The 113,864-nt window shown below is 73.1% G+C and carries 109 protein-coding genes and 3 pseudogenes (1 of these 112 running past the window's edge); 69 read left to right on the forward strand and 43 right to left on the reverse strand.

The window, feature by feature from the left end:
• Positions 1-619: 619 nt before the first annotated feature.
• A complete protein-coding gene (locus tag EMA17_RS00065) occupies positions 620-1,069 on the reverse strand; it encodes a hypothetical protein (RefSeq protein WP_126634754.1) in 450 nt (149 codons plus the stop codon).
• 634 nt (positions 1,070-1,703) lie between these two features.
• Here EMA17_RS00065 and EMA17_RS00070 point away from each other — a divergent pair.
• Entirely contained in the window at positions 1,704-3,035 is a 1,332-nt protein-coding gene (locus EMA17_RS00070; protein WP_126634755.1) for a DUF6895 family protein, read from the forward strand.
• A gap of 142 nt (positions 3,036-3,177) precedes the next feature.
• On the opposite strand, the gene EMA17_RS00075 is transcribed toward EMA17_RS00070, so the two are convergent.
• The 5 genes from EMA17_RS00075 to EMA17_RS00095 all read right to left on the reverse strand — a co-directional run bounded on the left by EMA17_RS00075 (position 3,178) and on the right by EMA17_RS00095 (position 7,933).
• Positions 3,178-4,701, reverse strand: a complete 1,524-nt coding sequence (locus EMA17_RS00075; RefSeq protein ID WP_126634756.1) for an FAD/NAD(P)-dependent oxidoreductase — start codon at positions 4,699-4,701, stop codon at positions 3,178-3,180.
• Positions 4,698-4,982, reverse strand: coding sequence for a (2Fe-2S)-binding protein (locus EMA17_RS00080; RefSeq protein ID WP_126634757.1), 285 nt, complete (start codon positions 4,980-4,982; stop codon positions 4,698-4,700). Before EMA17_RS00080 ends, EMA17_RS00075 begins: the two co-directional genes overlap by 4 nt.
• Positions 4,975-6,144, reverse strand: a complete 1,170-nt coding sequence (locus EMA17_RS00085) for an NAD(P)/FAD-dependent oxidoreductase (protein ID WP_126634758.1) — start codon at positions 6,142-6,144, stop codon at positions 4,975-4,977. The genes EMA17_RS00080 and EMA17_RS00085 overlap by 8 nt, the downstream gene beginning before the upstream one ends.
• Positions 6,144-7,064, reverse strand: coding sequence for a dihydrodipicolinate synthase family protein (locus EMA17_RS00090; protein ID WP_126634759.1), 921 nt, complete (start codon positions 7,062-7,064; stop codon positions 6,144-6,146). Before EMA17_RS00090 ends, EMA17_RS00085 begins: the two co-directional genes overlap by 1 nt.
• A gap of 332 nt (positions 7,065-7,396) precedes the next feature.
• Positions 7,397-7,933, reverse strand: coding sequence for a helix-turn-helix domain-containing protein (locus EMA17_RS00095; protein WP_078980568.1), 537 nt, complete (start codon positions 7,931-7,933; stop codon positions 7,397-7,399).
• Between the two features lie 488 nt (positions 7,934-8,421).
• Here EMA17_RS00095 and EMA17_RS00100 point away from each other — a divergent pair, with 488 nt between their 5' ends.
• The 10 genes from EMA17_RS00100 (at position 8,422) to EMA17_RS00140 (ending at position 19,009) form a co-directional block, all read left to right on the forward strand.
• The gene (locus tag EMA17_RS00100) at positions 8,422-10,092 is read left to right on the forward strand and encodes an ABC transporter substrate-binding protein (RefSeq protein WP_246126358.1); all 1,671 of its coding nucleotides are present in this window, start codon (positions 8,422-8,424) and stop codon (positions 10,090-10,092) included.
• A gap of 109 nt (positions 10,093-10,201) precedes the next feature.
• On the forward strand, positions 10,202-11,197 hold the full coding sequence (locus tag EMA17_RS00105; RefSeq protein ID WP_246126359.1) for an ABC transporter permease: 996 nt from the start codon (positions 10,202-10,204) through the stop codon (positions 11,195-11,197).
• The gene (locus tag EMA17_RS00110) at positions 11,194-12,114 is read left to right on the forward strand and encodes an ABC transporter permease (RefSeq protein WP_126634761.1); all 921 of its coding nucleotides are present in this window, start codon (positions 11,194-11,196) and stop codon (positions 12,112-12,114) included. The genes EMA17_RS00105 and EMA17_RS00110 overlap by 4 nt, the downstream gene beginning before the upstream one ends.
• A 17-nt stretch (positions 12,115-12,131) precedes the next feature.
• Positions 12,132-13,187 (forward strand): ABC transporter ATP-binding protein, encoded by a 1,056-nt coding sequence (locus EMA17_RS00115; RefSeq protein ID WP_246126360.1) that lies wholly within the window; start codon positions 12,132-12,134, stop codon positions 13,185-13,187.
• On the forward strand, positions 13,184-14,188 hold the full coding sequence (locus tag EMA17_RS00120; protein ID WP_126634762.1) for an ABC transporter ATP-binding protein: 1,005 nt from the start codon (positions 13,184-13,186) through the stop codon (positions 14,186-14,188). Before EMA17_RS00115 ends, EMA17_RS00120 begins: the two co-directional genes overlap by 4 nt.
• Positions 14,185-15,378 (forward strand): amidohydrolase family protein, encoded by a 1,194-nt coding sequence (locus EMA17_RS00125; RefSeq protein ID WP_126634763.1) that lies wholly within the window; start codon positions 14,185-14,187, stop codon positions 15,376-15,378. Before EMA17_RS00120 ends, EMA17_RS00125 begins: the two co-directional genes overlap by 4 nt.
• 46 nt (positions 15,379-15,424) lie before the next feature.
• Entirely contained in the window at positions 15,425-15,871 is a 447-nt protein-coding gene (locus tag EMA17_RS00130; protein ID WP_126634764.1) for a DUF4440 domain-containing protein, read from the forward strand.
• Positions 15,872-16,059: 188 nt separating this feature from the next.
• The gene (locus EMA17_RS51525; protein ID WP_160161253.1) at positions 16,060-16,218 is read left to right on the forward strand and encodes a hypothetical protein; all 159 of its coding nucleotides are present in this window, start codon (positions 16,060-16,062) and stop codon (positions 16,216-16,218) included.
• Positions 16,212-17,468, forward strand: a complete 1,257-nt coding sequence (locus tag EMA17_RS00135; RefSeq protein ID WP_126634765.1) for a malic enzyme-like protein — start codon at positions 16,212-16,214, stop codon at positions 17,466-17,468. The genes EMA17_RS51525 and EMA17_RS00135 overlap by 7 nt, the downstream gene beginning before the upstream one ends.
• A 335-nt stretch (positions 17,469-17,803) precedes the next feature.
• Positions 17,804-19,009: an alpha/beta fold hydrolase gene (locus tag EMA17_RS00140; protein ID WP_126634766.1), complete on the forward strand. Its 1,206-nt coding sequence runs from the start codon at positions 17,804-17,806 to the stop codon at positions 19,007-19,009.
• Positions 19,010-19,057: 48 nt separating this feature from the next.
• Here EMA17_RS00140 and EMA17_RS00145 read toward each other — a convergent pair whose 3' ends face one another.
• Positions 19,058-21,547 carry a hypothetical protein gene (locus EMA17_RS00145; RefSeq protein WP_126634767.1) on the reverse strand — a complete coding sequence of 830 codons (2,490 nt, stop codon included), beginning with the start codon at positions 21,545-21,547 and terminating at the stop codon, positions 19,058-19,060.
• Between the two features lie 378 nt (positions 21,548-21,925).
• Here EMA17_RS00145 and EMA17_RS00150 point away from each other — a divergent pair, with 378 nt between their 5' ends.
• On the forward strand, positions 21,926-23,182 hold the full coding sequence (locus EMA17_RS00150) for a ricin-type beta-trefoil lectin domain protein (protein ID WP_126634768.1): 1,257 nt from the start codon (positions 21,926-21,928) through the stop codon (positions 23,180-23,182).
• A 91-nt stretch (positions 23,183-23,273) separates the two neighbouring features.
• Positions 23,274-23,489, forward strand: coding sequence for a DUF4287 domain-containing protein (locus EMA17_RS00155; RefSeq protein WP_126634769.1), 216 nt, complete (start codon positions 23,274-23,276; stop codon positions 23,487-23,489).
• A 21-nt stretch (positions 23,490-23,510) separates the two neighbouring features.
• Here the strand turns inward: EMA17_RS00155 and EMA17_RS00160 are convergent, their stop codons facing one another.
• Positions 23,511-24,113 (reverse strand): helix-turn-helix domain-containing protein, encoded by a 603-nt coding sequence (locus EMA17_RS00160; protein WP_126634770.1) that lies wholly within the window; start codon positions 24,111-24,113, stop codon positions 23,511-23,513.
• A gap of 80 nt (positions 24,114-24,193) precedes the next feature.
• On the opposite strand from EMA17_RS00160, the gene EMA17_RS00165 reads away from it, so the two are divergent.
• Positions 24,194-25,213, forward strand: a complete 1,020-nt coding sequence (locus EMA17_RS00165) for an NAD(P)/FAD-dependent oxidoreductase (RefSeq protein ID WP_126634771.1) — start codon at positions 24,194-24,196, stop codon at positions 25,211-25,213.
• A gap of 103 nt (positions 25,214-25,316) precedes the next feature.
• On the opposite strand, the gene EMA17_RS00170 is transcribed toward EMA17_RS00165, so the two are convergent.
• Positions 25,317-26,258: a helix-turn-helix domain-containing protein gene (locus EMA17_RS00170; protein ID WP_126635498.1), complete on the reverse strand. Its 942-nt coding sequence runs from the start codon at positions 26,256-26,258 to the stop codon at positions 25,317-25,319.
• Positions 26,259-26,338: 80 nt separating this feature from the next.
• Here EMA17_RS00170 and EMA17_RS00175 point away from each other — a divergent pair, with 80 nt between their 5' ends.
• Entirely contained in the window at positions 26,339-26,485 is a 147-nt protein-coding gene (locus tag EMA17_RS00175; RefSeq protein ID WP_174861277.1) for a hypothetical protein, read from the forward strand.
• A gap of 652 nt (positions 26,486-27,137) precedes the next feature.
• Positions 27,138-27,683 carry a hypothetical protein gene (locus EMA17_RS00185; protein WP_126634772.1) on the forward strand — a complete coding sequence of 182 codons (546 nt, stop codon included), beginning with the start codon at positions 27,138-27,140 and terminating at the stop codon, positions 27,681-27,683.
• A 24-nt stretch (positions 27,684-27,707) separates the two neighbouring features.
• Here EMA17_RS00185 and EMA17_RS00190 read toward each other — a convergent pair whose 3' ends face one another.
• Positions 27,708-28,073, reverse strand: coding sequence for a MerR family transcriptional regulator (locus EMA17_RS00190; RefSeq protein ID WP_126634773.1), 366 nt, complete (start codon positions 28,071-28,073; stop codon positions 27,708-27,710).
• A gap of 82 nt (positions 28,074-28,155) precedes the next feature.
• Between EMA17_RS00190 and EMA17_RS00195 the strand changes: the two genes are divergently transcribed.
• Complete coding sequence (locus EMA17_RS00195; RefSeq protein ID WP_126634774.1) at positions 28,156-29,055, forward strand: NAD(P)-dependent oxidoreductase; 900 nt, start codon at positions 28,156-28,158, stop codon at positions 29,053-29,055.
• A 61-nt stretch (positions 29,056-29,116) separates the two neighbouring features.
• Positions 29,117-29,548, forward strand: a complete 432-nt coding sequence (locus EMA17_RS00200; protein ID WP_126634775.1) for a PPOX class F420-dependent oxidoreductase — start codon at positions 29,117-29,119, stop codon at positions 29,546-29,548.
• A gap of 45 nt (positions 29,549-29,593) precedes the next feature.
• On the opposite strand, the gene EMA17_RS00205 is transcribed toward EMA17_RS00200, so the two are convergent.
• On the reverse strand, positions 29,594-30,205 hold the full coding sequence (locus tag EMA17_RS00205; protein WP_126634776.1) for an LLM class flavin-dependent oxidoreductase: 612 nt from the start codon (positions 30,203-30,205) through the stop codon (positions 29,594-29,596).
• 3 nt (positions 30,206-30,208) lie between these two features.
• Complete coding sequence (locus EMA17_RS00210) at positions 30,209-32,218, reverse strand: hypothetical protein (protein ID WP_126634777.1); 2,010 nt, start codon at positions 32,216-32,218, stop codon at positions 30,209-30,211.
• Positions 32,219-32,424: 206 nt separating this feature from the next.
• Here EMA17_RS00210 and EMA17_RS00215 point away from each other — a divergent pair, with 206 nt between their 5' ends.
• Positions 32,425-33,645: a glycosyltransferase gene (locus tag EMA17_RS00215; protein WP_126634778.1), complete on the forward strand. Its 1,221-nt coding sequence runs from the start codon at positions 32,425-32,427 to the stop codon at positions 33,643-33,645.
• A 39-nt stretch (positions 33,646-33,684) separates the two neighbouring features.
• Here EMA17_RS00215 and EMA17_RS00220 read toward each other — a convergent pair whose 3' ends face one another.
• The gene (locus EMA17_RS00220; protein ID WP_126634779.1) at positions 33,685-34,695 is read right to left on the reverse strand and encodes a Gfo/Idh/MocA family protein; all 1,011 of its coding nucleotides are present in this window, start codon (positions 34,693-34,695) and stop codon (positions 33,685-33,687) included.
• Between the two features lie 407 nt (positions 34,696-35,102).
• On the opposite strand from EMA17_RS00220, the gene EMA17_RS00225 reads away from it, so the two are divergent.
• Both EMA17_RS00225 and EMA17_RS00230 read left to right on the forward strand, forming a co-directional pair.
• Positions 35,103-37,214 (forward strand): ATP-binding cassette domain-containing protein, encoded by a 2,112-nt coding sequence (locus EMA17_RS00225; RefSeq protein WP_246126361.1) that lies wholly within the window; start codon positions 35,103-35,105, stop codon positions 37,212-37,214.
• A gap of 28 nt (positions 37,215-37,242) precedes the next feature.
• On the forward strand, positions 37,243-37,443 hold the full coding sequence (locus EMA17_RS00230; protein WP_126634780.1) for a hypothetical protein: 201 nt from the start codon (positions 37,243-37,245) through the stop codon (positions 37,441-37,443).
• A 55-nt stretch (positions 37,444-37,498) separates the two neighbouring features.
• Here the strand turns inward: EMA17_RS00230 and EMA17_RS55185 are convergent, their stop codons facing one another.
• Together EMA17_RS55185 and EMA17_RS55905 are read right to left on the reverse strand one after the other, a co-directional pair.
• Positions 37,499-37,633, reverse strand: coding sequence for a hypothetical protein (locus EMA17_RS55185; protein WP_281290396.1), 135 nt, complete (start codon positions 37,631-37,633; stop codon positions 37,499-37,501).
• A 43-nt stretch (positions 37,634-37,676) separates the two neighbouring features.
• Positions 37,677-37,955: pseudogene (locus EMA17_RS55905) on the reverse strand (MmyB family transcriptional regulator); the annotation flags it as partial.
• Here EMA17_RS55905 and EMA17_RS00240 point away from each other — a divergent pair.
• The 4 genes and pseudogenes from EMA17_RS00240 (at position 37,954) to EMA17_RS00250 (ending at position 39,905) form a co-directional block, all read left to right on the forward strand.
• Entirely contained in the window at positions 37,954-38,139 is a 186-nt protein-coding gene (locus EMA17_RS00240; RefSeq protein WP_126634782.1) for a hypothetical protein, read from the forward strand. The pseudogene EMA17_RS55905 and the gene EMA17_RS00240 overlap by 2 nt on opposite strands.
• Positions 38,102-38,437: pseudogene (locus EMA17_RS53705) on the forward strand (SDR family NAD(P)-dependent oxidoreductase); the annotation flags it as partial. The gene EMA17_RS00240 and the pseudogene EMA17_RS53705, both read left to right, overlap by 38 nt.
• 85 nt (positions 38,438-38,522) lie before the next feature.
• Entirely contained in the window at positions 38,523-38,846 is a 324-nt protein-coding gene (locus EMA17_RS53710) for a Rossmann-fold NAD(P)-binding domain-containing protein (RefSeq protein ID WP_246126362.1), read from the forward strand.
• A 99-nt stretch (positions 38,847-38,945) separates the two neighbouring features.
• A complete protein-coding gene (locus EMA17_RS00250) occupies positions 38,946-39,905 on the forward strand; it encodes a GlxA family transcriptional regulator (RefSeq protein ID WP_126634783.1) in 960 nt (319 codons plus the stop codon).
• Here the strand turns inward: EMA17_RS00250 and EMA17_RS00255 are convergent.
• Complete coding sequence (locus EMA17_RS00255; RefSeq protein WP_126634784.1) at positions 39,863-40,753, reverse strand: MmyB family transcriptional regulator; 891 nt, start codon at positions 40,751-40,753, stop codon at positions 39,863-39,865. The two genes, EMA17_RS00250 and EMA17_RS00255, sit on opposite strands and share 43 nt — an antisense overlap.
• A gap of 274 nt (positions 40,754-41,027) precedes the next feature.
• Positions 41,028-41,858, reverse strand: coding sequence for a class I SAM-dependent methyltransferase (locus EMA17_RS00260; protein WP_126634785.1), 831 nt, complete (start codon positions 41,856-41,858; stop codon positions 41,028-41,030).
• 125 nt (positions 41,859-41,983) lie between these two features.
• Here EMA17_RS00260 and EMA17_RS00265 point away from each other — a divergent pair, with 125 nt between their 5' ends.
• Both EMA17_RS00265 and EMA17_RS00270 read left to right on the forward strand, forming a co-directional pair.
• Complete coding sequence (locus EMA17_RS00265) at positions 41,984-42,583, forward strand: TetR/AcrR family transcriptional regulator (protein ID WP_126634786.1); 600 nt, start codon at positions 41,984-41,986, stop codon at positions 42,581-42,583.
• A gap of 227 nt (positions 42,584-42,810) precedes the next feature.
• Complete coding sequence (locus EMA17_RS00270) at positions 42,811-43,167, forward strand: STAS domain-containing protein (protein WP_160161254.1); 357 nt, start codon at positions 42,811-42,813, stop codon at positions 43,165-43,167.
• A gap of 22 nt (positions 43,168-43,189) precedes the next feature.
• Here EMA17_RS00270 and EMA17_RS00275 read toward each other — a convergent pair whose 3' ends face one another.
• On the reverse strand, positions 43,190-46,498 hold the full coding sequence (locus EMA17_RS00275) for an amidohydrolase family protein (protein ID WP_443093106.1): 3,309 nt from the start codon (positions 46,496-46,498) through the stop codon (positions 43,190-43,192).
• A 476-nt stretch (positions 46,499-46,974) separates the two neighbouring features.
• On the opposite strand from EMA17_RS00275, the gene EMA17_RS00280 reads away from it, so the two are divergent.
• Positions 46,975-48,369 carry a salicylate synthase gene (locus EMA17_RS00280; protein ID WP_160161255.1) on the forward strand — a complete coding sequence of 465 codons (1,395 nt, stop codon included), beginning with the start codon at positions 46,975-46,977 and terminating at the stop codon, positions 48,367-48,369.
• A gap of 171 nt (positions 48,370-48,540) precedes the next feature.
• On the forward strand, positions 48,541-49,194 hold the full coding sequence (locus EMA17_RS00285) for a GNAT family N-acetyltransferase (RefSeq protein ID WP_126634790.1): 654 nt from the start codon (positions 48,541-48,543) through the stop codon (positions 49,192-49,194).
• Here EMA17_RS00285 and EMA17_RS00290 read toward each other — a convergent pair.
• Together EMA17_RS00290 and EMA17_RS00295 are read right to left on the reverse strand one after the other, a co-directional pair.
• Positions 49,124-49,972 carry a hypothetical protein gene (locus EMA17_RS00290; protein WP_126634791.1) on the reverse strand — a complete coding sequence of 283 codons (849 nt, stop codon included), beginning with the start codon at positions 49,970-49,972 and terminating at the stop codon, positions 49,124-49,126. The genes EMA17_RS00285 and EMA17_RS00290 overlap by 71 nt on opposite strands.
• A complete protein-coding gene (locus EMA17_RS00295; RefSeq protein ID WP_126634792.1) occupies positions 49,969-50,445 on the reverse strand; it encodes a hypothetical protein in 477 nt (158 codons plus the stop codon). The genes EMA17_RS00290 and EMA17_RS00295 overlap by 4 nt, the downstream gene beginning before the upstream one ends.
• Before the next feature lie 689 nt (positions 50,446-51,134).
• Here EMA17_RS00295 and EMA17_RS00300 point away from each other — a divergent pair.
• The 6 genes from EMA17_RS00300 to EMA17_RS00325 all read left to right on the forward strand — a co-directional run bounded on the left by EMA17_RS00300 (position 51,135) and on the right by EMA17_RS00325 (position 56,221).
• Positions 51,135-51,938: an RNA polymerase sigma factor gene (locus tag EMA17_RS00300; RefSeq protein ID WP_126634793.1), complete on the forward strand. Its 804-nt coding sequence runs from the start codon at positions 51,135-51,137 to the stop codon at positions 51,936-51,938.
• Between the two features lie 130 nt (positions 51,939-52,068).
• On the forward strand, positions 52,069-52,890 hold the full coding sequence (locus tag EMA17_RS00305; RefSeq protein WP_246126364.1) for an SAM-dependent methyltransferase: 822 nt from the start codon (positions 52,069-52,071) through the stop codon (positions 52,888-52,890).
• 686 nt (positions 52,891-53,576) lie between these two features.
• Positions 53,577-54,752 (forward strand): isochorismate synthase, encoded by a 1,176-nt coding sequence (locus EMA17_RS00310; protein WP_126634794.1) that lies wholly within the window; start codon positions 53,577-53,579, stop codon positions 54,750-54,752.
• Between the two features lie 152 nt (positions 54,753-54,904).
• Positions 54,905-55,231, forward strand: a complete 327-nt coding sequence (locus EMA17_RS00315) for a hypothetical protein (RefSeq protein ID WP_126634795.1) — start codon at positions 54,905-54,907, stop codon at positions 55,229-55,231.
• A 131-nt stretch (positions 55,232-55,362) separates the two neighbouring features.
• A complete protein-coding gene (locus EMA17_RS00320; RefSeq protein ID WP_126634796.1) occupies positions 55,363-55,803 on the forward strand; it encodes a helix-turn-helix transcriptional regulator in 441 nt (146 codons plus the stop codon).
• Positions 55,804-55,813: 10 nt separating this feature from the next.
• The gene (locus tag EMA17_RS00325; RefSeq protein ID WP_126634797.1) at positions 55,814-56,221 is read left to right on the forward strand and encodes a VOC family protein; all 408 of its coding nucleotides are present in this window, start codon (positions 55,814-55,816) and stop codon (positions 56,219-56,221) included.
• Positions 56,222-56,242: 21 nt separating this feature from the next.
• On the opposite strand, the gene EMA17_RS00330 is transcribed toward EMA17_RS00325, so the two are convergent.
• From EMA17_RS00330 to EMA17_RS00340, 3 genes are all read right to left on the reverse strand, one after another.
• Entirely contained in the window at positions 56,243-57,025 is a 783-nt protein-coding gene (locus tag EMA17_RS00330) for an SAM-dependent methyltransferase (RefSeq protein WP_126634798.1), read from the reverse strand.
• Between the two features lie 154 nt (positions 57,026-57,179).
• Positions 57,180-57,683 carry a PH domain-containing protein gene (locus tag EMA17_RS00335; RefSeq protein ID WP_126634799.1) on the reverse strand — a complete coding sequence of 168 codons (504 nt, stop codon included), beginning with the start codon at positions 57,681-57,683 and terminating at the stop codon, positions 57,180-57,182.
• Positions 57,684-57,789: 106 nt separating this feature from the next.
• On the reverse strand, positions 57,790-58,635 hold the full coding sequence (locus EMA17_RS00340) for an SAM-dependent methyltransferase (RefSeq protein WP_246126365.1): 846 nt from the start codon (positions 58,633-58,635) through the stop codon (positions 57,790-57,792).
• A 315-nt stretch (positions 58,636-58,950) separates the two neighbouring features.
• On the opposite strand from EMA17_RS00340, the gene EMA17_RS00345 reads away from it, so the two are divergent.
• From EMA17_RS00345 to EMA17_RS00365, 5 genes are all read left to right on the forward strand, one after another.
• Positions 58,951-59,334, forward strand: coding sequence for a hypothetical protein (locus EMA17_RS00345; RefSeq protein ID WP_126634801.1), 384 nt, complete (start codon positions 58,951-58,953; stop codon positions 59,332-59,334).
• A 1,370-nt stretch (positions 59,335-60,704) separates the two neighbouring features.
• A complete protein-coding gene (locus tag EMA17_RS00350; RefSeq protein WP_281290397.1) occupies positions 60,705-61,400 on the forward strand; it encodes a response regulator transcription factor in 696 nt (231 codons plus the stop codon).
• 125 nt (positions 61,401-61,525) lie between these two features.
• Entirely contained in the window at positions 61,526-62,998 is a 1,473-nt protein-coding gene (locus EMA17_RS00355) for a sensor histidine kinase (protein ID WP_126634802.1), read from the forward strand.
• Positions 62,999-63,208: 210 nt separating this feature from the next.
• A complete protein-coding gene (locus EMA17_RS00360; RefSeq protein ID WP_246126366.1) occupies positions 63,209-63,628 on the forward strand; it encodes a hypothetical protein in 420 nt (139 codons plus the stop codon).
• Positions 63,629-63,660: 32 nt separating this feature from the next.
• Positions 63,661-63,858 carry a hypothetical protein gene (locus EMA17_RS00365; RefSeq protein ID WP_126634803.1) on the forward strand — a complete coding sequence of 66 codons (198 nt, stop codon included), beginning with the start codon at positions 63,661-63,663 and terminating at the stop codon, positions 63,856-63,858.
• A gap of 178 nt (positions 63,859-64,036) precedes the next feature.
• Here EMA17_RS00365 and EMA17_RS00370 read toward each other — a convergent pair whose 3' ends face one another.
• On the reverse strand, positions 64,037-64,753 hold the full coding sequence (locus EMA17_RS00370) for a GNAT family N-acetyltransferase (RefSeq protein WP_246126367.1): 717 nt from the start codon (positions 64,751-64,753) through the stop codon (positions 64,037-64,039).
• Between the two features lie 194 nt (positions 64,754-64,947).
• On the opposite strand from EMA17_RS00370, the gene EMA17_RS55190 reads away from it, so the two are divergent.
• The 3 genes from EMA17_RS55190 to EMA17_RS00380 all read left to right on the forward strand — a co-directional run bounded on the left by EMA17_RS55190 (position 64,948) and on the right by EMA17_RS00380 (position 68,203).
• Positions 64,948-65,082 (forward strand): hypothetical protein, encoded by a 135-nt coding sequence (locus EMA17_RS55190; RefSeq protein ID WP_281290398.1) that lies wholly within the window; start codon positions 64,948-64,950, stop codon positions 65,080-65,082.
• A 423-nt stretch (positions 65,083-65,505) separates the two neighbouring features.
• Complete coding sequence (locus EMA17_RS00375) at positions 65,506-66,738, forward strand: LLM class flavin-dependent oxidoreductase (protein WP_126634805.1); 1,233 nt, start codon at positions 65,506-65,508, stop codon at positions 66,736-66,738.
• A 49-nt stretch (positions 66,739-66,787) separates the two neighbouring features.
• Entirely contained in the window at positions 66,788-68,203 is a 1,416-nt protein-coding gene (locus EMA17_RS00380; RefSeq protein ID WP_126634806.1) for an NtaA/DmoA family FMN-dependent monooxygenase, read from the forward strand.
• A gap of 65 nt (positions 68,204-68,268) precedes the next feature.
• Here the strand turns inward: EMA17_RS00380 and EMA17_RS00385 are convergent, their stop codons facing one another.
• Both EMA17_RS00385 and EMA17_RS00390 read right to left on the reverse strand, forming a co-directional pair.
• Entirely contained in the window at positions 68,269-68,985 is a 717-nt protein-coding gene (locus tag EMA17_RS00385; RefSeq protein ID WP_126634807.1) for a class F sortase, read from the reverse strand.
• Positions 68,978-69,871, reverse strand: a complete 894-nt coding sequence (locus EMA17_RS00390) for a hypothetical protein (protein ID WP_126634808.1) — start codon at positions 69,869-69,871, stop codon at positions 68,978-68,980. Before EMA17_RS00390 ends, EMA17_RS00385 begins: the two co-directional genes overlap by 8 nt.
• Before the next feature lie 309 nt (positions 69,872-70,180).
• Between EMA17_RS00390 and EMA17_RS00395 the strand changes: the two genes are divergently transcribed.
• Together EMA17_RS00395 and EMA17_RS00400 are read left to right on the forward strand one after the other, a co-directional pair.
• Positions 70,181-70,594 carry a DUF3052 domain-containing protein gene (locus EMA17_RS00395; RefSeq protein ID WP_126634809.1) on the forward strand — a complete coding sequence of 138 codons (414 nt, stop codon included), beginning with the start codon at positions 70,181-70,183 and terminating at the stop codon, positions 70,592-70,594.
• A 218-nt stretch (positions 70,595-70,812) separates the two neighbouring features.
• The gene (locus tag EMA17_RS00400; RefSeq protein ID WP_126634810.1) at positions 70,813-71,412 is read left to right on the forward strand and encodes a hypothetical protein; all 600 of its coding nucleotides are present in this window, start codon (positions 70,813-70,815) and stop codon (positions 71,410-71,412) included.
• Positions 71,413-71,469: 57 nt separating this feature from the next.
• On the opposite strand, the gene EMA17_RS00405 is transcribed toward EMA17_RS00400, so the two are convergent.
• Positions 71,470-72,072, reverse strand: a complete 603-nt coding sequence (locus EMA17_RS00405; protein ID WP_126634811.1) for a helix-turn-helix domain-containing protein — start codon at positions 72,070-72,072, stop codon at positions 71,470-71,472.
• A gap of 78 nt (positions 72,073-72,150) precedes the next feature.
• Between EMA17_RS00405 and EMA17_RS00410 the strand changes: the two genes are divergently transcribed.
• The 4 genes from EMA17_RS00410 (at position 72,151) to EMA17_RS00425 (ending at position 78,092) form a co-directional block, all read left to right on the forward strand.
• Positions 72,151-73,599 (forward strand): MFS transporter, encoded by a 1,449-nt coding sequence (locus tag EMA17_RS00410; RefSeq protein ID WP_126634812.1) that lies wholly within the window; start codon positions 72,151-72,153, stop codon positions 73,597-73,599.
• A 187-nt stretch (positions 73,600-73,786) separates the two neighbouring features.
• A complete protein-coding gene (asnB, locus tag EMA17_RS00415; RefSeq protein WP_126634813.1) occupies positions 73,787-75,628 on the forward strand; it encodes an asparagine synthase (glutamine-hydrolyzing) in 1,842 nt (613 codons plus the stop codon).
• Positions 75,629-75,706: 78 nt separating this feature from the next.
• The gene (locus EMA17_RS00420) at positions 75,707-76,978 is read left to right on the forward strand and encodes a cytochrome P450 family protein (protein WP_371862939.1); all 1,272 of its coding nucleotides are present in this window, start codon (positions 75,707-75,709) and stop codon (positions 76,976-76,978) included.
• A 127-nt stretch (positions 76,979-77,105) separates the two neighbouring features.
• A complete protein-coding gene (locus EMA17_RS00425) occupies positions 77,106-78,092 on the forward strand; it encodes an L-tyrosine/L-tryptophan isonitrile synthase family protein (RefSeq protein ID WP_126634814.1) in 987 nt (328 codons plus the stop codon).
• Positions 78,093-78,119: 27 nt separating this feature from the next.
• On the opposite strand, the gene EMA17_RS00430 is transcribed toward EMA17_RS00425, so the two are convergent.
• On the reverse strand, positions 78,120-78,491 hold the full coding sequence (locus EMA17_RS00430) for a MarR family winged helix-turn-helix transcriptional regulator (RefSeq protein ID WP_126634815.1): 372 nt from the start codon (positions 78,489-78,491) through the stop codon (positions 78,120-78,122).
• 100 nt (positions 78,492-78,591) lie between these two features.
• Here EMA17_RS00430 and EMA17_RS00435 point away from each other — a divergent pair, with 100 nt between their 5' ends.
• Positions 78,592-80,088: an MFS transporter gene (locus tag EMA17_RS00435; protein ID WP_126634816.1), complete on the forward strand. Its 1,497-nt coding sequence runs from the start codon at positions 78,592-78,594 to the stop codon at positions 80,086-80,088.
• 111 nt (positions 80,089-80,199) lie between these two features.
• Here EMA17_RS00435 and EMA17_RS00440 read toward each other — a convergent pair whose 3' ends face one another.
• Positions 80,200-80,685: a hypothetical protein gene (locus EMA17_RS00440; RefSeq protein WP_126634817.1), complete on the reverse strand. Its 486-nt coding sequence runs from the start codon at positions 80,683-80,685 to the stop codon at positions 80,200-80,202.
• A 276-nt stretch (positions 80,686-80,961) separates the two neighbouring features.
• Here EMA17_RS00440 and EMA17_RS00445 point away from each other — a divergent pair, with 276 nt between their 5' ends.
• Entirely contained in the window at positions 80,962-82,050 is a 1,089-nt protein-coding gene (locus tag EMA17_RS00445) for a M4 family metallopeptidase (protein WP_126634818.1), read from the forward strand.
• A 43-nt stretch (positions 82,051-82,093) separates the two neighbouring features.
• Here EMA17_RS00445 and EMA17_RS00450 read toward each other — a convergent pair whose 3' ends face one another.
• From EMA17_RS00450 to EMA17_RS00460, 3 genes are all read right to left on the reverse strand, one after another.
• Positions 82,094-82,696 (reverse strand): hypothetical protein, encoded by a 603-nt coding sequence (locus EMA17_RS00450; RefSeq protein ID WP_126634819.1) that lies wholly within the window; start codon positions 82,694-82,696, stop codon positions 82,094-82,096.
• Positions 82,697-82,927: 231 nt separating this feature from the next.
• Positions 82,928-83,251, reverse strand: coding sequence for a hypothetical protein (locus EMA17_RS00455; protein WP_126634820.1), 324 nt, complete (start codon positions 83,249-83,251; stop codon positions 82,928-82,930).
• 165 nt (positions 83,252-83,416) lie between these two features.
• Positions 83,417-85,129 (reverse strand): ATP-binding SpoIIE family protein phosphatase, encoded by a 1,713-nt coding sequence (locus tag EMA17_RS00460; protein WP_126635504.1) that lies wholly within the window; start codon positions 85,127-85,129, stop codon positions 83,417-83,419.
• A 328-nt stretch (positions 85,130-85,457) separates the two neighbouring features.
• On the opposite strand from EMA17_RS00460, the gene EMA17_RS00465 reads away from it, so the two are divergent.
• A complete protein-coding gene (locus EMA17_RS00465) occupies positions 85,458-86,276 on the forward strand; it encodes a class I SAM-dependent methyltransferase (RefSeq protein WP_126634821.1) in 819 nt (272 codons plus the stop codon).
• A gap of 72 nt (positions 86,277-86,348) precedes the next feature.
• On the opposite strand, the gene EMA17_RS00470 is transcribed toward EMA17_RS00465, so the two are convergent.
• Positions 86,349-87,044 (reverse strand): response regulator, encoded by a 696-nt coding sequence (locus EMA17_RS00470; protein WP_126634822.1) that lies wholly within the window; start codon positions 87,042-87,044, stop codon positions 86,349-86,351.
• A complete protein-coding gene (locus EMA17_RS00475; RefSeq protein ID WP_246126368.1) occupies positions 87,029-88,342 on the reverse strand; it encodes a sensor histidine kinase in 1,314 nt (437 codons plus the stop codon). The genes EMA17_RS00470 and EMA17_RS00475 overlap by 16 nt, the downstream gene beginning before the upstream one ends.
• 233 nt (positions 88,343-88,575) lie before the next feature.
• Between EMA17_RS00475 and EMA17_RS00480 the strand changes: the two genes are divergently transcribed.
• From EMA17_RS00480 to EMA17_RS00500, 5 genes are all read left to right on the forward strand, one after another.
• Positions 88,576-89,268: an ABC transporter ATP-binding protein gene (locus EMA17_RS00480; protein ID WP_126634824.1), complete on the forward strand. Its 693-nt coding sequence runs from the start codon at positions 88,576-88,578 to the stop codon at positions 89,266-89,268.
• Complete coding sequence (locus EMA17_RS00485; RefSeq protein WP_126634825.1) at positions 89,265-91,703, forward strand: ABC transporter permease; 2,439 nt, start codon at positions 89,265-89,267, stop codon at positions 91,701-91,703. The genes EMA17_RS00480 and EMA17_RS00485 overlap by 4 nt, the downstream gene beginning before the upstream one ends.
• Positions 91,704-91,860: 157 nt before the next feature.
• Positions 91,861-92,793 (forward strand): hypothetical protein, encoded by a 933-nt coding sequence (locus EMA17_RS00490; RefSeq protein ID WP_126634826.1) that lies wholly within the window; start codon positions 91,861-91,863, stop codon positions 92,791-92,793.
• Positions 92,794-92,912: 119 nt separating this feature from the next.
• The gene (locus tag EMA17_RS00495) at positions 92,913-93,308 is read left to right on the forward strand and encodes a DUF4240 domain-containing protein (RefSeq protein WP_126634827.1); all 396 of its coding nucleotides are present in this window, start codon (positions 92,913-92,915) and stop codon (positions 93,306-93,308) included.
• Positions 93,309-93,533: 225 nt separating this feature from the next.
• A complete protein-coding gene (locus EMA17_RS00500; RefSeq protein ID WP_126634828.1) occupies positions 93,534-94,328 on the forward strand; it encodes a tryptophan 2,3-dioxygenase in 795 nt (264 codons plus the stop codon).
• A 12-nt stretch (positions 94,329-94,340) separates the two neighbouring features.
• Here the strand turns inward: EMA17_RS00500 and EMA17_RS00505 are convergent, their stop codons facing one another.
• A complete protein-coding gene (locus tag EMA17_RS00505; RefSeq protein ID WP_126634829.1) occupies positions 94,341-95,408 on the reverse strand; it encodes a KR domain-containing protein in 1,068 nt (355 codons plus the stop codon).
• Positions 95,409-95,634: 226 nt separating this feature from the next.
• On the opposite strand from EMA17_RS00505, the gene EMA17_RS00510 reads away from it, so the two are divergent.
• Entirely contained in the window at positions 95,635-96,843 is a 1,209-nt protein-coding gene (locus EMA17_RS00510) for a cytochrome P450 (RefSeq protein ID WP_126634830.1), read from the forward strand.
• Positions 96,844-97,005: 162 nt separating this feature from the next.
• The gene (locus tag EMA17_RS00515; RefSeq protein WP_126634831.1) at positions 97,006-97,509 is read left to right on the forward strand and encodes a GNAT family N-acetyltransferase; all 504 of its coding nucleotides are present in this window, start codon (positions 97,006-97,008) and stop codon (positions 97,507-97,509) included.
• Positions 97,510-97,534: 25 nt separating this feature from the next.
• Here EMA17_RS00515 and EMA17_RS00520 read toward each other — a convergent pair whose 3' ends face one another.
• The gene (locus EMA17_RS00520; RefSeq protein WP_246126369.1) at positions 97,535-97,729 is read right to left on the reverse strand and encodes an MmyB family transcriptional regulator; all 195 of its coding nucleotides are present in this window, start codon (positions 97,727-97,729) and stop codon (positions 97,535-97,537) included.
• Between the two features lie 29 nt (positions 97,730-97,758).
• Here EMA17_RS00520 and EMA17_RS00525 point away from each other — a divergent pair.
• From EMA17_RS00525 to EMA17_RS00550, 6 genes and pseudogenes are all read left to right on the forward strand, one after another.
• Positions 97,759-97,923, forward strand: a pseudogene (locus EMA17_RS00525) (short-chain dehydrogenase); the annotation flags it as partial.
• A 228-nt stretch (positions 97,924-98,151) separates the two neighbouring features.
• Positions 98,152-98,334 carry a hypothetical protein gene (locus EMA17_RS00530; protein WP_126634832.1) on the forward strand — a complete coding sequence of 61 codons (183 nt, stop codon included), beginning with the start codon at positions 98,152-98,154 and terminating at the stop codon, positions 98,332-98,334.
• Positions 98,331-99,236, forward strand: coding sequence for a sigma factor (locus EMA17_RS00535; RefSeq protein ID WP_126634833.1), 906 nt, complete (start codon positions 98,331-98,333; stop codon positions 99,234-99,236). Before EMA17_RS00530 ends, EMA17_RS00535 begins: the two co-directional genes overlap by 4 nt.
• Positions 99,233-99,883, forward strand: a complete 651-nt coding sequence (locus EMA17_RS00540) for a hypothetical protein (RefSeq protein ID WP_126634834.1) — start codon at positions 99,233-99,235, stop codon at positions 99,881-99,883. Before EMA17_RS00535 ends, EMA17_RS00540 begins: the two co-directional genes overlap by 4 nt.
• A gap of 143 nt (positions 99,884-100,026) precedes the next feature.
• Positions 100,027-101,007 (forward strand): GlxA family transcriptional regulator, encoded by a 981-nt coding sequence (locus tag EMA17_RS00545; RefSeq protein WP_126634835.1) that lies wholly within the window; start codon positions 100,027-100,029, stop codon positions 101,005-101,007.
• An 88-nt stretch (positions 101,008-101,095) separates the two neighbouring features.
• Positions 101,096-101,701, forward strand: coding sequence for an isochorismatase family protein (locus tag EMA17_RS00550; protein ID WP_126634836.1), 606 nt, complete (start codon positions 101,096-101,098; stop codon positions 101,699-101,701).
• 26 nt (positions 101,702-101,727) lie between these two features.
• Here the strand turns inward: EMA17_RS00550 and EMA17_RS00555 are convergent, their stop codons facing one another.
• Both EMA17_RS00555 and EMA17_RS00560 read right to left on the reverse strand, forming a co-directional pair.
• Positions 101,728-102,432 (reverse strand): hypothetical protein, encoded by a 705-nt coding sequence (locus EMA17_RS00555; RefSeq protein WP_126634837.1) that lies wholly within the window; start codon positions 102,430-102,432, stop codon positions 101,728-101,730.
• 152 nt (positions 102,433-102,584) lie between these two features.
• The gene (locus EMA17_RS00560) at positions 102,585-103,091 is read right to left on the reverse strand and encodes an Lrp/AsnC family transcriptional regulator (RefSeq protein WP_160161257.1); all 507 of its coding nucleotides are present in this window, start codon (positions 103,089-103,091) and stop codon (positions 102,585-102,587) included.
• Between the two features lie 90 nt (positions 103,092-103,181).
• Between EMA17_RS00560 and EMA17_RS00565 the strand changes: the two genes are divergently transcribed.
• Both EMA17_RS00565 and EMA17_RS00570 read left to right on the forward strand, forming a co-directional pair.
• Positions 103,182-104,174, forward strand: a complete 993-nt coding sequence (locus EMA17_RS00565; RefSeq protein ID WP_160161258.1) for an EamA family transporter — start codon at positions 103,182-103,184, stop codon at positions 104,172-104,174.
• A gap of 156 nt (positions 104,175-104,330) precedes the next feature.
• Positions 104,331-104,888 carry a TetR/AcrR family transcriptional regulator gene (locus tag EMA17_RS00570; protein WP_174861278.1) on the forward strand — a complete coding sequence of 186 codons (558 nt, stop codon included), beginning with the start codon at positions 104,331-104,333 and terminating at the stop codon, positions 104,886-104,888.
• A 26-nt stretch (positions 104,889-104,914) separates the two neighbouring features.
• Here the strand turns inward: EMA17_RS00570 and EMA17_RS00575 are convergent, their stop codons facing one another.
• Entirely contained in the window at positions 104,915-105,940 is a 1,026-nt protein-coding gene (locus tag EMA17_RS00575; protein ID WP_126634841.1) for a hypothetical protein, read from the reverse strand.
• 819 nt (positions 105,941-106,759) lie between these two features.
• On the opposite strand from EMA17_RS00575, the gene EMA17_RS00580 reads away from it, so the two are divergent.
• Positions 106,760-107,563, forward strand: a complete 804-nt coding sequence (locus EMA17_RS00580) for a hypothetical protein (protein WP_126634842.1) — start codon at positions 106,760-106,762, stop codon at positions 107,561-107,563.
• 30 nt (positions 107,564-107,593) lie between these two features.
• Here EMA17_RS00580 and EMA17_RS00585 read toward each other — a convergent pair whose 3' ends face one another.
• On the reverse strand, positions 107,594-108,088 hold the full coding sequence (locus tag EMA17_RS00585) for a hypothetical protein (RefSeq protein ID WP_126634843.1): 495 nt from the start codon (positions 108,086-108,088) through the stop codon (positions 107,594-107,596).
• Between the two features lie 114 nt (positions 108,089-108,202).
• On the opposite strand from EMA17_RS00585, the gene EMA17_RS00590 reads away from it, so the two are divergent.
• Entirely contained in the window at positions 108,203-108,952 is a 750-nt protein-coding gene (locus tag EMA17_RS00590) for a hypothetical protein (protein WP_126634844.1), read from the forward strand.
• Positions 108,953-109,006: 54 nt separating this feature from the next.
• On the opposite strand, the gene EMA17_RS00595 is transcribed toward EMA17_RS00590, so the two are convergent.
• The 3 genes from EMA17_RS00595 to EMA17_RS00605 form a co-directional block, all read right to left on the reverse strand.
• Entirely contained in the window at positions 109,007-110,272 is a 1,266-nt protein-coding gene (locus tag EMA17_RS00595; protein ID WP_126634845.1) for an aspartate kinase, read from the reverse strand.
• Positions 110,273-110,351: 79 nt separating this feature from the next.
• Positions 110,352-111,710: an aspartate aminotransferase family protein gene (locus EMA17_RS00600; RefSeq protein WP_126634846.1), complete on the reverse strand. Its 1,359-nt coding sequence runs from the start codon at positions 111,708-111,710 to the stop codon at positions 110,352-110,354.
• A gap of 79 nt (positions 111,711-111,789) precedes the next feature.
• Positions 111,790-113,864, reverse strand: the 3' portion of a protein-coding gene (locus EMA17_RS00605; protein WP_246126370.1) for a Pls/PosA family non-ribosomal peptide synthetase. It continues 2,086 nt past the right edge of the window; only the last 2,075 of its 4,161 coding nucleotides appear in the window; its start codon lies beyond the right edge, outside the window — the gene reads right to left on this strand; it ends in the stop codon at positions 111,790-111,792.

Raw genomic sequence — 113,864 nt, forward strand, 5'->3', positions numbered from 1 at the left:
AAGGCCCCTCGGCGGACTGACCCGACCACCCTCCCCGCCCGCCGCTGCCAGCCGGTTTTCGCCGAGCAACACCCCCGCCTCGTCGGGAAGCCCGACTCTCGGAGCCCCGAACGCCGGGTGCGGCCCACCCCGCGAGCCGGACCGACCCCGCACCCGGCCACCCGCCACCACAAACGCAACGCCCGCCGAACACACCCGACCCCCTCCGCAAGGCACCCGGAGAACCCGACCCGACCACCCTCTCCGTCCCCGCTGCCGGCCGGTTTTCGCCGACCAACACCCCCGCCTGGCCAGGAGCTTCGAGCCACGGAGCCCCGAGCGCCGGTGGCGGCTCACCCCGCGAACCGGGTCGGCCCCGGGCCGACCCCGCCGCCACGAGCGCAGCGGTGCCGTCGAGGGTGCCCGGTTCGCTCGGGTTGGCCCCGGGCGGCTCGGCGCGGGTGCTGGCCCTCTCCGTCGTCGTGCTGCGGGTCGGTGGCGATTCGGTGAGTCGTGTCGTTGGGGCGGTGTCGGGTTCGGCTCGCCTGGGGGTGGTGAGCGTTTCGGTGTCGTGCGTGTTCGGGAGTCGGTTCGGGTGGGCTTGGGTGTTGGGAGCCTGTCGGGTGGGGCGTCGCGCCGGTCAGTTCGGGGTCGGGGTCGTGGTGGCGTCGCTGTCGTCGACCCGGCGGACCTCCGGGGTGGGCCACTCCTCGAGGGAGTAGCAGACGGCGAAGTCGTCCACGTCCATCCAGCCCACCGCGTGGCGGGGGTCGTCCTCGGCGTCGGCGATCAGGATCGCCGCCGTGCCGTCGCGCGGATGGGTGCCGTGTGCGTGGCGGACGCCGAGCACCAGGACCAGGTGTGGTGAGAAGTCGGCGTTCGGCTCGAATTCGTCGCGTAGTCGCCAGGTTTGGCCCGGTGCGGCGATCAGCCACGGCGAGAGGTCGGCGACACGGTCGCACGCCACCCGGGTGGCCGCGGCTCGGTCGAGGTGGTCGTCGGTGATCAGGGCATCGATCCAGGCGTTGACGAGAGCTCCGGCGCCGAAGGCTCCGAGGAGGTGGTCGATGCGCTTGTCGTTGGGGTTCATTGTCAGAACCCACGAGTGTGGACGGGGGATTGGTTCTCGTCGGACCGGTTGGAGGTGGGATCGGGATTCTGATGGGTGGTACGAGTGGTGTACATGAGGCTCGGCGCTCCCTGTGGGGTCGGTCGACGGCGGGTGGACGGCCGGGCGGACGATCGTGGACGTCCTCCGTGGGTGTGAACCGGAACGGGCGCCCGGGTATGCCGGGGTGGGGCGACGCGATGATGCGGATGTCGTCCGCGCGTGGTTCGCGCGCGGTCCGTGTGTGACCGGCGTGCGACCCGCGTGCGTGTGCGGTGGCGACGGACGGCCCGATCACGAGCGGTTTGTGACGACCCGGCCACGTATGGCCGGCCACCGCGGCCACGGCGGCCACCCATGGTGGTGCATGGTTCGCCCACGAGTACGCAATACGAGGCGATTTGCTGATTTACCTGACGAACTGCCCATGGTGGTGTCAAGCTTGAGGGTCCGAGTGGAGGCGTACCGACGACTTGGCGGGGGATCCGATGGGTGAGTGGTCGCAGCGTGTGGAAGTCGGCGCGATCCTGTCGGTGGCGAGCGAGGACGGTGCCGGCGTGAGTGCCGGTACGCGGTCCGTCGAGCGGGCGTGATCCCGGAACCGCGGAGGGCCGAGGTGCTTGACTCGACCCCCGCCCGAGACGCCGCCCCGGACACCGGCTCGACCCCGGCGAGCCGCGCCCCACGGCCGGCGGACAACGGCGCCGGCCGCCCCGACGACGCGCCCGCGCCCGCCCGGCGCCGACTGCTCCAGGTGCTCACCCTGGCCGAGCTGGGCCTGGAACGTCTCGACCGCCAAGGCCCCCTCCGGGAGTCGCCGGCCCGCCCCGACGCCGACCGCGGCGCGGCCGAGCAGTTCGTCGTGGAGACCGCCCGCCTCGTGCTGATCGCCAACCGGATCCCGCACTCCGCACCGGAGATCCGATCCGCGCTCCACCGCATCGCGATCCTGCTGGCCCCGCTCGCCCGCACCCCGGAACGCACCGCGCTGCTCGTCCGACACCCGCGCACCGCCGTGCCGTTCGGCATCACGCACCTCGCCCTGGAGCAACTCGGCCTCCCCGACCCCCGCTTCGCGGCCACGCTGCGTCGCGCCTTCGCCACCGGCCACGTCGACGCCGTCGAACGGCCGCCGCACCGCCGCCTCGAGGCGGCCTGGCTGCGAGCCCAGTGCGGCGGCGAACCGGTCGACCACACCGCACACCGCCCGGGTTCGATCCTGGCCGCCCATCCGCACCCGCTGCACATGAGCCTCGCCGACCTGCACGCGCTCACCCACACCCTGTTCCACCTCACCGACTTCGGCCGCCGCGAACTTCCCGACGGAGCCGACCCGATCGAACTGCGCCGTATCCTCGACGCCTGCCTGCTCTGGCACCTCTTCGAGGAAAACGTGGACCTGGTGGCGGAGTTGCTGACCGCCGTGCTGCTCCTGCCGGGCCCGGTGTCGCGCACCGCGCTGCTGTGTCGGGACGCGCTCGACGCGTTGTGGACCGAGGTGGGGTTCCTGCCCGGTCCCGGTCCCGGCGGGCGGCCGAAGCTCTTCGGCACGCTCACCGGTGCGGAACGCGAGACCTCCGCGTTCCGGCACGACTTCCACACGATGTACGCCGCCGGCCTGACGCACGCGGTGGCCCTCGGCCGCGCGCCGCACGACGTGTGGGCACGGCCCGGGGCGCCGGCCGACCCGACGCGGGTCGGCGTGCGCTCGGACCGATGGCCGCTGTGGATTCGCCTCGTCACGCGCGACGGGCCGGGCCTGCCCGTCGCGTTGGCCGCCGAAGCGGCGATCATCCGGGCCGGGCGCAACGGCGCGTACGCCGAGATGGAGAACGCCCTCCTGTCGGCCCCCGCGCACGGCGTCTCCCCGCTCACCGTCGCCCACGCCCGCGACCTGCTCGACCGCCACCTCACGAGCGACCGACCCGACGTCGACGCGCGGAGATGACGACACAAGAGGTGACCAAGCACGGAGGTGACCGCGCACGGAGGTGACCGCGCACAGAAGTGACCGCGCACGGAAGTGACCACGCGCAGAGGTGACCACACGCAGAGGTGCCCGCGCCGTGACCCCGCCGCCGGCACAGCCGCTACCGCGCGACCGGACCCGCGTCCGTCGGTGATTCCGGTGTCGTGGTCGCGTCGTGCGCGCGCGCCAGGGCGTCGACCGGTAGCGGCTTCACCGGTGGACGGGCGGTGAAGGCGCCGATCGTCTCCCTCGGCAAGCCGGTTTCCCGGTGCAGGAGTTCGAGCAGGGCCGGGCCGCACATCCGGCCCTGGCAGGGGCCCATGCCGGCGCGGGTGAGCAGTTTGACCGCGTCGGCGGTGTCCAGGCCCGGGTTGTCCGCCAGCGTGTGGCGGACTTGGCCGAAGGTGATCTCCTCGCAGCGGCACAGCACGGTGTCGTCGTCGGCGAGCGCGTGCAGCCCGGCCCGGTGGGGTGCGCACGTGTGGTCCAGGAACGCCGCCATCCGCCCGGTGGCGGCCAACTCGGTCTCCACAGACCGTAGTTCCCGATCATGTGCGGCGGATTCGAGCAGGCCCAGGCTGCGGCCGATGTCGAGGCCGGCGCGGCGTCCGGTGGCCACGGCGTGTTCGGCGCCGGCCACGCCGGTGAGTTCGCCGGCCGCCCAGATGTGCGGCAGCGAGGTGCGCATCGCGTCGTCGTGGTCGAGCACCCAGCCGCCGGCCGGGCCGTTCCAGTGTGCCGCGCAGCCCGCCTGGCGGGCCAGTTCGGTGGAGGGGACGAAGCCGTAGCCGGTGCCCACGGTGTCGCAGGCGACGGTACGGGCGCTGCCCGGGACGGGTCGCCAGTCCTGGTCGACGCGGGCCAACACGGCGGCGGTGACGTGCTGTTCGCCCTCGGCCCGCAGCAGCAGTGTGCGGGTGTGCACCGGTACGCCCGCCCGACGCAGCGTGCGCAGCGCGGCCAGGCCCTCGGCGACCTTGGCCCGGTTGCCCGGCAGCGCGGCGACGGCGCGGATCAGGTCGGCGGGGGCGGGCAGGTGCTGGGCGAAGGCGACTTCGGCCACGTCGGCGCCCGCGCGCACCAGTTGCGCGGCGGCGATCAGCAGCAGCGGATGCGCGCCGGCCAGCACGATCCGCCGACCGGCGAGCGTGCGGTGGCCCTTGAGCAGGGCCTGGATGCCGCCGACGGTGAGAAAGCCCGGGAGGGTCCAGCCCGGGAGCGGCACCGGCAGGTCGTAGGCGCCGGCGGTGAGCAACAGGGCGCGTGGCAGCAGGACTTCGACCCCCTCGGGGCCGTGCACCGCGACTCGGGGCCCGGCCGGGACGGGTGTGCCGGGCGGCGCGGCCCAGCCGTCGGGCGCGGTGCGGGTGGCGAACACGCCCCAGGCGGTGGTGTGGTGGGCGAAGTCGATGCCCGGATGCGCGGCGGCGCGGGTGAGCAGCGCGCGGCCGGCCGCGTACGCGGGGGCGGAGAGCGGGTCCGGGCCGGGGTTGCCCGGGTCGGGGCGGCGCCAGATCTGGCCGCCGGCGCGCGGCTGTTCGTCGACGACCAGGACCCGGGCGCCGTGCGTGGCGGCGGTGACGGCGGCGGCCAGCCCGGCGGGACCGGCGCCGACGACGAGCAGGTCGGGAGTGGTGGTGTTCATCGGGCTTCCTCGCCGGTGGTGTCCACGGTCATGCCGGCGCGTACGGGTTCCTGGCAGGAGCGGATCAGGGGCGCGCCGTCGACGGTGACGGCGCACTCGAAGCACACGCCCATCCCGCAGTAGGCCGCGCGCGGCCGGCCGGCGCGGTCGTGCCGTGTGACGGGTTCGTCGATCGCGATCAGCGCGGCGGCGAGCGAGCGACCGCCCGGCACCTCGCGCGGGACGCCGTCGAGGGTGATGGTCACCTGCCCCGGACGGTCGGAGGGGGAGTGGTCAGACAAAGTTCAACGCTCCGAACCGTGCGGGGGAGTAGTCGTCCAGGGGCAGGGCGGTGCTTCCGGTCAGGATCTGTTCGGCGAGCAGGCGGCTGTAGGTGGGGCCGAGGGTGAAGCCGGATCCGCCGGTGGCGACGTACAGGTCGGGGCGGCGCGGAACGGCGCCGAGCAGCGGGAGTTGGTCGGGGGCGAGCGAGGTGGCGCCGGACCACACGCGCAGCACGGGCAGCCGCTGCACCGCCGGTACCACGCGGGCGGCGTCGGCGCCGGCGAAGACCGAGTCCAGGCGCAGTTCGGGGCGGGCGTCCAGGTCCAGGGTGCCGGCCTGCTGGACGAACTTGGCCGCCCGGCCGCCGCCGATCAGGATGTTGCCCTCCGCGCTCTGCTTGAGCGAGAGCCGCCGGCCGGCGTGTTGCACCAGGTGCGGAACCAGCGGCCGGGTGGCGGCGGTGACGGTCATGGTCAGCGCGACGGGCACCACGGGCAGTCGGATGTCGGCCATCGCGGCGACCTCGGCGGTCCACACGCCGGCGGCGACGACCACGGCGCGGGCGCTCAGGCGCGGTCCGGCGGCGGTGTCGGCGAGCCAGTGCCGGCCGTCGTGGCGCAGCGCGGTCAGCCGTACGCCGGTCTCGATCCGCGCGCCGAGCCGCCGCGCGGCACGGGCGTAGGCGTGCGTGACCAGCCGGGGGTCGGCCTTGCCCTCGCCGGGGCACCACGCGGCGCCGACGACCCGCTCGGACAGGTACGGGGCCAACTCGTGCGTGGCGCGGGCGTCGAGCAGTTCGACGTCGAGGCCGTGGGTGTGCTCCAGGTGCGTCTTGTGCGCGAGCAGGGCCAGGTCCTCGGGGGACTCGGCGAGCATCAGGCCGCCGCCGCGGCGCACGCCGCACGGTTCGCCGAGTTCGTCCTCCAGTCCCGCCCACGAGTTCATCGCGTCCAGGTGCAGCGGCAGCGCCTCGGCGGCGCGGGCGGCGACGGCGTGGCCGTGTTGGATCATCCGGTATTCGAGCTGGAAGTGCAGGCTGCCGGCGTTCTGGCCGGACGCGTGCCGGTTCAGCTGATCCTTCTCGATCAGATGCACGCCGGCGCCGCCGCGGGCGAGGTGGTAGGCCACCGCGCAGCCGAGCAACCCGCCGCCGATGACCAGGACTTCGGTGCGTTCCATCAGGAGACGAGTCCCAACTCGGCGAGGGTGGCGTGGACCTGGTCGGCCTCGGCGACGGTGAGCGGCAGCAGTGGACGGCGCGGGTGTCCGGCGGGCACGCCGCGCAGGGTGAGGGCGTGCTTGAGGATGGCGGGGGCGCTGGCGAAGCGCGGCCCGTAGTCGCGGGTGAACCACGCCCGCATCAGCACCCGGTCGCGGGCGCCGACGGCCAGTGCCGCGGCCTCGTCGCCGGCGGCGAGGTGGGTGAAGAAGGCGGGGTGGTCGCGGCCGAGCACGGCGCCGGCGCCCATCAGGCCGTCGCCGCCGATGCCGCGCATCAGCGCGGCGCCGACCGCGTCGGTGGTGATGCCGAAGTAGCGCACCCGCTCGTGCAGGGCGACCAGGCCGCGGACGAAGCCGCCGAAGTCGCCGGTGGAGTTCTTGATCGCCACCACGGTGGGCAGGTCGGCGAGCGCGGTCAGCGTGTCGGTGTCCAGGTCGACGCCGGTGCCGCGCGGCCAGTTGTACACGCACAGCGGGATGTCGACGGCGGTGGACACCTCCTCGTAGAAGGCGATGGTCTCGCGCGCGTTGGGCACCACGTACGGCGGCGGGGTGAGCAGGATGCCGTCGAGGCCGGCGGCCCGGGCGGCGCGGGCGTGGCCGATCGCGGCGGCGGCGGTGTAGGCGTTGCAGCCGCCGAGCAGGGTGTATCGGCCGCGGACCCGGCGGGCGGCGTGGGTGAACAGGGTGGCGCGTTCGGTCGCGGTGAGCGTGTACCACTCGCCGGTGGTGCCGGCGATGACCACGCCGTCCAGGCCCTCGGCGGCGAACCATTCCAGTTGTTCGTCCCAGGCGGCCAGGTCGAGGTCGCCCTGGGAGGTGAAGGGAGTGGTCACGGCCGGTATGTAGCCGTGCCAGTCGACGGTGGTGCGGTCCATGCCCTCGATCCTTTCGGGGACACAAACCCGGGATCCGACTCACGCGGGCCGTTCGGCACCGGTGGGCCTCGTACCTGCGGCACGCTCCGGCCGTGCGGCGTGGTCGGCTCGCGCGTCCGGGATGTGGGGGAGCGACCACACCCCGGACGCGCGAGCCGACCACGCCGCGATGCCCGGAGCCCGCGCGTCATGGGGACGCGGGGCCCGCACGTCGCGGGGCATCGAGGGGACCCGCGCCTACGGCGACGGGTGTACCCGTGACCATCCGGCCCGTCCGCCGCGCGGCGGCGTGGGACGTACCCGCGTCGCAACGCCTCGGGCGCGCCCGCGCCTCACGGCATCGGTGGCGTGACCGCGACCAGTAGCCGTGCCGGGGCGTCGGAGTTGTTGACGAACCGGTGCGGCAGACGCGAGTCGAACGTGATCGCGTCGCCCTCGTGCAGGTGGTGGACGCGACCGTCCACCTCGACGTCGAGTTCTCCGGCGAGTACCGTGGCGCATTCCGTGGAGGGATGGCTGTACGGCTCGTCGGAGGAGGCCTGGCCCGGCTCGATGTCCGCTTCCAGCACTTCCAGATCGCCCGTTCCGGGGGTGAGCCTGGAGTAGGTGATGTGCTGACGGGCGGCACCGAGCCGCATGCGCCGCTCACGCGTGGTGACAGCCACACGCGGTACGTCGGGGTCGTCGAACAGGGTGGCGATGGAGGTGTCGAAGACGCGGGCGAGCTTGCGCAACGTGCTCAGACTCGGTTCCGCGGCGCCGTTCTCCAACTGGCTGAGCATGCCCGCCGAAATACCGGCTGCGGCGGCCAACTGACGCAAGGTCAGATCGTGCGCCTGCCGTAGTTCGCGCAGTCGGTCACCCAGCATGGTCCGATCCCGTTCGTTTTGCTGCCGAGTACCCTCGACTCGTGGATCCTGGCTTGTGCTATCGACTTGTTCAACGTGATTGAACGCTTCGGGGCGAAGATAAGCACGGTGCCGACCCCCCGTCAAGATCGATTGGCTCGGTGTGCGGCCGAAGCACGCCCTCCCGACGCACCGCGAGGGAAGTGGGCGGCGGCGAAAGCGGGTTCCCCCACCCCCGGTCGCCACTGTTGGCATTTGTCCCCGACAACGCCCGTGAGCAGTCATCGAGCAGTCGTCGAGCAGTCATCAAAGCGTTATCAAAGCGGAGAACGATCGCTCCATGTGGATCTTTGATCACCAAACATAAATTTTTGGTCCCACATGTCGAGATGTGGAAAAAAGTCATTGACCGCCACCTCTGCCCGCGCCTACTTTCGAGCCCACCGTTCAGCCAGATCAAACACTCGGTTCCGTCATCGGCCGATCGGGTGCCTTGAGAAAGGTGCGCCATGCAGGGCAATCAAGCCATCGGGGACAACAGCGGCAGCACGACCGCGGGCAGGTCGGCAGGCAGCAGATCCGCCCGGCGCCGGGCCGTGCGACGCGCCGCCGCGCCCGTCGCGGTCACCGTGGCCGCCGCCATGATGCTCGCCGCGTGCGGCGGCGCCAAGAAGAACACCGACGACAAGGGGGAGGGCGGCGGGGGCACCCTCGTGGTCGACACCTCCTTCAGCCTCAAGACCGCCGACCCGGGCCGCACCTTCGAGCCCACCGGCATCATGGTCACCCGGCCCGTCTACGACACGCTGCTCACCTTCGCCAACGGCGATGTGACCAAGCCCGTGCCGTTGCTCGCCTCCTCCTACGAGGCCTCGCCCGACGCGAAGACCTTCACGTTCCCGCTGCGCTCGGAGGCCAAGTTCTCCGACGGCACCCCGGTCACCGCGAAGGATGTCGTCTTCTCCTTCAACCGGGTCAAGAACCTCAAGGGCAACCCGGCCTTCCTGCTCGACGGCGTGACCGCCACCGCCAAGGACGAGCACACGGTGGTGCTGACCACCGCGGCCGCCGACCCCGCGCTGCCCTTCCGCATCGCGACCCCGGCGCTCGGCGTGGTCAACTCCAAGACCGTCGCCGCGCACGGCGGTTCCGACGCGGCCGGCGCCGACCAGGGTGACAAGGCCGAGCAGTTCCTCAACGGCGACTCGCAGGGCAGCGGTCCGTACAAGATCACCAAGTACGACGTGTCCACCGAGGTCATCCTCACCCGCAACGAGAACTACTGGGGCACCAAGCCCAAGTACGCCAAGGTCGTGGTGCGCAACGTGCCCGCGAACACCCAGCAGTTGAACGTGCTCAGCGGCGAGAGCCAGATCTCCCTCGACATGTCGCCCGACCAGGCGGTCAAGGTCAAGGGCCAGGCCCAGGTGCTGCAACAGCCCACGCCCACCACCGCGTTCCTGTTCACGAACGACAACCCGGCGATCTCGCCGACGACCTCCAACAAGGACTTCCAGGAGGCCGTGCGCTACGGCCTGGACTACAAGAGCCTGTTGGACGTGGCCGGCGCCGGATCCGCCCAGGCGGCCGGGATCGTGCCCAGCTTCTTCACCGGCGCGCTCGACCCGGGCAAGGCCATCCAGCGCGATGTCCCGCGCGCCAAGGCCGCGTTGGCCAAGGCCGGGCTGAACAACCCGAGCGTCGACCTGTACTACGCGTCCGACGTGACGATCAACGGCATCAACTTCGGCGACCTCGCCGCCCGGGTGCAGGCCAACCTCAAGGAGGTCGGCATCAACATCAACCTCAAGCCGGCCCCCACCCAGACCGCGCTCGACTCGTACCGCAACGGCTCCGAGGCGATGGGCCTCTGGTGGTGGCAGGCCGACTACCCGGACGCCAGCGACTACCTCGCCTTCACCCCCGGCGAGCTGGTCAGCCTGCGCGCCGGCTGGAAGGCCGAGGCCAACCCCGAGGTGTCCGGCCTGGCACAGAAGGCCAAGACGGCCACGTCCGACACGGAACGTGTGACCGCCTACAAGCAACTGCAGGAGGCGATGAACAAGACCGGCCCGTTCATGCCCCTGCTCCAGCCCGCACAGGTGATCGCCGCGAACAACTCGGTCAAGAACCTGCGCTACAACCCGATCTGGTACATCGATGTCGACAAGCTCGGCTGATCCCACCGCCCGACCCGGCACTCCCCGGGCGGCCGCATCCCCCAAGGGGGGTGCGGCCCCCGGGCCCCGGGCCGCGCGCGGCTCCCACCCCTTCGCCAGGTTCGTCCTGGTGCGCCTGTCCATCGGTCTGCTGCTGTGCGTGGGCATCACCGTCCTGGCCTTCGTGCTGACCCACTCCGTGCCCGGCGACCCGGTCGCCGCGAACCTCGGCGACCGGGCCCAGAACGACCCGGCCGCGGTCGCCGCGTTCAAGGAGAAGAACGGGCTCAACGACTCGCTGCCCTCGCAATACTTCACCTACCTGGGCAACCTGCTGCACGGCGACATGGGCACCTCCCAGCAGACCCACCGACCCGTCTGGGACGACCTGGCCGACAAGGTCCCCGCCAGCGTCGAACTCGCCCTGTTCGCCATCGTGTTGGCCCTGGTGATCGGCGTCGGCCTGGGTATCGTCGCGGCCGTCACCCGCAACGGGTGGCCGGACCGGGTGATCCGGGTGGTCAGCCTCGCGGGCGTGTCCATGCCGGTCTTCTGGCTCGCCCAAGTCGCCTTCTACGTCTTCTCGTTCAAGCTCGGCTGGATCCAGGCGGGCGGTCGGCTCTCGCCCGGCGCGATCCCCCCGGACGAGATCACCGGCCTCTACACGCTCGACTCGCTCCTGGTCGGCGACACCGGCACATTCGGTGAGGCATTCTCCCGGATGATCCTGCCCGCCTGCGTACTGGCCGCCTTCAACATCGGCGTACTCACCCGCTTCACCCGCGCCGCCGTACTCGAAGCCCTCGGCAACGACTACGTGCGCGCCGCCCGGGCCAAGGGACTTCCCGAGAGCACGGTCATCCGTCGGCACGTGTTGCGCCCCGCGCTCACCTCGATCCTGACCGTCGCCGGACTCACCTTCGGTGGCATGCTCGCCGGTACCGTGCTCGTCGAGAACGTGCTGTCCTGGCCCGGATTGGGCCAGTACGCCTACAAGAGCGCGCTCAACCTGGACCTGCCGTCCATCATGGGCGTCTGCCTGTTCGTCGCGGTCGTCTACGTCGTGATCAACCTCCTCGTGGACCTGCTCTACGGGGTCATCGACCCGAGGATTCGCCTCTCGTGAACGCCACGCGCCTGTTCCTCGGCGATCGGCTCGGAGCCGACCGCACCCCCAGCCCGGACGACGACGCCCCCCGGCGCAAGCCCCGGCGCGCCGGGAAGTCGCCCTGGCGCAGCCCGTTGGCCGTCACCGGCCTCGCCATCATCGGCGTCTTCCTGATCGCCGCCGTGTTCGCCTCGCTGATCTCCCCCGAGGACCCCCTCGCGCAGAAGTGGCCGAAGTACCAGTCCCCCTCCGGGGACCACTGGTTCGGCACCGATCAACTCGGCCGCGACATCCTGTCCCGGGTCATCCACGGCACCCGGATCTCGCTGCCGCTGGCACTGCTCCTGGTGGTCCTGGCGATGGTCATCGGTACCGTCCTGGGCGCCGTCGCCGGATACTTCGGCGGCTGGATCGACATGGTCGTCATGCGCTGCGCCGACCTGGTGCTCGCGTTCCCGGCGATCATCCTGGCCATGGCCGTGGTCGCCGCGCTCGGGCCGAACCTGACGAACGCCGTCCTCGCCGTGGTGATCGTCAGTTGGCCGACCTACGCCCGCGTGGTGCGCGGCCTGGTACTGACGCTGCGGCAATCGGACTTCGTCCAGGCCGACCGCCTCCTCGGCGCCTCCGGGTGGCGCGTACTCGCCGTGGACCTGCGGCCCAACCTGGCCGGGCCGGTCGCCGTGCTCGCCGCGCTCGACCTGGGCAACGCGGTACTGCTGCTGTCCGGACTGTCCTTCCTCGGCCTGGGCGCGCAACCGCCCGCCGCCGAGTGGGGCGCCATGGTCAACGCCGGATCGGCGAACTTCGACGCGTGGTGGGTCGCGGTCTTCCCCGGCGCGGCCATCCTGCTCTCGGTGCTCGCCTTCAACTTCCTGGGCGACACCCTGCGCGACGCGCTCGACCCGCGTACGGCCCGGGCGATCCGAAAGTGACTCCGAAAGTGACGGAGATGAACGAGAACCCCGCTTCGACGCCCGACACCTCGACCCGCGAGAAGTCGACACCCGGCGCGGAACCCGTGCTGGCGATCCGCGATCTGGTCGTCGAACTGCCCGGCCCCGACGGGAGTCCGCTGCGCGCCATCGACGGCGTCGACCTCACCGTCGGGCGCGGCGAGATCGTCGGCCTCGCCGGCGAGAGCGGTTCCGGCAAGACGATGACCGCGCTCGCCCTGCTCGGCCTGCTGCCGCAGGGCGGCACCGCCGCCGGGCAGATGCTCGTCGAGGGCGACGACGTACTGAAGATGACCCCGCGTCAGGTCCGCGACCTGCGCGGCAACCGGGTCGCGATGGTCTTCCAGGACCCGATGACCTCGCTGCACCCGATGCTCAGCGTCGGCAAGCAGCTCACGGAACACCTGCGCCACCACAAGAAGTTGGACAAGCGCGCGGCCAACGCCCGCGCGGTGGAACTGCTCGCCACGGTGCGCATCCCCGACCCCGAACGGGCGCTCGGCCGCTACCCGCACCAGTTCTCCGGCGGCATGCGCCAGCGCATCGCGATCGCCATCGCGCTCGCCTGCGACCCGGCGCTGCTGCTCGCCGACGAGCCCACCACGGCCCTGGACGTCACCGTCCAGGCGGGCATCCTGCGCCTGCTGGACCGACTGCGCCGGGAGAACGGCCTGTCCGTGCTGATCATCACGCACGACCTCGGCGTGATGTCCGCCCTCGCCGACCGGGTCAGCGTGATGTACGCGGGCCGCATCGTGGAGAGCGGGCCGCGCGCCGACGTGCTGCGCGAACCGCGACACCCGTACACCCGGGGCCTGTTGGACGCGCTGCCGCACCCGGACGGGGGCAACGCCGCGCTGGTGCCGATCGTCGGCTCGCCACCCAAGCTCGGCCAGGCGCCCAGCGGTTGCGCGTTCCACCCGCGCTGCCCGCACGCGGTGGCCGGTTGCGCCGAGGAGCGGCCGAACCTGCTCGCGTTGACCCCCACCCACGCCGGGGCCTGCCCGATCGACCCCCTGGCCGTCACCGCCTCGAAGGTGGGTACCCCATGACCGCGCTCTCCGGCACCTCCAATCTCACCGTCACCAGCAAGGACGTCGGCCTGCGGCTGCACGACCTGTCCGTGACCTACCGCTCGCCGGGCCGCCCCCTGGTGCGCGCGGTGGCCGGGGTGAGTCTGGCGGTGGCCCCGGGGCAGGTGGTCGGCCTGGTCGGCGAATCCGGCTGCGGCAAGTCGACCCTCGGCAAGGCCGCGGTCGGGCTGCTCAAGCCGGCCGGCGGCCGGGTCACCTTCAACGGCCGGGCGGTCGACACGCTGGGCCTGCGACCGCGGCCGAGCGACCAGCGCGGCCTGCAGATGGTCTTCCAGGACCCCTACGCCTCGCTCAACCCGCGCCGCCGGATCGGCGAACAGATCTCCGACGCGGTGGTGTTGGCCGGCGGCACCCGCGAACGCGGCCGTGAGACGGCCCGCGAACTCCTCGAACGAGTCGGCCTGGCCGCCGAGTTCGTCGACCGCTTCCCGCACGAGTTCTCCGGCGGACAGCGGCAGCGCATCGCCATCGCCCGGGTGTTGGCCGCCGAGCCGTCGTGCATCGTCGCCGACGAGCCGATCGCCGCCCTGGACGCCTCCGCGCAGGCGTCGGTGGCCAACCTGTTGCTCGACCTGGCCCGGGAGCGCAACGTCGGCCTGCTGTTCATCTCGCACGACCTGTCCATCGTGCGGCAGATCGCCGACACCGTCGCGGTGATGTACCTGGGCACCGTGGTCGAGAGCGGCCCCACCGCCCAGGTCTGGGACGACCCGCGCCACCCGTACAGCAAGGCGCTGATCTCCGCGGTGCCGCGCGCCGACGGCAGCGGCGAGTTGCCCGTCGACCTCCCCGGCGACGTCCCCGACCCCGCCTTCCCGCCCACCGGCTGCCGGTTCCACCCGCGCTGCCCGATCGCCACCGACGCCTGCGAGGTCGACGAGCCCGCACTGGTGGAATTCCTCCCGGAGCGCAGGGCCGCCTGTTCGGTCCTCGCTCCCGCTCTCACGAAAGTCGGGTGACCCCACCCATGTGGTTGACCAACTGTCACGTCGTCGACGTCGTCACCGGCGAGGTCCTGCGCGATCGCAGCGTGCACGTCGACAACGGTGTCATCGTCGAGGTGGCCGCCGCCGCGCCGGCGGACGCGGACGTCCACGACCTGGGCGGGCGGCACCTGCTGCCCGGGCTGATCACGTGCCACTCGCACATGTCGATCGTCTTCCCCTTCTCCGAGACGCGCGAGGACGAACCGGCCGAACTGACCGCGTTCCGCGCCGCCCAGCGGGCCGCCGACGCGCTGCACGCCGGGGTGACCACGATGCGGTGCGTGCACGAGCAGAACCGGATCGACTTCGTGCTGCGCGAGGCGCGCGCCCGGGGCTGGATCCGCGCCCCGCGCGTATTCGGCGCCGGTCGCGCGCTGTCCACCCCCGGCGGCCACGGCGAGGGCTCGGACTGTGTCTACGTCAAGGGCGCGGACGCCTTCTACCACGCGGCCCTGGGCGAACTCGAGGCCGGCGCCGACCACATCAAGATCTTCATCAACTCCGGCCTGGCCCGCGAGGGCGAGGACTTCGAGCACGCGGAGATGACCGACGCGGAGATCGCCGCCACCGTCAAGGCCGCCGACGAGCACGGCGCCTACGTCGTCGCGCACGCCGGCGAGTCCGCCGCGATCCGGCAGGCCGTCGAGTTGGGCGTGCGCTCGTTCGAGCACATCTACGCCCTCGACGCGGAGACCGCGCGCCTGCTCGCCGAGCGGGAAGCGTTCGTCACCCCGACGCTGTGCGTGACCAACTCGCTGGGCTGGATGCGGGACAACCACTTCGACGAGGGCTCGGTCGTCAACGCCAAGAACGCCATCGCGCCGCACCAGGAGAGCTTCCGGCGCGCGGTCGAGGCGGGCGTACAGGTGGTCAACGGCACCGACGTGCCGCCCGGCGATCGGGTCGACGGGGTGTCCGCCGTCGTGCACGAGATGTACCTGATGGCCAAGGGCGGCCTGGACAACCTGCGCGTGCTCCAGGCGGCCACCGTCACCGCGGCCCGGCTGATCCGGGCCGAGGACCGGCTCGGACGGATCGCCCCCGGCTACGCGGCCGACCTGATCGCCGTCGACGGCGACCCGCTGAACGACCTCGGCGCGATGGGCCGGATGTCGTTCGTCATGCTGGAGGGCGAGGTCGTCCGCGAGGACGTACCGGTCTGACCCCCCGCGTGCCGCCCGCCCGCCCTCTCCGATAGGACCCGCACCGATGACCACCCCTTCCACCTCCCGCGACGCCCACCGCCCCGCCGGGTCGGCCGAGGACCGCGCCGCCGTGTGGAGCGCCCTGCTCGACATCTACGCCGGCTTCACGGCCGGCGACCGGGAGCGGATCGACCGCCGGATCCACCCCGAGGCCACCATCTGGGACTCGGCCGCCCCCGAACTCCTCTTCGGGCGCGCCGACCTGGACCGCATCCGGGCGGAGCGCCCGGTCGGCCCCGACGCCCCGGTGGTCACCGGGATCCACGCGAGCGACGAGGTGATCGACATCTGGGACGACACCGCCCTCGCCCGCTACAGCCTGCGCGTCGACTTCGCGCCGGCCGCCGACGGCACGGTCCAGCCCTCGGAACACATCCGCAACACCGCCGTGGCCCGCCGGTTCCCCGAGGGCTGGCTCGTCGTCCACAACCACGAGGACGTCCTCGCGTAGCCCCGGACACCCGACCCGGGCGGGGGATCGGGCCCCGCCCGTCTCGGGGCTTCGTCGCCGGTTCGGGCGGCACGGGTGGGGCGGGACTTGCTAGGGTGTGCGATTGCTCAATCCGCGCAGACGCGAGGAGCATGCCTCGGCGTGCGCCGGTTCCGGCCGGGCACGGCGCGCGGGAAGGACGTGGAGCGGTGAGCACACCCCGGTACGAAAAGAAGGCCGAGTTCTTCGAGACACCCGGTCGTCCCGCCCGCGTCCGGGACCCGCTCGAAGATCCGCGCGCGGCGGCGCCGGCGTCCGCGGCGACGGCCGGCACCCCGGCCGACGGATCCGGGAGCCTGCCGTGCTGAGTCGGGGGCAGGGCGGCGCGGAACGGCCCGCGCCCAATCCCGCCTACAGCGTCCGGATCCACATCCCGCCCGACGCCGACGCGATCGTGGAGAGCGTGCTCGCCGACGCACCCGGCACGGTCGCCCGCCGGGCGGACGAACCGGACGTGACGGGCGCGCGGCGGATCACCCTGGACGCCGACGGCCCGCACACCCTCGCCTGGCTCACCCGCACCCTCGCGCGCCGCCTGGGCGCCGACCTGCTGCACGCCCAGGACCCCGTCTTCACCGCCGCCTCCACCGGCAAACTCACCCTGCGCGTATGCGCGGCCACCAGCACCGGACACGACGTCGCGCTCCTGGACGCGGACGCCGACCGCCGGGTGGTCTCCCACCTGGCCGCACACCCGGAACAGATCGACCGCTACACCGGACGCGGCCACCGCGTCGCGCTGATCAGCGACGCGAGCGCCGTCCTGGGCTTCGAGGAACTGCCCGCCGACGCGGTCCTGCCCGCCCTCGAATCGCAGGCCGTGCACCTGCGCCGGGCCACCGGACTCGACGTCTTCCCGCTGCCCGTGGCCACCCCCGACGTCACCGACATCGCCCGCGCGGTGCGCATCCTGGCCCCCGGCTTCGCCGCCGCGGTGCTGGTACACACCCGCCTGGACCGGGTCACCGTCACGCACGCCGCGCTCGGCCCGACCCCGCCGGTGCTGCTCCTGGACACGATCAACGACGGCCTGGCGCCGGCCACCGCCGCCGCCACGGTCAACGCCCTCGTCAATCGTGGCCTCAACCCGCTCTCCGCCCGGGTGATCGTGGTCGACCCCGCCGCCGGCGGCGACCTCGCCGGACTGCTGATCGCCTGCGGCATCGCCGACCTGACCCTGTTCGACCCGTTCACCCACAGTGCCGACGCGCTGCACACGATCGCCGACGGCGCGGACCTGATCGTCGACCTCACCGCCTTCGCCACCCCGCCCCCGGGCGTCCCGGTCCTGCGCGCCCGCCCCGACACCCCGCCCGCCTTCGGTGCCACCACCACCGGGCCACGCCCCCTGCACGCCCTCCCGGGCCTGCTCACCGCGGCCACCGCCACCCGCCGCCCGATCACCGGCCACGCCCGGGTCGCCGCCGTGTACGCGCTGATCGAGAACACCCCGCGCAACGCGCTCCTGCCCCCGACCGACCAACCCGGACTCACCGCCGTCGTCGCCGCGGCGGCCACCCGGGCGCTCGACAACGACCCGGACCCGGACCGGGGCTGACACCCGGATCGAGACCGGGAGCCGGTCGCGACGCCCCTTCCGTCACCCAAGGGCATGATCCGGCCACGGCATCGGCCGATACGCCGACCGCCCCGCGGTTCGCCGGCCGCGCCGAGGCACCGGACCGGTTGAACGATGTCGGCCAAGGGCGTCGCCCACCCGGCCGACCGGACCCCGGTACGCCGAGTCGGGCCGCTTCGGCGGAGCGGTATCGGTGGCTTCGAGCCAAGTTTGGTCAAGTGGGCTTCGTCGGAGGGCGGCTGTGTCCAGGATGACCCCGTACGCGCCGCGCGCCGGCAGGGCGACCGGCACATCTCTCGGAAAGCGGGGTCGCGATGACCGCACCCGAACGGGTCGTACCGCCGGAGGGCGACGACTTCTACGTCCCGCCCGTCCCGCTGCCGCCGGGGGAGTACGGGGACGTGATCCGATCCCGCCCGCTCACCGGCGTGGCCGCGCTCCGCTCGGCGAGCCACAACGAATTGGTGCTCTACCGTTCGGAAGCCGTCGACGGCACGCCGATCGCGGTGTCCGGCATCGTCGCGCTGCCGCCCACGCCCGTGCCCGACGGCGGTTATCCGCTGATCGGTTGGGCGCACGGCACCCTCGGACTGGGCGACAAGTGCGCGCCCTCGCGCGACAACGAGGAGATCGCGGCCGAACTCCCCGAGCACCACGAGATCAACCAGTCGCCGCATGTGCTGCTGAACGCGCTGCTCGAAGCCGGCTGGGCGGTCGCGATGACCGACTACGAGGGCATGGGCACACCCGGCCCGCACCCGTTCCTGCTGGGCCGCTCCGAGGCGCACGGCGTGCTCGACCTGGCCCGCGCGGCTCGCCGGCTGTACCCGGTGATCTCCGACCGGTTCGCCCTCGTCGGCCACTCCCAGGGCGGCCAGGGAGCGCTGTTCGCCGCCCACCACGCCGACCGGATCCCGGAGTTCACCCTGCTCGGCGTGGCGGCCCTGGCCCCGGCCTCGCACATCGTCGAGGACCTGATCGCCGGGAGCGACTACGACGGCTACACCGGTGGCCTCGCCTTCACGCCCCTGCTGCTCACCGGCGCGATCATCGGCTCCCGGGCGGAGGCCACGGAGGAGCGGCCGGCCATCGACGCGCTGGAGGTGCTGAGCACCGAGGCGTACACGCTGTTCACCGCCGCCGACGACCGGTGCCGGGTGGAGTTGTCCGCGTGCGAGGCGTGGGGCGGCATCAAGGGCAACGCCCAGTTCCGGGGCAGCCTCACCCAGGATCCCAACCCGCATCAGCGGGAGTTCCTGCGCCAGGTCGAACACACCAACCCCGCCCTGTCCATCCCGGTGCCGATCCGCGTCTCGCACGCACAGCGCGACGAGCGGGTGAAGATCGCGTACAGCACCAGACTGGTGGCCGAACTCGGCGAGTTGGGCAACGACGTCCTCTACCGGATCCATGCGCGGGTCGCCGACGGCGGCAGCCTGGGGGCGCACTTCGGGCTGATCGAGACCGATGTCCCGGAACTGCTCGCCTGGTTGCGCGACCTGGAGCGAGCGAAGCACTGACGCGGCGCCCGGGTCGGGGCCGGACCGGGTTCGGTCCGGCCCCGATGCCTACGTGCCGGTCGCCGCGCGGGCGGTGGACAGCAGCTCGGACACCGTGCCGGTGAAGTCGGGCAGCATCGCGTACACGGTCGTCCACGCGTCCGGGCGGCCCGCCAGGTGGGTGTCGACGAGCAGGTCCAGGGCGTCGTCGACCGCCCGGGGGACGACCCCGTGGGGCGCCTCGGTCAACGTGCGCAGCACGATGCGGGCGGGTCGGCCGTGCCGGAGCCACTGCTCGGGGTCGACCGAGCCGTCGGTGAGCGCGTCCGTGATCAACCCGGGCCGATCGCCGGCCGATCGGCGCCGGTCGAGGAACGGGTACACGGCGCGCAGAAGATCGCGCGCGAGGGGCCAGGCATGCCGCGCGAGTTCGGCCAGGTCGCAGTACTCACCGGCGTGTTCGGCCAATGCCCGGGTCGGTTCCTCGGGGAGGTCCGGCCGGGCGTCGGCGAGTACTTCGAGCGCCTTGACGGAGAGCGGCTCGGCGCGGTGCGCGGCGAGGATCGTCGACCAGCCGGGGTCGGCGACGGTCTCCAGGAAGCCGCGTGCGCCCAGGCTCGGCAACAGCGCGACCACGCCGCCCGCCCGGGCTCGCTCCTCCCAGTCGGCGATGGTTTCCGCCAGGAGCCGGTCGGCGTCGGCGGGTGTCGCCCGGTCCGCCCGGGCGACCACCGCGCTCGGGTCCGTGCCGAGGCTTTCACCGGCGTGGTCGGCGCCGTCCGGGTGCAGAGTGTTCCGGGCGAGGATGGCGGTGACACGCGCGTCTCCGTCGGCCAGTGCCGCGCGGTACGCGTGCAGTGCCTCGTGGACGGTTGCCCGGTAGTGGTCGCGATAGTGCCGGGACGGCCGTGTGGTCGGGTCTTCGACGGCGATGGCGATCAGTGTCCGGCGCAGCGCGGGCAGCCGCGCCGGGTCGCGGAGCAACCGCTCCCGAACCCGCGGCGATGTGCGCGGCCGGGTGAAGATTCCCACGTCGATCGCGGGAGCGCCGGCGGCGAGCAGCGCGGCGTCGACGTCGGCGCCGCCGGGACGGCCGTACAGGTCGGCGGTGAACTCGGGCGGCAGATGGGCGGCGACGCGCGCGATGGTGTCCGGGGCGGTCTCGCGCAACAGTCGGCACAGGGCGGCGTGGCGTTGCCGGCCGGAGTTGTGGCTGCCGGGCCGGAGGTAGTCGGCCCAGATCGGCGGGGCGGGGTCCGGGCCGTCGGCGGCCGCCACGGCCGCGTCGAGGAGGTCGGGCAGGGTGCCGGGGTGCTCCGGGCCGAGCCGGGCCAGGTGCAGCCATTTGGGGACGTCGTCGCCGAGCCGGTCGCGGACGAGTCGGGCCAGTTCGGCGTCGACGAGGGCGAAACGCTCCCGTCGGCGTCGCTGCGTCGCCGGTCGCGCCGCGGCCTGGACGTAGTTCTCCAGGAACGCCCACGCCGGAGCGGCCTCGGTGACCACGTCGGCCGCGGCCGGGGCGTCGGCGGTACGGGTGGGCTCGCACGCGTCCAACAGGGCGCCGGTGAGGTCGCCGTCGTCGATGCCCTCGACCGCGGGCCACCGGGTCAGCCGCGGCCGGCCGTCGGGATCGACGCCGACCAGTGCCCGCAGCGCGGCGTGGTCGAGCCCGTACCGACGCACGAGGCAGACCACGTCGTCGGAGAACAGGGGCGACCGGTGGTGGGCGTCGAGGACCGGGCCCCATTCGAAGGTGTGCGGGGCGACCATGACCCGGTTCACCGCCGGGGACAGGCGGGAGCGCGATGGCTCCTCGATCGCTCGCAACCGCCGGACGAAGCCCTCCGGTCGGGCCGCGTCGAGGATGGTGGTCTCCACATCGGCCCGGACCTTGGGCCGGTCGAGGGCTTCGCGCATCTGCCGGTGCAGTCCCCGATAGGCGCCGTCGAGGTCGCGCGTCCACGGCCGCACGGCGTCCGCTCCCTCCAGGTCCCACAACCGCAGCAGGGCCAGGGCCCGTTCGGCGCGGGTGAGCCGACCGTCGGCGCCGAGTGTGTGCAGCGTGTGCCGGACCAGGTCGGGATCGGCCGCGACCACGGCGGGTGCGAGCACGGTGTACTCGGTCGTCGCGAGCAGGCGGGCGCGCAGCGCGGGATGCACGGGTACCGGTCCGACCGGCACGAGCCCGGCCGTCACCCGTTCGGTCGGCGGCAGGCATCCGGGTGGACTGCCGGCCAGGATCAGCCGGCACATCAGCGGCGAATCGGTGTGGTGGAGAAGGAGGTTCATCTCCGGGTCGTCGCGGCGGTACAGGTCCCACAGCGGACTGTCGTAGCGGGTGAGTCGCCCCGGTTCGGCACGGAACTCCAGATCGCCGGCCAGCCCGATCCGGTCGATGTCGTCGCCGTGCGCGTACATCCAGTCGAGGAAGGCGTCGGGGCTGCCGAGTGCCCCGGCCACGAGCCGACCGCGGGCCGCGGCGCCCATCCGCTCGGCCACCGCCTCCACTTCGGCGGCGTCGGCGTGGCACAACAAACGGATGAACGCCGCCTCCGCCATGCCGTGCCTTTTCTCTCGTGCGCGCGCCGGCCGGTCGCCCGCCGACGGTACGCGCCTCCGCCGGGGACACTCCACCCAATCATCCGCCGTCGGTCAGTCGCGGACGGGGTCGCCCGCAGGCGCTTCCGGCGCCCGCGCGCGGCGTGAACGCCCGCCGGGGCGGCCGGATTTCCCGGACGGGAGAGCGCCCGGACGGCCCCATGCGCCGGTGGCGTTCGCGGCGCTGTCGGGTGCCCGGTGACGCGCGGGAGTCCGGCGGGAACGGCCTTTCCCAAGTAGGGATCTCTCGCGCAATTCGCCGTGTACCGTTGCTTCCCGGTCGAGCTGTGCGCACAGTGTTGTCAGGCCATTACATCGAGTGATCAGGGGGTTGGGGACGTGAAGACTTCTGGTGCGCGCCGGGCCACATGGGCCGGCGCATTCGCCGCAGTGGCGCTGATCGTGGCCGGACTGCCGCTGTCCGGCTCGGCGTTCGGCGATCAGGACGGCGCCGAGGCATCGACCGTGCGGTCCGCGACGGGCGGCGAAACACCCGATCCGGCACCGCCGCCGCCGGGTTCGGCCCGGCTCCGGAACGCCCCGGCCCTGTCCGGGCCGGGCTGGATGTCGGGCGGAGCCACCCGGCTGCTCGCCGGCGGCTACATGATCCGGTTCCTCGACCGCAGGGCGGCCGAGTGGTTGGGCCCCTATGTCCGGGCGTCGGCGGCCGAGTTGGCCCGGATCACCGGGCTGGCGATCACCGTCGACCCCGAACCGGCGGGCTACCCGTTTCCCCGGAGCAGGGGCGAGATCGTGGTCGGCGCGCTGGCCAACCCGTGCGTGGTGCCCGCCGACGGCGGCGCGTGGCGGGCGGTCACCGACGGCTCCGGTACCCCGGGCTGGAGTTGCGGGTTCCACGCGCGCGGCCTGCCGGACACGGTGACCGGCGGCCACGCGTACATCGACACGTCCTTCTTCACCGCCGACGGCAGGCCGATCGCCCGCCTCGGCGAGGCCGGGATGCGCAACCACGTCAGCCACGAACTGGGCCACACCCTGGGTCTGGGGCACCCGGACGACGCGCCCGGTGGCTGCCTCCGGGGTACCGACTCGGGCGAGGCGCCGGTGATGTGCACGGTGTCCAACGGCTATCAGGACTCCCGCGCCGGCCAGTACGTCCAGCAGTTCGACGTCCAGGGCCTGCGGGCGTTCGCCGAGGCCGCCGGGGCGCCGGTGCCGCCGCAGGGGAGGGTGACCGGGCTCGACGGCCGATGCCTCGGCGTGGAGGGCGGCCGGCCCGCGAACGGCACGCCGATCCGACTCCGCGACTGCGACGCGGGGGTGGGGCAGTCCTGGATCGTGGAGAAGGACGGCACCCTGCGGGCGATGGGCAAGTGCCTGGACGCCCCGGGCGACGGCGCCGCCGACGGCACCCGGATCGACCTGTTCGACTGCAACGGCACGGCCGCCCAGAAGTGGGCGGTCGACGCGCGCGGACGCCTGGTCCACCTCGCCGGCGGCAAGGTCCTGGACCTCGCCGCCGGCGGCCCGACCGACGACAGGGCGGTGGTCCTGAACACCCCGGGGCAGGGTCGGGGGCAACTCTGGACCGTCCCGAAGCAGCCGCCCGCGGCCGGTCGAGTCACCGCCGTGTGACCCGGATCTCCACGGGATCCCGATGAGTTCCCGATGGGCCCGCGGTCCTATCCTTCGACGGCATCGGAACGACCGCGTGAGGAATACGGACATGAGCGACAAGCCGAACGGCCCGGCGGGCTACTTCCCCTCGATCGAGAAGAAGTACGGGCGGCCGATCGAGGAGTGGTTGGACCTGGTTCGCTCCTCGCCGCTGACCAGGCACATGGAGTTGGTCTCCTGGCTCAAGACCGAGCACGGCCTGGGTCACGGCCACGCCAACGCGCTGGTCGCCCACGTGCGCGCCGAGCAGTCGGATGCCGGGTAGTCGTCGGTCGTCGCGCCGGGGTCAGGCGCTCCCCGCCGGCGTCGTCGTGGTGGGGCGGGCGCGCAGGTGGGCGCGCTCGCCCTGGGTACCGAACAGGCTGAGGAATTCCACCGGGCGGGCGTCGACCGCGTCGAACCAGTGCGGTACGCGGGTGTCGAACTCGGCCGCCTCGCCGGGCGCGAGCACCAGATCCTGCTCGCCCAGGATCAGCCGCAGCCGCCCGTTGAGCACGTACAGCCACTCGTAGCCCTCGTGGGTCTGCGGGTCGGGTTCCCCGCGCAGGCCGCCGGCGGAGATGACCAGCTTGTACGCCTGGATGCCGCCCGCCCGTCGGGTCAGCGGCACCATGGTCATGCCGAAGCGGGTGATCGGACGCAGATGGATGCGCGGGTCGCCGGTCGGCGGCGCGTCGACGAGTTCGTCGAGGGTGACCCCGTGTGCCCGGGCCAGCGGGAGCAGCAGTTCGAGGTTGGGGCGGCGGGAGCCGGATTCCAGGCGGGACAGCGTGCTCACCGAGATGCCGGTGGCCGCCGCCAGGTCACCCAGGGTGATCTGGCGATCGCGGCGCAGTGCGCGCAGGCGTGGGCCGACCGCGGTGAGGGCGGAGTCGAGATCGTCGTCCATGCCGTCGAGTTTGCCATATCGGCAAGTAATGTTGCCGGAATCGTGGATGCGTCGCATGGTCGTGATCGGAGGTGGTCGCGATGACCGATCGGCTGATGGACGGCTATGACGTGGTGGTGATCGGTGGCGGTGCCGCCGGACTGAACGGGGCGCTGATGCTGGCCCGGGCGCGGCGCTCGGTGGTGGTGATCGACGCGGGCGCGCCCCGCAACGCCCCGGCCGAGGGGGTGCACGGATTGCTGGCCCGGGAGGGCATGCCGCCGGCCGAACTGGTCGAGCGGGGTCGGGCGGAGGTGCGCGGATACGGGGGCCATGTGGTCACCGGCGAGGTGGACTCGGTGGCCCGGGAGGCCGACGGGTTCACGGTGGCGCTGGCCGACGGGCGTACCGTGCGGGCCCGGCGGCTGCTGGTGACCACGGGACTGGTGGACGAACTGCCGGAGGTCCCCGGGCTGCGCGAGCGGTGGGGGCGGGACGTGCTGCACTGCCCGTACTGCCACGGCTGGGAGGTGCGCGACGGGGCGATCGGCGTGCTGGCGAGCGGGCCGATGTCGATGCACCAGGTGTTGCTGTTCCGGCAGTGGAGCGACGACATCACCTTCTTCCCGCACACCATGGCGCCGCCGACGGAGGAGGAGGCCGAGCAGTTGGCGGCCCGGGGGATTCGGGTGGTGGCCGGCGAGGTGGCGTCGGTGGAGGTCGTCGACGACCGGCTGGCGGGTGTGCGGCTCGCGGACGGGACGCTGATCGAGCGCGACGCGCTGGCGGTGGCCACGCGGATGGTGGCGCGCGCCGACTTCCTGGCCGGCCTCGGCCTGCGGGCGGTGGCGCATCCCTCGGGGGTGGGCGAGCACGTCCCCGCCGACCCGACGGGACGCAGCGAGGTGCCCGGGGTCTGGGTCGCGGGCAACGTCACCGACCTGATGGCCCAGGTCGGTGCCGCGGCGGCCGGGGGCGCGGCGGCGGGCGCGCAGATCAACGCCGACCTGGTCGCCGAGGACACCCGGCGGGCGGTCGCCGCGTACCGGGACGTGTTCTCGGCCGCGAACGAGGCACGGGTGTGCGAGAAGGTGCTGGGGGAGCGTCGGCACGGGCTGTGACGGCCGGGGTGTCGGTGCCGCCCGTGACGATCGGGGGCATCGGCCCGGCTCGGAGTGTCGATCCGGCCCGTGACGGTCGGAGCCCGGGCCGGCACCGTGCCGGTCAGGGGCGCCGGTCCGGTACCTCACGCGGTGTCGGGTCGGTGCCCCAACTGGCCAGCAGGCGCAGGTTTTCCGCGGCGATCGGGTCGGCCGGGACGTGATGGATCGTCAGGCACTTTTCGGGGTCGTCGGGCAGCCGCAGGGTCTCGAACGGGAGGGTCAGCTCGCCGACCACGGGGTGGTGCAGGCGCCGGCTGCCGTGGCTCTGCTCCCGGACGTCGTGTCGGGCCCACAACCGGCGGAACTCCTCGCTCCCGGCCGAGAGTTCGTCCACCAGCGCGATGAGACGCGGGTCGTCGGGATAGCAGCCGGCGTCCAGGCGCAGGGTGCCGACGACGTCCGCCGCCTTCGACTCCCAGTCCACGAACAGGCGGCGGTACCCGGGGTTCAGGAAGACCAGCCGGCCCCAGTTGCGCTCCCGGTCCGCAAGTTCGTCCCAGTCGCCGAACAGGGCCGCCGCCGGGCGATTCCAGGCGAGGATGTCCAGCCGCCGACCGGTGACGTACGCGGGCATCGTGTCCATGGCGGTCAGCAGTGCCCGCAGGCCCGGGCGCACCTGCTGACGCCGCGGCGCGGTGTAGCGCCGGTGCGGCTGGTGCCGGCACTTGGACAGGTGCGTGAGGTGGGCGTGCTCGGTCTCGGTCAGCCGCAGCGCCCGGGCGATGGCGTCGATCACCTCGGTCGACACGTTGTGGCCCTTGCCCTGTTCGAGCCGGGTCAGGTAGGCGACCGACACGCCCGCCAGTCGGGCCAGCTCCTCGCGGCGCAGCCCCGGTACGCGCCGGTGCCGCCCGGACACGGGCAGCCCGACGTCCTGCGGGCCGAGCCGGGCTCGTCGGGTGCGCAGGAACTCGCCGATCCCGTCGCGCGGATCGATCGGCCGCCCGCCGCCGCTGGGGCGCGCGGCCTCGTCCGTACCGATGCGCTCGTGGACGCCGTTCATGCCGTTCATGTCGTTCATTCTCCATGGCCGGGCGGGCGATCGTGGGGCCGAGACTGACCCTGTCAGTGGTAGGAACCGGCGTGTACGCCTTCGGTCGACTGTTCCTGGCCAACCCCGACCTGCCGCGACGCCTCGCGGTCGGCGCCGGGTTCAACCGGCCGCCGCGGACCGGCCGCTGCGGCGGCGGTGCCGAGGGCTACCCGGACCATCCGCGCCCGGACGGGTGATCGGGGTCGGTCCCGGCCCGGGACGGCGGCGATTCCCGGAGTCGGGCGCGGGGGAGGATTCCGGGCATGACCGACTCCGGCGGCGGGATCCGCCACCAACACCGTGCCCGACGCGGCGACGCTGTCCGTGGACGTACGCGCTTGGACCCGCGCCGAACTCGACCGCGTGGCACGGCACATGCGCGAGCCGGGCCCGACGCCGTCCGCTCCGGCGGTGGCTCCGACGGCAATTTCACCGGCGCGCTCGGCATCCCCACCCTCGACGGCATGGGCGCGGTCGGCGGACACCCGCACGCCCGGGACGAGTTCGTGGACCCGACCCGTCTGCCCGGCCGAACCGCGCTGCCGGCGGCGGTACTCGATCGGTTGTGCGCGCACCGATCGAGCCCGACGGGGATTCGAGGACACGGCCCGGGACCGGTTGTGGTTTCGGACACTTCGCCGACTCGGACCCCGCGCCGGCCGCGCGCCGATTAGCGTCGGACGGGGAGTCCGTCGGCCCGGTCGGCGGCCGGCGGCCGCACAGGAGAGAGCATGCGATGAGGACGCAGTCCCACTTACCGCTCGACGCGCGATCCCGCTTGTCGGTCGACGCGCAACCACGTGCGGTGGCCGGGGCGTTCCGGCGATGAGCGAGGAGTCGCGGCGGCCGATGATCAGTCGGGAGCAGGCCGTCGCGTGTCTGCGCGTGCTGGGCGTGGAGGTACCGGAACCGGCGGACGACCCCGATCCGATGTCGCGACCGATGGCGCTCGGGCTGTTGCTGTTCCTGATCGAGGCCGCCGCGGCCGGCGACGTGGACCGGCTCGATCAGGAGGTGTTGCGCAGCGGCTACCAGTCGGGCGCGCGCTCGGCGGCGGCCGACCATCCTCGGGCCGACGACGCGTGGGTGACCACGTTCGTCTGGACGCGGGCGATCGAGGATCGCCTGCGCCGGACCGCGCTCGACCTCGCCGACACCGCGGTACCGACCCAGGAGGGGGTGTGGGGCGCCGCGCCGGCGATCACCCACGGCCTGGACGCGGTGTTGGCGCTGCTCGCCTCCACCAGCCCTCCCGACCCGCACGCCCTCGGCCAGGCCGAGGTGGTCGAGATCGTCCGGGGGAGCCTGCGCAGCGCCGACGCGCATCTGGTGGCCGCCCGGGCCCAGATCGAGAAGGGCCGCGCGGCGATCCGCGAATTGGGCTACGAGCCCTGAGCCCGCCCGCCGACGGCCGGGCCGTCAGCGCGGCGCGCCGGCCCGTTCGGAGGCGTCGAGGTAGGTGTGCAGCGCCCGGCGGGTGTGGGTGAGCGCGTCGATGCGCTGGTCCAGTCCGTCCAGGCGGGTGCGCAGGAAGTCGGTGAGTTCGCCGCAGGGGGCGAACTCGGGGGCCGCGCCGATCGCGCAGGGCAGCAGATACGCGATGTCCTCGGTGGAGAGCCCGGCTTCGAGCAGGCTGCGGATCTGGGTGACCGTGAGCACGGCGTCGGCGTCGTACTCGCGATAGCCGTTGGCGCCGCGCGCGGGTTCGAGCAGGCCCTGGGCCTCGTAGTAACGCAGTTGGTGGGTGTGTACCCCGGTCCGTCGACTCAGTTCCCCGATCAGCACGTGTGCGCTCCTGGTTGACCTTCATACCGGTGTGAACGTCGATGATCCTGCCACAGGCATCGCGTCACACGAAGGAGCCACGATGGGAACGCACGACGTCGACCGCACACCCGTGACGGTCATCGGTCTGGGGCACATGGGCCGGGCGCTGGCCGACACCCTCCTGCGCGAGGGATACCCCACCACGGTGTGGAACCGCTCGCCGGCCAAGGCCGACGACCTCGTCGCGCGGGGCGCGCGGCTCGCCCCGTCGGTCGCGGACGCGGTCGCGGCCGGGGCGCTCGTGATCGTCTGCGTCACGGACTACGCCGCGGTGCGCGAACTGCTCGACCCGCCGGCCGGGACGTTGTCCGGTCGGACCCTGGTCAACCTGACCACGGGCACCTCGCAGGAGGCCCGGGATACCGCCGCGTGGGCCGCCGGGCACGGCGCCGAATACCTCGACGGCGCGATCCTGGGCGCGCCGACCGCGATCGGTACGCCCGAGGGGGTGATCCTGTACAGCGGCCCGCCCGCCGCCTTCGAACGGCACGAGGCGGCGCTGCGGAGCCTGGGCGGCGGGACCGCGTACCTCGGCGCGGACCAGGGGCTGTCCGCGCTCTACGACGCGTCCATGCTCGGTCTGATGTGGGGCATCCTGAACGGCTTCCTCCAGGGGGCCGCACTGCTCGACACCGCCGGGGTGAGCGCACGCACGTTCGCGCCGGTGGCCCGGCAGGGGCTGGCTACGGTGACCGAGTGGCTGGCCGGCTACGCCGCGCAGATCGACGAGGGGAACTATCCGGTGCTCGACGCCAGTATCGACACGCACCTCGCCGCGATGGAGCACCTGGTGCACGAGAGCGAATCGCTGGGCGTCGACGCCGCGTTCCCGAGGCTGGTCCGGGCCCTGGCCGGGCGGGCGGTGGCCGACGGACACGGCGGCAGCGGCTACGCGGCCCTGATCGAACAGCTCCGTGCGCCGGCCGGAAGCCGCCCGTGATCGGCGACCGGGCCCGGCGCCGGGGGAATACCCGGCGCCTGATCGGGAATTGGGCCCTGACATGACCACCTCATCGTTCGACCCGCGTTCGCTGCTCGCGCAGAGCCGCCTCGGCGTGCTCGCGACCATCAAGGCGGACGGCCGCCCCCAGTTGTCCCCCGTGATGCCCTTCTACGATCGGGCGGCCGGCGTGCTGCACGTCTCGATGACCGAGGGCCGGGCCAAGACCGCCAACCTGCGCCGCGACCCGCGCGCGACACTCGAGGTCACCGGCTCGGACGGCGGCTCCTGGGCCACCGCCGAGGGTGTCGCGACCCTGATCGGACCGGGTACCGACCCGGACGGTCCCGAGGTCGACGCGTTGGTGGACTACTACCGCGCGGCGGCCGGGGAGCACCCTGACTGGGCGGAATACCGGTCGGTGATGGTGTCCGACCGTCGCGTGCTGATGACGATGACCGTCGACCACGTCTACGGGGCCAGGATCCGCTGACCCGTCGGCCTGTCGACCGGGTCGCCCGTTCACCCGTTCACCCGTTCACCCGTTCACCCGTTCACCCGTCGAGCGTGACCACGCGGTTCCGGTGGGACCCGCGTGGATCACCTCGACGGGTCGGGGTCGGGCGCGGTGGCGGGCGACGGTCTCGCGGACGGCGGGGGCGATCTCGACCGCCCGGCGGTGATATGGGGCGGGGTCGTCCGCCTCCGTGCCGAAGACGAGGGTGTCCATGCCGAACTCTACGGCCGGTTCGGTGAGTTCGTCGGTCCACTGGCGCGGCGGTCCGGTCAGGAAGCCGCCGGAGGGGCCGTCGGTGACGGTGCCGAACACGTTGCGGACGCGGCGCACCGTGGCGGGTTCGCGGCCGACCTCGGCGGCGCCCTCGTCGATCCGGCCCATCGGATGCACCGGACGCGGCCCGGGATGGACCCCGGCGAGATGGTAGTGCCGGCCGGCGTGGCGCACGGAACGTTCGTCGGACCACATCGGCCGGATGACGTCGACGGCCTCCTCCAACGCACTCGCGGCCTCGCCGGGCGTCCGCGAGGGACCGCCCATCGCCTCGATCGCGGCCCGGAACGCGCCCGCGCCCAGACCGAGTTCGCACCGTCCGCCGGAGAGTATGTCCGGACCGGCGGCGGATCCCCCGATGGGTCAGCGGGGGCCGTTGCCCTGTTCGACCCGCTCCCAGGCGTCGGCGAACAGTTCCGGCAGGGTCCGGTCGATGTCGGCACGGAAGTGGATGGTGAGGCTGTCGGACACGAGACGGATGCCGAGGAAGGTCGCCTTCCAGGTCTCCATCGAGTGGTATTCCGGCTTGTCCGCCTCCGCCCACGGGCCCGGCAGGAAGATGCCCCGGCGGGCCCGGGAGCGTTTGTCGGCCACCGCCAGGCCCGCGTCGACCAGGGCCGTCGCGGCCTTGCGATGGCGGGTCGGGGTCCAGCCGTTCCAGGTGCGCACCCTGCGGTCCGTCGGTGCCTCCAGGGCCAGCAGTTGCAGGTACAGGGCCGCCGCGTCGGGCGGCAGGGTCAGCGACGCGGCGACCCGGTCGACCAGTTCCGGGACGCTCGCGGCGGGGTTCGTCTCGTACGCGCCCGGGGGCAGCGCGCCGGAACGCAGCCGCTCGACCACGCGGGTGAAGTGGTCGCCGCGGATGCGCCGGACGTGGTCGACGGCGCCCGTCCCGTAGAAGCCGCGGCGCCGGTCGGCGAGTCGCTTCGTGCGCTCGGCGTCGACATCCAACAGGGCGGGACGGAAGCACAGTTGGGGCGCGTGCTTGTGCCGGCCGTGGAACGACGGCGGCGGTGCCCCGATCGCCACGGTCAGCCCGTCGTCGAACGCCACCGCGGTCAACGGCTCCGGGCCCGTGTAGGGATCCGGGCCGAAAAGCGCGCGCACGTCGTCGTCCGTGACCTCCCGCAGGGCGTTGCCGCCGTGGAGCAGCAGCCCGGGGTGGGCCAGGCGCGCGCGAAGTCCCTCGATCAGGGTCGGCAGACTCTCCCGGATCGGGTCCCCGGCGGGCAGTTCGGCGTACACGGTCGGTACGAGCATCGCCACATCCTGGAGCAGGTGCGCCAGGCGCCGGGGTTCGTCGCCCCGGCCCGAGGCGTCGACCAGCCCGATAGAGGTCTCCGTGGCGTGTGGACGGGTGTCCAGGTCCTCGGCGACCAGCGGATCGTCGGCGGGGTGGGCGAGGGCCGCGCAGATCTCGGCGACCGGTGTCCGGGGCTTCAGCGCGGCGATCAGCGCCCGTGAGGTCTCCGGGATCGGGGCGTGCCGACCGAACCGGGCCCGCCAGGCGACGGCGATCCGGCCGGCGAGCTCGCGCGGGCCGGTCGGCGACCACAACTCGGCGGGGTCCGCCGGCAGCGCGTGGGCGAACAGATCGAGCCGGTCGATGTCGCTCAGCGGTGCCAATTCGGCCTCGGCGGGCTTGGCCTCGGTGGTGGTCAGGCCCAGGGCGTGGCGCTCCTCGCGCGCCGGGAACGGGTCGGGGGACGACCGCGTCCCGGGGTTGGCGGCCAGCAGGAGGGCGGCCGCGGCGCGGGACATCCCGGTGGCGTCGACGAGCACGGCGACCGCCTCGGGATCCCACGGCATCGGCCCGCGGGTCCGGACCAGGTCGACCAGTTCGCGAATCTGTCCGGCACTGCCCCAGGCGCCACGCGGCACCTCGGCGACGTCGGTCATCGGGCCCGACTCGGGTGCCGCGGCGTCCCCGCGCCGGAACTCCAGGACGCGGACGCCCTTCCAGACGTGGAACAGCTTGATGGCGGCCCCGTGTTCGTCGCGTATCCCGGGCACGAACACGCTCGGTTCGGAAACCGTTCCGGTACGCCATCGGGCGTCGGCGTCGACGAACACGGTTGTGGACCAGACCTCCAACAGGGCGAGCAGGCGCTCGCGGGCCTGCTCCGGGGCCGACGGCGCCGCGGCGCGCAACGCGATCGCGCCGATCCGGCCGATCAGCGCCGCCCACTCGCCGTGACCGACGGGCTCGGGAGCGTGCCGCCCGGCGGGCGGATCCCACGTGCCGGCCAGGTATTCGCCGATACGTTCGAGGCCGGCGAGCGAGGCGCCCCGCCAACTTCCGCCCGTTCGGAGCAATCCGGTGACGGCCGTGGCCACACCCTCGTCGTCGATCGCCTGAAAGTTGTGTGCCATGGCCCATTTCTAGACCGCCGCCCGGACAGCGCGGCCGGCGGACGGATTCGTCGCGCGTTTTCAGGCCGGGGCAGGCAGGGGGACTTGCGGCAAGCCCCCCGCACGGGCCCACAATGCCGACTCACGGTGATCGTGTACCGGCTGATCGTGACCACGACGGTGTCGCGGCGGCCGGGTCCGAGGTCGCCGTGGGAGAGGGAGTTTCGATGCGTGTGTTGTTGTCGACGATCGGGTCGCGGGGCGATGTGCAACCGATCGTCGCGTTGGCGCTGGAGTTGCGCGACCTCGGGGAGGACGTGCGGGTGTGCGCGCCGCCGGACTTCCGGGCCTGGCTTGAAGGACTCGGGATCGAGTTCGTGCCGATCGGTCCCGAAGTGGCCGGGACCGGGAAGGCCGACCCGGCGGCGGGTCCGCCCACGCCCGAGCAGCGGCGGCGGCTGATCGAGGGCACGGTGGCGACCCAGTTCGACACCCTTCCGGCGGCGGCCGCGGACTGCGATGTCGTCGTGGCGGCCACGGCCCTGCAGATCGCGGCGCGTTCGGTGGCGGAGTCGATGGGAATCCGCTACGTCTACGCGAGCTATTGTCCGATCGCCCTGCCGTCCACGCGGCACGCGCCGCCCCCGATGCCGGGATGGCCGCCGAGCGAGGCCGGCGCCGACCACGCCGCGCTGTGGGCCGAGGACGCGCGGCGCCTGAACGACCTCTGGGGACCGGCCCTCGACGCGTGTCGCGCCGGCCTCGGACTGGGCCCGGTCGACGATGTACGCGGCCACATGTTCACCGAACGGCCGTGGTTGGCCGCCGATCCGACACTGGCGCCGTGGCCCGGGCCGGCGGATTCCGGTGTCGTGCAGACCGGCGCCTGGATCCTGCCCGACGAACGCCCGCTCGCCGCCGAGGTGGAGGCCTTTCTCGACGCCGGCGAACCACCCGTGTACTTCGGCTTCGGCAGCGCCCGCGCCCCGCACGACCTCGGCAAGAGCGTGATCGAGGCGGCCCGGGCGCTCGGCCGCCGCGCGATCGTGCTCCGCGGCTGGGCCGAACTCGCGCTCCCGGACCGGGAATCCGACTGCCTGTCGATCGGCGAGGTGAACCAGCAGGCGCTGTTTCGCCGGGTGGCGGCCGTCGTGCACCACGGCGGCGCCGGCACCACCACGGCGGCCGCTCGGGCGGGCGCGCCGCAGGTGATCGTCCCGCGGCACTACGACCAGCACTACTTCGCCCGGCGCGTGGCCGAACTCGGCGTCGGACGCGCGCACGCCTCCGGGACGCCGACCACCGACTCGCTGGTCGCGGCGCTCGACGGCGCCCTCGGCCCCGAGCCCGCCGAGCGCGCCGCGGCGGTCGCCGGCGAGGTACGGGCCGACGGGGCGCGTGTCGCGGCGCTGCGCCTGCTCGCGGACGAGCGCCAGGGGCCGTGCTGACCTTGCCGCCGGACACGTCGACCGGCCCACCCGCGTCGGCTAGTCGACGCCCGGGTAGCGCACCCCGATGTGTTCGCGGACGGTGTCCAGTGTGCGCATCACGGCCAGCGTGCCCGCCAGTGGCACCAGCGGGGATTCGGTCTCGCCCGCACGCAGGGAGCGCATCACCTCGATCGCCTCGTGCCGCATCGTGCCGCGTTCGGGATCGTCGGTGACGTCCGCGAGCAGCACGGTCCGCGGCTCCTCGCCCCGGCGGTGCACGACGAATCGGTCCGGGTAGAAGAAGCCGTCGGCGAACTCGATCCGCCCCAGGGTGCCGGCGATGGTCGCGGGCGCCTCGGTGTCGGCCGTCATGGAGCAGCTCAGGGTGGCCACGGCACCGCTGTTCCAGCCCAGGACGATGCCGGTGTTCGCGTCCACCCCCTCGGGGGTCAGCCGGGCCCAGGCCCGGACCGTGTCGGGCTCGCCGAGCACCGACTGGGCGAGGGAGACCGGGTAGACGCCGAGATCGAGCAGCGCGCCGCCACCCTGCGCCGGGTCGCGCAGCCGGTGCTCGGGCGGGAGGTCCCAGGCGAAGCCGAAGGCGGCGGACACGCTGCGTACCTCTCCGATGACGCCCTCGCGGACCAGTTCACGCATCCGGCGGATCAGCGGGTGGCAGTACATCCACATCGCCTCCATCAGGAACAACCCGCGCTCCCGGGCCAGTTCGACCAGTTCGCGGGCCTCGCGCGCGTTCAGCGCGAACGCCTTCTCGCACAGCACCGCCCGCCCGGCCGCCAGACACAGCCCCGCCGCCTCACGATGCGCCGCGTGCGGGGTGGCGACATAGACGATGTCGACGTCGTCGTCGGCGGCCAATTCGGCCCAACTGCCGTACGCCCGCGGGATCTCGTGCCGCTCGGCGAAGGCCTTCGCGCTCGCCGTGCCGCGCGACCCGACCGCGATCACCTCGGTGTCCGGCAGGCCGCGCAACGCCTCGGTGAACTCGGCGGCGATCCCGCCGGTCGCCAGGATGCCCCAGCGAATGGTCCGTACGGCAGCGCTCATCGTCGCACCTCACCCTTGGTTCCGGCCGCCCCGTCCCCGCCAGGATAGGCAGCCCCCGGCACCGCGACCGACGGGGGAGCGGCCGGCGGCGTGCGCGGCGGTTCGGGCCCGAAGGCGAGGGGGGTCGTTCGTCGCGCGTCACCCCGGCCGGCCGATGCGCCTCCCCGGCGCGCCCGGCGCGCGATGCGCTCGATCGGGCGACGGCGCGTGTCGTGGGGTGTCCGGCGCCGATCGGTCGGCGGGGCAGGGCAGCGAATCGTTTGGTCGAGCGCCCGTTCGAGGCGCCCGATCCGGCTCCGCGCCTCGCTCTCACACCGGTGCGCTCTGCCGGGGTGTCACCCCACCGCACCAGCATTGGCGGACGCTCCGCCGAGCGATCCCACTCCGCACGATCGGAAGGCGCCGTCGTGACCCCGAAACCCGCCGGAGAAGATCCCACCCCGCCGGCCGACGCCCGCTCGAAACCCGGGCCGAACGCCATCCCGCACCAGAGCGCCACCACTCCCGAGGTCCCCACCGCGACCTCGCCCGAGGCCCCCGCCGAAGTCCCGCCCCGAGTCCCCGCCGAAGTCCCGATCGAAGACCCCGCCAAGGATCCCGCCAAGGGCCCCACCAAGGACCCCACCGAAGCCCCGCCCGCAGACGAACGCCCCGACCAGGAACTGGCGTTCGCGCCCCCGGGCCGGGACACCGCCGTCGCGCTGACGAAGATCACCACCCGCGCGATGGCCGCCCGCCTGCCGCACCTGCTCGTGCGCGCCATGCGCCTCGCGTGGAAGGCCGATCCGCGGGCCCTGGTCGCGCTGATGGTATGTCAGGTCCTGGCCGGAGTACTGGAAGCCGGCGGACTGCTCGCGACCACCGGAACGATCACCGCGCTGATCTCTTCGGGCGACGTCGCCGACCGCTTGCGCGACGCGCTGCCCTCGATCCTGCTGCTGAGCGTGGCGGTCGGGGTGCGCGCGGTGCTCGGCATCGCCGTCGTGGCGCTGTCCGCGCGGGTGACCCCGCGGCTGACCCGCGAATCCGAGTGGCTGCTGCTCCAGGCGGCCTCCCGGGCCGAGTTGGCCGCCTACAACCACCCCGGCTATCAGGACCGGTGGGACGCCGCCGACCGGGGCTTGCAATCGATGCGCGGCCTGATGCCGCAGTCCCAGGACGTGATCGCCGCCTGCGCGTCGCTGATCGCCGCCGCGTCCGTACTCACCCTCCTGCACCCGGTGCTGCTGCCCCTGCTGCTCCTGGGCGCCCTGCCGCGTGGCGTGGCGGCGGTGCGCGGCGCGCGGGTCGAATACCTGACCACGCTGCACACCCAGGACGAGCGGCGGCTGCTCAACATGCTGCGCTGGCACATCTCCGACCAGCGCTGGGCCGACCAGCTCCGGGCCGGCACCATGGCGCCGTTCCTGCTCGGTCGCTACGCCGTCGCGGCCGATCGGGTGCAGCGGGTCACCCAGTCCGGCGCCTGGACCACCGCCAAGATCGGCCTGGTCGGCGCCGCCGTCGGCGGGCTGGCGGCAAGCCTGGTGTGGGCCGCGCTGGCATACCTGCTGTCCACCGACCGGATGTCGGTGGCCGCGGCCGGCACCGCGGTGATCGCGCTGCGCACGGTCGGTACGGCCCTCGGCGGCCTGGTGGTCTCCGGCAGTCGGCTCTACAGCGTCGGCCTGTACCTCGACGACTGGGCCCGCTTCCTCGACGAGGCCGGCGGCCACGCGATGACGCGCGGCGACCTCGTCCCGAAGCCGCCCGTCGTGGTCCGCGCCGAGAACGTCACCTACCGCTACCCCGGCAAGACCGCACCCGCCGTCGCCGACATCGACCTGGAACTGCGCAGGGGCACCATCCTGGCCCTGGTGGGGGAGAACGGCTCCGGCAAGTCGACCCTGTCCCGCCTGCTGTGCGGCCTGTACCTGGCCCACGAGGGCCGGGTCACCTGGAACGGCGACGACGTGGGCGACCTCGACCCGCACGCGGCCTGGTCCCACGTCGGCTACGTTCCGCAGGAGATCGCCCGCTGGCCGCTGTCCGCCCGACTGAACATCAACCTCGGCCAACCCCGCGAGGACGACGACGAAGCGATCGGGCGCGCGGCCGGCGCCTCGGGCGCGGACGACGTGATCGCCGGCCTCCCCCGCGGCCTCGGCACCCTCCTGGCCCGCGAATGGTGGGGCGGCGTCGACCCGTCCGTGGGCCAGTGGCAACGATTCGGCATCGCCCGTGCCCTGTACGGCGAGCCGGGGCTGATCTGCCTGGACGAACCCACCTCGGCCCTCGATCCCCGAGCCGAACACCGCATCTTCGCGGGCCTTCGCGAGATCGCCCGGGACAGCGCCGTCGTCCTGGTCACCCACCGATTGGCCAACGTCGCGGTCGCGGACCACATCGTGGTGATGGACTCGGGGCGGGTGATCCAGCAGGGCACGTTCGACGAACTCCTCGCGCAACAGCACGGGTTGTTCGCCGAACTGTGGCGGCTGCAACAGGACCGGGGCGCCGAATCCGCGCCGCGCGCGTAGTCGGCCCGCCCGGACGGAGGAACATCCCATGGACATCGGTACCAAGGTCGAAGCGGTCGCGGATCTGGGCGGCGGCCTCACCCAATCCGTTCCGGCCGGCGCCAGGGGCGTCGTCGTGCACCGCCGGTTCGACGGCCGACTGGAGGTCGCGTTCACCCTGGCGGGCCTCCTCGGCGGCACCCGGTCGGTGACGGTTGCGGTCGCGCCGAACGAGGTGAAGCCACTGTGAGGGGAGCCGGGGCGATCGAGAACACCCGCCACACCGGGGCGTAGGGCCTGCGGACCTACCGGGGCTCGTCCTCGGGCTCCGGCCGGTCCGCCGCCGGGCTGCCGAGCAGGCGCAGTGCCTGCTCGGTGGCGCCGCCCGGCTCCGCCCGGTAGACCACCAACTGCCGCCCCGGCGCGCTGTTCACCGTCAACGACTCGCAGGACACGTTTGGCCTCGGTGCTCTCCCGGCGCACCTCGTGCCGGGCCCACAGTCGGGCGAAGTCCTGGCTGCGCAGCGACAGTTCGCCCACCGGAGAGGCCGGCACCGGGTCGCCGGGATCGTCGCCCACGCACGAGCGCAGCGACGCGACGGTGTTGCGCGCCCCTTGGTCCCAGTCCGGGTCGAGGAAGAGCAGCCTGAGCAGGTTGCGCTCGGGCCCGTCGAACAGCGCCGCGCCCAGCGTGTTCGCGGCCGGGATGTCCAAGTAGCCGCCCAGCACAACGGCCGGCTGCCGATCCCAGGACTGCGTCATGCGCACCAACAGCGGCCTGACCCGCTCGGCGCGCCGCACCGGGTACGCCGTCGCCGCGCCGGCGCACGTCGACCTCGCGGAACTGCTCCCGGTGCCGACGGGTCGCCACTCCCGTCCGGTTCGTCACCGGCTGTTCGTCCGGCCCGGTGCGGGCGATCGCGCCGCACGCCCTCGACCGCGGTGATCACGTCGTGCTGACCGCCCGCGATCCGGGTGCCGTCGCCGAGGCGGTCGGCGCGTACGGCGATCGGGCGCTCGTGCTCCCGCTCGACGTCACCGACGCCGAGGCGACCGAGGTCGCCGCAGCCGCCGCCGAGGCCACGTTCGGCCGTATCGACGTGCTGGTCGACAACGCGGGCCACGGATATCCGGCGGCCGTCGAGGAGGGTGAGGACGACGAGATACGGCGGCTGTTCGATACCAACGTCCTCGGTGTCGCCGCCGTCATGCGGGCCGTGTTGCCCGGCATGCGCGCCCGGCGGTCCCGCCACGTGGTCACCATCGGCTCGATCGGGGGACTGGTCGCGTTCGGCTCGACCGGCCGAGGTCGCGCCGCTGGGGATCCGGGTGACCATCGTGGAGCCGGCCGCGTTCCGGACGAACCGGTCCGGCCCCTCGATGCGGGAGTCCGCCGTCCGCATCGCCGACTACGCGGACACCGCCGGCGCCCGCCGGGCCGCGACGCGGGCGACGTACGGCCGGCAGCCCGGCGACTCGGACCGCGCCGCTGCCGCGATCGCCGCCGTGGTCGACGCCCCCGGACCCCCGTTGCGGCTGTTGCTCGGCGAGGGGGCGGTGCAGATCGTCGATGCCCGACTGGACGTGCTGCGCGATGGGTTCGCGGTGTGGGGACAGGTGGGCCTGGACGCGGACTTTCCGCCGGGGACGTGACGTGGACGGGGGCCCGGGCCGGGGTCGGGCGGGGTGCGGTCGATGCCCGGCCCCGGGTGCGGGTGTGGCGGTTTTCCGGTGGCCGGGTACATTCCTGCCATGCACGTCGTCGCCATTCTCGCCCTGGACGGGGTGATCCCGTTCGATCTGGCCACCCCGATCGGGGTCTTCACCCTCTCCCGGCTTCCGGACGGTCGGCCCGGCTACGACGTGCGGGTGTGCGCCGAGCAGCCGGAGGTCGACGCCGGCCTGTTCACCCTGCGCGCGCCGTGGGGGCTGGACGCGCTGGTGGGCGCGGACACGATCATCGTGCCCGGGATCGCCGACCCGCTGACCCCGCTCAGCCCCGCCGTGCGCGAGGCGCTGCGCACGGCGGCGCGGAACGGGACCCGGATCGCGTCGATCTGCGTGGGCACTTTCCCCCTGGCCGCGACGGGGCTGTTGGACGGCCTGCGCGCCACCACGCACTGGATCGCGGCCGACCTCCTGGCCGAGCGCCACCCGTCCGTCGAGGTCGACCCGGACGTGTTGTACGTGGACAACGACCGCATCCTCACCTCGGCCGGCGCCGCCGCCGGGATGGACCTGTGTCTGCACATGATCCGCCGCGACTACGGTTCGGCGGTCGCCGCCGACGCCGCCCGGCTGTCCGTCATGCCGCTGGAACGCGAGGGCGGGCAGGCGCAGTTCATCGTGCACGACTACGCCCCGACACCTCAGGGTTCGACCCTGGAGCCGCTGCTCGCGTGGTTGCAGGACAACCTGGGCGCCGAACTCACCCTCGCCGACATCGCCGCCCGGGCGGGAACCAGCACCCGGACCCTGATCCGTCGGTTCCGCGAGCACACCGGCACCACGCCGTTGCAATGGCTGCACCGTGCGCGCATCCGCCGGGCCCAGCACCTCCTGGAGACCACCAGCCACCCGGTCGAACGCATCGGTGCCGAGGTCGGGTTCGGCTCACCCACCGCCTTCCGCGACCGCTTCAAGAAGACCACCGGCGTCAGCCCCCACACCTACCGCCGCACCTTCGGCTCGGCACTGCCGGCATGCCCGTGACCCCGCCCGTCGTCCGGCCCCGGGCCGCGTATCGCGGCTCGGCACGGCCGGGACTCGACCGCCGGGAGCATGGCCAGCAGGTGCCGGCCGTCGGTGTCCTCGTGGTGCAGGAACACCACCTCGCAGGTGCCGAACACCCGTAGCCGTACGTGGTGGCGCGGGCGCGGACTGGACGGCAGTACGCACTGGTGCCAGCGGGTCGCGGCGGCCGGATGGGCCAGCAGGGTCCGCACCAGTGCGGCGACCGTCGGGTCGTCGCCGTAGCGCACGTAGGTGAGTTGCGCGGTGGTGACCGCGTCGCAGCGGACCGCGTCGATGTCGGCGAAGGTCGCCGCGGCCTCGTCGCCGAAGATCCAGTCCAGCACGTTCGGCGGGCCCGCCGGCGTCCTGCGGTGGTGCAGCGCGGGGAAGCAGGCGAACACCATGTCGTTGGCGGCGAGCACGTTCCAGGCGTGATCGGTGAGGATCGCCGGGTTGGGGGACAACCGGCACAGGGTCTCGCGGTCGTCGTGCGACACGTCCGGGTCCGGTCTGGGGACGGGCCGGGGGAACACCGTCGAGTCGGGTCCCGTGGCCAGCAGGTGCAGCAGGCCGCGCTCCCGGTGCGGGACGCGCAACGTGTCCGCGACCCGGGCGAGCCGATGCGGGTCGAAGGCGACCCGGTCGCCCCGTTCGAGATGCCCGTACCAGCGCAGACTCACCCGGGCCTGGCCGGCGACGTCCTCCTGGCGCGGGACCCGGTTCGCCGCGCCGGCGAAGCCGAGCCCGGGTGCGGCCGGGACCAGCCGGGTGCGATATCCGATCAGCATGCGGTGCAGGAGGGCGCGCCGAAGTGCCTCGTGATCCACGATCGACCTCCCGAGCCGGGGCACGGCGACAAGACGGCAGCGGCGGAGACGGCATCACGGGTCGGCGCGGGAGGCACCCGAACGCCTCCCCCTCGCGATGAGTGCGACCATCAGACACGCCCACCCCCCAAGGTCACAACCCCTCGACCACCCCCGACTCCGCGCCCCGGATCGCCCGCCGGTGTTCCACCCGTGGACGCGGACGCGGGCGGAGGTCGCCCGCCCCCGCCGTACTCCCTTGGGACGGGTGGCGCGGAGGGGGTTCGCGTGGAGGTCAGGCGGGGTCGCGGGTCGTGGTGAGGGTCAGCGTGTCGTAGGCGACGGGGACGTCGCCGCCCGCCGCGTCGATCGCGGCGCCGAGGGCGGCCAGGAGTTCGGCCGAGACGTCGGGGGCGAGTCGGGTGTAGACGCCGATGGTGGGGACCTGGTCCAGCCACTCGTCCCGGGTGTAGGTGTGCCGCCAGTCGAGTCGCCACTGCTCCGGTTCGGCGAATCCGCCCGCCGTCCGGAGGCCGTCGGCGGCGTGCGCGCACATGGTCGAGTACGCCCGGTCGATGTCCGCCGGGGTCTGCAGGGCGGCGGGGGAGTCGGGCAGCAGTCGGCGGTGGATCTCGGCGAAGGAGGCGGCGAGTTCGGGCTCGGGGCGGGCGGCGTTCCAGAACAGGGCGAGTCGGCCGCCCGGACGCAGCACCCGCGCGGCCTTGGCCGCGCCCGCGACCGGGTCCACCCAGTGCCAGGCCTGGCCGCAGACGAGCGCGTCGAAGGTGCGTCCGGCCGGGTCCCAGCCCTCGAACGTGGCGACCTCGACGTCGAGTCCGCGTCCGCGCGCCCAGTCGGCCATGCGCGCGTCCGGGTCGACGCCGAGCACCGTACATCCGGCCGCCCGGAATCGTCGGCCGACGATGCCGGTGCCGCAACCGACGTCCAGGACGTCCGGGCCCGGGGCGGCGGCGACGATCCGGTCCACCAGGGCCTGCGGGTAGCGGGGGCGGGTCCGGTCGTAGCGCTCGGCGTCCACGCCGAACGACTCCGCCGTCTCGCGGTGACGGTGGGGTTGGATCGGGGGTTCGGATCGGGGGGTGTGCCCCGACGGTATAGTGGGCATGTGCCCACTATGAATGGGCACCTGCCCACTCGTCAATCGCGTCGACACTCGTCGACCGCGGTGGGCGAGATGCCGCGCGCGGGGCGTGAGGCGCGGGACGATCGAGCCGGAAGGGGCGAGTGACGATGCCGACGGGAGTGGCCCTGCGCGACGTGCGGGAGCAACTGTTCGACGCGGCCGAGCGGGTCCTGCTCCGGGACGGGCCGAGCGCGCTGACCAGCCGGGCGGTGACCACCGAGGCGGGCTGCGCCAAGGGCGTCCTGCATCGGCACTTCGCCGACTTCGACGACTTCCTCGCCGAACTCGTCCGCGATCGGGTGGCCCGGATCGACGGCCGCGCGGCCGAGCTGCACGGCCTGGCCGGGGCGGGCGACGTCGCCGATCACCTCGCCGAGGCGCTGATCGACCTGTTCGGACCGGTCGCCGTGGCGATCGTCGGCCTGGTCGTCTCCCGCGACGAACTGCGTGCCCGGCTGCGCCGCACCACACCCACCGGCGTGCCGATCCTGACCGAGGCCACGGCGATGATCGCCGGCCATCTCGCCGCCGAGCGCGCCCTGGGCCGGCTCGTCCCGGACGCCGATCCCGACACGCTCGCGCCCATGCTGGTCGGCACCGGGCACCTGCTCTTCGCCGACCGGAAGGGCGCACCGCCCACGCCCGAGGCGGTGCGTCGGGCGGTGCGTACCTTGCTGGCGGGTGTGGTGTCGAAAGCCCCGTGCTGACCGTCGGCGCGCAACTCCGGAAGAAGGGTTCCGGAACTCATTGACGCAGGTTTCGGGGCGTCCGATGCTGGGAGCAGACCAACCCGACAGATGTCGATGAAACACGCATACGGTACGCAAGGGAGTCGGCCATGTCTCGACGACCGCGTCGCCCCGAGCCCCGCGGCGGGGGTGGCTCCTCCGCGCCACCGCCGCGGCCGAGCCGACCCGAGCGGTACCAGCAACCCGTGCCCGCCTCGGAACTGCTGCGCCTGTACGTCACCGCCGACGGGGAACCGGTCCTGCTCCGGGTCGCCGGCGAGATCGACGTGGCCACCGGTCCGCGACTGTGCCGGGCGCTCGGTCGGGTGCTCGACAGCGGCGCGGAGCACGTGCACGTCGACCTGGCGGACGTGACCTTCTGCGACAGCACGATCGTGCACGCGCTGTTGCACGCGCGCACCCGGGCCGGCGCGCGAGGCACCACGCTCACCCTGGACCCGGGCGAATGGGCCCGCCGCCTGCTCGACATCACCGGGACGACGCATCTGTTCACGCTGCGCCGACACCCCGACGCGCCGCGCTCCGAGACCTCCGGCTCCTGACCGCCTCGCGGCCTCGGTGGACTCAGCCGCAACAGCCGTCCCGTCGCAACTCCAGGGCGATGGCCAACCAGCCGTCGGCGGGCTCGGGTTCGGCTTCGGGGCGGGCGCGCCGGGTGGTGCCGGGCGGCATCACGCGGGCCCGGCCGGCGGCGGGTGCGGAGGTGGTGGGCGCCGGGAAGGAGCGGACCAGGTCGTCCCGGTGGAAGGGGGTGCCGCCGCGCACCGCCGAGACGGTGCGGACCAGGGTGTCGAAGTCGGTGAACGGGTCGCCGTCCACGATGGTCAGGTCGGCCGCTCTGCCCGCCTCCAGTGTGCCCAGGTCGCGGTCCGCGGCGAAGAGTCGGGCCGGCAGCACCGTGGCGGTGCGCAGTGCCTGGGCGGGGGACAGGCCGTGCGCGTGCAGCGCGCGCAGTCCCAGGTGCAGGTGCAGACCCACCGGGACCAGGGGTGCGTCGGTGCCCAGGGCGACCCGGCCGCCGGCGGTCAGGATGCGGCGGTAGGTGTCCATCTCGGTGCCGAGCGCGGCCAGTTGGGCGGGCGTGGGCGGGCGGCCGGCGAGTTGGCGGACGAGTGCGGTGTGCCAGGGCGGCATCAGCACGGTGACCCGGTCGTCCGCGGCCAGGGCCGGGTCGGCGCCGATCAGGGGCAGTGCGGTGAACGGTGTGGCGATCATGGCGAAGCCGCCGGTGGTGTAGATCTCGTGCACGTCCTGGTACGAGTGGCCCGTCGCGGAGACGGCGCGGCCGAACTCGATGCGCTGGGTCGCGCTCAGATGGGTCGTCAGGTCCTGGCCCACCTCGATGCCGGGCGAACACAGGTGACTTCCGGCGGGTACGCCCAACTCCTCGTGGGCGTACCGGGCCGCCTCGGCCATCAGCCACGTGGGGGCGCGCACGTACGTCTTCACGAAGTCCCAGTCGAGCGCGGCGGCCCGGGCCAGTGAACGGGTGAGCCCGGCCGGGGTGCGGTGGCTGCGGCCCATGCTGTAGGCCACCCGTGCCCCGTCCAGGAGTTCGCCGGTGCTCAGCAGGCGGGGGCCGGCCAGTTCGCCGGCGTCGATCGCCTCCTTGAGCCGGGCCTGTTCGTAGGCGAAGCCGCCGAGCGAGACGGCGGTGGTGATGCCGTAGGCGAGTTGGGTGGCGGTCTGCCGGCCGCCGAAGGTGTACTGCCACGGGTGGGTGTGCGCGTCCCACAGGCCGGGGAGCACGGTGCGCGCGGACGCGTCGAGGGGTGGGGCGGCGGACGGGCGGCCCGGGCGATGCGGCTCGATCGCGGTGATCCGGCCGCGGTGGACGAGGATGTCGACGTCGTCGCGGGTGCGCTCGCCGGTGCCGTCCCACAGGCGTCCGGCGTGTACGACGAGGTCGGCGGGGGTGGGGTGGCGGTGGTCCAGCGGCACCCGGACGGTACGGGCGGTGCCGGCGGCCACGTCGAACAGGCGCAGCCGCCCGGCGGACAGGTAGAGCAGTCGGCCGCCGTCGGCGGACCAGGACGGATGGTCGGCGGCCTCGGTGGTCAGCTGTCGCGCCGCTCCGTCCGGGGCACCGTCGGCGCGAACGGGCAGCAGCCACAGGGCGGATTCGACGATCACCGCCATCGAGCGCCCGTCGGGGGACCAGACCGGCCCCGAGTCGTAGCGGTCGGCGAGCGAGGTGTGCGGGGCGACCGCGTACAACCGGCTTGCGCCCGGCGCGTCGTGCGCGTCGCCGCCGGGCGCGTCGACGTCGATCACCCGGATGAGGTTGTAGCCCTCGCGGAAACGCCGGTTGAGCCGGTTGCGGTCGCACAGCGCCACCCGGCGGCCGTCGGGCGACCAACTGGGCCGCCCCGGCAGTCCGCCGCCCGACAGCGGCGGCGCGAGGACCCGCTCGGTGCCGCCGGCCGGGTCGGTCAGGACCAGGTTGCCGGACATGTCGAGGCTGACGAGCCGGCGGCCGTCGGGGGACAGGGCCGGGTGCGTGCGTCCGCCGGACGCCAGGACCGTTTCGGCGCCGGACGTCAGGTCGAGACGGCGTACCGCGTAGAGGCCGTCGCGGTCGTCGGCGAACACCAGGCCCCGGCCGTCGCCGGTCCAGGTCGGCGCCATGACGTAGCGCGTGGGCGCGGCGGCGAACACCCGGCGCGGCGTACCGCCACCCGAAGTCGAGGCGATCCAGAGGGAGTTCAGCGCCGCGAAGGCGACCTCGCGGCCGTCGGGGGACAGGGCCGGAAGGTGGATGCCACGTACCGGTCGCACCCGGTCGGTGTCGAACTCGCGGTGTTTGGCGTGGTATCGCGGTCGGACGCGCGGCAGGGTGGCGTCGAAGGCGAACTCGGCGGCCGTCGTGGGGTCCTCGGGGCGGAGCAGCCGGAACCGCCCGTCCACGTTGAGCAGCAGCTCGCCGCCCGCGCTCCAACGCGGCGGCACCGGCAGCAGGTCGCCGTCGATCGGGATCCGCGCGCCGTCGACGATCAGGGCGCATTCCCCGTCGGGCCGTTCGTTGTCGGGCCCGCCCCTGGTGCGCAGATACGCCAACCGCCCGGAGGCGGACAGCGTCGGGGACATGATCTGCGTCCCGGGCGTGGTCTCGGTGTGCTCGACGGTCACCGCGCCGGTGCCGTCGGCGCGGACGGAGGCCACGGTGCGGGCGTCCGGAGACGGCCCGGCCGCGGCGGCCCGAACGAACAGGATCCGGGTGCCGTCGGGGGCCCAGGTCGGATCGAAGTCCTCCCACGGGCCGTCCTGGAACGGGCCGTCCTGGCCAGGCAGTCCGGTGATCCGGGTGAGGGCGCCGCCGCGCACGTCCAGGACCCAGAGGCGGTACGCGCTGCCCGTGATCGGGTCGCCGTCGCGTTCGGACGCGAACACCAGCCCGGCGCCGTCCGGGGACCAGGAGGGTGCGCGGTCGTCCCACGGGCCGTCGGTGAGTTGCCGAAGCCCGCCGCCGTCGGGGCGCATCGTCCAGACGTGGAATCGGCCGTCCCGATACGCCGAGAAGGCCAGGAGGCGGCCGTCGGGAGCGAACACCGGCCGGCCGGGCTCCAGTTCCGGGACGGTCAGCGCGCGGGCCGGGCCGCCGCCGGGTGGGATCGCCCACAACACGCCCTGCACCTCGGCGACCAGGCCGCCGCCGACGGGGTCGAGGGTCGCGGCGCCGTTGGTGGCGGCGGTGAAGGACAGCGAGTCGCGACCGGCGGCGACCGCCGCGAACGGGTCCTGCGGGGACCGGGCGTCGGGCCCGATCGCGTCGCCGATCGGTGCGCCGCCCACCGCGACGCCGCCGGCGGCGATCACGAACCGGCGCCGGGTGAGTCCCGAAGGGGACGAACGGCCTTCGTCGGCCGGGTCGATGGTGTGCACGGAGCCTCCTGGTATACGACACGCGGGTCGGGAGGGCGGACTTCGGCAACGTATCGGTTTGTCCGGTATGGCGATCGTCGATGCGGCGCGGGAGGCCGAGGAAACCATCCCAACGGGTGAGTCGCGGCGTGTGGTCGCGGGCCCGATCGGTGCGTGCGGGCGAGCGGGCGTCGCATGGTCGGGTTACCCAATTGGGGGGCCGTGCAGCCGAGTTGGTTTGTGAACGGGGTCGTGGAACGGCCGCGCGGGCGGCCGGGCGGCCGGTCCGCCGGTTGCCCGCGCCGCCGGTGGTCGTCGACTCGCCCATGGCCGGAGGTCGACGGCGGGGGTGCTCGATATTGCGTTGGCGTCTCTTGTTAGGTAAGGCTAACCTAAGTGGACACTGCTCAATCCGTGCGGTCGGGTGGGCGCCGCGCGTGACGTGTCGAGGCCCGGACCGGCCGCAGTATCCGAGGACGGTGCATCCCATGACCATCGACTCCGCCGCCGCCATCACCGCCGCCACCCCGCCCGCCGACGCCGCCGCCGCGACCCACCGGCGCCGACAGTGGGTGCGCCGGGAGGGGGAGTTCGATCCGCTCGATGTCGTGGTGCGGTTGGCCGAGGCCGGGGGGTTCGACGAGTCGGTCGTCTACGAGCGGGACGGGCGGTGGTGGTTCGCCGGCGGCGCCGTCGCGGAGGTGGTGGTGCGTGCCGACGCCGTGGTCGGCACGAGTGAGGGACGATGTACTCGGGTGGCGTGGGTGGGGTCGCCGGCGCGGGCGATCGAGGCGGTGTTGGCCGGGCTGCCGATCGAGGACTGGCGGTTGTACGGGTGGGTCGGCTTCGAACTCGGGCGGGCCGTGGCCGGGTTGCCGGTCGGGGCGGATCTGCTCGGGCGGCTGACGGTGCCCCGGGTCGAGGTCGAGGTGGACGAGCGCGCGCTGACCGTGTGGGCGTGCGACGTCGAGGAGTTGCGGCGGGTGACGCGGATCGTGTCGGCCGGCGATCGGGCGACGGCCGCGCCGAGTTGGCCGGTGGACGTCGAGGACGACGATCCCGCGCCGTTCACGGCGGCCGTGGCGGCGACGGTGGGGCGGATTCGGGCGGGCGAGGCGGACAAGGTGGTGTTGTCCCGGCGGGTGGCCGTGCCGTATGCCGTCGACTTCCCGGCGACCTACCTGCGGGGGCGTCGGTCGAATACGCCGGCCCGGTCGTTCCTGCTGGATCTGCCGGGACTTCGGGCCGTCGGGTTCAGCCCGGAGACCGTGGTGGAGGTGGCCGGCGACCGGACCGTCACCGTGCGACCGCTCGCGGGCACGTGTCCGCGCGACGGCGACCCCGCCTTCGACGCCCGACGGCGCGGCGCGCTGTTGCGCGACGCCAAGGAGGTACACGAGCACGAACTGTCGGTCCACGCCGCCGAGGCCGAACTGCGGGCCCTGTGCGAGCCGGACAGCGTCGGCGTGGACGAGTTCATGGTGGTCCGGGAGCGGGGCAACGTGCACCACATCGGCTCGCGCCTGTCGGGCCGACTGGCGCGGCGGCACAGCCCCTGGGACGCGCTCGTCGCGACCACCCCCGGCCTGGCCGCGACCGGTGTCCCCCGGACGGCGGCCTACGCGGAGATCGCCGCCCACGAGCCGGGCCCGCGCGGGCTCTACGGCGGCGCCGTCATCCGGGCCACCCAGTCCGGGGAGTTGGACGCGACCCTGGCCCTGCGCATGATCCACACCCGTGACGACACCACCTGGCTCCAGGCCGGCGCCGGCATCGTCCGCGACTCCCGCCCGCCCCGCGAATACCGCGAGACCTGTCACCAACTGGCAACGACGGCGCCCCACATCGTCCCCCTGCCGAACGGCTCCGCGATGCCGGGCTGACCCCTGCGTGTCCGCGCCCGCCGGTCCGTGGTGGATCGTGGTCTTCGTCACCCGGGAGGAACGGCGAGCGGTTTCGGGGCCGGTGGGGCCCGCGGCGCCGGGGCCTTGTGCGGATCGCCGAAGTCTCGGTTGCAGCATGTTCGGTCCGACCACTGTCCGTCGCGTGGGGACATGCCGGAGAATGTCCCCGAGCACTGGTTCGCGAGTCGGCGGGAGAGGAGCAGGTCGTTGATCGGTTTCGCGCACCGCGCCAAGGGCGGGGCCGTCCTGGGGGCCGCTCCGGGCCACCACGGACCGTTCGGCGCCGACGCCCCGAGCGGTCCGGGCGACATACGCCTCGTGCCGCGTCCCTACACGCATCCCGACACCCAGCGCCTGCTGCACGCGCTCTACGCCCAGCAGGTCGCGCTCTACGGCTTCGCCGACCACCCCGACACCACCGAGCCGCGCGATCTGGAGCCGCCCGAGGGCCTGTTGGTGGTGGCCTACGCCGGCACCGAGCCGATCGGCTGCGGCGGCTGGCGTACCCTGCCGAGCCGCACGGCGGAGATCAAGCGGCTGTACGTGGTGCCGGAACAGCGGGGCCGGGGTTGTGGTCGCCGCCTGCTGGCCACCCTGGAGCACACCGCCGCCGAGGCGGGGGCGCGGCGCCTGGTGGTGGAGACCGGCGCGCGCAACATCCGTGCGCTCGCGCTGTTCGCGGCCACCGGGTACACGCCCCGCATCCCGTATGTCGAGGGCCGAGACCCGGCGATCAACCGGGCCATGACGAAGGAGTTGTTCCGCACCCTGGGAACCCGCCCCCTGTCGGCGCCTCCGCGCTGAGCGGCGCCTCCGCGCCGGCTGGCGGCGCCCCGGTCCGGGGTCGGCGTCGGGGAGTCCCCCGGGCGGTGGCGACGGCGAGTTCGCGCGGGAGGGTGGGGTCGGGCACGGGTACCTCGCCGAAGTCCGGCGCGGCCGCGTCCACCGGAAGGCCGTGGATGACCCGCTCGACGGCCGGCGGCAACCGAGGGTCGGCGCCGCGATGGCTGGCGGCGATCAACGCGTGCCGCACGGGATCGGTGAGCAGCGGGCGGGCGGCGCACGGCACTTCGCACGACGCGTCCGGGGCGGTCATGCGCTCGGCGCGCCGGCGCCAGTGCACGGCGTCGCGGGTCTGGCCGTGGCCGCGGTGCAGGAGGTACAGGCAGTGTGCGGCGGTGCGGTTGCCGCAGCCGGCCGCGACCTGCCACCAGAAGCGGGCACCGTCCTCGTGGTGGGCCAGATACAGCAGCGAGGCGAACACCAGCGCGCCGTCCGGCCCGCCCTCGTGCAGTGTGGACAGCCGCTGGAGCGCGTCGGTGGCCTGGTCGGCGTTGAGCACGACGGCCGCGGCCAGGGCGAGTTCGTGGGCGGCGCGCTCGCGCACGGCCCGGGGGCCGGACTCGGCGTCGGCGTCCGTACCGGCCTCGGCCGGGGTCGGGGCACCGAACAGCGCGGCGGCGATGGCCCGTTCCGCGCCGGCGTGGTCGTAGTCGTCGTACTCGTGCGCGAGGACGCCTTCCGCGCCCAGCATCTCGTCGATGGTCGGCCGGTGTCCGCGACGGTCGGGGTGAGTGCTCACGGGATGTCCTCGCTGGGGTCGGTCGTGCCCGGATGGGTGGCCGATCGGCGCAGCGCCCAGCGCAGATCGCAGCGCACGCCGTCGGCGGTCGTACCGAGCAGGTCCGCGACCTGCTCCGCGGAGCAGCGCAGTCGGGTGCGCAGGATCAGTACGTCGTAGTGCCGCCCCGGGAGCGACGGGGTGTGCGGCGAGGTCGCGACGGCGATCCGCGCCGGGTGCGGGCTGTACTCGTCCAGATGTCGCCGGAACAGGGCCCAGGCGTACGCGTGCACGTTGGGGCGGCGCAGCGCGTGCGCCCACGTGCGGGCGAGGTCGAGGAGTGCTCGGGCGACGAGGGTCCGGGCCCGGTCCGGGTCGTCGAGGTGCACGCGCGCGTAGTCGAGCCAGGTGGCCGCGTGTGCCTGACGGTAGGCGTGGAACGACACGGGCAGCGTGCGGGGTTCGCCGCCGATCGCGGCGTCGGTGGGGCTCATGGGCGGGTCGGAGGGGGACGGTCTGGGCGCCGATGGTCGCTCACGGGTGTCCTTGCCTGTTCGGGGCGCGTGTCGAGACCGGATCCGCAAGGTCGTCGATGCGGACATCGACAGGACTTCGGGATGCGCTCGAGGGGGCTTGACACACAGCCAAGCGGACGCGGAGGCCGTCTGTGCAAGTGCACGGGAAGTATTTTGTCCCATCCGGGGGGTTCGCCGTGCGGAACGGCGGATCCCGGCCCCGGGATGCGGGACACTCGGTACCCGCCCGGCGCAACCGTGTTCGCCGGGTCGTCCGACCGCCGGTGGTGGTCACCGGCTCGGCGTGCGATCGGTTCGCGACCGCGGCGCGGGCACCGTGCGACGAGGTTCGTCGATCCCGGATAAATGATCGTAAACATGTTGAAACAAGGCCCGTTCGATCAACGGACAGCGAATACGTACTTACGTGCAGTTAGCCTTCATCTTGCACAACCGGGCTCTCCACCGGGTTTGCTGTGCCTGGGAGCGCGCCGCGCCCCGCATCGACGCCCCGGCCCACACGGGCCGGGGAGCCAACAGAGAGGTCTCCGTGTGGAGACGCAGAACCACCCTCTGCGGGTCCCCGAACCCGGCTCGCGGATGCCCCTCCCCGGGCCGGGGACGGGAGTTCCCCGCCGGACCCCACCGCACAACAGGAAGGACGGGGCGTGACGAACCCGGGGGAACGATCCGCCGAAGGCCAACTGCCGCCCGATTTCGTCCGGTTCCACCGCAAGCACGCCACGCTGTGGTTACGGGTCGCGCACCTGGAACTGGGCGCGCGCGAGCCGGCCGCGGAAACAGTCGAACAAAGCCTGATCGAACTGGCCACGGTATGGGAGCGCGCGTCGGGACCCGTGGAACCGCTCGCCTGGCGCATGTTGCGCCGGCACATCGTCCGCCACATGCAACGCACCGGCAAGACCTCGGCGTTCGTGTCCACCGCCGCCTTCGACCCGGCCGCCTTCGAGGCGCTGCGCCTGCCGCCGAAGGTATTCGACACCCTCGAACACCGCATCGCGCTGTTCACCGCCGTACACGAACTGCCCCGGGACCACCACGAGGTCTTCCTGCTCACCCGGGTCCTCGGACAGAGCAACCAGGACGCCGCCCGGCTGCTGGGCATCCGGGAGAAGACCGTGCGCGAGCTCCGGCGCGACGCGATCGCGCTGCTGATGCAGGGGTTGAGCGAGGACGACCCGGACACCGCGACGGCCGCCCGCCGCGTGCTGCACCTGTCCCGCGACCAACTCGCCGAACTGGAGGGTCCCATCGGCCTGTTCCGGGCCATCGCCCGGCTGCCGGACCGGCAGTTCGAGGCGATGACGCTGCGCTACGTCCTGGAGTACTCCGACGAGACGGCCGGTCGCCTCCTGGGCATGACCGCCGCTACCGTGCGCTCGAACGTCCGCCACGCGAAGGAGACGATCGCCCGCACCCTGGGCCTGCCCGAGATGCCGGATCCCGACTGACGCGCGATGCCGTCCCCCGAACGCGGGGAGTTCCCCGATGTGCCCCGCGGGCGGGGCCGGTTCGCGATGATCGGGCGGACGACAACCGGTACCGCGCGGAGGATCCGGTCGGCAACCAGGGGAGACGACGGTGGCGGACGAGCCCGGACGGGGCACGGACGGGTCCTTGGAGATCGGCATCGAACGAGCCCATCCGGCCCGGATGTACGACTACTACCTGGGCGGCAGGACCAACTTCGACCCCGACCGCGAGGCGGCCGAGGCGGCGCTCGCGGCCTTCCCCACCCTGCGGATCACCGCCGAGGAGAACCGCGGGTTCCTGCTGCGCGCGGTCGAGCACCTGGCCCGATCCGGGATCCGCCGGTTCGTCGACGTGGGCAGCGGCATCCCGGTCGCCGGCCGCAATACGCACGATGTGGCCCAGGCCGTCCGGGCCCGGGCCCGGGTGCTCTACGTGGACAACGACCCCATCGTGCTCGCGCACGCCCAGGCCCTGCTCACCAGCGGGCCCCGGGGCCGCACCGCCTACCTCAACGCCGACCCGCGCAGGCCCGAAACGATCGTCGAGCACCCCGAGTTCGTGCGCTGGGTGGACTCCGACGAGCCGGTCGCGATGCTGCTCGTGGCGGTCCTGCACTTCGTCGCCGACCACCAGGACCCGCTCGACCTGCTGCGCCGGCTGACCCGGCGACTGCCCTCGGGCAGTCGGCTGGTGATCGCGCACGTGACCGGCGACTACGACCCCGAGGGCTGGGCCGGCCTGGTCCGCGCCTACGCCGACGCGGGCATCACCGTACGCCCGCGCAGCCGCGCCGAGGTGGCCGAACTCCTCGACGGGTGGGACGTGGAGGCGCCCGGCGTGGTCCCGGTGTCCCGATGGCACCCCACCGCCGAGCCGTCCGCCGAGCCCGCGCTCGTCTCCTGCTACGGGGCGGTGGCCCGCAAACCGTGAACGGGCCGGACCCGCACGCGACCCGGATCGCCCGGGCTCCGGGCGCTCCCGGAAGCCCGACGCGCTCGAACTCCCGGGCAGGTCGGCCCGACGAGGCGATCCGCCCGATGTTCGCCCGACACCACGACGCGGGTCGTTCGACGGGTCCGGGGCCGGCGTCGCACCGATACCGATGTGGAGCACGGCTCTCCCCTGTCGGTCGTCCGGCCGGCCCTTCCACGATGTGCGCCGCCGACGGCCCGTTCCAGTGCCGGCTACCGGCGCATCGGAGCATCCCGGCGTGCGGGGAACTGCCCTGCGCGCCGCGGGAGTCGGTGGCCGGAGGGCGTAATCCGGGCGAACGGATGGGGGTCGGCGGGCCGGTACGCACGCGTGAATTCCCTTACGGGGTACGGCCGGGCGCCCCGCGAGGCGGTGTCGTCCCTGCCGGTCGGTGACGGGGCACGGCACGGCCGATTCCGTCCGGCGCGCAGGATGGGCCACCGTGCTTCGGGACGCGGGCGCACCACCCCCGCGCGCCCTGCCGCCGACCCGTGGACGGATGTTGCACTGGCGGGGCGGCGGTGAGCCGAGCGGGCCGTTCCCGTCGTCGACCCCGCCCGCAGCGACATCCCGGACAGCTGCCACGTCGGCGGCGGCGCCGCCCGTATACGGCCGGTCGGCGTCGCGCGGAACAGGAGTCGACGATGCCCCTCGGCCCGGCCCGCTTCCTGCTCGCCACCTCCCGATATCTGCTGCGCGCCCACCCCGGGCCGCCACTGCGGGTCCGGCCCGGCCCGGGCCAGTTCGCCCGCGTCGCGCAGACCGCCGAGCGGGCCCTGCGGCACGCCGGGCCCGGCCGGTGTGTGGTCGGCGCGCTCCCCTTCGACGAGAACACCCCCGCCGTGCTCGCCGTCGGCCGCATGTACAGCACCGCCCGCACCACCGTCGCGACCTGCGGAGCGGCACCGGCCCGGCGCGCCGGACCGTCCGCCGCCGACCCCGTCTACCTGGCCGCGGTCGCCGAGGTGGTGCGGCGACTGCGGGCCGGCGACGCGCGCAAGGTGGTGCTGGCCCGCAGCCTGACCCTGGCGGGCCGATTCGACCCGACGGTGACGCTGGATCGGCTGTACCGCAACAACCCCGGCGGACACGTCTTCCGGCTCGACCTCGACTCCTGCGCGCCCGGACCCGACGCCCACCGCCCCGGCGTGCGCGGGCCCCGGCGGACCCTGGTGGGGGCCTCGCCGGAACTGCTCCTGTCCCGACACGGCGACCGACTCCTGCTCAATCCGATGAGCGGCAGCGCGCCGCGACACCCCGATCGCGCACTGGACCGCTCCCGGGCCGCCGAACTCCTGGGCTCGGCCAAGGATCGGCGCGAACACGCCCTGCTGGTGGACGAGCTGCGCCGGGTGCTGACCCCGCTGTGCACAAGCCTGGACATTCCCGGCCGGCCGGACGTGGTGGCCACCGCACGGGTGTGGCACCTGTCCACCCGGATCCAGGCCAGGCTGCGCCCACCGGTGCCCAGCGCGCTGGCGCTCGCGGCGCTGCTGCACCCGACCCCGGCGGTGTGCGGACTGCCGCGCGCGGCGGCCCGGACCCTGATCGACCACCTGGAGACCCACCCGCGCGGCTACTACAGCGGACTCGTCGGCTGGATGGACCGGCACGGCGACGGCCGCTGGATCATCGCGCTGCGCTGCGCGGTGGTCGGCCGATACGGCATCCGGCTGTGGGCGGGCGCGGGCATCCTGCCCGAATCCGATCCGGACGCCGAACTCGCGGAGACCAGCGCCAAGTTCGCCACCATGCTCGACGCCCTCGGCCCGCTCCCGGTGGAACACCGCCTGGTCCCGATGCCACCGCGCCACGCGTGAACGCACGCCGGCGCACGAGACACGCCCTCGTCCGGACGAACCGGTCGGTTGTGCCGTGACGGGGCGGTAGACCGGTCCCACGACCCGGCCCGCCCGGTTCCCGTGCCCCGGCCCTCCCGGGCGCCGCGACGACCCCGATTCGGAGATCCCGCATGTACTCGCTGAAACGGTTGGGCCGGATGGCCGCGACCACCGGTGCCGCGCTCGTGCTCTGTACCGCGATGTCCACGAGCGGCGCGTACGCCGCCACGGGCACGTTCGCCTACGACTCCCCGGAGTCGGGTGCGTTGACGATCGAGAACCCGGCGAACGGGGAGTGCCGGCTCCTGCTCCAAGGCGCGGTGCGGGCCGACAACCACACCGATACCGACGCCCGCCTGTTCCGGGACCAGGGCTGCGAGGAACCGCTGACCGTACTGGCGCCGGGCGAGTCGCGGGACTTCCGGGAGCCGATTCCGCACAGCGTGATGTTCGGCTGAGCGGATCGCCGGCGCGTTCGCCCGCGCCGAGGCGGGCGTGCGCCGCCTCGGCGGCATCCGCCGGGTGTCGTTCGCGGTCCCGTTCGCGCAGGTCGTCGGGTATGTCGGCAACCGGCGGTAGCGTGTTCGGCATGACTCCGGAAGAGCTGGCCGATCTGGCCCACCTGCGGCGTGCGCGGGACCTGATCGACCGGGACTACGCGCGACCGCTCGACGTGCCGACGATGGCCCGCCGGGCGCTCATGTCGCCGGCGCACTTCTCCCGGCGGTTCCGGGCCGCCTACGGCGAGACCCCGTACAGCTACCTCATGACCCGTCGGATAGAGCGGGCGATGGCGCTGCTGCGCGGCGGAATGACGGTGACCGAGGCGTGCATGGCCGTCGGCTGTACCTCGCTCGGCTCCTTCAGCTCACGCTTCACCGAGATCGTCGGCGAGACCCCGAGCGCCTACCGCGGCCGGGAACACCCGGCCGTGTTGGCCATGCCCGCGTGCGTGGCCAAGCTGCGGACCCGGCCGACCCGGAGCCGACCGAGCAGGATTCGAGAAGCGGGCCCCGACGACGCCGGCTAGCGTTGAGCGCATGAAGATCGCACTCCAGTACTGTCACATCACCGTCAACGACGTCGACGAGTCGCTCGGCTTCTACCGCGACGCGCTCGGCCTCGAACTGCGCAACGACGTCGCCTCCGGCGACTTCCGCTGGGTCACCCTCGGCGGCGCCGCGCAGCCCGACCTCGAGATCGTGCTCTCCGAGCCGCACGCCGGCCGCTCCCAGGCCGACGGCGACGCCCTGCAGGAACTGCTCGTCAAGGGCATGCTGCCGATGACCGTCTTCAGCACCGACGACCTCGACGCGACCTTCGAGCGGGTCCGGGCGTCCGGCGCCGAGGTCCTGCAGGAGCCGATGGATCAGCCGTGGGGACCGCGCGACTCCGCGTTCCGCGACCCCTCGGGCAACACGGTCCGGATCCAGCAGGCCAAGGAATAGCACCCGCTCGCCCCGGTCCGCTCAGCGCAGCCGGCCCACGCCCGCGAACATGTTGGTTTCCTCGACGCCGACCGGTTCCTCCCCGTCGACGGGGTGCCAGTGCTGCATCGGCACGACGCCCGGCTCGACGAGGTCGCACCGGTCGGCGAACAGGGCGGTCAACTCCTCCCGGGAGCGCAGATACATCGGTACGCCCCGGCGGTTGTACACCTCGGCCAGCGCGGTCGAGCCCTTGGCCAGGTCGGCCGTCGCGGCGGTGATGGCCAGGTAACTGCCGGGGGCCAGCGGCGCGGTCAGCTTCTCGATCAGCCCGGCGGCGTCCTCGACGAACTGCAACATCGCGATGACCGTCACCGCGACCGGTTGGCTCAGGTCGAGGGTGTCGCACAACTCGGGAGTGGAGAACAGCGCGTCGGGCTTGCGCATGTCGGCCTCGACGTACGAGGTGCGGCCCTCCGGGGAACTGCTCAGCAGCGCGCGGGCGTGCACGAGCACGATGGGGTCGTTGTCGACGTAGACCACCCGGGACTCCGGGGCGGTCTCCTGCACCACCTCGTGCAGGTTCGGCGAGGTGGGGATGCCGGTGCCGACGTCGAGGAACTGGCGGATGCCGGCCTCGGCGGTCAACCAGTGCGCCATGCGGCGCATCACCGCCCGGTTGACCCGCATGCTCGTCCACAACCCCGGCCACACCTTCAGGGCTTCCTCGGCGGCCTCCCGGTCGGCGAGGTAGTTGTCCTTGCCGCCGAGTACGTAGTCGTACATCCGTGCCGAGTGCGGCACCGTCGTATCCACCTGAACCATCCTCGGCCACTCCTGACTTCCGACTGGTAACGCGCTGGGGCCGATAGGCATACGATCCCGCATCACAGGAACGTATAAGCGAGTTCCGAATCCGACAACCGCGACGGGTCGTTCGTCCGCTTTGCCGGCCCCGTCGGGCTCCGTCCGCCGTCGGTCAGCGGTGGTGGGCCGCCGGGTGCGGGTCGAGGGCGTCGTGCCAGAACCCGACCATGGCCTCGCAGGGGCCCGCCAGGCCGTCCGCCGCCACCCGGTCCTGGACACCGGACGGATACACGCGGCGGCCGTGCCGGCGGCGGACCCGAATGCGGCGGGTGAGGTAGTTCGGGGCAATGGCCCGGATCGAGATGTCGGTGACCTCGGCCCAGGGGACGAACCGGGCGCGGAAGAGGCCGCGGTCGGTGATGCCCTCGGGCGTGAGCCGGGTGCGCGCCACCACGCTGCGCACCAGCAGGGGCGGGACGAGCACGAGTACCACCAGGCCCATCCAGATCGGGATGTGCCGGCGGCTGACGTCATCGGCGACCGAGCGGCGCAGGAAGTGCGCCCACCCCGCGTCCAGGGTCACCCACAGTGCCGCGGCGAGACCGACGCCGGCCGCGGCGGCGCCGGCGATCCACTCCTGTCGCCGAGGGGTGATCCGGTATTCGAGCGTGTCCATTCGCCCGGGTCAGGGGCCCGAAGCGGCCCTGTCGGCACGCATGGACGGGTGCCTGACAAGTCTTCCCACCTTCGGCAACGACGGGGCGCGCGACGTCGCCGGGATCTCAGGCGACGCGGCGGCAGTGGAAGATGCCCCAGCTCATCCGGCCGTCGCGGCAGGCGTCGACCCACAGCGGCAGGTTCTCCTGGAGGGTGGCCAGGTAGGTCGGGTCGATCACGTCGCGGAGTTCGTCGGCGCGCCGGCGGGTCTCCTCGGTCAGGCGCAGGTAGTGGGTGAGCGCCTGGCCGCTGCGGTCGTCGAAGTCGATGTGGGTCAGGCCCAGCGCGGCGATCTCGCGCAGATAGAACGACGGCGTGGCGAACTCCGCCACCTCGAGCCGGGCCAGCACGGAGCGCAGCACCTCGGGCGGGGTGCCGTCGGCGGCCATCAGGTCGGTGAAGACGAGGTCCCCCTCCGGGGCCAGCACGCGCGCGGCCTCGGCCAGGAGTTGCCGCCGATCACCGCTGTGGCAGAACGCCTCCTGCGACCACACCACGTCGAAACGCCCGGCCGGATAAGGGATGTCCTGGAACGACCCGGTGACGACCTCGATCAGCCCGTCGAGACCGGCCTCGACGTTGGTGTCGCGATGCCGGACGTTCTGCGTCGGACTGATGTTGAGCGCAACCACCCGACAGCCGAACCGACCGGCCAGGTAGCGAGCCGGCCCACCGTATCCCGAGCCCAGGTCCAACACCGTACGCCCCGGCCCGAGCCGACCGGCGACCCGATCCGCCGCCAACTCGACGGCGCGACGGGACGCGACCGCCACGGATTCGTCGGCGCGGGCGTACACGCCGGTATGGATGTCCTCGCCGCCCCACACGGCCTGATAGAAACCGTCGACGTCGTCCGTGTCGTAGTAACGCCGCGCCGCCTCGGCGGCCGCGACCGCGCTCTCGTGACTCACCACCGCCACCCTCGCCCTTCGCTCATGCCGCCGCCGGGGTTGCCCGACGACGGTTCCGCTCGGATGTGCCGAATTCGACGTTAGTCGGCTTCGTCCACGATGGCCGGGATTCGGCAATCATCAGCCTTTTGGGCGTGCGCGGACCTCGGGGTGGTCGTGCACGGTGCCCGTGCGATTGCCGACGTGAAGCCCGGTTGTTCTCACGGGAGTTCGCGCTACGATCCAGCGATCATGGCGATGAGCGGGGGAAACGTGGGGCGTTGCGCCTGGTGGCGAACGGTGATGTCGCGGGCCGTGCGCGGCACCACACCGGCTTTGGCAGCCGTCGTGACGATCTCCTGCTCGGTGCCGGGAGCCGACTTCGACCGCCCGTGGCACGACACCACGCGCGACTACCTCCACGCGGTCGCCGCCGGCCGCCCGGCGACCGCGTTCCACGGCGCCTGCGACGGTGCGCGCGAGGAGGACACCCGCCGGGTGGTGGCGGGCGAGGGCGCCGACTTCACGTTCTCGTTCGTCGGTTCCACCCGCGAGGACGACCGGGCCACCGTGAACGTCTCGATCACCGGCTCCGACCATTCCCCCTCGCCCTACTCGGTCGACCTGCGCCGAGAACACGGCAAATGGTTCGTCTGCCACCTGGCCACAGGCAACGTCGCCATCGACGCCGGCCTCCCGGGAGACGCACCAATCGGCTGACCCCACCCGTGCGCTCCGGGGTCGGCCCCAACGGCGCACAACCACATCCCGATCCACCCGAAGGCACCGTCCTCCCCACGCACCGAGACCCAACACCCCAGCCACCACCCCGACTTGCCGAACCACTGGCGATCCGAGCAGGCGAGACTCGGCGTCGGGTGACGTACGCGGAACGGGCGGGTGGTCGAGCTCCCGGGCGTTTCCGACGGGCGGTGGCATGTGGGTGACGAAGATTCCCGAACCCGGATCGCGTGAGGGCTGTTGCCTCGGTACATGAGAAAGCCGCAGGTCAGCGCGGAGCAAGGGTCGTCTCGGGCGCCTCGGGATCCGGTTTCGGATCCCAGCGGGCACTTTCGGTCTCCGTCCCGGCCGTCGAGGGGGCAGCGCACACGAAACCGGCACTCGACGCCTGACTTTCCACCCCGACCCCACAAAACCGCAGGTCATCGAAGCTCGAAGCCCACATCCACCCGCCGAGATCCGGTTTCGAACCAACTCCCCTCCAAACTCCCCGCCCCACTTGCCAAAGCTCCCCGGAGAACCCGACCCGACCACCCACCTCGTCCGCCGCTGCGGGCCGGTTTTCGCCGAGCAACACACACGTCTCGCCGAAAGCCCCCGGTCCCGGAGCCCCGTACGCCGGTGGCGGCCCATTACGCGTGTCGGTCGGCCCCGGACCAGCCGGCCCGCACCACAGGCGCAACGTGTGCCGGGGGGCGCCCGGCCCACTCGGGAAGGCCGCCCCGGGAACCCGACCCGACCACCCACCCTGTCCGCCGCTGCGGGCCGGTTTTCGCCGAGCAAGGCACTCGTCTCGTCGGGAGCCCGGGGCCTCGAAGTCCCGTACGCCGGCGGCGGCCCCGGACCCGCCACCCGCCACCCGCCACCCGCCACCCGCCACCCGCAACCCAGGGTGCAACGCCCGCCGAAAGTACCCGACCCACTCGGAGAGGCACCCCCGGGAACCCGACCCGACCACCCGCCCTGTCCGCCGCTGCGGGCCGGTTTTCGCCGAGCAAGGCACCCGTCTCGTCGGGAGCCCGGAGCCTCGGAGCCCCCTACGCCGGCGGCGGCCCATCACGCGTGCCGGACCGGCCCCGGACCGGCTACCCGCAGCCCAAGGTGCAACGTCCGCCGGAAGCACCCGACGCATTCGGGAAGGTTCCCGTGGGGCTCTCGGCGCGTTCGTCCCCGCCACCCCCGCCCCCGGAGCCGCATGTGCGGGGGATACTCCCGGCGTAGAGTCCGACCACCTTCGGGAGGACCGGTGAGCTTGGGCGGAGGGCGGGTGGCGGGTGGTGGATTCGGGGTTGGGCGGTGGGCGGGTGGTCGAGGGGGAGCGGGCCGAGGGGGCGCCTCGCGTGTTGGTTGTGGATGATGATCCTGCCATTCGGCGGGCCCTCGAACGGGGGCTGCGGTTGGCCGGGTATCGGGTGCAACTGGCCTCGGACGGAGCGGCGGCGCTGGCCGCGGTCGGGACCGGGGAGGGGCTCAGGGGACAGGCGGCACCGCAGGCGATCGTGCTGGACGTGGCCATGCCCGGGCTTACCGGGATCGAGGTGTGCGCCGCGTTGCGTGAGCGCGGGGTGGATACCCCGGTGCTGATGTTGTCCGCCCGGGACGAGACCGTCGATCGCATCACCGGGCTGGAATCGGGTGCCGACGACTACCTGGTCAAGCCGTTCGATCTGCGCGAACTCGAACTCAGGCTACGTGCGCTGCTGCGCCGTCGACCGCCGGCCCCGGCGGGGGATCGGGTGCTGCGGGCGGGCGCGCTGACCCTGGACGGTGCCGCGTATCTGGCCACCTACGAGGGTGAGCCGGTGAACCTGACCGCTCGCGAGTTCGCGCTGCTCGACGTGTTCGTCCGCAATGCCGGGCTGGTCCTGACCCGGGACCAGTTGCTGGCCCGGGTGTGGGGCTACGACTTCGAGGTGCGGACCGATGTGGTCGACACCTTTGTGAGCTATCTGCGCCGCAAGTTGGAGGCCGGTGGCAGGCCGCGCCTGTTGCACACCGTGCGAGGAGTGGGCTTCGTGCTTCGGGTGTCGGACGGCCGGCGGTGAAAGCGGTGAAAGCGGTGGACGCGGCGGATGGGGGTCCACCGGCCGCCCCCCGCGCCGATACGTTCGTCGAGCCCGATCGCCGCCCCCCGGGTATCCCCTCCCCGGCCCGACTCCGGCCGCCGTCGATGCGGTTGTCCACCCGGATCGCGCTCGCCGTCGGCATCCTGGTTCCCCTCCTGGTGATCGCGGCCGGGAGTCTGGTCGTGCGGTGGGTCACCGCCGATGTGACTCACCGCCAGGACGTCACGTTGCGGCAGCGTGCCGACCGGCTCGCTCCGGATGCGCGGGCCCTCCTGCGCGCCGTCGAGAACGATCGGGAGAACGCCGTGCGGGCCCGGGAGACCAAACTGTTCGACGGGGCGCTCGACGTCGGGGTGCGCGTCGAACTGCCCGGCGGGCCGGTCGCCGCCGGGCCGCAACCGCCGCCCGACGTGGCGCTGCCGGAGAATCGGCGGTCCGGGCCGGTCACCGTGCGCTCCGGCGGCAAGGCCTGGCGCGTGATCACCCGGCCGCTGGGCGCGACGCGTTCCGGGGCGCCCGCGACGCTTCGGGTGTTCCAGCCGACGGCGGAGACCGAGGCCCGTACCGCGCTGCTGCGCCGCCGGGTGTTCGTGGTCGCGCTGTTCGCCGTGCCGATCTCCGCCCTCGCCGGCCTGGTCGTCGCCGGCACGACCACCCGTTCGTTGCGGGCGCTGCGTCGACGGGCGGCGGCGATCGAACCGGACGACCGGGAGCGGCCGGACGTACACGTCCCGTCGGGGGTGGCCGAGGTGGACGAGCTCGGTCGCACCCTCGCTGACGTGCTCGGGCGCTACGACGTGCAGACCGCGCGGACCCGGGACGCCCTGGACACGGCGCGCGCGTTCGCCGCCACCGTCGACCACGAACTGCGCGGGCCGCTCACCGGGATGCGTACCGACCTCGACGTGCTCGTCGGCTACCCCGACCTGGCGGCGCACGAGCGCGTCGAGGTACTGGCCGACCTGACCGCCGGCCACGAGCGGATCCTGTCCCTGCTCGCCTCGCTGCGCGCACTCGCCCAGGGCGACCTGGCAGACGCGCAACCCTTCGAACGGGTGGACCTGGTCGAACTCGCCCACGAGGCGGCCCACGACGCGCGCATCCGGCGGCCCGGCGCCGAGGTCGAGGTGGTCGGCTCCGGCGAGGTCCGGGTCGACGGCCTGCGTCCGGGACTGCGCCTGGTCGTGGACAACCTGATCGGCAACGCACTGGTGCACGGGCGCGACCCGCACGGGCCGACCCCGATCCGGGTCGTCGTCGAGGCGGTACCCGACGGTGCCCGGATCCGGGTGGACGACGCCGGCCCGGGGATTCCGGTCGACCGCCGCGCGGCGGTCTTCGAGCGGTTCCGCCGCGGACCGGACAGCCCGGGAGCCGGTCTGGGGCTGACCCTGGTCGCCCAGCAGGTCGAGCTGCACCGGGGCCGGGTCACGGTCGCCGACCCGCCCGAGGGCGTCGGTACGCGCGTCGAGGTCGTACTGCCGCTGCGGCACCCGGCGGCGGACGCCGCCGGCGACGACGGGATCAGGCACGACTGGCTGACCCGCGAGCCGGGGGCGGTCGCCACCGCGGAGTGAACCTCGGGAAGCGCCGGAGACCGGGGGATCGGGCGACTCCCGGCCGAGTCCGACCGCACATCCCGGCCGAATCCCGCTTCACATCCCGGCCGAGTCCGGCTTCACAAAAACCCCACAGACGGCTCACAAGAACCCCACAGATCGGCGACCTACTCTCGCGGCACGCCACCCCGCAGCGGGGCGGTGAACCGTGAACTCGGGAGATCCACCATGTCTCGCCGTACCACCACTTCGCGCGCCCGCGCGCCCAGGCGCCTCGCCACTCTGGGCGCCCTCGCCGCCCTGACCACCGTCGGCGCCCTGGTCTCGGCACCCGCCGCCCAGGCGGGCCCGATGCCCGCCGGCGACAAGCACAAGCCGGCCGTCTGCAAGCGTGTTCCGACCATCGACACGCGTCTGACCAAGGCGATCGAGCGGCTGGGCGGCGCCGCGACCGTCAAGGGGTCCATCGCACACCTGCAGGCGCGCGTCGCCGAGGCGGACAAACTCGACCGCCCGGCCGTGAAGACCTATCTGAACGACAAGTTGACGACGCGTCAGCGTCTGTTGCCGGAACTCAAGCAGCGCAAGGCCGATCTGGCGAACGTCAAGACGTGGTGCGACACGCAGCCGTCGGCCGCGGGCAAGTGACCGGCGCGCGCCGCCGGATCGGCGGACTCGTCGTGGCGACGCTCGTTTTCGGGGTCACCCTGACCGGGTGCGGCGGCTCCGACGGCGGCGACAACGGGTCGAAACCGACCGGCAGCCGGGCCACGCCCGCCGACGCGCCCTCGGAGATGGCCTCGGCGGTGGCCGAGGCGGAGAAGGCCGCCGACCGCGCCGACCAGGACGCCACGGCGGCCGAGGACCCGCCGGGCTGACAACCTCGCCCAGACGCCGCGCCCTCGCCGGACCTCACGGGTCCGTCGGGACCACAGGGCCCCGGACCCATGAGCCCGGCCCATGGGCCCACCGACCCACGACGATCGGTACGTACACACCGGCGGGCCGCACGTGCGGCCCGCCGGTCCCACGTCGACCCGTAGGCCCACCACCTGCCTAGCGCGCGTTCACTTTCGCGGCGATCTCGGCCCCCGGGACCCGGACCGCCAGGAAGGTCGGGGTGTGCCGCAGCCGGAACCCCAGCGACTCGTACAGCCGTATCGCATTGGCGTTCCCCGCCGAGGCATGCAGGAACGGAGTCTCGCCCCGACCCCGTATCCCGGCCACCAGCGCCAAGACCAGCCGCGTCGCCAACCCCCGCCCCCGATGCGCCGGATCGGTACACACCGCGCTCAGTTCGGTCCAGCCGGGCGGATGCAGGCGCTCGCCCGCCATCGCGATCAGCGCGCCGTCGTGGCGGACGCCGAGATAGGTGCCCAGCTCGATGGTGCGGGGCAGGAACGGCCCGGGCTCCGTGCGGGCGACCAGGTCCAACATCTCCGGTACGTCGGCGGCGGTGAGCCGGACCAGCGAGTCGTCGGGGATGCCCACCACGACGTCGCCCAGGAGCTGTACGCCCGCCAGTCGCATCACCACATCCCAGTCCTCGGGCGGCCGCAGGGCCTCCCCACCGGCCAGTGGTATGACCACGCCGGGACCGGCCAGTGCGGCCAGATCGGCCCAATCCGCCGCGTTCGGATCGTCCGGCAGCGCCGCGAACGGCGATACGTCGACGGGATAACGCCGCACTCGGCCCTTGCTCTCGGCGAGGCCGGCATGCGGTCCGGTCAGGGACGTGTAGGCCGCGTTGTCCAACACCCGCAGGTCGCTCACGCGGCACCGCCCGGCCATCGGGACTGAGACATGATCCGCAGGCTACGAGCATGATCCCGCTCCGTCAAAGGGTGTTCACGGTTCGAAACGAGGCCCGGGGCCGGCCCCGACGGGGTCGATGGACAAGACCGGACGGGCTGCGTTAGCGTCGCGACGTCGACCGATATCGGGGGAACGATCGCATGAGCGGGTGGATGAGTACGGCGAATCGCCGCGCCACGCCTGCCGCGTACCCCCGCACCGCCGCCGGCACGATGTCGCCCCGGGCGCGGTTGACCCGGCGCCTGTTCATCGATCTGCGCCGCTCCGCCGGCTCCCTGTGTCACTGACCGGGTAGCACCCTCCACCCACCCGGGCCCACGCGGCCGCTCCACGAAACGGCTCGTTCCGCGCGCGACATCGCGTGCGGCAGGGCTCGTGGTCGGCCGATTCCGCGCATGAACTCCAGCCCGTAGCAGGCAACTTCGGCATGCCCCAAGCGGGCTGTCCGGCGGCGCCGCGCGCCCGGGCCGAATCATGGCGCGCGTCGTCCCGGCCGGGACGCACCTTCGCCATCGTCACCAACCATCACCCATCGTGTCCGTCGTCCGTCGTCCGTCGCCTGCCCTGTCCGTCGTCCCGTCGCCTTTCGGGCACACGGGCACACGGGCCACGGGGACACACGGCCGGTCGGCCGTGCGACGGCGACCCACGCCCCCACCACCCGCCCGCCACCCACCCCCAGCCTCGATCCGAAAGCGAGAACCGAACCCATGTCATCCGTACCGAACCCGGCAACCCCCCTCCACTTGGCCGTGGCCCTCGACGGCGCCGGTTGGCATCCCGCCGCCTGGCGCGAACCCGACGCCCGCGTCGACGAGTTGTTCACCGCCCGCTACTGGACCGACCTGGTCGCGGAGGCGGAGGCCGGGTTGCTCGACTTCGTCACCATCGAGGACGCGCTCGGCCTCCAGTCCACCGGGTTCGATCGCGTCGACGATCGGACCGACCAGGTGCGCGGTCGACTGGACGCGGTGCTGATCGCCGCCCGCGTCGCGCCGTCGACCCGGCACATCGGGCTGGTCCCGACGGCGACCGTGACGCACACCGAGCCGTTCCACGTCTCGAAGGCGATCGCCACCCTCGACTACGTGAGCCTGGGCCGGGCCGGCTGGCGGGCGCAGGTCTCCCGGCCGGTCGACAACGCCCACTTCGGGCGGCGCGAGCAACCGGCGTTCACCTTCGCGGACCTCGGGCAGCCCGAGGTGGTGGCCGCGGTCGCGGAAACCTTCGCCGAGGCGCGGGACTTCGTCGAGGTGGTGCGCAGGCTGTGGGACAGCTGGGAGGACGACGCGGAGATCCGCGACGCGGCGACGGGCCGCTTCATCGACCGCGACAAGCTGCACTACATCGACTTCGTCGGGCCGAGGTTCCGGGTCCGCGGCCCGTCGATCGTGCCGCGCCCACCGCAGGGTCAGCCACTGGTCACCGTGCTGGCCCACGACACGGTGCCCTACCGGCTCGGCGCCGACTCGGCCGACGTCGTCTACGTGACCCCGCGCGACCACGACCACGCGCAGGCCATCGTCACCGAGATCCGAGCCGAACAGCGGGTCGCGGGACGGGAGTCGGAGACCGTACACGTCTTCGGCGACGTGGTCGTCGTCCTCGACGGGAGCACCGCGGCGGCGCGCGAGCGCAAGGCACGCCTCGACGACCTCGACGGCGCGCAGTACACGAGCGACGCGTTCGTATTCACCGGCACCGCGGCCGAGTTGGCCGACCTGCTCCAGGACTGGCAGCGCGCCGGGCTGACCGGATACCGCCTGCGCCCGGCCGCCCTGCCCCACGATCTGCACGCCATCACCCGGGAGTTGGTGCCCGAACTGCAGCGCCGCGGCGTCTTCCGCACCTCCTACGACACGGGTTCCCTGCGCTCCCGCCTCGGTCTGCCGCGTCCCGCGAACCGCTACGCCGCGCCCGTGCCGGCCGCCGCCGCGTCGTGACTCCGGCGCACCCACCCGTCCCGCCACCCGTACGAAGGAACCCATACCGATGAGCAAGCCGCACAAGCAGATCATCCTCGGCGCCTACCTGGGCGGGGTGAACCACCACACCCTGTGGTCCGATCCCGAGGCCGGCAGCCAGATCGACTTCGCCTCCTTCCGGCACGCGGCGCAGACCGCGGAACGCGGCCGGTTCGACTTCTTCTTCCTCGCCGAGGGCCTGGCGCTGCGCGAACGTCTCGGCCTGATCTTCGACCAGGACGTGGTCGGCCGCCCGGACACCCTGCCGGTGCTCGCCGCGCTCGCCGCCGTCACCGAACACCTGGGCCTGATCGGCACGATCAACGCGACCTTCAACGAACCGTACGAGCTGGCACGCCAGTTGAGTTCACTCGACCACCTGTCCGGCGGCCGGGCCGGGTGGAACGTGGTCACCTCGTTCGACGCCTTCACCGGCGCCAACTTCCGCCGCGCCGGCTTCCTGCACCGGGACGACCGCTACACCCGGGCCGGCGAGTTCCTGGCCGCGGCCCGCGAACTGTGGGACTCGTGGGCGGCGGACGCGGTGGCCGCGGACCGGGAGGCGGGGGTGTTCCTGCGCGATGCCAAGGCCGGCGAATTCGCGTTCGGCGGCGCACAGTTCGACATCTCCGGGCGGTTCACCACACCGCGCAGCCCGCAGGGCAGGCCGGTGATCCTGCAGGCCGGCGTCTCGCCGCAGGGCCGCGACTTCGCCGCCGGCGGGGCCGACGCGATCTTCTCCCCGTACCACCGCCTCGACGAGGCACAGGAGTTCTACCGGGACATCCGGGCCCGGGCCGTCCGGCTCGGCCGGCCCGCCGACGCGGTCAAACTGCTGCCGCACGCGTCCTTCGTACTGGGCGAGAGCGAGGCGGACGCGATCGAACGCCACCGCGACATCACCCGGCGACAGATCGGCGGACGCACCGCGCAGATCCTCCTGGAGACGGTCTGGAACCGCGACCTGTCCGGCTACGACCCCGACGGGCCGCTGCCCGACGTGGATCCCGACCCCGAGGGTCCGCCGGTGGTCCGCGGCCGGGCCCGGATCGCCGAGGACGCGCACCGCAGGGTGGCCGAATGGCGTGCGCTGGCGGAGACCGAGTCGTACTCGCTGCGCGACCTGGCGATCCACGTCTTCGGCCGCACCGAGTTCGTCGGCACACCCGAGCAGGTCGCCGACCGGATCGACACGTTCGTCCAGCAGGACGGCTCCGACGGGTTCATCCTCGGCTCGCACCTGACCCCCACCGGCCTCGACGAGTTCGTGGACAAGGTCGTGCCGCTGCTCCAGGAACGCGGTTCGCTGCGCACCGACTACACCGGTACGACGCTGCGCGACAATCTCGGCCTGCCGTACCCGGACGCACGACCGGACGCACGACCGGACACGCTCGCGGACGCACAACCGGACGTGCAACCGGACGCGACCCGGGTGGCCTGAGCCACGACGTCCCCATGTCCGGTCGTCGCCCGCGACGACCGGACATGGGGACGCGCGAGGGTGGGTCAGCGCGAGCCGGTCAGGTGCGCGAACAGGATGGTGTTGTCCTGGTAGCCGCCCTTGTCGGCGTCGTACTCGCCGCCGCAGGTGATCACCCGCAACTCGGCGCGGTTCAGGTCGCCGTAGACCCGCTGGGTCGGGAAGTCGGTCTTGGTGAAGCGTTCCACCGTGTCGACGGTGAAGATCGCGGTGCTCTGGTCGGCCCGGCGGATCTCGACGGTGGCACCCGGACGCAGGTTGCCCACCTCGTAGAAGACGGCGGGGCCGGCGGCCGAGTCGAGGTGGCCGACCAGCACGGCCGGGCCGAGTTCGCCGGGGGTGGGTCCCTGGTCGTACCAGCCGGCGCGGCGCTCGCCCTCGGCGGGCGGTACCTGCACGGCACCGTCGGCGTCGAGGTCGACCGAGGTCACGGGGGCGTGCACGCCGATCTCCGCGATGTCGACCGTGACCGGCTCGGAACGGGCCAGCACCGGGCCCTCCGGCGGTGCCGGCGCGGCCGCGGGAGCGGCGGGATCGCCAGGTGCGCCGGGTGCGCCGGGTGCGCCGGCGGCCGGGGAAGGGGCCGCCGTGGCAACGGACTTGGGCGCGGCCGTGGCCGTCGCGGGCGGGCGACGGTTCTGGTAGCCGATCACGCCGAGCACGACACCGCACACCACCGCCGCGACGGCCACCACCAGCAGGAGGCGGCGGCCGGCGCGACGAACGAAGGACGTGTCAGCCACGCAGGCTGCCCCGGCGCAGTGCGAAGGCACCGGCGCCCGCACCCGCGACGGCCAGCGCGCCGCCCAGGGCGAGCAGACCGGCGTCGGACTCGGTGGTCCCGCCCGAGCCACCGGCGACGGCGCCGACCGGCGTGGTCTTCGTCTGCGTCCCGTGGTGGGCCGCCGGCTTGGCCACGGGGTGCGGCTTGGGCTTGTCGGTCTTGTGGTGCACGTGCTTGGGCTGCTCGTGCTTCGGGTGCTCGTGCTTGGGGTGTTCGGGCTTCGGGTGCGCCGGCTTGTGGTCGTGCACGGTGTTCGTCGTGTGGTGGTTGTTGATGTTCACCGTGTTGTTGGTCGTGTGATTGACCGTCACGTGCGACGTGCTCACGGTGGTGTTCGTGACGTGGTTGATCACGATCGGCCCGTGGCTCGGCTTGTGGTCGGGCTTGCCGGTCGGCTTGTGGTCCGGCTTGTCCGCAGGCTTGTGGTCCGGCTTCTCGGCCGGCTTTTCGGCCGGCTTGCCGGTCGGCTTGTGGTCGGGCTTCTCGGCCGGCTTGCCGGTCGGCTTGTGGTCCGGCTTCTCGGCGGGCTTCTCGGCGGGCTTTTCGGCCGGCTTGCCGGTCGGCTTGTGATCGGGCTTCTCGGCGGGCTTGTGGTCGGAGTCGCCGGTCGGCTTGTGCTCCGGCTTCGCGCTCTGGCAGTCGTGCGCGGGCCGGGGGCAGCGGCCCGAGCCGTCGGCGGTCCGCGCCGACTGGTCCTCGTCGGACCCGACACTGGTGCCGGTGGTCGGCGCCTTGAGGGTCCTGCTCTGCGGGCCGAGACCTTCGGCCGCGGCTGCCGTGCCGCCCATGGCTACGGCCAACAGGCCGGCGGCGACCGTGGTGCTAAGGACACGAGTGGTACGCATCAGCGTTGTTCTCTCCTTCGCGGCCGGCGCGTGATCGGGGATCCGATGGGGAACGCGGCGGCGCATCGGAGGGTTGCCACACTTTATGCGAATATCACTCTTCGTAGCTTTTTTGACACATATGGACGATCGTTCCGGTCGGCGGCGACGCCCCGCCGCGACCGCCGCCGAAGTCGGCCGACGGGCGCGCCGGGCACGGTGCCGGCGCGGTGCCGGCGACGCCCTCCCGCGTGGATCACCGTGAGCACCCTGGGTATCTGCTTGGCTACTGTGTGACGTGACAGGCGCGTCGTGATTCGGGAGGCAGCGATGAGCACAACCGAGTACGAGCAGACCAACCCCGCCGTCCGGCTGGACCTCGAACCCGGCCAGATCGTCCAGGAATTGGGCTACGACGACGACGTCGACCACGACCTCCGCGAGGGCATCGAGTGGCTGACCGGCCACGACCTCGTCGACGAGGACTACGACGACATCGCCGACGCCGTGCTGCTCTGGTTCCGCGCCGAGGACGGCGACCTCGCCGACACGCTGCTCGACGTCGTCGGCCTGCTCCCTGAGGACGGCGCCGTCTGGCTGCTCACGCCCAGGGCCGGCCGGGACGGCGCGGGCGAGCCCGACGCGGTCGAGGACGCCGCGCGCAGCACCGGCCTGAGCCGGACCCCGGCCGTCGACGTCGGCCCGGACTGGGAAGCCACGCGGCTGGCCGTCACCGGGAAGTAGTCGTCCGGGTACCGATGCGCGGGTGTGGCGGACGAGCGGCCCGCCACACCCCTTCGCAGGCGTAGCCGTACTCCACGACGGCGGGGGCGGTTCGGGGCCGCCCGTGACGGGAACGGACCGAGGCACGAGCCGCGTGTGGGTGTGATCCGTACGACGGGCGAGCGCGCGCCGCGTTCGGAGCCTGCCACCAACAGCCTTTCCTGACACCGGAGTTGCCGTTGTTGTTCACCGACGACGTACTGGCCGGGATCGCCGCCGGCGAAGTCGATTTGGCCTTCCGGCGGTGGCGGCGACCCTCGGTGCGGTCCGGCACCGTACTGCGTACCCGGGTCGGCGAACTGGAGATCGGCGACGTGACGGTGGTGCCGGAGGATCGGGTGACCGACCGGGACGCGCGTCGGGCGGGCTACGCCGGGCGGGCGGAGGCGTTGGCGGACCAGCGGCCCGGCGAGGACCGGCGGTTGTACCGGATCGAGGTCCGCCGCATCGGCGCGGACCCCCGGATCGGCCTGCGTGAGGACACCGACCTGTCCGCGGCCGACCTGGACGGGATCGTCGCGGGCCTGCGCCGGCTCGACGCGCGCGGCGGTCGCGGGCCCTGGACCACCGAGGTGTTGGAACTGATCGACGCCAACCCGAGCGTGCGCGCCGCCGACCTGGCCCCCCGGGTCGATCGGGAGACCCCGCGCTTCAAGGCCGACGTGCGCAAACTCAAGGAACGCGGCCTTACCGAGAGCCTGGACACGGGCTATCGGCTCTCCCCGCGCGGTCGGCTGGTCCTGGACCGGTTGCGGGGGCGGGGGACGCCCGGCGGCTGATCCCGCGGTGGCCTCGCTCCGGGCCCGGACCTCGCCGCCGCCGCTCGGCGACCGTCGCTACTCGGGATCGGCGGCGGTGCGGGGCTTGGCGCGTACGTGCATACGTTCGCCCTGGCGGCCGAAGAGGCTGAGCACCTCGACCGGCCGTTCGTCCGCGCTGCTGAACCAGTGCGGGACCCGGGTCTCGAACTCGGCGGCCTCGCCCGGGCCGAGGACCAGGTCGTGCCCGCCGAGGACGAGCCGCAGCCGGCCCTCCAGCACGTACAGCCACTCGTAGCCCTCGTGGGTACGGAAGGTGGGCTCGGTGCCCCGGAACGGGATGATCATCTTGAACGCCTGGAGCGGGCCCGGGGTCCGGGTGAGGGGGATGAACGTACCGCCGCTGGGCAGCGGGTGCGGGTTCAGCCGGATCCGGGGATCGCCCACCTCCGGGGCGCCGACCAGATCGTCCAGCGGCACCCGGTACACGCCGGCCAGCGGCAGCAACAACTCCAGCGTGGGTCGGCGTCGGCCGGACTCCAGTCGGGACAACGTGCTCTTGGAGATGCCGGTCGCCTCGGACAGCGCGGCGAGCGTGAGACCACGCTCGGCCCGCAGCCGCCGAAGGCGGGGCGCGACCTCGTCGAGGACCGCCCGGTAGGGGAGTGCGTCGTCCGTCATGCGGGCATTCCACCGTGCCGTCCCCATCTTGGCAACACGAGTTGCCGGTGCGGGAGAAGCCGGTGCAGCCTCCTCGCCATGACCTCGAAGACTTCGCGGAATGCGCGGGTATCACACGATGTGCGGCCGGCCTCGGGCTCGGTGCGGTGGGCGCTCGCCGGGCTGTGCCTGACGATGCTGCTGTCCTCGTTGGGCACGAGCGTCGCCAATGTCGCGCTGCCGACGCTGGCGGACACGTTCTCCGCCTCCTTCGCCCGGGTCCAGTGGATCGTGCTGGCCTATCTCCTCGCCATCACCACCGTGATCGTCGGTGCCGGCCGGCTCGGCGACCTGATCGGGCGCCGCCGGCTGCTCCTGGTCGGGATCGGCTTGTTCACCGGGGCCTCGGTGGTGTGCGGCCTGGCACCGACCCTGGAGACGCTGATCGCCGCCCGTGCCGCCCAAGGTCTGGGGGCGGCCGTGATGATGGCGCTCACCATGGCGTTCGTCGGCGAAACGGTGCCCAGGGAGCGGACCGGGAGCGCGATGGGGCTGCTCGGCACGATGTCCGCGATCGGCACCGCGCTCGGTCCGTCGCTCGGCGGCGCGCTGATCGCCGGGCCGGGGTGGCGGGCGATCTTCCTGGTCAACGTGCCGTTGGGACTCCTGGCGCTGCCGGTGATCCACCGACACCTGCCCATCGACCGCCGCGAGCCCGGGGCCGACCGCCCCCGCTTCGACCACGTGGGCACGCTGCTGCTGGCCGGGACACTCGCCGCGTACGCCCTCGCGATGACCGTCGGGCGCGGCGGGTTCGGCGCGCTCAACGGGGCGCTGCTCGTGGCGGCCGGGCTCGGCGTCGCGCTGTTCGTGCGGACCGAGGCGCGGGCGGCGTCCCCGCTGATCCGGCCGGCGATGTTCCGCGAGCCGGCGCTGAGCGCGAGTCTGGCCACGAGTGCGCTGGTGTCGACGGTGATGATGGCCACGCTCGTGGTCGGGCCGTTCCACCTCGCGCGGGCACTCGGCCTCGGCGACGCGCTCGTCGGACTCGTCATGTCGGTCGGCCCGATCGTCGCCGCGCTCACCGGGATACCGGCCGGCCGGATCGCGGACCGCTTCGGCGCACACCGGATGACCGTCGTCGGGCTGATCGCGATATCCGTCGGCGCGTTCGCCCTGGCGCTGACCTCGGGACACCTCGGACCGGCCGGCTACCTCGCCCCGATCGTGGTGACGACCGCCGGATACGCGGTGTTCCAGACCGCGAACAACACCGCCGTGATGGCCGACGTCCGGCCCGATCGACGCGGTGTGGTCTCCGGCATGCTCAACCTGTCGCGCAACCTCGGCCTGATCACGGGCACATCGGTGATGGGCGCGGTGTTCGCGCTCGCCTCGGGCACACACGACGTGTCCACGGCACGCCCCGACGCGGTGGCGGCCGGCACCCGGATCACGTTCGCCGTGGCGGGAGCCCTGATCGTCGCGGCGCTCGCCATCACGCTCCTCGCCCGGCGCTCCGCCGCGCGCCGCGCCCCGACGACGTGAACCCGGCCCGGGTGAACCCGACCGGGTGAGCCCAACCGTGTGAACCCGCCCGCGCGGCCCGGGAACTTTGTCGGTCGGGCGGACGACTGCTCGGGTGGAACGACGAGGGCGGGGGCGCCCCACCGGCGCCGGCGAACCCGCCCCGATCCCTCCGCCGCCGACGTCTCGACCGAAGGACGGATCACGCATGTGTGGAATCGTCGGCTGGGTGTGCCTCCGGCCCGACGGGCGCCCGCTCCGCCCGGTCGTCGAGGCGATGACCTCGACCCTGACCCGGCGCGGCCCGGACGCGGGGGACGTATGGACGGACGCACACGCGGCGTTCGGCCATCGACGCCTGGCCGTGCTCGACCTCGCGGGCGGTGCGCAGCCGATGCCGGATCGGCCCGAGGACCCCCGGGTGATCCTCGTGTACAGCGGCGAGGTGTACAACCACCACGAGCTGCGCGCCGAACTCCGCCGCGCCGGGCACGAGTTCCGCACCCGCAGCGATACCGAGACAGTGCTCCGCGCCTACCTGGAGTGGGGCGAGGCATGCGCGGAACACCTGGAGGGGATGTACGCGTTCGCGATTCGGGACCTGCGGTACGACCGGCTGGTCCTGGTCCGCGACCGACTCGGCGTCAAGCCGCTGTACTGGGCACGGGTGCGCGACGGCATCGCCTTCGGCTCCGAACCCAAGGCCCTGTTCGCCCATCCCGAGATCGAACCGCGCGTGGACGCGGACGGACTGCGCGCGGCCTACGGACTGCTCTTCGACACCGGACCCACCGTCTGGACCGGGATCCGCGAACTCGAACCCGGCTCGATCCTGACCCTCGACCGCGCCGGCATCCGGGAACACCGGTACTGGCGACTGGCGGTGGGCGCACACCACGACGACCGCGACACCACCGTGGAACGGGTGCGGGCCCTGGTCGAACACGCCGCCCGCAGCCAACTGGAGGCGGACGTGCCGGTGTGCAGCCTGCTGTCCGGCGGCCTGGACTCCACCGTGGTCACCGCGCTGCTCGCCGACGAACTGCGGCGCCGCGAGGGCCCCGACGCCCGGATCCGCTCCTACGCCGTCGACTACACCGACCAGGCCGACACGTTCACCGCCGACATACTGCGCACCGGCCATGACACCCCGTACGCCGCCGAGGCGGGCCGGTTCATCGGCACCGAGCACGACACGGTGGTCCTGGACCCGCGTTCCCTGCTCGACCCGGAGCACCGACGCGCGGTCGTCGCCTGCCGCGACTCGCCGATCGGCGTCGGCGACATGGACACCTCGCTGTACCTGCTGTTCGGCGAGATCCGCCGGCACGCCACAGTCGCGCTGTCGGGGGAGGCGGCCGACGAAGTGTTCGGCGGCTACCCGTGGTTCCACAACCCCGCCGCGCGTGCCGCCGACACCTTCCCCTGGCTCCTGGTCACCGGTGACGATGCCGCGATGCCGCTGCATCCCGACGTCGCGCACACGCTGCGGATCGGCGAGTACCGGGCGGACACCTACCGCACCGCGCTCGCCGCCGTCCCGCACGCGGGGCACGAGAGTGCCGAGGAGCATCGGCTGCGCGAACTGCGGCACCTGTCGCTGACCCGCTGGCTGCGCCAACTCCTGCACCGCAAGGACCGGTTGAGCATGGCCCAGGGACTGGAGGTGCGGGTGCCCTACTGCGACCACCGCCTGGTCGAGTACGCCTACGACGTGCCGTGGTCGCTGCACTCCTTCGACGGTCGGGAGAAGAGCCTGCTGCGGGCCGCCGCCGGCGACACGCTGGCTCCGCGCTCGGTCCGGGAGCGGCCCAAGAACCACTACCCGGCCACCCATCACCCCGACTACAACCGGGGATTGCAGGATCTGGCCCGAGACGCCCTCGACGGGCACGGCGGACGGGTCCGCGCGCTCGTCGACGAGACGGTGATCAAGTCCTGCCTCGACACGCCCGCGCACGAACTGCCGTGGGGACACCGGTTGCGCCTGGAACGGGTGGTCGACCTGGGCCTGTGGCTGGACCTGTACCGACCGGAGATCACCATCTGAGCCCCGATCGGCACCCGACCCGCACCGCCCGCCCTCGCACCGCACCGCCCCGCCCCGCACCGCCAGGAGACGCACCCCGTGACCCGGATCGAACCCGGTACGAACCACTCCGACCGCACCACGAACGACCCGCACGCCGTCGAGTTGTACGGGCGCGAGTACAAACGCGACCCCTACCCCCTCTACGCCAAGCTCCGCGACGCCGGCCCGATCCATCGGGTGCGCTTCCCCAGCGGGGTGGGCGCCTGGCTGGTCACGGGATACGAGGCGGCGCACGCCACGCTCAACGATCCCCGGCTGGGCAAGAACCACGACCTGGGCAACGACCGTTGGCGGGCCCTCGCCTCGATCATGCCCGAGCCGCAACACACCGAACTACAGGTGCATTTGCTCCACCAGGACCCGCCCAAGCACACCACCATGCGCCGCCTCGTCACCGACGCCTTCGCACCGCGCCGGGTCGACGCGCTGCGCCCCCGGATCCAGGAGATCGCCGACGACCTCGTCGACGCGATGCCGGCCGGCGGGGGAGCGGACCTCGTGGCCTGCTTCGCGGCCCGCTTCCCGTTCCGGGTGCTCGCCGAAGTCATCGGCCTACCCTCTGAGTTCGCGGCCCGGTTTCGGCGCGAGTGGTGCAAGGTGGTGCAGCCCGTCGGTCCCAGGGACCCGCGCCGGGCCGGGTACGAGGCGCTGCTGCGCGAACTCCAGGGCTACATCGCCGACCTGGTCGCCGACCGCCGGGCCGATCCGGCCGACGACGGCCTGCTCGGCCGACTGGTCGCCGCGCACACCGCCGGCGAGCTGACCCGGGCCGAGCTGGACTCGATGATCTTCCAACTCCTGGTCGCCGGACAGGAACCCGTGACCAACCAGATCAGCACCGCGCTGATCACCCTCCTGCGGCATCCGGGACATCTGGACCGGCTTCGCGAGGAACCGGCGCTCCTGCCCGCGGCCGTGGAGGAACTGCTGCGCTACGACAGTGCCTTCGAGCTCACCACCTGGCGCTTCCTCGCCGCGGACGACGACCTGCACGGCACCGCCGTGCCCGCCGGCGACTCGGTGATCGTCTCGCTGTGCGCGGCCAACCGGGACCCGAAACGTTTCCCCGACGCGGACACCCTCGACTTCGACCGCAGCCCCAACCCGCACCTCGCCTTCGGCCACGGCATCCACTTCTGCCCGGCCGCCGCGCTGGCCCGGGTCGAACTCCGGGTCGCGCTCGGCACGCTGGTCGCCCGACTGCCGGGGTTGGCCCCGGCCGTCCCGCTCGACGACGTCGAGTGGATCCCCGCCGTGCTCGCGCGCGGCGTCGACGCGCTGCCGGTCACCTACACCGAGCGCGCCTGACCACACCCCGTTCCCCGAACCTCCCCGTTCCACAGGCACTTTCGCGCCGCCTCGACCGCCCTCGTGCCGGGGTGGCCCGCCGCCGCGCCCACCGACCCGCCGTTCAGCCCCGTGGAGAACCGACGCCATGCACGCCATCGACCGCCGCGACCGCCCGGGTCCCGCGCAGACCGCCGCGGTCAGCGCCGCGATCCTGGAACTGCTCCTGCCGCACCGCCGTGCGGCGGAACGCGACCTCGACCCGGGCCGCGAATCGGTCGCCGACTTCCCCGAACAACTCGACCGGCTGGGCGACTTCGTCGCCCGGGGCGAGCCCGTCGTGTTCGCGCTGCCGGGCTTCCCCTGCAAATCGCCCAACCCCGCCAAGGTCCTGGGACATCTGCCCGACGAGGGCGAACGGCTGAGCCTGGCCTTCCTGGACGGGTTGTGCGCGTCGGTCGCCGCCGTACACCCGCCCGGCGCCCGGATGGTGATCTGCTCCGACGGCCACGTCTTCGCCGATCTCGTCCGGGTGCCGGACGCGCACGTCGACGCCTACACCGACGAACTGCGCGCCGTCATCGCCGACAACGACCTGGACCGGCTGAGCGTGTTCGACCTGCGCGACGTGCTCGGCGAGGACCCGACCGGCCCGGTCGGCCCCCGCACGCACGAGGACAAACGTGCCTGGCTGCACGCGCGCCACGCCCCGACCCTGGCCGAGTTGCGCGCCCAGGTCCGTTCCGACGAGGACACGTTGCGGCTGTACCGGGGCATCACCCGGTTCCTGTTCGAGGACACCGCCGACTTCGCCGGCACCCGATCCGCGCTGCAACGCGACTGCCGCGCTCGTGCCTACGGCGTCATCCAGCGCAGCCGGGCGTGGAGCGACCTGATCGCCGAACACCACCCGCGCGCGGTACGCCTGTCCATCCATCCGCAGCGGCGCGGCGCCGACAAGTTCGGGATCCGTCTGCTGGACGCCCCCGACGTATGGGCCACCCCGTGGCATGCCACCGTGCTGCGCCGCCCCGACGGCCCCCCGCGCCTGCTGCACCGCGCCGAGGCCGCACGCCTGGGCACCCTGGTCCACCACCACGGCCGTCCCAGTCACTTCCACCAGGCGGCCCACTGAGCGGCGGGCCACCCGGCCGTCGCCGGCTCAGACCAGGTGTTCGCCGAGTACGGCGAGTTGGGTCACCCGGGCCTGCTCGTGCAGGGCACGGCCCTTGTCGGTGGCGATGACGAAGACGCCCCGGCGGTCGCTCTCGCACATCGCGCGCTGGACCAGGCCGCACTTCTCGAGGCGGTCCACGGCGCGCGAGGAGGCACTCTGGCTCAGGTGCAGATCGACGACGAGGTCGTGGATGCGGGACTTGCAGCCCTCCGCGTCGACCAGGCGATCGAGGACCTCGTAGTCGCTCATCGTGAGGCCGTGCCGGGCCTGAAGGGCGCGATCGAGTTCGTGCGCCACCCGGCTGTACTGCGACAACAGCTCGCGCCAGCTCTCGATCAGCGGGTCCTTCGTCTTCATTTCGTCACGGTAGCGCCGTGCGACGTAACATGCAAGCAAATTTATTGCACCCACATTTAATGCGTAGACATTCAATGCGTGCGCATGTACGTTCTTGCCCATGGCTTCAACAGTCGAGACCTACGCGGGACCGCCCTCCCGCGAGCACTCCGTCCCCTCGTCCTCCTCGTCGGCCGAAACACCGTCCGGTTCGCACTGGACTCCCAGACTCTGGGGCGTCCTGGCCGTGCTGTGCCTCGTGCTCTTCCTGGATGGCCTCGATGTCTCGATGGTCGGCGTCGCGCTGCCGTCGATCGGCCACGAACTCGGCCTGTCGGCGACCTCCCTGCAATGGATCGTCAACGGCTACATCCTCGGCTACGGCGGGCTGCTGATGCTCGGCGGTCGGACCGCCGACCTGCTCGGCCGCCGCCGGGTCTTCCTGATCGCACTCGCCGTGTTCGCCGGCGCCTCGCTGCTCGGCGGCATGGTCGACAGCGGCGGCCTGCTGATCGCCACCCGCTTCATCAAGGGTCTGGCCGCCGCGTTCACCGCGCCCACCGCCCTGTCCATCCTCACCACGACGTTCCCCGAGGGCCCCGCCCGCAACCGGGCGCTGTCCGTCTTCTCCGTCTTCGGCGCCAGCGGCTACTCCTCCGGCCTGATCCTCGGCGGCCTGCTCACCGAGTTCGGCTGGCGCTGGACCTTCCTGATCCCCGTGCCGCTCGCCATCCTGGCGCTGATCGGCGGCTGGTTCCTGATTCCGCGCGACCGTCCCGCCGACTCCGGCGGCCACGACGTGGTGGGCGCGATCACCCTCAGCGGCGGCATGCTGCTGGCCGTCTACACCGTCGTCTCCGCCCCCGACCGGGGCTGGGGCGCACCGCTGACCCTCGGCTCGATAGTCCTGGCCGCCGCCCTGCTCACCGCGTTCGTCCTGGTCGAGAAGCGCATCGCGCACCCGCTCGTCCGGTTCGGCATCCTGCGCGTCGGCACCGTGGTCCGGGCCAACCTGAGCATGGTCGCGCTGATGGGCTCCTACATGAGCTTCCAGTTCATGATGACCCTCTACCTTCAGGACGGACTGGGCTGGTCCGCGCTGCGGATGGCGCTCGCGCTGCTGCCCGCCGGCCTGGTCGTGGCCTTCGGCTCGCCGTTCACCGGCCGGCTGATCAACCGCTACGGCACCGCGCCGCTGCTGATCGCCTCGATGGCCTCGATGAGCCTCGGCTACGTGTGGTTCCTCGCCACCGCCGGCACCACGCCGAACTACGCGTTCGCGGTGCTGCCCACCATGCTGCTCCTGGGCGGCGGCTTCGCCTTCGGGTTCAGCGCGATCATGGCCCAGGCCACCGAGGGCATCGAGGACTCCGAACAGGGTCTCGCCTCCGGCCTGGTGCAGACCTCCGGCCAGGTCGGCGCGGCCCTCGTGCTCGCCGTGGTCACCGCGCTGACCACCGGTGCCAAGGCCGGCGACGCCGACTTCGGCTCCTACCGTCCCGGCGCCAACCTGGTGACCGCCGTGGCCGTGGTCGGACTCCTGCTCAACCTCGTCCCGCTGCTCGGCGCCAAGCGTCGCGGCACCGACGTGGACGACGCCATCGCGGACGCCCGGTAGCCCGGACGGCGCGCGGACGGCTCGACGTCCGCAACGGTGAGGCGGGTGCCGGCCCCGGATTCGCAGACACGAATCCGGGGCCGGCACCCGCCTTTTCCGGTCGTGCGGACGCTACTCGTCCGGTTCGATCCGCCCGGCCCAGGCGCGCCGCAGGTCCGCGAGCGCGACCTGCTCGGCGGGCGGGGCACCGACGGCGGACAGGGTACGTGCGTGCGCGTCGGCCAGGGCCAGATGCGCGGCGGTCGCGCGCCCGTTGGCGGCGGTGTCCTCCCGGGCCTGACGCAGCGCGGACGTGCCCAGGTCCAGCGCGACGGCGACGTCGTACTCCAGCGCGGCCTCCAGGATCGTCGCCCACCTCGCGAACACGGCGGGGAAGCCCGGCGGGATGCGCCCGGCGAAGTGCGCCGCCTGCGCCACGAGTTCCCGGCGTCCCCGGTCCACGGCCTCGTCCCGCGGCGTCTCGGCGAGCCGCTCCCGGGCGTTCGCCAACTCGAGGAGCATCAGGTCGAGCAACCGTTCGTGTTGCTCGCGCAGGAGGTACGCGGACCGCGGGTAGGCCGCCGTCCCGCGTTTCCGGCCCCGTCCGAACACCGCCACGCAACCACGTTGCCTCCTGTGACCGGTCGGCGACAAGCCGAATTCGAAGGGAGGTCCGAATCGGTCCGCGGACCCCGGTGGGATGATCCTAAATATGGTCGAACCGTGCCGTATCGAACCGGAATGATCGGATCCGAAACGGATGAACGGCACCGCGCGGTCCACCACTCGCCGGAATGTGCCGATGCCCACCGCCGGCGTTGACCGCGCCCCGGCGGGGTGTGAGCGTGTCGTTCGCCCGCGCGACGAACCCGCCTTCCACCCCGGGGAGTCCGGATGCATCGCACCACGCTGACCTTCGGCTCGTGCCTGACCCTGATGATCGCCCTGCTGCTCGGCACCGTGCAGATCTCGAACGCGGCCGGCCCCCGACCCGCGCCCGCCGGCGCCCTGCCGACCGGGACCGGACACGGCGCGTGGAACGGGCCCGACCCGCTCGCCATCGACACCACGCGCATCGGCTCCACGTACACGCTGCGCGACCCGATCCGGGCCAACCTGGCCTGTACGAGGTACAACGGCGGCGGCGCCTTCACCAAGCCGGTCGACGACTGGGGCAACGGCAATCCGACCAACCTGGAGACCGCCTGCGTCGACGCCCTGTGGGCGGCGCAGAAGCAGTTCGACATGTTCCGCACCTGGCTGGGCCGCAACGGGCAGAACGGCCAGGGCGGCGCGTGGCCGCTGCGCGTGGGCCTGAACGCCGTGGGCCTCGGCTGGAACCCGACCGCCGGCGCCATCGACATCGGGCACACCACGAGCGGTCGGTGGGTCACCGAAATGGACCTGGTGGGGCGCGAGTACGGACACGCCGTCGACCAGACCGCCCCAGGGTGGCCGTTCCGGGAACCGGGACTGACCGAGGGCTTCGCCGACATCATGGGCACGTTGACCGAGGCGTACGCCAACGAGCCGCTGCCGTACGACGAGCCGGACTACGTGATCGGCGAGAAGGTCGACCTGACGGGCAACGGACCGCTGCGCTACATGTACGACCCGTCGCTGGTCGGCGACCCGAACTGCTACAGCTCCGCCATCCCGAACACGGAGGAGCACGCGGCGGCCGGACCGCTCAACCACTGGTTCTACCTGCTCGCCGAGGGCAGCAACCCCGGTGGCGGCAAGCCGAAGAGTCCGACCTGCGACAACTCGACGGTCGTCGGGGTCGGTATCCGCACGGCGGGCAGAATCGTGTACCAGGCGCTGCTCGGGCGCACGTCCAACACGAAGTACGCGCAGGAGCGCCGGCTGACCCTGAACGCGGCCAGGCAGTTGGATCCCACGTGCGCCCTCTTCGGGGCGACGCGGGCCGCGTGGAACGCGGTTCGCGTGCCGCCCACGGCCGGCGAACCGGCGTGCCCCTGAGCGGGGTGCCCGCCGCCGGCGCTCGGGCCGGAGCGGGTCGGCCTCAGCCGGCCGGGTCCCAGACGGTGACCTCCATGCGCACCGGGGCCTCGCCGGCGGGCACCGAGGTCAGCTTGACGTACGCGGTGCGGCCCTCGTCGGTCACGGCGCAGAAGCGGGAGCCCAGGGCCAGTTCGCCGCCCAGGTAGGAGCCGCGCTTGCGGACCGCCTCGGCGCAGTCGGCCGCCGTCGGGTCGGGGCCGCCGGCGGGGAGCGGGGCCAGCGTGGGGCTGGATCCCTCGGTGACCAGGTCGGGCTTGCCGAAGAGGAAGCCGAAGACGAGGTCGGCGGCCTTGCCCGACGGGGTGACCAGTGGCGGGCTGGTGTCCAGGTCCACATAGCGGGACGAGGTCGTGGCGGTGACCGTGCCGGGGCCGAACAGTACCTTGGCCGGCCGGTCCGCCGGACCGGAGGTGCCGGCCGGCGACTGCTCCGTCTGCCCGCTCGGCGCTGCCGCCGACCCGGATGTCCCGTTGCCCGGCGGCGTGTTCCGCTGTTCCGGCGCCGGGGCGGTGTTCGCGGACGGCGCCTTCGAGTCCCCGTCGGAGCCGGATCCGCCGACGACGACGGTGACGACGATGCCGATCAACGGGATGGCGATGCCCACGACCCACCACGCCCACCTGGGCTGGGTCGGGTGCGCCGGCGGAGCGGGAGGGTAGGGCGGCGGGTTTCCCGGATTCTGGTGCAAGTCCCCTCCGTGGAACGCGTGGCCGTCGAGCGGGCGGCACTCTATCCGAGAGTCACCGCGGAGTCCAAGGATCTCCGCGTGCCCGGGATACCGGCGGCATCCGGGTGCCGCCGGTATCCCGGGGCGGACTTCGGTCGTCCGGGCGAACTACCGGTCGACCAGGGCGACATCGGCCTCCACGCAGGCCAACGCGTCGCGCAGCTCCGGCGATACGGTGTGGCAGCGCGAGCGCAGGCCGAGGAGGAAGGCGTGTCGGCACGCCGAGCCGATCGCCGCCGCACCCGCCGCGTCGAAGACCTCGGTGCCCGACAGATCGAACGCCAGCTCGACCACGTGGTCGGGCAGCGCGTTGATCTGCGACACGAGGTCCTTGCGCAGATGGTGGGCGACGGAGACGTCGAGCACCCTCGGCGCGGTCACCCGCGCGTAGCCCTGGTGCACGTGACAGACGCAATCCCGATCGTCGGTCATTCGGTTTTCCCCGATCACACGTCGACGGCCAACGCTCCCGCAGCGCGCCGGCCCTGTTCGTACGATCCCGCATGCCGGCGTTCCGCGTACGCACCGAAACGCAACCGAGACATGCGCGTCGCGACCGGATCGGTGGCGGCGCTCCCGATCGGGGGCGCCGGCGCCCTAGGGGATGTCCTGTTCGGCCCAGACGATCTTGCCGGTGGGGGTGCGGCAGGAACCCCAGCCCCGGCACAACATGTTGATCAGTTGCAGGCCGCGCCCGCCCTCGTCGCTGAGCGACGAGTGCTGGATCTGCGGCAGGTCCGGGCCGGTGTCGGAGACCTCCACCACCAGACGGTCGTGCCGGAGCAGCCGCAGCCGGCCCGGGGCGTGGCCGTAGCGCAGCGCGTTGCCGACGAGTTCGCTGACCACGAGTTCGGTGACGTCGGAGAGGTCGCCGAGTTGCCATTCGTCGAGTCGGCCGCGCACCAACCGGCGGGCCAGGCCCGCCGCCGAGCCGTCCGGGGGCAGGTCCCAGACGAACAGGTCGCCGCCCAGGAGCGGCGGTTGGGTCGCCGCGACCATCATCACGGCCTCGTCGAAGCGGGCCCCGGCGCCGGGCGTCGGATCGCCGAGCACGCCGGCGTCCAGCTCCTCGGGACCGAGCCGGGCGGCCCGGTTGCGCAGCCGGGCCAGCTGTACGTCGATGTCCTCGGTCCGCGACTTGACCAGCCCGTCGGTGTAGAGCACGAGTCGGCTGCCCGGCGGAACGGTCAGGCGCAGCGGGTCGTACGGGATGACGCCGGCGCCGATGGGCGCGCCGATCGGCACGTCCACGAACGACGCCTTGCCGTCGGCGTCGACCAGCAGCGGCGGCGGATGACCCGCGCTGACCAGGGTGTACGCGCCCTCGGCCGGGTCGTAGACGGCGCACAGACACGTGGCCACCTGGTCGTCCTCCAGGTCGCGGGCGGCGAGGTCGAGGCGGGCGAGCATACGTTCGGGGGTCAGGTCGAGCGCCATCAGGGTGCGGGCGACCGCGCGCAGTACGCCGGTGGTGGCCGCCGCCGCCATGCCGTGACTCATCACGTCGCCCACCACCAGGGCGGTTCGACCGCCCGGCAGCGGGGCCACGTCGTACCAGTCGCCGCCGACGCCGAGCGGGTCGGCGGTCGGGATGTAGCGGGAGTTCACTCCGAGGCCCGGGGTGCGGGGGGTGACGCGGGGGAGCAGGTTGCGCTGGAGCCGGGCCACGTGTTCGCGTTCGCGGTCGTACAGCCGGGCGTTGTCCATGTCGATGGCGGCCTTGGAGGCGAGTTGCATCGCCAGCGCGAGGTCCGCCTGGGAGAAGCCGGGGCGGTCGCCCGCGCGGATGAAGTCGGCCGATCCCAACTGCACGCCGCGCGCGATCAACGGCACCATCATGTAGCTGTGTACGCCCGCCTGGCGGAGTTTGGCCGCGGCGCTGGGGGTGGGCGCGATCTCGTCGAAGTCCTCCGGCCCGAAGCTGGCGATCAGTAACGGCCGACCGTCGGCCAGGGCCCGGGTGAAGCGCGAGTCCCGCTCGGGGGGAGAGGTGGAGAGTTCGCCGATCTCGTCCGGCTCCAGATCGGCGAGCCGGTCGATGTACGCCACCGACATCGCCCGTCGGGCCGGTCTGCCGAGGCCGCTGGGGCGTCGACCCTCGTCGCCCTGGAGTACGGACTCGAGCAGATCGACGGCGGCGGCATCGGCCAAACGGGGGACGGTGAAGTCGGCCAGTTCCTGGGCGGTGGTCTTCAGGTCGAGCGTGGTGCCGATCCGTAGGCCCGCCTCGTTGAGCCAACTGAGTTGATCGCGGGTGGCGCGGGTGCGGGAGGCGAGGCTCCGAGCCTTCGCCGCTCCGCGTCGCCGCACGTGCTTCCGGCCGTGACCGCCATCCACTCTCCCGCTCACCCGCACCTCTTTCCCTCGGCACCGGACCGTCGCACGCGACTCGGCCGCCCGTCGTGCCCCGATACCCACTCTTCGAGTGGGCCGGCGGGCCGACATGTGGGATGCGACTGTACCGGCGCGGGGTTGCGATTGCATCGAATCGATCGAGGTCGAGAGAACCGAGCGAGACGGCGCGATCTGCCGTTGTCCTACCCGCCCGAACCGCTCCCGATGCGAGGCGTGTGCGCGGCCGCCGGCGGGCGGGTGTATATCGGTTGAGGGGTGGGAGGGGGCCGGCTAGTTTGATCGGATGAGCGAACATTCGGCGGTCGAGGACTGGCGCGCGGTCAATCGGGCCAATTGGGACGAGCGGGTCCCGATCCACACGGCCAGTCGGTTCTACGACGTGGACGGGTTCGTCGCCGGCAAGGACCCGCTGCGGGACTTCGAGACGGCCGAGGTCGGGGACGTGGCCGGGAAGAGCCTGCTCCACCTGCAATGCCACTTCGGGCTCGACACCCTGTCGTGGGCGCGGCGCGGGGCGACCGTCACCGGGCTCGACTTCTCCGCGCCGGCGGTGGCCGCGGCGGGCGCGATCGCCGCGCGGATCGGCGCCGACACGGCCCGGTTCGTCACCTCCGACGTCTACGACGCGCCGACCGCGCTCGATGGACGCACCTTCGACATCGTCTACACCGGACTCGGCGCGCTGTGCTGGCTGCCGGACCTGGCCCGCTGGGCCCGTACCGCGGCGGCGCTCGTCGCACCGGGCGGCTTCCTCTACCTGGCCGAATTCCACCCGTTCGCCGACGTGCTGGCCGAGGACGGCCGTACGGTCGAGCTGGACTACTTCCGGCGCGACGGCACCGTCTGGGACGAGCCGGGCACCTACGCCGACATGAGCGCCGAGACCACCGCCAACGTCACGGTCGAGTGGCAACACGGCATCGGCGAGGTGGTCAGCGCCCTGACCGCGACGGGCCTGCGCCTGGAATTCCTCCACGAACACGACTACACCCTGTTCGCCCGCTTCCCCGTGCTCGAGGAACGGTCCGGCATCCACCGCTTCCCGGCGGACCACCCGAGGGTCCCCCTGATGTACTCCCTGCGCGCCGCCAAACCGGTCTAGGACGAACCGCCTTTTCGCGCAGGCGACTTCCGGCCGGGGACGGCCGCGCGGCGGTCGAGGCGGGGGGACGGGTCAGGGGGTGGAACCCGGGGAGATCAGGCCGGATTCGTAGGCCAGGACGACCGCCTGGACACGGTCGCGAAGGTCCAGTTTGTTGAGGATTCGGCCGATGTGGGTTTTGACCGTCGTGGGGCTCAGGGTCAGGCGCGTGGCGAGTTCGGCGTTGGTGAGGCCGGTCGCGAGCAGGCGCAGGACCTCGAGTTCGCGGGGGGTGAGGTCGGACAGGTCGCGGTGCAGGGCGGCGGGGGGTTCGTCGCGGTGGGCGAAACGTTCGATCAGGCGACGGGTGATGGTGGGGGCGAGCAGGGCGTCGCCGGAGCGCACCAGGCGCACCGCCGCGACCAGGTGTTCGGGAGTGACGTCCTTGAGCAGGAAGCCGCTCGCGCCGGCGGTGAGCGCGGCGTAGACGTAGTGGTCGAGGTCGTACGTGGTCAGGATGATCACCCGGGTGCCGTCGGAGCCGTCCGGGCGCTCGGCGAGGATGCGGCGGGTGGCCTCGATGCCGTCCATGCGCGGCATGCGGATGTCCATCAGCACGACGTCGGGACGGGTCCGCCGGACCGCGGCCACCGCGTCGGCGCCGTCGGCCACCTCGGCCGCGACCTCGATGCCGTCCGCGCTCAGGATCATCCCGAACCCGGTGCGCACCAGGGCCTGATCGTCGGCGATCACCGCGCGCAGCGGCGCCCCGCTCACGCCGTCCGCCACGGGATGTGCGCCCGGATCCGGTAGCCGCCGGTCAGCGTCGGCCCGGCGGTCAACTCGCCGGCGTAGACCGCGAGCCGTTCGCGCAGCCCGAGCAGGCCCCGCCCGCTGCCGCCGTCGACCGGTGTCGACCCGGCGGGCGCGACGCCCGTGTCGGTGACCTCGATCTCCAGCCGATCTCCGGTGTAGCCGATCGTCACGTGCGCGTCGGCGCCGGGCGCGTGCTTGATCGTGTTGGTCAGCGCCTCCTGGACCACGCGGTAGGCGGTCAGGTCGACCCCCGGCGGCAGCGGCTCCGGCGGCAGCGACACGGCCAGGCGTACGGGTGTCCCGGCCGCGCGGACCCGTGCGATCAGCGCGTCGAGCCGGTCCAGGCCCGGCTGCGGCTCGAGTTCGTCGGGGTGGTCGGTGTCGGGGGCGGCGAGCAGCCCCATCACGTGGCGCAGTTCGGCCATCGCGGCCCGCCCGCCCGCCTCGACCGCCAACAGCGCCGCCTTCGAGCGTTCCGGCGCCGCGTCCATCACCGTGCGGGCCGCCCCCGCCTGGATCACCATCACGCTCACATTGTGGGTCACGACGTCGTGCAACTCGGCGGCGATCCGGGATCGTTCCTCCTCGACGGCCCGGCGGGTGGCCTCGGCCTGGGCCCGTTCGAGGTCGGCGTATCGCTGCCGACCGGCCGCCAGTTGCCGCTGCCAGAACAGCACCAGCCCGGCCAGGCCGCCCGCGACCAGGAGCACCACCCCCGGGCTGGACCAACCCGGCAACATCGGCGCGGTGTCCCGGAAGGCGGCGCCGGCCAGCACGGCGGCCAGACCCAGGACGACCACCGCGCGGCCCCGGTAGCGGCTGTGCACCACCGCGCTGTAGGCGCCCAGGACACAGGTGGCCACGTTGATCCAGGACGCGTGGTCCTCGCCGATGCCCATCGTCGCGCCGAGCATCACGGCGAAGGCGGCGAGCGGATACCGGCGGCGGGCCGCCAGCGGCAGCGCGGACAACACGACCAACGGCCAGGCCCCCGGGCCGATCCGGTGGTCCTCCTCCGGCGGGAACCAGGGCCCCGGCAGCTCCGGTGGCTCCCGCGGCTCCGGCGGCATCGGCTGATCGCCCATCGGGCCGACCGGCCCCGGCCCGGCGTCGGGATAGCGCGCCGCGACCACCAGCGCGACGAAGGTCAGCACCACCGCGAGCAGCAGATCGGCGTATCGCGCCCGCCGCGACAGCGGCACCGGCTCGGCGTCCGGGCGCAGCACCACCCCGAGTTGCCCGCGCCATCGGCGCCAATCGTCCCTGAACACCGGCCCATTGTGCGACTCGCCCGCCGGCCGCCGCATCCCCCCGCACGATCGATGCCCCGGGCCGAGCGGCGTACGTCGCGGGGATGACCCCGCCCGCGACTCCTTCCCGGGAAGGGCCGGATGTCCTCGCGGCGGCCGACGCGCCGCGAGCACCCGCGCACCTAGCGTCGCCGAGGCCGGCAGACACCCCTTCCACGACGCCCTCCCACCAACGCCAAGGACGGACGACCCCCATGACCCCTGTGATCGAATTCGCGGGCGTGGCCAAGCGCTACGACACCGGCGGAGCACCCGCGCTCGGCCCGCTCGACCTCGGCGTGGCCGGCGGCGAGGCGCTGGCGGTGACCGGCCCCTCCGGCAGCGGCAAGTCCACGCTGCTCAACCTGATCGCCGGCCTCGACCGACCGAGCGAGGGCACGGTGACCGTGGCCGGGCAGCGCATCGACGGGCTGAGCGAGCACGCGCTGGCCCGCTTTCGCCGCGAGCACATCGGCATGGTCTTCCAGTTCTTCAACCTGCTCGACGACCTCACGGTGAGCGACAACATCCAGCTTCCGGCGCAGTTGACCGGAACCGGCCGACGCAAGGCGGCGGCGCGGGCCGGCGAGCTGATGGAGGTGCTCGGCATCGGGAAGCACGCCCGCGCCTACCCGGGTCGGCTGTCCGGCGGCGAGCGCCAGCGGGTCGCGGTGGCCCGGGCGCTGATCAACCGACCCGCACTGCTCCTGGCCGACGAGCCGACCGGGGCGCTGGACAGCGCCTCCGGCGCGGACGTCCGGGAGTTGCTCACCGAGTTGCACGGCGACGGGCAGACCATCGTGCTCGTCACCCACGATCCGGCACTTGCCCGGGCGTGCGCGAGCCGGTCGATCCACCTGGTCGACGGGCACCTGGCGCTCGACCCGCGCGCGGAGGCGGTCCGATGATCGGGCTCGGCGGCGCGCTCGGCCGGGTGGTCCGCTCCGGGGTGTCCAGGCGTCGGGTACAGACCGTGGTGATCGCGTTGGCCACGATGATGGCCGTGGCCTCGGCGGTGGTGGCCGGATCGCTCGTGGTCGCCGCGAACGCGCCCTTCGACCACGCCTTCGCCCATCAGCACGGGGCGCACCTGAGCGCCCAGTTCGATGCCGGCAAGGTGGGCGCGGCGGACCTGACGGCCACCGGGCACCTGGCCGGCGTCACCGCGAGCGCGGGACCGTACCCGACCGCGACGATCCACCCCACCGACGGTCGGGGCGGGCACTTCCCGGCGCTCACCGTGGTCGGTCGCGCCGGCCCGCACGCGGCGGTGGACGACCTCGATCTCACCTCGGGTCGCTGGGCGGAGAAACCGGGCGAGATCGTGCTGTCCACCGAGTTCGCCGGCCCCGAGATGACCCCCGGCTTCACGCTGGCCGGCTCCGACGCTCCCGGCGCGCCGATCCTGACCGTGGTCGGCCGCGCCCGATCGGTGAGCCGCACCGCCGGTGCCTGGGTCACTCCGGACCAGGTCGGCGCGCTCGCGTCCGCGAACGAGCCGGCGGGGCTGCAGATGCTCTACCGCTTCGCCGCCGCCGGGACGGACGCCAAGGTCGCCGACCGCCGGGCCGAGCTCGTGTCGGCCGTACCGGCGGGGGCGTTCCTGGGCGCCCGGTCCCACCTGGACACCAAGCGCGCCGCCGACGGCAACGCCGCGCCGACCATCCCGTTCCTGACCGCCTTCGGCGTGCTCGGCATCGCCATGTCGGTGATCATCGTCGGCAGCGTGGTCAGCGGCGCGGTCGGCACCGGGCTGCGCCGGATCGGCATCCTCAAGGCGATCGGCTTCACCCCGCGCGAGGTGGTGCGGGCCTATGTGGCCCAGGCGTTGGTGCCGGCCGCCGTCGGCATCGGGCTCGGTGTCGTGCTCGGGAACCTGATGGCGCTGCCGCTCCTGGCGGACACCGAACAGGTCTACGGCGACACCTCGTTGTCCGTGGCCTGGTGGGTGGACGTACTGGTCGCGGTCGGCGCGCTCGTGGTGGTCGGGGTCGCCGCGCTGGTGCCGGCGCTGCGGGCGGGTCGACTGCGTACGGTCGAGGCGATCGCGGTCGGCCGGGCGCCGCGTACGGGGCGGGGGCGGTGGGCGTACCGGGTGACCGGGCGGCTGCCGCTGCCCCGGGCGGTGACCTACGGTCTCGCGAGCCCGTTCGCGCACCCCGTGCGGACCCTCGCGATGGTGCTCGCGGTGGTGTTCGGCACCGTCGCGGCGACGTTCGCGGTGGGCCTGACCGCGTCGCTGAACGCGGTCGGGGACGCGAAGGACCCGGAGAGCCGGGCGGCGGTCACGGTGCTCGCCGGCGCCGCGGGCGGACCCGGCGGGGCGCCGGCGGGCGGCCCGGGCCCGGCGGGCGCGAACGCCCCGGTCCCCGCCGGCGGCGCGGGGCCGGGTGCCGGCAACGTGCCCGCCGGGGGCGGTTCGTCCACCCCGGCCGACTCGGGCCGGATCCGGGACGCCGTGGCCGCCGCGCCCGGCACCGCCACGAGCTACGGCCTGGGATACGCCGACGTCACCGTGACCGGCATCCCGGGCTCGGTCCGGGCCGCGCTGTACCAGGGCGATTCGCGGCCCGGCGGCTATCCGATGATCGCCGGGCACTGGCTCGACGGTCCGGGGCAGGTCGTGGTGCCCACCCGGTTCCTGGCCCGCACCGGCACCCGGATCGGCGACACCGTCCGGGTCACCCACCAGGGCGACGTCCAGAGCCTGCGGATCGTCGGCGAGGCCTTCGACACCTCGGACGACGGCACCCGGATCCACGCCGACATGGCCTCCTTCGCCTCGGCCCGCCCCGACGTGTACCTGGTCGGTCTGAAGCCCGGTGTGGACCGCGACCGCTATGCCGCCGATCTTGCCCGGGTGGTGGGGCCGTTGGGCGGCGAGGTGCTCGGCGACACGTCCTCGGGCCGCGACGACCTGATCCTGGTCCTGGACGCGATGGCCGCGCTGCTCACCCTGATGCTGGTCGCCGTGGCGGGCCTGGGTGTGCTCAACTCGGTCGTGCTCGACACCCGCGAGCGGGTGCACGACCTGGGCGTCTGCAAGGCGCTCGGGATGACCCCGCGACAGACGGTGGGCCTCGTGCTCGCCTCGGTGGTCGGGATCGGTGTGGCCGGCGGGCTGATCGGTGTCCCGGTCGGCTACGCGCTGCACGGCTACGTGGTGCCGAGGATGGGCCACGCCGCCGGTACGAACCTGCCGCCGAGCGTGCTCGAGGTGTACGACCTGCCCGAGTTGGCCCTCCTGGGCCTGGCGGGCGTCGCCATCGCGGCCCTCGGCGCCCTCCTCCCGGCGACCTGGGCGGCCCGAACCCGCACGGCCACGGCGCTGCGCACCGAGTAGGGCGGCGAACCGCGCCGGCACCGGGTACCGCCCCGCCCGATCCGCCCGCCCGATCCGCCCTGCCCCGATGTCGAGTTCGGGGCCGGGTGGGCCGGTCTCGCGGGGCGGGTGGGTCGGTAGGCTGCGTGTGGGGGGTTTGCGATCTTGGGGGCGGGTTATGACGGGGCGGGACGAGCCGGACTGGGACGCGTTTCTCGCGCGCGAGGTGGCGCGGGCCGACGACGCGGCCGGCCGGCCGGGCGGGGACCTTCCCGGCGCGGGAGCGGGCACGGGTGCGGGCGGCGGCGGTGACCGCGGCGGGACCGGCGCGGGCCGCGGTGGCGCGCGATCCGGCGCGCGGTCGCCGGGGCGGGTGTCCCCGGGGTGGCTCGCCGCGTCGGTGGTGGGCTCGGTGATCCTGTCGGTGGGCGTGTACGGCCTGATCCGCCCGGCCGACAGCGGGCCGAACACGGCGGACGTGTCGGTGATTTCCACCGCGCGCCCGACCCTGGTGATCCGACCGGTCACCCCGACCGCGGGCATACCCGCGAGCCCGCCGGCGGCGAGCACGCCGCTCCAGGTGGGCCGGGCCGAGGCCGCGCCGCCGGTGCCCGAGACGAAGGCGTTCCCCGAGGCGCGGGTACGGCTGCCGTCGGGGGCCGCGTTCGAGCGGGTCGACGTGCATGTGCCCCGGACCTGCGCCGAGATGTTCGCGCCCGACCTGACCGCCGCGGTCGCCCGGGGCGCCGGCTGTACGCGCCTGGCCGCCGCGCTGTACACCGACGCCGACCGGCGGATGCGGATCAGTGTCGCGGTGGTCACCATGAACCGCGCCGAGGACGCCGCCACCCTGTTCGCCCTGACGGGTACGGATCCGATCCGCTACCAGGTCGTCGCGCTCGACCCGCCGGCCGGCTCGACCCTGAAGCCGATACCGCCGGGCGGCACGGGCGACTTCGGTCGCCTCATGGCGGTACGTTCCCTGGTTGTGTCGTCGGCCGAGTGGAGCGACGGCCGCACCGACGGAGCCAAGGAACTCAAGGACGCGGCGGCCGAGTTGCTGAAGTACGTGCAGACCCGCGTGGCCGACCACGAGGAGCACGTGGGCTGATCGCGGGGGCGATCGGGATCGAATCCGGTCGGTCTTCGCACACCTCCACGACCACGACGGGATGCCCCGGCCGCCCCCCCGGGTGCCGGTCGTCCCGTCCGCCTGGAAGCATGCCGTGCGTGAACCCGCAGAGCCCACCGCCCCCGCCCGACCACCTCCCGGACTCCTTCTGGGAGCGGGTCGAGGACGTGTGCCGGGACCCCGGAGGCGTCGACGCCGCCCTGCGCGCCCTGGACCCGGCCGACCTCGTCCGTTTCCACCGCGAATTCCTGGACGCCGTGGTCGAGTTGCTGGACGACCCGTTCACCCCGTACCTGCCGGACTCGGAGGACGGTGCCGAGGACGTCGCGCACTGGGTGGTCAGCCGGGGCCGGGCGTACTACCGCTCCCTGTGGGCGAGTCCCGAGACCTTCCCGGCCTGGCGACCCGGACTGCCCGGGGTGCACGTCGGGCGGATCGCGAGCATTCACCACGATCTCACCGGCGAGTCGCTCGACTGGGACTGGCAGGACTGAGTCCCCCGCCCGCCCTACCCGCCTCTGGCGCCCCGGCTCGCACCCCGTCCGGGGCGGGTTTACGAACATAAGCACCACGCGGCGCAACGTGTTGTGATCATGACATCGGACCCTCGTGTTTCCGTGTGTCGGCCATTCCTGAAAGGCCCCGACCGGCACAAGATGGTGCCCGTCGTCTCCGAGCCCATCGGAACGGTTGACAGCCCGCGAGGAGAGGACGCGCCGATGAGCGACGCCCCGAACAGCACGGACACCGCAGACATCACGTACGGCAGCTATCTGCGGCTGGACACCCTGCTGTCCTGCCAGCAGCCGGCCACCGACGCGCACGACGAGATGTTGTTCGTCGTCATCCACCAGGTCTACGAGCTGTGGTTCAAGCAGATCCTGCACGAGGTCGCGCTGCTCCAGAGACACCTGGAGACCGGGAACAGCGCCGGCGCGCTGCATACGGCGCGTCGGGTGGCCAAGATCCTGAAGACCGTGGTCGGCCAGCTCGACATCCTGGAGACCATGACGCCCCGCCAGTTCGCCTCGTTCCGGGACGCGCTCGGCACCTCCAGCGGGTTCCAGTCGGCCCAGTTCCGCGAGCTCGAAGCGGTGCTCGGGCGCCGCGAGTTCGGCGGTTACGACCTGGACCTGGACGACCGGCTCAAGGCCGCCGCGCACCGCCCGTCCGTGTTCGACTCGCTGCTGCGCCACCTCGCCGCCCTCGGCTACCCGGTGCCCGCGCGGGTCCTGGACCGTGATCCGAGCGTCGCGTGGCGGGCCGACCCGGAGGTGCAGGCGGGCCTGGAGGTGGTCTACCGCGACGAGACCGGACACGCCGCGCAGGTCTGCGAGGCCCTGGTCGACATCGACGAGGGCCTCCAGGAATGGCGCTACCGGCACATGAAGATGGTCGAGCGCACCATCGGCGCCAAGCTCGGCACGGGCGGCTCGTCCGGCGCGGCCTATCTGCGCTCCACCCTGTTCGACCCGGTCTTCCCGGACCTGTGGGAGGTCAGGTCCAAGGCCTGAGCCGGACCGCGGTCAGGCCCCGGCCAGGACCGCGTCCAGCCGGGCCGCGCGCGCCGCGATCTCGTCGACGGCGATCGGCTCGGCCAGGTCCGGCGCGATGTCCGCGACCGCGCGGTGTGCGGCGGCGGTGAGCCGGACCGTGCCGTCGGCGTCGATCCGGTCGATGCCGTCGCCGGCGGCGAGGCGTTCGTTGAAGGCGATCGCGTCGGCCTCGGTCAGCCCCGGTGGCAGGTCCAGGGACACGACGCCGTCGACGATCCGGACCGGGTATCCGCCGGGCAGGCCCGCCGGCGCGGCGGTGGAGTGGCGCAGCGCGCCGGCGCCCGGCAACAGCGCCTCCAGGACCGGGAGTACGGCCGCGCCGGTGACCACGTTGTGCCGCGGTCCGGGCGCGAGCGGCTGCGCCTGGTAGGCCAGTGCGTCGTCGCGCCGGCCCTCTTCGCCGAGATACACCCGGCAGCCCGGGGCCGGGTCGGCGGGCCGCCGCGCCGTCATGACGCCGATCACCTGCGCGTGGTGGGCGAGTACGCGGATCAGCGGCAGCGGCCGATCGGGGTGCGCGGCGCGCAGCGCGGCCCGCACCCGCAGGTGGACCATCGCGGCGTTGCCCAGGCCGACGGTGGGGGCCAGTCCGAGGCGGGCCAGTACCGGGCCGGTCACGTCCGGGAAGGACAGGTTCGCCACCGGCCCGGTGTACCCGGCGGCGCGGGTGGCCCGCATGACGGACAGGATCAGCGGCAGCTGGTACGGCAGCCGCAGGCCGAGACCGGCGGCGACGATCGCCTCGGCGGCGGGATCGGTACGGCCGGCGAGCGCCCAGGGGCCGCGCAGCGAGGCGCAGTGCACGATCAGGTCGGGGCGGAGCCTGTCGATCAGCCCGGCCACCTCCTCCGTCCGGGACGCGTCGAGCCGGACCGCCTCGACGAGGCAGTCGCGGGAACTGGACACCGTCGCCGCCGCCGCGTCGCCCTCGGTCGAGCGGCCGGCCAGTATCAGGCGCCGCCCGGGACCGCCGGCGGCCAAGCCGTCGGCGACCCGCTCGCCCATGTCCCCCACGCCGATGATCAAAATCGTGGTCATCGGCCGATCGTAGGGGCCCGATCGGCCTGCCGTAAGGCCAATGCAGGCCACGTCCGGGTGCGACGCCGGCGGTGTCGCACCGCGCCCGAAACGGCGTCGGGACCGGACCGGGACGTGTGCGGGACCCCCGCCCCAAGCGTTCGGGACGCCTCCGCGCCGATCGTGGGAGGCACATGTCGCCGGTATCGCCGGCGAACGACGCGCCCCGCCGACTGGGAGAGACACGATGACCACCGACGAGCAGGTATGGGCATGCCCGTTCCGGCACGACGAGGCCCTGGAGCCCGACCCGGCGATGACCCGGATGCGTACCGAGGCACCGGTCGCCCGCGTCCGCATGCCCTACGGAGAGGGGCGCTGTTGGCTGGTCACCCGGCACGCGGACGTACGGCTCGTCACCTCGGACCGTCGGTTCAGCCGGGCGGCGCTGGTGGGTGCCGACTACCCCCGGATCACCCCGGCGCCGATCGCCCAGCCCGAGGCGATCAACCTGATGGACCCGCCCACGCTCAATCGGGTGCGCCGACTGGTGATCAAGGCGTTCAGCAACGCGCAGGTGGAGAAGCTGCGACCGTGGGCGCAGCGTGTGGTGGACGAACTGCTCGCCGCGATCCGCGCGCACGGCGCACCGGCCGACGTGATGGAACTGCTCGCCGGGCAACTGCCGTTGCGCACGATCAGCGAACTGCTCGGCATTCCGGAGGCGGACCGGCCGCGGATCCGCCGGCAGGCCATGGCGATGATGTCGATGAGCGACGCCGACCGGACCTCGGCCGCCGAGGCGAAGGCGGGCCTGCGTGCCTACTTCACCGCGTTGTGCGCCGCGCGGCGCCGCGACCCGGGCGACGACCTGATCAGCGCACTGGCCACCGCGCGGATCGACGACGAGATGTTGGACGAGGTCGAACTGACGGTCCTGGTCATGTTGTTGATGATCTCCGGACACGACACGCTCACCTACGACATCGGCAACATCGTCTACACGCTGCTGACCCATACCGCACGCCTGGCCGAACTGCGCGCCGATCCCGCCCGGTTGCCCAAGGCCCTGGAGGAGTTGCTGCGCTTCATCCCCTTCCGCCAGGGCGTCGGCATCCCGCGCGTGGCCCTGGAGGACGTCGACTTCGACGGCGTCACGGTGCGGGCCGGCGATACGGTGCACGTGTCGTATCTGACCGCGAACCGTGACGACGCGGCGTACGAGCGGCCCGACGAGCTCGACTTCGACCGGGAGAAGCCGCTCTCGCACATGGCCTTCGGGCACGGCACCCACCACTGCCTGGGCGCGCATCTGGCCCGGATGGAACTGGAGGTCTGCGTCGGCTCGTTGCTGGCCGAGTTCCCCGATCTGCGGCTGGCCGTACCGGCCGATCGGGTGCGCTGGAACACGGTGTCCATCTGGCGCTTCCCGCTCACCCTCCCGGTCGCCTGGTGACCGGGCGCCCGGGGCGACCTCGACGCGGTCGCCCCGGGCACGATCCGTTGCACAACCGGCCATGCGGTGGCGGATCACTCGATCGGCCCAATGGGGATCACCCGTCGGAGCGGTCGACCAGGCGACGGCCTCGGTGTCCGCGAGTCTCGATAGCCTGTCGCAATGGGCAAGAGTTTGATGTATCTGGAGATGACCGCGCCCGACGAACTGCGGCCGTCACGGCCCGTCGAGGCACTGGGACTGCGGCGGGTCGAGCCCTCGCCCGAGGTGTACGCGCTCCAGGCGCGGATCGGCGCCCCCTACGGCTGGCGCAGCACGGAGCGAACCGATCGCGACTGGGCGGAACTTCGCGCCGCCCACCCGCTGCGCGAGTCCTGGGTGATCACCCATCGGGGGGAGAGCGCCGGCATCGGCAACCTCGAACCGCAGCCAGGCGGCGTGGTGGAGGTGGTCACCTTCGGCCTGCTCCCCGAATACGTCGGCAAGGGCCTGGGCGGCTGGGCCCTGACCCTGGTGCTCCGTCAGGCGTGGGCCACCCCGCCGCTCCCGGACGCCGCGTCGGTGCGCCGGATCTGGCTGCACACCTCGTCCGAGGACCACGCCAACGCCCTGAAGAACTATCGCGGTCGGGGCCTGCGCCTGTACGGCGTGGAAGCTCACGCGTAGCCGCCGCCCGCCGGCCGGAGGGGCCCTACCCGGTGAGCGACCGGGTGCCGAGCACGCCGAGGAGGGCGAGGCGTTCGGCGTCCGGGGTGTCGGGTTCGGCGGTGTGGACGATGACGCGCAGATCGCTGCCGGCCGCGTGCAGCACGTCGCAGTCCAGGGTCAGCGTGCCCACGTGCGGGTGGTCGACGACCTTGCAGGTCACCCCCTCCTGCGGCACCACACCCGGCGATTCCCACAACGCGGTGAACCGCCTCGCTGACCCGGGTCACCGAGGCGGGCACGCCGACGCACGCCTATCCGGGCGTGGCGTATCCGGCCTCGAAGGCCGCGGAGGTCATCGTGCGGATGGCCTGCCCGGGTCCCGACGGCCCGACCGGCGGCTTCTTCGACGTCGACGGCACGCTCCCGTGGTGACCGGGCTCGCGCGCGGCGCACGCTCCGCCGGGCGTTCGACCCGGTGGGGCGACAACGTGTAGTCGCTCGGGTGCGGTGCGCGAGATTTTGCGATGCGGGCTTGGACGGCGGGTGCCCGGCCGGCGAGATAGGGGGTGAGAGGCCTTCGGGTCTCGTGGACACCGTCGGGCGCAACGTTCGGCGCGCCCGACGGTGTTCGCGCCGGACTTCACGGAAGGAACCGCTGCCTTGAACAACATCCTCGGCCCCGAGGCCAGACAACTGTGGCTGGTCATAGGCGTGTTCGTCGTCGTCGTGCGCGCGCCGCTCGGTGCCCTGATGCGTGGCTTCGCGCTCCCCGAGCCGCACCGCCACTGCGGCCACGGGTATCGCAGCACACACTCCGCGCGCGGGAAGGGCGGCGGACGATGACCGAACCCCGACACCCCGAGCAGGCCCAAGCCGTGGACGTGGACCTGGTGGACCTCCTGCGCAACGACTTCGTCGCCTTCTGCCACAGCCACCAACTCACGCTCACCCGCTTCGCCTACGACCACCTGGGCTCGCGCCCGGAGGCCGAGGACATCGTCGCCGACGTGCTGCTCGCTCTGTTCGAACGCTGGGACGACGTACTGCGCGAGCCCGCGCCGCCCGTCAAGCGCGCGTTCCGGATGCTCACCGACGCCCTGGAGGACCGCCGGTTGCGGCGCGACCTCGTCCGGGACACGGTGGACCGCCGACGCCCCGCCCCCGGCGGCCCGGTGATCGACGCGCCGGCGGACTTCGTCCGATTCTGCCGGGAGTACCAGCAGACCCTGATCGACCACGCCTGGAAGAGCCTGGGCTGCGCGCACGACGCGGACGAGGCGGTCGCCGACGTGCTGCTCGCGCTGTCCCGGCGCTGGTCCGAGATCGTGCGCCACCCGAGCCCGCCGCTCGCGCTCGCCTTCGGGATCCTGCGCCGCCGGGTGGTGGACATCCGCCGGCGGCGCGGGCGCACCCCCGAGGTGCTGTTCGACTTCACCGCGCCGGGCGCCCCCGACGCGGCCTCGACGGGCAGCGGCGACCCGGCCGCGGTGGTGCCCCACCTGGACATCCTGGATCGCACGATCGCCGCGATGCCGGTCAAGCGAGCCACCTGCGCCCGCCTGCACCTGGTCATGCAACTGCCGCTCCAGGACGTCGCCGACTACCTGGGGGTGACCATCTCCACCGTCCGCAGTCACGTACACGCGGCCCGCAAACAACTCGCCACCGCGCTGGAGCGGGCCCGCCACGTGCATCCCGATCCCACCCCCTCGTCCCCATCGCACCCTCGGGAACCGAATACATGAACCACCTCAATCCCCTCGACCACGCCCTCCAACAGCGTCGACGCGACATGGACGCGGCCTTCGTCGACTACGACGCCGGCGCCGCGACCCGCCGGCTGGCCGACCGCATCGTCCAGGAGCAGCTGCTGGCCGCCCTGGTCCGGCCGGGCACCATCGGTCCACCACGCGGCACCGGCTTCGCGGACGCGCACGCCGCGCAGAACGCGGCGGCGGCGGACCTGGAGCACCTGTGCCAGGCCGTGGTGGCCAGGCCGACCACCGGCCCCCTCCTCGGCGACTTCGTGCACAAACGCGAGGCCGGCGGAGCGCTGGTGTTCGGGTGCCTGCTGTATCTGACGGGGCGGCCCGCGCCCGCGGCGTTCTGGTGGCGGTACGCGGCCGGTGCGGACGACGTCGAGGCGATGCGCCTGTTGACCCTGCACCACCGGATCGAGGGCGAACCGGAGGACGCCCACCACTGGGCCGGCCGGCTGCACGCGGCCAGGCCCACGCCGACTCCCGCCGAGACCGAGGGCGCGGGCGACCCGGAGGCGTATGTCGCCCGGGTGGAGCCGGGCATCGAGGAGGTCGACGACCCCGACCTCGGCGAGATCTGTAGACCCAACGACCGCTTCCCCCGCCTCCTGGCCGCCGCCGGCCACGGATGAGCGTCTCGTGGCGGGCGCGCTCCGGACATCCCGGACGCGCCCGCCACGTTCGTGTGGGGCCGACGCGGCCTCGCCGCGTCGATGGCCGAATGTGACAGATACCCGTCATTGCGGCCATCGGGCACGACCGCCACGATGGACGCATGTCCACTCCACACCGCGTCGTGATCGCGGTCTTCCCCGATGTCGACCTGCTCGACGTCACCGGTCCGGCCGAGGTCTTCGCGCTGGCCAATCGGGAGACCGCCGGCGCGGCGGGTTACGTGGTTCGCCTGGCGGGCCCCGAGGCCGGCCCGGTCGTCACGTCGGCGGGCGTACGGATCCTGGCGGACGTGGCCTTCGCCGAGGCGGGGGCCGCGGACACGCTGCTCGTCCCCGGCGCGGTGGCGATGGGCCCGGACGGTCCGGTGGCCCTGGTCGACGACGCCGTCGTGGCGTGGGTCGCGGTCACCGCGCCGCACGCCCGCCGGATCGCGTCGGTCTGCGTGGGCGCGCACGTGCTCGCCGCCGCGGGGCTCCTGGACGGGCGGCGGGCGACCACACACTGGTCGACCGCCGCGCAACTGGCCGCCGACCACCCCGAGGTGCGGGTCGACGCCGATCCGATCTTCGTGCGCTCCGGCCGGATCTGGACCGGGGCGGGGATCAGCGCCTGCCTGGACCTGGCGCTGGCCCTGGTGGCCGAGGACCACGGCGAGGACCTGGCCCTCGCGGTGGCGCGGCAGTTGGTCGTGTACCTCCGCCGGCAGGGCGGCCAGAGCCAGTTCAGCGTGCCGCTGAGCCGACCCGCGACCGGCCGGCGGGACATCGACGAACTGCGCGTGTACATCACCGAGCACCTGGACCACGACCTGTCCACGTCCGCGCTGGCCGGGCGGATGTGCCTGAGCGAGCGTCAGTTCGCCCGGGTCTTCCGGCAGGAGACCGGCACCGGCGCGGCGGCCTTCGTGGAGGCCGCGCGGGTCGAGGCGGCCCGCCGCCTCCTGGAGGGCACCGACGAAGCGCTGGAGGCGGTCGCGGCGGCCACCGGATTCGGCTCGGTGGAAACCCTGCACCGGGCCTTCCGCAGGCAGCTCTCCACCACCCCGGCCGGCTACCGCCGCCGCTTTCGCACGGTGTCCTGAGCCCCGGCGGACCAACCCACGTGGCCCGGCGGCTTCGCCATGCCCGAAAACCATGCAACCGACAGCGAACGAAAGGCACTTCCGACTCATGCACCCCTCCGCGACCCTGCGCGAAGTGATCGGCCTCGACAACACGCCGCCGCGCCTGGACGGCGCGTGCGCCCTGATCATGATCGACTTCCAGAACACCTACCGCACCGGCGTGATGGCCCTCGACGGCGTCGAACCGGCCCTGGCCGCCGGGGCCCGGCTGCTCGCCGCCGCCCGTGCGGCGGGTACGCCCGTCGTGCACGTCGTCAACGACGGCGGAGCGGGCACCCCGTACGACATCCGGGCCGAGATCGGCGCGATCAGCGGCGAAGTGGCGCCGGCCGAGGGCGAGTCGGTGGTGGTCAAGCAGGTCCCGGACGCCTTCCACGGCACCGACCTGGAGCGGACGCTCCGCGACCCGGACGCGGGACCCGACCTGATCCTGGCGGGGTTCATGACGCACATGTGCGTCACCTTCACCGCACAGGGCGCCTTCAACCTCGGCTATCGCCCCACCGTCGTCGCCGAGGCCACCGCCACCCGCGCGCTGCCCACCCTCGACGGCGCCGTCACGCCCGCCGAAACCCTCCAGGCGGCAAGTCTGACCACCATCGCCGACCTCTTCGGCCTCGTGGTACCGACGCTCGCGCACCTGCTCGACTGATCCGCCGGCGCGGTGGGCCCGGCCGCTCAGCGGCGGCCGGTGCGGGACTGGGGTTCGAGTTTGCGGATCCTGGCGAGGCGGGCCGTGTCGTCGTGGTCGCCGCGGTAGCTGTACGGACCGGTGAGCGGAGGCTGGTGCAGTGGGTCGGTGAGCGCGACCAGGAAGGGCAACTCCTCCCGGCGGTCCGCCGGTTCCTCGAACTCCACGTTTCGGCCCGCGACCACGACGACCGGTCCGGACCGGCGGCACCTGGTGTAGTCGATCAGACCGGACAGGTCCTCGATGGAGGGCACCCCCTTCGCCTCGGACGGCAGGTGCCCGCGTCGGTACGCCTGCCGTTCCCGGGCGGACGCGTCGGCGTATCGCGGCACCCGTACGCCCCAGTAGGCGTGGATCGCCGCCCACAGCACCGACTCGGGCGCGGTGACCACTCCGTCGGTCCAACTGCGGCGGCAGCCGACCGCGAAACTCAGGAAGCCGCTGTCCCAGTTGTTCGGCTTGATCTCGGCGATGCCCCGGGCGCCGGAGTCGTCGAAGCCGAGGAGGTGGTGCGGGACGTCGATGTAGAGGGCGAGGCCCTTGTTGACCATGGAACGCTCATGTTCGCGTCCGTCGGCGGTGAAATATTTCCGTTGCCGGTCCGCGACGTCCTGGCAGCCGGCCACCGCTCGCGCGTAGTTCGCCGACGTGTCCGAGCGCTGGGTCCATTCGCCGTACAGCTGAATGATCACGCGTGACTCCTCACCCCACCGTGATAACCGACGGAAGTCACCCAATCACTATCCGCAAAGGGCGCGCAGGTATGTTTTGCGCCAAGCTCCGCGCGCCGAAGACCCCCCGCGCGCCGGTGCGCGGGGGGTGCCGCGGCCTGTCGGAGCGACCGCTACGCGCGGGTGTCCGGCTCCGTCCCGTCGGTCGCCCCGACCGCGGATTCGGCGGACAGCAACGGGCGTTCGAAGACGGTGCGCAGCACGATCGTGGTGCCCGTGCCGCGGATGACCGGGATCGCGCGGATCCGGTCGAGGGTGTCGGCGAGCGCGGTGGTGGAGGCCACTCGGACCTTGATCCAGAAGCAGTCCTCGCCCGCCACCTCGTGCGCCTCCAGGACGGCGGGCTCGCGATGGATCGCCGCCTCGACCTGATCGCGCGCCGCGCGACCCGCGTCGAAGCGCAGCGCGATGAACGCGGCCGTGCCGGCGTCGACCCGCGCGGGGGCCAACTCCGCGTGATAGCCGGTGATCACCCCATCGCGCTCCAGCCGTTGGATCCGCTCGCGCACGGCGGGTTCGGACAGGTCCACCGATTTGGCCAGGGCGCGCACGGTGCGCCGGCCGTCCGCGCTCAGCGCGCGAAGGAGCGCCCGGTCGATCTCGTCGAGCTGCCGCGTCATGGAAAAGCCCCTTGTTCCGGTGAACATGCCTGACCTACTCTAAAAAAGGTTAGCAGCATGGATGGCCTAATTTAATGAGGTGTGCTGGTCGTGTTGTCTCCTCAAAAGAGGGAACGGCTGTTGCCGTGGGTCGCCCTCGTGACCGTGTGGATCCTGTGGGGCTCGACCTATCTGGGCATTCGCTACGCGGTCGAGACGATCCCGCCGCTGCTCTCGGCCGGGACCAGGTTCCTGGTCGCGGGCCTGCTGATGTTCGCGGTGGTCGGCCCGCGACACGCCCGCGGCGCGCACCGACCCACCTGGCCACACCTGCGCTCGGCGGCGATCATCGGCGGGCTGCTCCTGGTCGGCGGCAACGGGCTGTTGAGCGTGGGCGAGCAACATCTCGACTCGGGCTTCGCCGCGCTGGTCGTGGCGACGGTGCCGGTGTGGATGGTGCTGATCAACGCGCTGGCCACCCGGACCCGGGTGTCGGGCGCCGTCCTGCTCGCGCTGCTCCTGGGCACGATCGGCATCGGTGTGCTGGTCGGCGGCCCGGGCGGCGACGTGCACATCGGCGGCGTCGTGATGGTCCTGATCGCGTGCGTGTTGTGGGCGGGCGGCTCGGTGTACGCGCGGACCGCGCCGCTGCCTCGGCATCCGCTGGTGGTGGTCTCGTTGGAGATGATCACGGCCGGGGTGGCGCTGTTCGTCCTGGCCGCGCTGCGCGGCGAGTTCGGGCGACTGGACGTGGCCGGCATCTCGACCGCCTCGTGGCTGGGGCTGGCCTGGCTGGTGTTCGCCGGGTCGATCGTCGCGTTCAGCGCGTACATGTACGTCAACAGCGTGCTTCCCAACGACACCGTGGCGACCTACGCGTACGTCAACCCGGTGGTGGCGGTGCTGCTCGGCGCGGCGATCGCGGGCGAGTCGGTGGGCCCGAACGTCTACCTCGGCGGCGCGATCATCGTCGCGTCGGTGGTCCTGATCGTCGCCACGCGTCCCCGCCCGGCCAAGCCCGCCGCGAAGCCCGTCGCGCAGGCGGTCGAAGAGCCCGCCCGGGTCGCGGACGTCGGCTCGCCGGAGGACGCCCGTCGCGGCTGACGATCCCGGACGCGCCCGCCGGCTCCCCGACGCGTCGGGGGCCGAGGGCGCGCGATGCCCGGCGCTGTTCATACGATGCCGTATGGACGCAGGCCGGCACCCACGAGTACGACACCGTGCGGCGGGGCGTGCGGCGCGAACGAGAGGAACCACATCGTGGGCGTGACCCGTACACCACGCGGCAGATGGGTCGAGGAGGGGCTGCGCGCGCTGGCCGCCGGCGGTCCCGAGGCGGTCCGGATCGAGCCGCTGGCGCAGGCACTGGGCGTCAGCAAGGGCGGGTTCTACGGGTACTTCGGCAACCGGGGCGCACTGCTCACGGAGATGCTCGACACGTGGGAGCGCGCGGTCACCGAGGACGTGATCGCGCGGGTCGAGGCCGGCGGAGGCGACGCCAGGGCCCGACTGGATCGACTCTTCGAACTCGCGTCCACGAGCGAGGGGCCGGTGCTGGGTACGACCGCCGACCTGGCGATCCGGGACTGGGCCCGGCGCGACGAGGCGGTCGCGGAGCGGCTGCGCCGGGTGGACAACCGGCGGATGGACTACCTGCGTTCGTTGTTCACGACGTTCTGCGCCGACCCGGGCGACGTCGAGGTGCGCTGCCTGCTCGCCTTCTCGCTGCGGATCGGCATGCACTTCGTCGCCGCCGACCAAGGTCCCTACACGCGCGCGGAGGTGCTGCTGCTCACCAGGAAGTGGCTGCTGAGATAGCCGACTTCGGCTCCGGGCGCGCTCGGTCAGCCCGGCCGGCGGGTGCTCTGGTGCGGGATCCGCGGCCGGTGTGCGGCGATGTGGTCGGCGAGTTCCTCGGCCAGGCGCAGGGTACGCAGGCGGGCCAGGCACTGGCGCGCCCACACGGTGGCCGCGACGGAGCCGGCCAGGACGACGGTGAGCCGGTCGCAGCGGTGTCCGGCGAGCAGGTGTACGAGGGCGACGACGGTACAGGCGAGCACGGGTACGCTCGCGGCCAGCGCGGCGGTCGCGGCCCGACGTCGGGGAGTGCTCGCGGTCGCGGATATGCCGCCCGGGCGGGTACAGGGCCCGCACACGATCATCACCATGCCCACGACCCGGGTGGCCGTCGACAGACGGCCCACCCGGTCGACCGTGTCGGACACGAGCACCTCGACGCCGCCGACGCCGATCACCGCCACGGCCACCAGCGCCACCAGGGCGGCGCCGCCGCGTCGTCCCCGAGCCGGCGCGCCGTAGAGCAGCGGGGCCAGGCACACCCACACCACGTCGACGCACAACCAGCCCACCGGGACCCAGGCGGTCGACGCGGGGCCGTGCCGAGGGTCGCCGGCGGCGCAGTGCAGCGCGGTCATCCGGCCCAGGGTGAGGACGGACGCGACGATCAGCCAGGCGTCCAGGGCGGTGCGCAGCCGCGGTGCACGGCCGCCCGCGACCCGCACGACCTCGGTCAACAGGCGGACCGCGGCGGTGAGTACGACGGCGAGAGTGATCGCGAGGAAGGCGAGCAGGGGCCACGGGGAGAGCGGCCGCCCGCTCGGTTGCGGGACGGCCTGAAGGGCGCCCGCGCCGATGGTGAGCGCGCCGAACGCGATCGCGCGCGAGCGGTTCGGCCCGCGTGCCGTGCGCGGCAGGACGGCGAACGCCAGACCGGCGGCGAGCAGGACCGGAAGGCCGGATCCGGAGCGGGCGCCGATGCCGATGCCGACGACGGCGAGCGCGATCAGGCCGGGCTCCGGTGCCGTGGCCGCTCTGGCGATCGACGGGAGGCGCTGTCGACCGGCCCTCATCGGTACCCGCGGTCGTCCGGGCCGGGGGAGGGGAGCCGGCGAAGGGGGCGCGGCGGCAGGTCGGGTCCGGCGTACGGAGTTTCGGCGTACGGGAGTTCGACGTACGGGGGTTCGACGTACGGGGGTTCGGCGTTCGACGGGTGTCGGGTTCGCTGCGTGGCGGTCTCCTGGTTCGGGCGGTGGCCGAGGGCGGCGGGCATCGGGTGCCGACCGCGCGCGGCGCGTGGGTGCGCCGATTCCCGGAGCGGTTCCGGCGTCGGAGCGGACAACGAGGATCCCGCGATCGATACACGCCGGTTACCGTGTGTTCACTCCATCGACACGCGACGCCACGCTTCCGGGTGACCGTCGGGGCGGCGCGGGGCGTGCCACGCCGGCGCGCCGATCGACCGGGCCCGACGACGAGCGGCTTGCCGCGTATCCCCGCGCGCCCGCGCCACGCGTCCGGCGCATCCGACGAGCGGTGCGGCCGCACGCCGCCCGCACCGCTCGTCCCGAGGCCGAGATCCCCCGATACCCGTCGAACCCGAACTCGGCCCCCGGTGCGCGCGCCCCGGTCCCACCGGAGAGCGGCGGGAGCGGGGTCGTTCGCTCGGTCGACGCAAGCCTCGACCGGTCGACGGCAACGACGGAAGGCCCGCGACCGTCTCGAACATGTTCGGAACACATTCCGGATGCGTCCCGAACACCCGGTCGCGAGCCGGGTGCGGCTTCCGGGTCGGCGCATCCGACGGCACGTGCCGATGCCCCGATCGACGTTGGCGAAAGCCCGCCGGTGGTGGTGTCGGAATGTGCCGCGGGTCCGTACCATGGCCCGGCATGACGGGGGTCGGGGATTCGAAGCGGCAGCAGGGCAACCTCGTACTGCTGGTGGCGGCACTGCTGTTCGCGGTGATCGTGCTGCCCCGCGTACTGGAGGACGACAGGCACGACAAGGGCGCCGCGGGCGCGCCGGCGGCGTTGGCCGCCGTTACGAAGGGGGCGCCGACGGCGGGGCTGCCCACGGGTTCGCCGACGGTGCGTGGGCTGCCGGCGGATCCCCGGCAGACGCCCGGGCGGTCGGCGGCCGGGAGCGATTCCCGGCCCGGCGGCTCGGTGCCGACCGCCGTGCGCGACCCGCGTGCGGACGCGTTCGCGGCGGTGGCGCACAACGGGACCTGTCTGAACGCGTGGCAGACCGGGACGGAGCGCGGCAGCGGCTGGAACACCGACATCCCGCGTGCCGTGGACTGCGACTCGGACAGCGCGTTCGTGCGCGTGGCCGGGGTGAACGCCACGAACTGCCCGATCAGCGATCCGGGGGTGACCAGTTGGCGCTACCGCGAGGTCGAACTGTGCCTGGAACGGCAGTTCCGCAAGGGCCAGTGCTTCCTGGTCTCCCGCTCGGGCGGGACCGAGAACACCCCGCGCTATTCCGCCAACCTGTTCACCTGGATCGACTGCGACGCGGCGCGCATCCCGGCGAGCTTCGATTCGCTCCTGGCCGTCACCGGGGTCTACCGGGCCCCGGCCGACGTCCGGGCCGGCGCGTGCGCCAGAGTGGCCAACGACCGGACGTACTACTGGTATTGGGTCGCCCACCAGAACACCACGCTGGTCTGCGCGACCTATCCGAATCGCTGACGGGCGCGTCGAACCCGGGTCCACGCGGCGTCATTTGCGGGTCGCGGCATGCATCACCCCGAAGCCGAGCCCGAGGGCGAGCAGCACGATCGGCCCGGACGCGAACAGGTAGTACATCCCGACGGCGACGGCCAACGCGCAGTAGGCGGCGGAGACGTAACACAGGACGCGCTGCAACTCCGGCGACCCGTGCCGATTGAGGCGCACGACCAGGGCACAACACACCGCCGCCCACAACGCCGCCCGCTCCTGTCCGAACGACGCCGTCTCGAACAGGTCCGCCGCCGTATTGTGCAACCCGTTGTGGGCCATCGACGCGGCCGCCTCGGCGAGCGCTCGAACCCGATCCGGCGGCGCGGCCCCCGGTCGCAGATCCTCGATCAACGACCGCCAGTACTCGGACAGGAGCAACACGGCCAGCCCGAGCCCGTGAAACACCTTGGCCGTGCCCTCCGCGGACCCCAACCGCCCCCGGGCGGGCGTCTGTTCGACTCCGGCATCCCCCGAACCCCCGTCAGTTGCCATCTGCGCAGCGTAGCGAACCACGCGCGGGGGCGAGTCCGGGATTTCGAGGTGGAACCGATCCGGGACCCGCCACATCGGAGGGAGGTGACCTCGAGGAACGGTGGGGGTGTTCGGATGATGCGCACGGGTGGGCGGGTCGTGGTCGCCGGGCTGGTGGCGGCGGTGGTGGTCGGTGGCACGGCGGTATGGCGGCCGTGGGGGTCGGGTGGGTCGGGGCGCGAGGACGACGGGGCGGTGTTGTCGGCGCCCGGTCGGGTGTACCCCGTGCTGGCCGATCCCTATGGGGACCGGTACAACGCGAAGTTGTCGCCGACGCTGATCCGGCGGCGCGAGGCGTTTCGGCAGCGGATCGCGGAGGTGCTGCAGCGGCATCTGCCGCCGCCCGCCGCCGTCGCGATCAGCGAGGCCACGTCCGGTGACTACCGGGTCACGGTCGACGGCAGGGAGTATCGGGTCGGGTTGAACCTCGACACCGTGCGCGTCGCGAAGCATCCGCCGAAGGGGATGGCCCATCCGGTTCCGGACATGAGCGTGGACCCGTACACCCCGTGGTGCCGACCCCCGGAGAAGCGGGGCAGGGATCTCGGCTGCGTCGACGGGTCGCTCCCGGACGGCGGGGCGGTCGCCGTCCACTTCCCCGCGCGGGCCGACCTTCCGCCCGCCGGAATCGGTACCACCGGCCCGTCGGCGGTGTTCCGGTATCGGGGTGCTCAGGTCGGCCTGACCGCGTTCGCCGACCTCGAATCCCGCTCCCTCCCGCCGATCACCGGCGAGCAGTGGCTCGCGGTGGTGCGCGACCCGTCATTCCTCGAACTGGTCGACTACTGGCGGGCGCACCCCACCATCAAGGGCCACGGGTGGTGACCGCCGGCGCCGGGGACGCACTCCCGGCGCCGGCGGTTTTCGCCGCTCCCGCGATCAGCGGCCCGAACCCGCGTGGACCAGGGCCTCCTCCGTCGCGTCGAGGTCGAACGCGGTGTGCAGGGCGCGCACCGCGTCGACCACCTGGGCGGTGCGGCACAGGACGGAGATCCGGATCTCCGACGTCGACATGATCTCGATGTTGACGCCCACGGCCGCCAGCGTCTCGCAGAAGGTCGCGGTGACCCCCGGACCGGCCCGCATGCCGGTGCCGATCAGCGAGACCTTGCCGACGTCCGCGTCGTGGCTCACCCTCTCGAAGCCGAGCTCGGCGCGCGTCGCGTCGAGTGCGGCCAGCGCGGCGGCCACGCCCTGCTCGGGCAGGACGAACGTCAGATCGGCGCGGGCGTCGTCCGGTCGTGCCGCGTTCCGCACCACCATGTCGATCTCGCCCCCGGCGTCGGCGACCGCGCGGACCAGCCGGCCCACCGCCCCCGCGCCGTCCGGGACCCCGTGCACGGTGACCTTCGCGCCGGACAGGTCGTGCGCGACACCGGTGATCCGCGACGGTTCCGCGCCGGCGTCGTCGGGCCTGCCGGACACGGTGGTTCCGGGCTTGTCCCCGTACGAGGACCGGACCTGGATCGGTACGCCCCAGCGGCGGGCGTACTCGACCGAACGCAGGGCCAGCACCCGACTCCCCGCCGCCGCCATCTCCTGCATGGCGTCGTAGCCGACGTGGTCGAGCAGCCGTGCGCTCGGCACGATCCGGGGATCCGCGCTGTACACGCCGTCCACGTCCGTGTAGATCTCGCAGACGTCGGCCTTGAGCGCGGCGGCCAGCGCGATGGCCGTGGTGTCGGAACCGCCGCGGCCCAGGGTGGTGATGTCGTCGGTGTCCCGGTTCAGTCCCTGGAATCCGGCGACCAACACGATGCGGCCCCGGTCGAGTTCCCGCCGCACCCGATGCGGGACCACCTCGACGATCTGCGCCCCGCCGTATTCGGCGGTGGTGAACACGCCCGCCTGCGGGCCGGACAACGAACACGCCGGCGCGCCCAGGTCGCGGATCGCCATCGCGGCCAGCGCGTTGGAGATGCGCTCGCCCGAGGTGAACAACATGTCCAGCTCGCGCGGGTGCGGGAAGGGCGAGATCTTCCGTGCCAGGTCGAGCAGTTCGTCGGTGGTGTCGCCCATGGCGGACAACACCACGACGACGTCGTGACCCTCGTGACGCGTGGCTACCACGCGTTCGGCGACCTGCTTGACGCGCTCGATGCTGTGCACCGAGGAGCCGCCGTACTTCTGCACGATGAGAACCATGGAGTGAGGTCTCCTCGAGGCCGCCCCGGACGGGCGGCCGGTCGGCGCCGGGTCGGCCGGTGGCCCGGTGCGGATGGGCCTACGGGTGACCGGCTTCGACGGCGTCGACGAGGATCGTGCACGCGGTGTCCACGACCTCGGCGGTGACGTTGAGCGGCGGGAGGATCCGCACCACGCAGTCCTCGCGTCCGCCGCGCTCGACGATCAGTCCCCGGCGCAGCGCCCGGGCCTGGATCGCGCGGGCGAACTCCGCTGCGGGCAGCCCGGTTTCCGGGTCGGCGATCTCGATGCCCCACATCAGGCCCCGGCCGCGCACCTCGCGCACCCAGGGGTCGGCCATCAGCGGTGTGAGCCGGTCGGCGATCTGCGCGCCGCGCCGCCGCACGTTGCCGAGGATGTCGTCGCGCCGGACGATGCGCACGGCCTCGGCCCCGGCGGCGAACGCGAGTTGGTTGCCGCGGAAGGTGCCGATGTGCGCGCCGGCCGCCCAGCCGTCGAGCGCGTCGTCGTACAGGATCACCGCGATCGGGGTGCCGATGCCGCTGAGCGCCTTGGAGGCGACCACGACGTCCGGTTCGATCCCGTACTGCTCGAACGCGAACCAGGTACCGGTGCGCCCGCAGCCGGTCTGCACCTCGTCGACGATCAGCGGGATCCGCAACTCCCGGGTGAGCGCGCGCAGTCGGCGGACGAAGTCGGCGGTGGCGGGCACCACGCCGCCCTCGCCCTGCACGAGTTCGAGGAGCACCGCGGCGGGCAGCGGGATGCCGGCGTTGCCGTCGGTGAGCGAACGCTCCAGGTAGCCCACGCAGTTCGTGGTGCACGTGTCGGGGCTCAGGGCCAGCGGGCACCGACCGCAGTAGGAGAACGGGAAGAAGTGGGTGCCGGGTACGCCGTTGGGGACGGGCCGCTTCGCCGACACCAGACCGGTCAGCGCCATGGCGGCGTGCGTGCTGCCGTGGAAGCCGCCCTGGAAGGTGACGATGTCGCCGCGACCGGTGGCGATCTTGCAGAGCTTGATCGCCGCCTCGATGGCGTTGGCCCCGGTGGGACCGCAGAAGTGCACCTTCGTGCGCTCGCGCATCCCGGCGGGCAGCATCGACAGCTGGGCTTCCAGGAACGCGTCCTTGACCGGCGTCGGGAAGTCCAACCCGTGGGTGAGCACGCCCAGTTGCGCGGTGACGGAGCGGACCAGCTCGGGGTGGTTGTGGCCCAGCGACAGGACGCCGGCGCCGGCGAGGAAGTCGATGAAGACGTTGCCGTCGACATCGCGCACGAAGCTGCCGGCCGCCTCGGCCAGCGCGATGGGCAGATTACGCGGATACGTACGGGCGTTGGACTCGCGCCGGGCCTGGCGCGCGAGCAGTTCGGCGGAGCGCGGACCGGGTAGGTCGCACGCCACATGGGGCTCGGTCATGGTGACCTGGGCAAGCGTCATGGGTATCTCCGATGGGGACTACGGGGATGGGGGGTGGGGGATGGGGGATGGGGGAATGGGCACCGGGAAGTGGGATGCCTCACCCGGGGCGGGCCGGGATGCCGCGCCACCGGGTTGCGTCGGGCAGGTGTTCGCCCTTCATGACCAGGGACAGTGCGTCGAGCGAGGCGCCCGCGCCGACCCGCGCGTCGTAGAGCACGACGGACCGGGTGCCGACCGAGGCACCCGCGCCGATCCGGACCTCGGACATCTTCATCACGCGGTCCTCGAACAGGTGGGTCTGCAACGACGTCACCTCCGCCACCGCCGCGTCGTCGCCCACCTCGACCAGGTCGAACTCGGTCAGGTACGTGGTGCCGAGCCAGACCCGGCGGCCGATCCGGGCGCCGAACAGCCGCAACACCGGGCCCATCAGGGGTGTGCCGGCGAGGATGTTGAGCAGACTCGGCACGACCAGGTTCTCGTACAGCCCGGTGATCAGCTCCGTGCGGCGCACCCAGATGCTCCACAGCGGTTCGACCCTGGCCCGATAGCGGCCGATGACCAGCCACTTCAACACCACCACGGCCAGCGTGGAGCCCACCCCGACGGCCAGGAACAGGGCCGGACCGAGCAGGAACAGCACCCACGGCGAGCAGGCCCCGGCGAGCCGGACGGCCGCGTACAGACTGCCGAGCGCACCCAGCGCGGCGATCGTGGCGGGCAGCGTCACCCGGAAGTACTCGATCGCCAGCCGGGCCGCGATCAGCCCCCGGCTGGGGTCGTACGTCAATTTCGCCGGGAAGTCCCGGCTCTCCTCGCGGCGCGGCAGGAAGATCGCGGGCGAACCGAGCCAGGTGGTCTCGGGGTCGATCGGCCGGGTCGGCGCGAGCGAGTGCACGCCGAGCAGACTGTTCTCGCCGAGCCGGCACGAGCCGGGAACGAGCGCGCCGTTGCCGACGAAGCTGCGCGCGCCGATCTCGGCCGGGGCGAGCGCGACCTGCCCGTGATGGAACACGGCCGGGCCCACCACGCTGACGTCCGCCACGAAGCTGCGCTCGCCGATGATCAGCATCTCGGGGTCGACGAAACTGACCGTGGCCACCTCGGACCAGCGTCCGGTACGGGCACCGAGCAGGCGCAGGAACGGGACGAGGTACAGCGTCGAGTAGAGCGAGTGGGTCAGCGTCAGACTGGCCGTCATCATGCCGTCGCCGATCCACTTGCGCACGCCCAGGCCACTGCGTTCGGGATGGATCCCGGCCCGGGAGCGCGGCAGCACCACCCGTTTGACCACCAGCACCAGCACACACGTGAACAGCACCACCAGCGGCCCGGCCGGGAGCGTGGCGGCGATCGCCCACCCGAAGCCGTATCGCCAGGCGACGACCCCCACGAGCGCGCCGGCGGCACCGGCGACCAACAGCGGGACCAGGGCGAGCAGTAGGGCGCCGGCGCCGAAGCCGATCAGGACCCGCAGCGGCCAGGCACGGCCGTCGTCCTCGGCCGCCATCGCGTCGAGCAGGGCCGGCGCCCCCTCCTGGCGGGTGACGGGTGAGCCGGCCCAGTGCTCGTCGGCGGGCAGCACGTGGTCCGCCGGAACCGACGACTGCTCGCCGACCGAGGTCCGGTCGCCGATCACCGCGCCCGCGAGCACGACGCTGTTGGTTCCGACGAAGCAGCCGGCGCCGATGCGGACCGGCGCCAGCCGCAACCACCCGTGCTCGACCACGTACGGCTGGATCCGTGCGCCGTAGCCGATGCTCGTCCCGTCGCCGATCTCCACGAACGCGGGCAGCCCGAGCACCGCCGACACATGGCAGTCGCGGCCGATCCGGGCACCGACCAACCGCAACCACGGGGCCAGGAGCGGGGATCCGGTGAGGAACGCGAGCGGACTGAACGCGAGCATCCGGCCGTACAGCCAGAACCGCAGGTAGGTCACGCCCCACAGCGGATACCACCCGGGGCGTACGCCGAGCATCAACAACCGCGCGCCGAACAGCGTGACGAGCAGGCTCCCGACGATCCACCCGATCTCCAGGGCGATGAACCCGGGCAGGTGCAGGTGGGTGACGCGGTCGAGCGGGCCGCCGGGCGCCGGCTCGTGGATCGGCAGGTCCCAGGCCAGGAACAGTCGGTACAGCAGCACGACCGCGGGCAGGCCCAGGGCGA

The organism is Embleya hyalina (assembly GCF_003967355.1).
Classification (GTDB): Bacteria; Actinomycetota; Actinomycetes; order Streptomycetales; family Streptomycetaceae; genus Embleya; species Embleya hyalina.

Coding starts and splice junctions, on each gene's coding strand:
- EMA17_RS00065 (WP_126634754.1), bottom strand. CDS start 1,069: ATGAACCCCAACGACAAGCGCATCGACCACCTCCTCGGAGCCTTCGGC.
- EMA17_RS00075 (WP_126634756.1), bottom strand. CDS start 4,701: ATGAACACCACCACTCCCGACCTGCTCGTCGTCGGCGCCGGTCCCGCC.
- EMA17_RS00085 (WP_126634758.1), bottom strand. CDS start 6,144: ATGGAACGCACCGAAGTCCTGGTCATCGGCGGCGGGTTGCTCGGCTGC.
- EMA17_RS00090 (WP_126634759.1), bottom strand. CDS start 7,064: ATGGACCGCACCACCGTCGACTGGCACGGCTACATACCGGCCGTGACC.
- EMA17_RS00095 (WP_078980568.1), bottom strand. CDS start 7,933: ATGCTGGGTGACCGACTGCGCGAACTACGGCAGGCGCACGATCTGACC.
- EMA17_RS00100 (WP_246126358.1), top strand. CDS start 8,422: ATGCAGGGCAATCAAGCCATCGGGGACAACAGCGGCAGCACGACCGCG.
- EMA17_RS00115 (WP_246126360.1), top strand. CDS start 12,132: ATGAACGAGAACCCCGCTTCGACGCCCGACACCTCGACCCGCGAGAAG.
- EMA17_RS00120 (WP_126634762.1), top strand. CDS start 13,184: ATGACCGCGCTCTCCGGCACCTCCAATCTCACCGTCACCAGCAAGGAC.
- EMA17_RS00130 (WP_126634764.1), top strand. CDS start 15,425: ATGACCACCCCTTCCACCTCCCGCGACGCCCACCGCCCCGCCGGGTCG.
- EMA17_RS00140 (WP_126634766.1), top strand. CDS start 17,804: ATGACCGCACCCGAACGGGTCGTACCGCCGGAGGGCGACGACTTCTAC.
- EMA17_RS00145 (WP_126634767.1), bottom strand. CDS start 21,547: ATGGCGGAGGCGGCGTTCATCCGTTTGTTGTGCCACGCCGACGCCGCC.
- EMA17_RS00155 (WP_126634769.1), top strand. CDS start 23,274: ATGAGCGACAAGCCGAACGGCCCGGCGGGCTACTTCCCCTCGATCGAG.
- EMA17_RS00160 (WP_126634770.1), bottom strand. CDS start 24,113: ATGGACGACGATCTCGACTCCGCCCTCACCGCGGTCGGCCCACGCCTG.
- EMA17_RS00165 (WP_126634771.1), top strand. CDS start 24,194: ATGACCGATCGGCTGATGGACGGCTATGACGTGGTGGTGATCGGTGGC.
- EMA17_RS00170 (WP_126635498.1), bottom strand. CDS start 26,258: ATGAACGGCGTCCACGAGCGCATCGGTACGGACGAGGCCGCGCGCCCC.
- EMA17_RS00185 (WP_126634772.1), top strand. CDS start 27,138: ATGATCAGTCGGGAGCAGGCCGTCGCGTGTCTGCGCGTGCTGGGCGTG.
- EMA17_RS00195 (WP_126634774.1), top strand. CDS start 28,156: ATGGGAACGCACGACGTCGACCGCACACCCGTGACGGTCATCGGTCTG.
- EMA17_RS00200 (WP_126634775.1), top strand. CDS start 29,117: ATGACCACCTCATCGTTCGACCCGCGTTCGCTGCTCGCGCAGAGCCGC.
- EMA17_RS00210 (WP_126634777.1), bottom strand. CDS start 32,218: ATGGCACACAACTTTCAGGCGATCGACGACGAGGGTGTGGCCACGGCC.
- EMA17_RS00215 (WP_126634778.1), top strand. CDS start 32,425: ATGCGTGTGTTGTTGTCGACGATCGGGTCGCGGGGCGATGTGCAACCG.
- EMA17_RS00220 (WP_126634779.1), bottom strand. CDS start 34,695: ATGAGCGCTGCCGTACGGACCATTCGCTGGGGCATCCTGGCGACCGGC.
- EMA17_RS00230 (WP_126634780.1), top strand. CDS start 37,243: ATGGACATCGGTACCAAGGTCGAAGCGGTCGCGGATCTGGGCGGCGGC.
- EMA17_RS00240 (WP_126634782.1), top strand. CDS start 37,954: ATGCGCACCAACAGCGGCCTGACCCGCTCGGCGCGCCGCACCGGGTAC.
- EMA17_RS00250 (WP_126634783.1), top strand. CDS start 38,946: ATGCACGTCGTCGCCATTCTCGCCCTGGACGGGGTGATCCCGTTCGAT.
- EMA17_RS00260 (WP_126634785.1), bottom strand. CDS start 41,858: ATGCCCACTATACCGTCGGGGCACACCCCCCGATCCGAACCCCCGATC.
- EMA17_RS00265 (WP_126634786.1), top strand. CDS start 41,984: ATGCCGACGGGAGTGGCCCTGCGCGACGTGCGGGAGCAACTGTTCGAC.
- EMA17_RS00280 (WP_160161255.1), top strand. CDS start 46,975: ATGACCATCGACTCCGCCGCCGCCATCACCGCCGCCACCCCGCCCGCC.
- EMA17_RS00285 (WP_126634790.1), top strand. CDS start 48,541: ATGCCGGAGAATGTCCCCGAGCACTGGTTCGCGAGTCGGCGGGAGAGG.
- EMA17_RS00295 (WP_126634792.1), bottom strand. CDS start 50,445: ATGAGCCCCACCGACGCCGCGATCGGCGGCGAACCCCGCACGCTGCCC.
- EMA17_RS00310 (WP_126634794.1), top strand. CDS start 53,577: ATGCCCCTCGGCCCGGCCCGCTTCCTGCTCGCCACCTCCCGATATCTG.
- EMA17_RS00315 (WP_126634795.1), top strand. CDS start 54,905: ATGTACTCGCTGAAACGGTTGGGCCGGATGGCCGCGACCACCGGTGCC.
- EMA17_RS00320 (WP_126634796.1), top strand. CDS start 55,363: ATGACTCCGGAAGAGCTGGCCGATCTGGCCCACCTGCGGCGTGCGCGG.
- EMA17_RS00325 (WP_126634797.1), top strand. CDS start 55,814: ATGAAGATCGCACTCCAGTACTGTCACATCACCGTCAACGACGTCGAC.
- EMA17_RS00330 (WP_126634798.1), bottom strand. CDS start 57,025: ATGGTTCAGGTGGATACGACGGTGCCGCACTCGGCACGGATGTACGAC.
- EMA17_RS00335 (WP_126634799.1), bottom strand. CDS start 57,683: ATGGACACGCTCGAATACCGGATCACCCCTCGGCGACAGGAGTGGATC.
- EMA17_RS00355 (WP_126634802.1), top strand. CDS start 61,526: ATGCGGTTGTCCACCCGGATCGCGCTCGCCGTCGGCATCCTGGTTCCC.
- EMA17_RS00360 (WP_246126366.1), top strand. CDS start 63,209: ATGTCTCGCCGTACCACCACTTCGCGCGCCCGCGCGCCCAGGCGCCTC.
- EMA17_RS55190 (WP_281290398.1), top strand. CDS start 64,948: ATGAGTACGGCGAATCGCCGCGCCACGCCTGCCGCGTACCCCCGCACC.
- EMA17_RS00375 (WP_126634805.1), top strand. CDS start 65,506: ATGTCATCCGTACCGAACCCGGCAACCCCCCTCCACTTGGCCGTGGCC.
- EMA17_RS00380 (WP_126634806.1), top strand. CDS start 66,788: ATGAGCAAGCCGCACAAGCAGATCATCCTCGGCGCCTACCTGGGCGGG.
- EMA17_RS00390 (WP_126634808.1), bottom strand. CDS start 69,871: ATGCGTACCACTCGTGTCCTTAGCACCACGGTCGCCGCCGGCCTGTTG.
- EMA17_RS00395 (WP_126634809.1), top strand. CDS start 70,181: ATGAGCACAACCGAGTACGAGCAGACCAACCCCGCCGTCCGGCTGGAC.
- EMA17_RS00405 (WP_126634811.1), bottom strand. CDS start 72,072: ATGACGGACGACGCACTCCCCTACCGGGCGGTCCTCGACGAGGTCGCG.
- EMA17_RS00410 (WP_126634812.1), top strand. CDS start 72,151: ATGACCTCGAAGACTTCGCGGAATGCGCGGGTATCACACGATGTGCGG.
- asnB (WP_126634813.1), top strand. CDS start 73,787: ATGTGTGGAATCGTCGGCTGGGTGTGCCTCCGGCCCGACGGGCGCCCG.
- EMA17_RS00425 (WP_126634814.1), top strand. CDS start 77,106: ATGCACGCCATCGACCGCCGCGACCGCCCGGGTCCCGCGCAGACCGCC.
- EMA17_RS00430 (WP_126634815.1), bottom strand. CDS start 78,491: ATGAAGACGAAGGACCCGCTGATCGAGAGCTGGCGCGAGCTGTTGTCG.
- EMA17_RS00435 (WP_126634816.1), top strand. CDS start 78,592: ATGGCTTCAACAGTCGAGACCTACGCGGGACCGCCCTCCCGCGAGCAC.
- EMA17_RS00445 (WP_126634818.1), top strand. CDS start 80,962: ATGCATCGCACCACGCTGACCTTCGGCTCGTGCCTGACCCTGATGATC.
- EMA17_RS00455 (WP_126634820.1), bottom strand. CDS start 83,251: ATGACCGACGATCGGGATTGCGTCTGTCACGTGCACCAGGGCTACGCG.
- EMA17_RS00465 (WP_126634821.1), top strand. CDS start 85,458: ATGAGCGAACATTCGGCGGTCGAGGACTGGCGCGCGGTCAATCGGGCC.
- EMA17_RS00480 (WP_126634824.1), top strand. CDS start 88,576: ATGACCCCTGTGATCGAATTCGCGGGCGTGGCCAAGCGCTACGACACC.
- EMA17_RS00485 (WP_126634825.1), top strand. CDS start 89,265: ATGATCGGGCTCGGCGGCGCGCTCGGCCGGGTGGTCCGCTCCGGGGTG.
- EMA17_RS00490 (WP_126634826.1), top strand. CDS start 91,861: ATGACGGGGCGGGACGAGCCGGACTGGGACGCGTTTCTCGCGCGCGAG.
- EMA17_RS00500 (WP_126634828.1), top strand. CDS start 93,534: ATGAGCGACGCCCCGAACAGCACGGACACCGCAGACATCACGTACGGC.
- EMA17_RS00505 (WP_126634829.1), bottom strand. CDS start 95,408: ATGACCACGATTTTGATCATCGGCGTGGGGGACATGGGCGAGCGGGTC.
- EMA17_RS00510 (WP_126634830.1), top strand. CDS start 95,635: ATGACCACCGACGAGCAGGTATGGGCATGCCCGTTCCGGCACGACGAG.
- EMA17_RS00515 (WP_126634831.1), top strand. CDS start 97,006: ATGGGCAAGAGTTTGATGTATCTGGAGATGACCGCGCCCGACGAACTG.
- EMA17_RS00535 (WP_126634833.1), top strand. CDS start 98,331: ATGACCGAACCCCGACACCCCGAGCAGGCCCAAGCCGTGGACGTGGAC.
- EMA17_RS00540 (WP_126634834.1), top strand. CDS start 99,233: ATGAACCACCTCAATCCCCTCGACCACGCCCTCCAACAGCGTCGACGC.
- EMA17_RS00545 (WP_126634835.1), top strand. CDS start 100,027: ATGTCCACTCCACACCGCGTCGTGATCGCGGTCTTCCCCGATGTCGAC.
- EMA17_RS00550 (WP_126634836.1), top strand. CDS start 101,096: ATGCACCCCTCCGCGACCCTGCGCGAAGTGATCGGCCTCGACAACACG.
- EMA17_RS00560 (WP_160161257.1), bottom strand. CDS start 103,091: ATGACGCGGCAGCTCGACGAGATCGACCGGGCGCTCCTTCGCGCGCTG.
- EMA17_RS00575 (WP_126634841.1), bottom strand. CDS start 105,940: ATGAGGGCCGGTCGACAGCGCCTCCCGTCGATCGCCAGAGCGGCCACG.
- EMA17_RS00580 (WP_126634842.1), top strand. CDS start 106,760: ATGACGGGGGTCGGGGATTCGAAGCGGCAGCAGGGCAACCTCGTACTG.
- EMA17_RS00585 (WP_126634843.1), bottom strand. CDS start 108,088: ATGGCAACTGACGGGGGTTCGGGGGATGCCGGAGTCGAACAGACGCCC.
- EMA17_RS00590 (WP_126634844.1), top strand. CDS start 108,203: ATGATGCGCACGGGTGGGCGGGTCGTGGTCGCCGGGCTGGTGGCGGCG.
- EMA17_RS00595 (WP_126634845.1), bottom strand. CDS start 110,272: ATGGTTCTCATCGTGCAGAAGTACGGCGGCTCCTCGGTGCACAGCATC.
- EMA17_RS00600 (WP_126634846.1), bottom strand. CDS start 111,710: ATGACGCTTGCCCAGGTCACCATGACCGAGCCCCATGTGGCGTGCGAC.